The following is a 112,730-nucleotide window of genomic DNA, read 5'->3' on the forward strand; positions in this document are numbered from 1 at the left end:
ACCTGACCTCGAGCGCGTCCAGCAAAGGACGCGCCCAACCCTCCAAGGACCTCAAATGCACAGCACCCCAGTTCCCCCACGCCCTGAAACGGATGTCGTCGTCGCCGGCGAGGCCATAATCGACATCATTGACACCGCCGCAGGGCCCGTCGAGTTTCCAGGCGGATCGGGCATGAACGTCGCGTTCGGACTCGGCCGGCTAGGCGTCAGCACCGCATTTCTCACCGCACTGGGCAGGGATGAACGCAGCAGGAACATCCGCCGCCATCTGGACACCGCGGGAGTGCGCCTGCTTCCGGGAGCCGAACACCTCAACCGCACATCCACCGCCAGGGCGCTTCTGGACAGCACCGGTTCCGCGGAGTACGAATTCGACTTCGAATGGAACCTCCCCCAAATCAGCCCTGCTTTCCTCCCCAAGGTGCTGCATACGGGGTCACTGGCCTCCTTCATGGAACCCGGAGCAACCCAAGTACGGTCCTTGCTGGAACTGTTCTCCGGCCGCTGTTTGATCACTTACGACCCCAACATCCGCCCGACACTGCTCCACAGCCACACTGAAGCACTCAGGACCTTCGAACACACAGTTGCCCTGGCCACCATGGTGAAGCTCAGTACGGACGATACCCGGTGGCTCTACCCCGGCACGTCCCCTCACGATGTCGCGCGGCGGCTGCTTGATCTCGGGACAAAATTGGCAATCATCACTGATGGCGCCTCCGGCTCCTATCTGCGTTCGAATGCCGCCGAGATCGAAGTGCCGGCACCGCCAGTGGTCGTCAAAGATACTGTCGGCGCAGGCGACTCCTACATGTCCTCTCTTATCGCGGGCCTCATCGAGGACCCCGAGGACGGTTTCGACTACGGCAAGCTCACCCGTCTGGGAACAGTCGCCTCGCTGGCTGCGGCAATAACCGTCGGACGGCACGGGGCGAACCCGCCGACGCGGGCAGAACTGATCGACTCCCTGGAACTGGCCCAAACGTCCCGAAAGAACTCCGATGACTGAAACAACAACGCACCCTGCCGGCCCCGCCGAAGACACCGCCCTTAATATCCGGCCGATACTTCACTACACAGCCAAGAACACTTGGCTGAACGACCCCAACGGACTCGTGTGGCACCGGGGCGTCTACCATCTGTTCTACCAAAACAACCGCTTCGACAACGTCTGGGGCAACATGTCGTGGGGGCACGCCACCTCAACCGACCTTCTGCACTGGACCGAACACCCGGTTGCCATCGCCTGCGACGAGGAAGAGGACGTCTTTTCCGGAAGCATCGTGGTGGACCACGACAATACGTCGGGATTCGGCACAGTGGAAGATCCGGCCCTGGTGGCCATCTACACGAGCGCCTTCAAGGAAGGCTCAGTGCACCAAGGGACGCAAGCCCAGTCTCTCGCGTTCTCCCCGGACGCCGGCATGACGTGGAGCAAATACGCGGGCAACCCGGTGCTTGGCCGCGGTTCGGCCCATTTCCGGGACCCCAAGGTGTTCAGCTACGAGGGACCGGCCGGTTCCTGCTGGGTCATGGTGGCGGTGGAGGCCCAGCACCAGCAGGTTGTGCTGTACCGCTCGGCCAACCTCAAGGACTGGGAATACCTGAGCACCTTCGGCCCTGCAAACGCCACAGGAGGCGAATGGGAATGCCCCGACCTGTTCCCGCTCCCCGTCGACGGAGACCCGGACAGCGTCAAGTGGGTCCTGGTGGTCAATATCAACCCGGGTGCCGTGGCCGGTGGCTCGGGAGGGCAGTACTTCGTCGGCGACTTCGATGGGGTGCAGTTCACCGCCGACTTTGATTCGCTCGTTCCAGCGGATGCCGACGGGACCACGGACCTCAGACGCTGCCTGTGGCTCGACTGGGGACGTGACTACTACGCCGCCGTCTCCTTCAGCAATGCCCCGGAGAACCGCCGCATCATGATCGGCTGGATGAACAACTGGGACTATGCAAACTCCTTGCCCACGTCTCCGTGGCGCTCCGAGATGTCGCTCGCCCGCGAGGTCGAGCTCGCGACGGTGGACGGTTTGCCGCGCCTGGTGCAGCGCCCGGTGCTGCCGTTGGACTGTGGGGAGCCGGCCCGCACCATCCAGGACGTGGAACTTCACGACTCCCTGTTGCAACTGCCCGACGCGACGCCCGGATCAGCCCAGCTGATCGAGGCCGAGATCCTGCCCGGCACGGCCCGGACCGTTGCTTTCAGGCTTCTCGGCGCATCGGGCGGGAGCGCCGCAACGGTTCTCAGCTTCGATGCCGTTACAAGCCGGCTCACCCTGGATCGCCGCAACTCCGGAAACACCGCCTTCCACGGAAAGTTCGCGTCGGCTGAGTCGGCACCAGTGAAGCTCGACGGCGGCGTGCTAAGGCTCCGTGTAATCGTCGACCACTGCTCGGTGGAGGTCTTCGCCCAAGGCGGCAGGGTTGTCTTAAGCGATCTGGTGTTCCCCGTGTCTGGGAACCTGGGCACCGAAGTGTGCGTGGAGGGCGGCACGGCCATTGTGCGGAAACTGGCCGTTACGGCCTTGTCCTAAAGAAACCACAACACAAAGGGAAGAATCTATGTCAAGCAACAACTACTACGACGTGACTACGTGGCCCGTCGGCAATCCGTCCGAGGACGTCGGTGAAGTAATCAACAGCATCATCGCTGACATCAAGAACCGGCAGACCGTCAGCGATGCGAACAATGGAGGAAAGCCAGGCGCGGTGATCTACATTCCGCCCGGGGACTACCACCTTCGTACGCAGGTGGTCATCGACGTCAGCTTCCTCAGGATTCATGGCTCGGGACACGGCTTTACGTCGTCGAGCATCCGGTTCAACGTTCCCGAAGAAGAATGGCCCGACTTGCATGAGCTGTGGCCCGGAGGGAGTCGCATTATCGTCGACATTCCCCTCGGCGGAGACGGGGAGGAATCCAAGGGAGCCGCCTTCTACGTTGAGCGAAGCGGGAGCCCGCGGATCAGCTCGGTCGAGTTCTCCAACTTCTGCATCGACGGGCTGCACTTCAACTCGGATGGCTCGGGGATGCATCCGGAGAACACCTACGTCAACGGCAAAACCGGTATCTATGTCGCGAACGCCAATGACTCATTCCGCGTAACCGGCATGGGGTTCGTCTACCTCGAGAACGCCCTCACTATCTACAACGCGGACGCGCTTTCCGTCCACGACAACTTCATCGCTGAATGCGGAAGCTGCATCGAGCTGCGCGGGTGGGGACAGGCATCAAAGATCACCGACAACTTGGTCGGAGCAGGCTTCAAGGGCCACTCGATCTACGCCCAGAACCATGGCGGGCTCCTGATAACTGCGAACAACGTTTTCCCCCGTGGTGCGAGCAGCGTCCATCTCGACGGCGTCACGCGTTCAAGCGTCACCAACAACCGTTTGCATTCGTTCTACCCTGGGATGCTGATTCTCGCAGCGAATAGTTCGGAAAACCTCGTGGCCACGAATCATTTCTTGCGTGACCATGAGCCTTGGACGCCCTTCCTGGGAGTCGACAACGGACTGAACGACCTCAACGGACTTCTCTGTGTCAGCGGCAGCAACAACTCCGTCGTCGGCAACCACTTCTCCCAGATCATCGACTCACAGATCATCCGGCCGACAGGTGCGACGCCTGTCATCATCCGGCTGATGACGGGGGTTGGCAACTTCGTCTCCAGCAACCACGTGGTGGCGATGGACGTTCACTCCAAGTCAAGTGACTCCTGCTTCTCGGCTCAGGTGGATGCTCTGTTGACGACCGAGGCTTCGGACGTCCTCGCCGTTACGGCCGTCATGGTCGATTCCGAATCAGCTCGCAATACGATCCTTGATTCCGGTAGTGACGCCCAAGTTATCGCCGATAGGGCTGTCAACGCCGTTAGGGCCACACCCACGGTACCGTCCACGACGTCGCGGTTGTTCGAGGTGGACACGACTGCGCCGCAACCACGCGCCGACACTCCGGGTCCCTAGACTCATCAGATGTCTTTCGACAAGAAACCTGACGCCAGGGCCGAACACCGCTGGCCCGCCGTCATCGCACTGCTCCTGGCACTGGGTCTCTACGCCACACTGCCCAGCAGCTTCCTTCCGGCGCTCCGGTACGCGGTGGTGGCCGTCGGGCTGCTGATGCTCATTCCCCTGGTCGCACTCAACCCGGCCCGGCTTCGGCGGCAAACCCGCTGGTCCAAGTACCTCGCCACCGGCCAGGCCCTGTTGCTGGTGGCCGCCAACGAGGTGGCGCTGGTGCAGCTGATCATCCTGCTGACCTCCTCCGGGAAACAGGACGGACCCACCCTCCTGCTCGCGGCGCTTCAGGTCTGGGTCACCAACATCATTGGGTTCGCCCTGGTCTACTGGGAGCTGGACCGCGGCGGTCCCGTCTCCCGCCGGCACGCCGACCGCAAGGACCTCCCACCCGCCGACTTCCGCTTTCCGCAGGACGAAGACCACGACGCCGTCGAGGAGGTGGCTACCAGGTCGTCCGTGAAGACGGGCTGGGTGGCCTCCTTCGTGGACTACCTGTACTTCTCGGCGTCCAACTCCATGGCCTTCAGCCCCACGGATACCATGCCGCTGTCCCCGCGGGCCAAAATATTCATGGTCCTCGAGGCAGCCGGCGGCTTTGTGCTGCTGGCCCTCGTGATTGCCCACGCGGTGGCCCTGATCAACTAGCAGTGCCCTTCAAAAGACGAGGCTCCGTCCAGAGACTTACGCCTGCTTCAGCCGGGCCTGGTAGCCGGGCTCCGTACCGGTGGCGAGGCTTGCCGGCGGTATCCGGTGCAGCTGCGACTGGATTCCGGCCCGGAACACCGGCGCAGCCTGCGGCCGCTTCGCCCGAAGCTCTTCCGCCGTCTGGTGCCGGATTTGCCGCACCACCCACGGCAGGAAGTAGGTCCTGGCCCAGACCAGGTCGCCGGCCCCCGCCTCCCGCCAGCTCCTTTCCGGCAGCTCCCGGGGCTCCAGGGGCTGAAGCGAATGGGCTACGTTCAGGGAATTCAACACCATGATGGCAATGGTGTGGTAGCCCAGCGGCGAGAAGTGCAGCCGGTCGGGATCCCACATCAGGGGATCCCGGAGCTCCCGCAGAGCCCACAGATCAGCCACCACGCAGTCGTGCCGGGCCGCGATCGCGTGGATGTTCTCGTTGAAGATCGCTACCTTGGCCCTGTTCCGGCTCAGCACGGGAGTGTGCCACCAGTCCGGTCCGGTGAAGAGCACAATGGTGGCTCCGGTGGTCTTCAACAGCTCGACGCCCGCGTCCAGCCTGGCAGCGAGCTTGTCCGGATTGCTCCTGTGAAACACCATGTCATTTCCGCCGGCCGACAGGGTGATCAGATCCGGCTTCAGCCTCAGCGCCTGTGCCAGCTGCCGGTCCAGGATTTCCTGCAGCAACAAACCGCGCACGGCCAGGTTCGCGTAGGCAAAATCCTCATGGTCAACGCTCAGTTCCTCCGCCACACGGTCAGCCCAGCCGCGCCAACCGCCCGGGCTGCGCTCTTCGGGGTCACCGATCCCCTCCGTGAACGAGTCCCCCAAAGCCACGTACCGGCTCCACGGGTGCGGGGCTGCTCCATTGCGGCCCGAGCTGAGTTCAAAGCGGCCGACGGCGTCCATCGCCTTATCCTCTCCCTCGCCGCCCGCAGGCTCCCCAGCTCGTCGGGGCGTTACTGAAGTAACGCTTTCGTTTCCTGATGCATTCCAAAAGACCGGGGAAATTTGCAGAAGGCGGGCTGGAGTCTAACTGAAGAAGTTGATCAGCACAGGGGCAACAGCCTCGTTCGCGACGGCGTGGTCCTGGCCGTCCAGCTTTTCCTGCTTCATGCCGGGAACGGCTGCGGCGACGGCGTTGATGGCGGCCCCCGCCCAGGACGGGCTCGCACCCCCGTAGATCCCCAGCGTGGGGATCTGAATGGCCGACAGCTTGTCGGCAGGGACGCTGCCGTCCCTCGTGAGCGTGAGGTCATAGGGCAAGGTGTGCGCAACGCCGAGGAGGGCAGGCCACCACGGCATGCTCGTCATTCCTTCGTCGAAGTCAGAACCGGTGTGGCGGATAAACAGTTCGACGGCGGCTCCACGGTCTCCCGCATCCACGGCCGCCTGGACCCGGTCCCGGAAGGCTTCCCAAGGTTCGTCAGGGGCCTGCGCGGTCAGATACGGCGGCTCATAGGCAGCCAGTTTGGAAATGGGTGCCCCGGTGGCCGCAGCTTCAAGCGCCAGGATGGCACCCGAAGAGTGGCCATAGGTGTAGGCCGATCCGCCCGCGGCATCGATGAGAGCCGTCAGGTCCTCTATTTCTCGGTCCGAACTGTAGGGCGGCGTGTCCGTGCTGTCGCCCCGTCCCCGCCGGTCATACGCGTAGACGGTGAAGTGCGGTGCCAGCAGGGGTACGAGCATGTCGGCCGAACGGCGGCTGTTCAATGCGCCACCGATGATGATCAGGGCTGGTCCTTCACCTGTCCGCTCGAAGGCGATCTTCGTGCCGTCGGCCGAGGTCTGGTGTTCGATCATTTGCAGTTCCTGTTCTTCGGTGCCGGACGTCTGCAGCCGATTGTCGGGTCGATGAGGATTTTTTGACAAATTTCACACTGGCATTGAAGGGGCGGTAGAGGCAAGGAATTGGACGCCTCCGTATCAGTGATCCTGTGGGTTCGTCCCGATGAACGTTCCCGGCGGCATCCCCGCACCAAAAACCGGGCCCGCCAGAGGCCGCTTCGCCCGCAGCTCTTCCTCCGTCTCGTGCATGATGCGCCGAAGCACCCAGGGGAACAGGTATTTCCGTGCCCAGACGAGGTCCTCGGCCCGGGCGTGGCGCCAGCTGCTGTCCGGCAGGACCTTGGGCCGCAGGGGATGCAGCGTGTGTGCGACGTTCAGAGTCTCCAGCACCATCATGGCGATGGTGTGGTAGCCCAGCGGGGAGAAATGCAGCCGGTCCGGGTCCCACATCCGGGCGTCCGTCAGCTCCCGCAATGCCCACAGGTCAGCGATCACGGCATCGTGCCGGTGGGCGATGGTCCGGATGTTCTCGTTGAGGATGGCCACCTTGGCCCGGTTGTGTCCTATTACCGGGGTCCCACCCCAGTCCGGCCCCGTGAACAGCACGATCGTGGCTCCCGTGGTACTCAGCAGCTCCACGCCGGCATCCAGTTTGGCGGCCAGCTTGTCAGGATCGCTGCCGTGGAAGACGAGGTCGTTCCCGCCCCCTGACACGGCGATCAGGTCCGGTTTCAGGGCCAGGGCGGGCTCCGTCTGCTGGTCCAGGATCTGCTCCAGCAGCAGGCCACGAACCGCCAGGTTGGCGTACGCGAAATCCTCGTGACCCACGCTCAGCTCTTCCGCCACGCGGTCCGCCCAGCCCCGCAGTCCGCCCGGGCTGCGCGGCTCCGGATCCCCCACGCCTTCGGTGAACGAATCCCCCATTGCCACGAACCTGCTCCACGGGTGCGGGGCCGTGATCCCCTCAACGGAACCGCGGGTCTCAAGGCCGAAGCCGGCGGCGTTCATCCCCGCAGGCCCCGCCCCGATGCCCGCTTCCGTCAGGGAAGGACGCACGACGCCGGCCCCGTCACCTTGGGAGGTGACCGAACCGGCGTCGTACTTCTTGAAAGGACGGTGCATGGCTGTGTCCTGTGTCTAGTGTCAGGTGCCCGCCGGGTAGGCGGCCTTGTAGTTCGACGCGTAGTGCCCCTCGACCTCTGTCTCTCCGACGGGCATGTCGGCATTGATGGGGTCGTTGTTCTTGAGATCGCCCACGGCGAACTGGACCATCATGTCGTGGTCCTCGTGGACCAGGTTGTGGCAGTGGACCATGTAGCGGCCGCCCTCGTGCTTGCCCGTGTCGAACTGCATCAGGACCGTGACGGACTCGTTCTCCCCCGCGTAGAACACGTCTTTCGGGCCGCCCTCCCAGGCGAACGGCTTGCCGCCGTTCGTGTTCCGGCCGATGATCTTGCCGTCGATCAGGTGGATGTGGACCGGGTGGAACCAACCGCCTGATTCGTTGACGATGGTCCACTGCTCCACCTGCATGCGCTGCGGGTTCGCGAAGCAGCGGGTGAAGTTGGACCTCTCCACGTCATCCCAGGTCTCGCCGTTGATGGTCCACTCCCCGCCTTGGCGCTGGACCCGCAGGATCCTCTTGGCCACGGCCATGTCGGGGGTCAGCGACATCGGGTCCAGGCCTCCGCTGTCCTTGGTGGGATGCTCGCCCGGGTCCAGGCTGGAAGGGATCGAACCGATGGAATGGGACCCGGGCATCAGCGACGGCGAATCCTCCACCACCTGGAACTTCATGACCTTGCCGGTGTTGGCGAAGTTCACGTTGTTCTTGTTGCTCAGGTTCTTGAGCTCCACGGTCTGCCCGGGCTTGTACTTCCGGAAGTCGATGAGCACCTCGACCCGTTCGGCAGTGCCCTGCCGCCAGGATGAGACCGCCTGGACCTTCGGCGTCATCCCGGCGTCGGTGCCCACCACGTAGAATGGAGCATTATTGGAAAGGGCGAACCGGTAGGACCGGGTGATCGAGCCCACCAGGAACCGGAACCGGTAAATCTGGGGCTTGACCTTCATGGTGGGCCACGGCACGCCGTTGACCATCACGATGTCGCCCCACAGCCCGGCGTGGCCGTTGTCGTTGTAGCCGAGGGAACCGTCCGCGTTCAGCATCACGTCCGAGACCAGGATCGGCACGTCGAACTCGCCCTGCGGAAGCTGCTCCCGCTCCTGCTCGTTGGTGATGGAGTAGTACGCGGCCAGTCCGGAGTACACGCCCTGGGCGGTGAGCATGTGGTTGTGGTCGTGGTACCAGAGCGTCCGGGCTGCCTGCCAGTTGGGGTAGTGGTAGTTCTTTACCTTGCCGGGGGCGGTGCGGTCATTGGCGTAGCCGTCGTACTGCGGCAGCGAAGCCGAGCCGTGCAGGTGCGTTACCGTGTTGGACGGATCGGGATACAGGAGGCCCTTGGTGGAAAGCCGGTTGCTGATCCGCAGCTCGGTGCGGGTGCCCTGCTCAACCCGGATGGACGGGCCCGGGAAGACTCCGTTGTAGCCGGCAAGGGTGGTGTTCAGGCCCCGGGCGATCTGGGCTGTCCCCGTCTTCTGGGTGAGGCAGTATTTTTCGAACGGCTGGCCGTCCGGATCCCAGCCCTGCTCATAGGGGATCAGCTCCGGCGGCCGGCGGAACGCCTGGGCGAAGGGAATCGGCATGTTCTTCGCCGCGAGCCGGCTCGGCGTGCTGATGGGCGTGGTTGCCGCGTCTGTGCCGCCCTTTGCCGGCACACCGGCGAGGGCGGCGCCCCCGTTGGTCCCGGTGAGGGCAACAGCGCCGCCCATGATGCTCAGCTTCAGCACGTCCCGTCGTGTTGTTGCCATGAGGTCCTCCAAAGATTTGGGATGCGAGTGTGGTTTTCTGGGTGGCGGGCGGATCGTCAGGGGCTGATCCGGGTGGGCACCTGGACTGTCCGCCACAGGGGGATCAGGTGCAGAAGTTGTGCTGAGCTACCGTATTGAGGGATGAAACCCCACCGGGAGTGAACCGCCGGGGATGGGAACATGATCAGCATGCATCCGGCGGCTGTGGAAAAAGTTGGAAGACCCTGCTGTTGCCACCAGCAACGATCCCCCCAGATGGGGTCACCCGCTGCAAGGTCGGGGTGATCCTCTCTTCGTGCATTCAGCCCAGGCTGACGGCGATGGTCAGATCGGTTTCAGCGGCCGAGTGGTCGCGGTTCATGGCGACCATGACGATCCGGTACGTTCCGGCGCCTGATTCCGTGTTGCCGCGCAGCTGGGCGATGCCTTCGCTCGTGAACCCGCTGGCCGTGTAGAACCTGACGGCACTGGCGAGAGCCGCGTCAGCTCCGCCAGGGACCAGCAGCATCACGCTCCAGTGGGGTGACGCACCGGTTGATCCCTGGAGCTGCCCGGGCGGCAAGGGAACCGCCGGCGGCCAGTCGGCGGGCAGTGCGGGGGCGGAACGGCCCGGACCGGCTGCGCCGTCCGCTCCCCCGCCACGACGGCCTCTGCCGTTGTTTGGGTCCGAAGGAGGCCGGCCGGGCAAGGCAGGCGCTGCCTCAGCCGAAGCGCCGGGTGACGGGGCCGCCGTCGGGCCTGCCGCCGTCGTACTTCCTGCCGGCGCATTTCCTGTCTGCGCATTTCCTGCCTGCGCATTTCCTGCCTGCGCATTTTCTGTCTGTGGGGCCGGCTGGCCCGTTGGCCCCGCAGGTGCCTGGCCGCAGCCGGCGAGCGCGCCTGCGGCGAGGGCCGCCGAAGCGAGCCCCCGCCACAGGCTGCTGTGGGTGGTCATTCAGACCGCGCCCCTGGACAATCCGGTCACGATAATCCGGTCACCACGGTGAAGGCACCAGCTTCGCGGTGTTCCCGGCGCCTTCCCCGTTGGCCAGGAACGGCAGGTGCCAGAGGTCGTTCGGCACCAGCAGATCGCCGGGTTTCACGTTCTCCGGGAAGATGTACTCGAAGATCGGAGCGACATACTGCCCCGGCATGAGCCCGTTGGCCCGCGGCGCCTCGTTGTTGAAGCAGTTGTCCAGACCCGCCTGGTTGATGGTGGTGGTGGTGACGTCCACCGGGGTGGGCATGCACAGGCTGCGGACTCCCACGCGGACAGTCCGGTCCGGCTGGCTGAGCAGCCCGTTGGGTGCCTTGGTGGCGCGGATGCGGGCCCGCTGCGGCTGCGCGCCGGTGTTCTGCGTGGTGATGCCGCCGCTGGGACCGTTGAGCGGGGTGGCGTTCTCCCCGGTCATTTCGAAGGGCGTGATCCACCGGTTGAAGACCGAGCCGTCCGACCTGTGGTCCTCGTAATAGATGTCCACCGGCGTCTTCACGTCCGTCGTTTCGGCTTCGAGGAAGATCCTGTCCTGGGATTCCTGGGCCACGCCGTTGAGCGCCGTGGCCTGGGGGTCCGCCGTTCCCACACCGAATTCGCCGATGGCCAGGTAGCTGGGCTGGGTGCCCGGCTGGGTGTAGATGCCAAGGTTGGCCTCGACGGTGTGGGCGGAGATGTAGTCCTCGGTGCCGTGGACCAGGGTGCCGGAGTAGTCCACGAAGTCACCAACCTCGAACGGCGCCTGCTGGGCCGGATCCGGCGCTGACGCGAGGCCTCCGGTGGGCGGCATCACATACTGCGAGCAGTACTTCTGGCCCGGCGCCGGGGCACTGAGCTCGCCGCTGGCCGGCAGTGCAACCCCCGCGACGCTGAAGTTGCGGCAGGAAAGTGCCTGCGGGCGGTTCTTCTGCGGGCACAGCGCATCATCCTTGGTGGCCGGATCCGTGCGCGGAATGCACATGGGGTATCCCGTGGCGGCGTGGACCGTGGGGTTGTCCTGGTCCACGCTGAAGCGGTAGTCCGGGGACTGGCCGTTGCTGAAGCGCCCGGTGTCCGCTCCGGTGCTGTCGTGAAGGCCGGGGATCTTGGGGTCGTTCAGCTGCACCGTCACGGTGCCGCCGGCCGCGTTGGCCACCTTCAGGGCGCCGTTGGCGTAGTCGATCCCGGTGATCTCACCGCGGCCGGTGTTCGCCGACTGCTGCGAGATGAAGGCCAGGCCGGCGATGTGGCGGGAGCCCACGATGTTGCCCACGGCCCGCAGTTCCAGGCTGTCTGTGCTCAATGGCGCGGTTCCGCCGGTGCCATGGACAAAGTCTGCCCAGCTCACAGTGTTGGCCGGCATCTGGACCACCAGGTTGCACGGGATGGTGATGAGCACGCCGTTGATGGTGACGGAGCCGCCGAAGTCACCCGGATCGGCAGTGGGACAGGCCGCACCGTCCACGGCGGCGCCGCGGGCCAGGCCCGTGTCATCGAAACCGTGGAGCTGCGCCAGCGGAGCGCCGAAGGAGGCCGGGGTGGGCAGGGTGGGCACCACCCAGGGCGAGACGGCGCCCTTGGGCGGTTTGGCTGTGCCCCCGCCTCCTCCGCCTCCTCCGACTCCGCCCTTGGCCATGGCGGCGCCGGCGCCGCCGGTCACGATAAGACCGGCGGCGGCGACAAGAATGGTGAAATTGCGAAACTTGGGCCCAAAAGAAGAGTTCCTCATGGTTGGTCCTTTCGGAAATGCCGAAATGCATATGCAGGACTGGACGCAGAGATGACCTCTGCACTCATGAGGGCGGGCGACGTGTGCGCGGGAGGTGCGAGGCCGGCGTCCGTCGGGACGCCGGATTGCGGGAATTTGCCGGGGCAGCAAAGGCTTCCAAAATGGTTGCCGCTGCCAACTATCGGCACCTCCCCTTGGAAAAAACCTGCGGGTTTTCCGGCGGACGCCCCACACGGGTGGTGACCGCCCCACCCGCATGGGGTCCCCAAGGTATTTGCAACGGGGCGGATCTAGCGTGCTCCCATTCGAGCTGGGCCGCATCCGGCCAGCCAAAAATCCAACGTTCACGGGGAGGAACGACATGGGCAACCATGGATTTGTTGTAAAGGGGCGCGGATTCTTGTCCGTCTCGCCCTGGTGGGGTCTTGTCATCATCCTGCTGGCGATTTTGGCCGTGATGGCGCCGGGGCTCTATGGCACGGGGCCGGCAGCCGTGAAGGCAAACGCCGCCAGCAATTACGTGCCGCAGACCCGCACGTACTACATCGCGGCCGACGAGGTGCAATGGAACTACGCGCCCACCGGCAAGAACCAGATCACGGGTGAGCCGTTCGACGAGACCGCGCAGGTGTTCACAAAGCAGGGGCCGCAGCGGATCGGCAGCACCTACATCAAGTCGCTGTACCGGGAGTACACAGACTCGTCGTTCAAGACCCTCAAGCAGCGCACGCCGGCCGAACAGCACCTGGGCTTCCAGGGGCCGGTGATCCGCGGCGTCGTGGGGGACACCATCAAGGTGGTCTTCAAAAACAACCTGGACCGGCCGGCGTCGGTCCACGTCCACGGCGTGTTCTACGACAAGAGCAGCGAAGGCGCGCCGTACAACGACGGCACCGGCGCGGCCGCCAAAGTTGACGACGGCGTGGCCCCCGGCAGCACGTACAGCTACAGCTACGAGGTGCCCGAGCGCGCCGGCCCCGGGCCCATGGACGGCAGCTCCGTGATGTGGATGTACCACTCACACACCGACGAGGTGGCGGACGACTACTCCGGCCTGGTGGGCCCCATGGTCATCACCAAGGCCAGCGCCGCCCGCGCCGACGGAACCCCGAACGACGTGGACCGCGAGTTCTTCCTCCAGTTCAAGGTCAGCGACGAGAACGCCAGCCCCTACCTGCAGCGGAACATCGACAAGTTCGCCGGCAAGCCCGCCACGGTCAAGGTGGACGATGAGGGATTCCACGAGAGCAACCTCATGCACTCCATCAACGGCTACGTCTACGGCAACGAACCGCTGGAATCCCTGACCATGAAGAAGGGCGAACACGTCCGCTGGTACCTCATGGGCATGGGCACCGAGGTTGACCTCCACACCCCGCACTGGCACGGCAACACCGTGACGGCGCTGGGAATGCGCACCGACGTGGTCAACCTGCTGCCAGCCAGCATGGTGGTGGCCGACATGGTCCCTGACGACGTGGGAACCTGGCTCTTCCACTGCCACGTCAACGACCACATCAGCGCCGGCATGATCACCCGCTACCGCGTTCTCAATGAGGACGGCTCAGTCGGCGGGACCACCCAGACGGCCCCCGACGCCGCCGCCCACGCGGGGCACTAGCCTCCGCTTCAGAAGGCCCTCGTTCAGATACTTCTGAACGAGGGCCTTTCTTTTGCCCAACGTCAGTTGTTGGGCTGGCTGCGAGCGCCAGCACTCGCCAGCTCGATGAAGTTGCCGGGGGATTTCGGGTGGTCCCATGCGGTGTTGGCGACAGTGATTGCGGCACCGCATGTCTGGCACCAGGCACCGGAAATCTATGCCTGGACCATTCTGGCCCTCGCGACGGCATTCATCATGGCCATCGCGGTCCGCAGCACCGCGGCAGCCATAGCCGGAAAGTCGGCAAAACGCCGGAACCAGGCTGCGACCCTCGTCTAGACCGACCATCCGCGACGTACCCGAACACCAATCCGAGCTCCACGGCCCTGATCGGAATGCGTTACGACGGCGGGCGGCGGCGGGCGCTTCCCCGGCACCGTGCGCTGTGACCGGCATGTGGAAGAATCGAAGGGCCGTCACTAAAAGGAGTCCCGCCACCCATGCCGCAGCCGGAAAAGGGCCCTTGGCTGCCCTTCGACCTCCGGACGCCGCGCGGATGGGTCGCCCTACTGCGCGGCGCCCCTGCCACGGTCGGGTTCGTGGTGCTGTTCTGGGCCTTCGGCGCTTTCTCCTCCAGTCTTCTCTCCGGACCCCCTCCTGCCCTGCAGCCCCACGTGGCGGCCAGCGTCCACTCCTTGGCTGGTCCGTGGTGGGCGGTGCTGGCGTCCGCGTTCTGGGAGCGCGAACTCACCGGGTACGTGCTGGGCACACTCCTGGTGCTGCTCGTGGGCCTGCCCCTGGAGCGCCGGCTCGACAGCCTGAAGTTCGCCGCGGCGGCACTCGCCGCCCAGGTTCTGGGAGTCGGCGCCGCGCTGGGATTCCTGGCCGCGGCCCAAGGCCTGATGGGGAACTGGACCCGGGACATGGGCGGGCATTTCTTCATGGGGCCGAGTGCCATGGCCTGCGGCGCTGCCATGGCCGCAACCGCCGCCATTCCCACGCTGTGGCGGCGCCGCGTCCGGGTGGTCATCATTGCCACCCTGATGCTGTTCGCCCTCTTCGCCGGCGGCCTCGAGGACCTGGTCCGGCTCGGGGCTGCCTTTGCCGGTGCGCTTTTGGGTCCCTTGCTGCTGGGGCGGCGGCCGCGGCTCGGCCGGCCTGCCGTGTCCCGGCACGAAGCCCGCGTCCTCGTGGCACTGCTGGTTGCGGTGGCAGCCATCGGCCCCGTGGTGGCCGGCCTGGCCCCGCACGCCGTGGGTCCGCTCTCGGTGCTGCGCTTCCTGTTCACGAACATCCAGCCGGTGGACCCGCAGACCCTTGCCGTGTTGTGTTCCGGGCCCGCGCAGGTGAAGGAATGCGCCGCCGCCCAGCTGCAGCTGCGGGCCGGCGCGGGCGGAATCTTCATGTCCATCCTTCCGTCCTTCCTCCTGCTGCTGCTGGCGGACGGGCTCCGGCGCGGACGGCGCTTCGCCTGGGCCGCGGTGCTGCTCATCCAGGCAACGCTGTCCGTCCTGGCCGGGTTTACCGTTGCTCGCGTCCTGCTGCCGGACGTACCGGAAACCGCGGCCGGCGAAGGGATCCGCGCGGCGGGAACCGCAGGTGGCCTGCACCCGCTCAGCCTCGTCTTGCCCATGCTGGTCCCCGTGTTGCTGGCTGTCCTCCTGCTGGCGGGCCGGAAGCTTTTCTTAGTGTCCGCCCCGCCCGGAACGTACCGCCGGCTGGGCCGCCGCCTTTTTGTCACCGCGGCCCTCCTTGGCGCGGTCTATGTCGGCGCTGGCCTGGCTTTGGCATCCGGCTTCACGCCCGCCCCCGGGCCGGCCGAGCTGGTCAAGGACGTCCCGGACCGGTTCCTGCCGCTGGGCTTCCTGGTGGACCTGTCCCCCGCGATCTTTCCCCAGAGCACCGCGGCCGTGCTGCTCTACGAAGGCGTGGGCGTGGTGTTCTGGGCAGTGGCCGGGGTCCTGCTGCTGCGGACTTTCCTCCGCCCGGCGCACGGTCAGCACAGTGCGGACGAGGACCGCGCCCGGGACATTCTCAAGGCGCACGGTGGCGGCTCGCTGTCCTGGCAGACCACCTGGGCCGGCAACAGCTACTGGTTCTCCTCCTCCGGCGACAGCTTCGTCGCCTACCGGGTGATTGCCGGGGTGTCCTTGGCGCTCGGCGCCCCGGTGGGTCCCCAGCATGACCGGGAGTCCTCCTTCGCCGAGTTCACCCGCCACTGCCGGCTCAGCGGGTGGACGCCGTGCTTCTACTTCGTGGCTCAGGAAATGCGCGGCCACGCCTCCGCCCTGGGATGGGGATCGGTGCAGGTTGCTCAGGAGACCGTGCTGCACCTCCATGCCGTGTCCTTCCGGGGCAAGAAGTTCCAGGACATCCGCACGGCCATGAACAACGCGGCCAAGGCAGGCATCCGCGCCGAGTGGACCACCTACGCGGCCGCACCGCTCTCGGTCCAGGGCCAGATCCAGGCCATCTCCGAGGAATGGGTGGCCGACAAGAAAGTCCCGGAAATGGGCTTCACCCTCGGCAGCCTGGACGAGCTGGACGACCCCGAAGTCCGTTGCCTGATCGCCGTCGACGCCCATCACACAGTCCATGCCGTCGCGTCTTGGCTGCCCGTCTACCGGAACGGCCACGTGATCGGCTGGACCCTGGATTTCATGCGCCGGCGCAGCGACGGCTTCCGTGCAAGCATCGACTTCCTCATCGCCTCGGCGGCGCTGGGCTTCCAGGACGAAGGCTACGACTTCATGAGCCTCTCGGGAGCGCCGCTGGCCCGGCCACCCCATGACCCGCGGTTTCCGCACCTGGCGCCGGAAGCCGCCGGTGTGTTGGACCGCCTTCTCGACTGGCTGGGCGCATCCCTGGAGCCCGTCTATGGATTCCGGTCCCTGCTGGCGTTCAAGTCGAAGTTCAAGCCGAGCTACGTCCCGATGTACATGCTCTTCCCCGACGCGGCCGCACTGCCTGCCATCGCCAATGCGGTCACCCGGGCCTACCTCCCCTCGATCAACGTGGGCCAGGGCCTCACCCTGGCGAGAGGGCTCCTCCGCCGCCGAGCCCGAACGAACACTTAATCCCCCCGGAGAAAGGGCCTCAAGCGTTTGTTCGCGCTCAACCGGAAGCGCCGAAGGGGTCAGGAGCCGTTGCTGTACACATCCGCACCGAAGCGGTTCACGTCCGGCGCCGCAGCGTAGCCGAGGTACGGCAGGCCGAAAAGGTCCTCCATGCTGGCCAGGAGGCTGTAGTGGTTGTACGGCCGTTCGGACGTTGTCCCGCCCTTGGTCCGCGGTGACAGGACGAGGGCGCCGATGCGGCCGCCGCCTGCACCTCCGGGAATGGCCATGGACGCGCTTTCCTTCCCCTCGGACTCATCGAAGGTGATCACCAGGACCCCGTCCTGTTTGAAGGCCGGGGAGGACAGGATCTCCGGGACGTGCTGCTTGAGCCATTCGTCGGAGGTTGCGAGGCCGCCTTCCCGCCCGTCGGCACAGGGGTGGTCGTGCCCGTCGTTGCACAGGTTGGGGGTGATATAGGACAGGTTCGGCGTCGTGTCCGCCGCCCTGAGGTCGGCGGACAGGTTGCTGAAGTCGACCACGTTGGCCTGGCACTCGGGCGAGGACGTGATTGAGGTGAAGTAGACGAAGGGGTTGTGCCTGGTGGCGTACTGGCCATCAGCGTTGGCGTTTTGGTTCGTGTCCCTGGTGCCGGGCTCGGGATGGCGGCAGGGCGTTCCCATATCCTCCATGTAGCCCTTCCACGTTTTGCCGGCGGCGCTGAGCTGGCCTGCGAGCGTGGGCACAGAATCCGGATAGACGCACCCGATGCCCTCCACCTGGCCAAGGGCAGCTGTCCCGGTGGAGTTCAGCGGCTCATAGGTGTGGCAGTCCTCCCTCGTGGCGGGGTTTGGCCCCTGCCCGGACAGCTGGGCAATGTAGTTGGGCATGGACAGATGCGCGATGGCGTAATACTGGCTCAGCAGCACGCCCTGCCCGCGCAGCGTCTGCGACAGGTACGGCGCGGCGGAATCGGCGCCCCAGACGCTGTCGTAGGACTTGTTCTCGAGGTTGATCACGAAGACATGGGCCTGTTTTCCGGCATCCGGCTGCGTGCGCGACTGCGACGGCGAGGGGCCGGGAGCCGCCTCGCAGCCGGCCGTCGCTGCCACCACTGCGATGCCTGCCAGCAGGAGCGAGGCGCGGCGGAACCATCCTCTGCCGCGGGGCAGTTGCGAGGAGCTTTCAGCCGTCATGAGTTCTTGCCTCCTGATGCACAGGCGAAGCACCGTCCGTGTAGAGCCCATGGTGTCACGCCGGCCCCGGCAGGAACGTGAAGGTTTCCTGAGAGTTCCATGAAACGGTGACGCACGGAGCTAGGCCGGGTGGATGGCGATGGCGGTGGCTTTGATGACGAAGTGGACGGTCATTCCGGGTATCAGGCCGAGATCGGCCGACGCGGCCGGGGTGATGTCTGCGGAGAGGCCTCCTGCGCGGACCCGGATCTGATCGCCGTGTGGCTCCAGATCGGTAATCGTCACCGGGAATGAGTTTCGCGGGCTGCCGTGCTCTTCGGTGAGGAACACGGATACCGCCGAGGGGGGAAAGACCGCCACGCCGTCCTGCCCGGGCACGGTGGTGTCGTCGTGATGGCCCGCGACGATCTGCCCTTGGGCCGTCACCAGGCCTTGCCCGGTGACACGGCCCGTCATGAGGTTCAGTCCGGCCAGCCCGGCGGCGAACCGGCTGCGCGGTTTTTCGAGGACTTCGCGCGTGGGGCCTTCCTCGGTGATCCGGCCGTCCTCGAGGACGATCACCCTGTCTGCCAGCATGAGGGCGTCAAGGATGTCATGGGTGATGATGATGGCGCGGCGGTTGGCGAGGACGCGTTTGAGGAGCCGGCGCAGCAGCGGTGCTGCGTGGATGTCGAGGGCGGCCATGGGCTCGTCGAGGAGCAGCAGGTCGGGGTCGGCGGCGAGGGCTCGGGCGACAGCCACCCGCTGAGCCTGACCGCCGGAGAGCTGTCCGGGTCGCCGTGAGGCGAGGGATCCGGCGTCGACTTCGGCGAGCCAGTGCGCTGCCGTTTCGCGGGCTTCGGTTCTGGAGGCGCCGGCGCTGCGGGGTCCGAAAGCGACGTTGTCCAGGGCGCTGAGGTGTGGAAAAAGGAGTGCTTCCTGGGCCAGCAGTGCCGTGCCTCTGTTGTGCGGGGCGCTCCAGAGGCTCTTGTCTGCTGTCAGGTCGAAGAGGACTTTTTCGCCGATCGTGGCTTTGCCTGTGTCGGGGCGCAGCAGGCCGGAGATGATGGCGAGAAGTGTTGATTTGCCGGCACCGTTGGGCCCGAGGACGGCGATGGTCTCGGCCGGCCCGAGGCGGAGGGAGACGTCGAAGTTCCGCGCGGCGAGGATGGCATCCAGATGGAAGGTCACGGCAGGGCTCCTTCCGGTGCCGCGCCGGTGTGGGGGTGCCGGTAGGAGAGCCCGACGACGGCGACCGCCACGGCGACGAGGACGAGGGAAAGTGCGACGGCGGCGTCGGCGTCTGTTTCCCGCTGCAGGTAGATTTCCAGCGGCAGCGTGCGGGTCACGCCCTGCAGGCTGCCGGCGAAGGTCAGGGTGGCACCGAATTCGCCGAGGCTGCGGGCGAAGGACAGGACTGCGCCGGAGGCAAGGCCGGGAAGGACGAGCGGGATGGTGACGCGGCGCAGCACGGTGCTCGGGCGTGCCCCGAGGGTGGCTGCGACCGCTTCGTATTTGTTGCCGGCGGTGCGCAGGGCGCCTTCGAGGCTGACCACCAGGAACGGCAGCGCGACGAAAGTCTGTGCGAGGACGACGGCGGTGGTCGAGAATGCGATCTGGATTCCGGCCAGTTCGAGGTTCTTGCCGAGCAGGCCCTGGCGTCCGAACGTGTAGAGCAGGGCGATGCCTCCGACGACGGGCGGCAGGACCAGGGGCAGCAGGACGAAGGCGCGCAGCAGCCGCTGGCCCGGGAACGGGCTCCGGGCCAGGACGAGGGCCAGCGGCACGCCGAGGACGACGCAGGAGACGGTGCTCGCCGCGGACGTGCGCAGGCTCAGGCCCAGGGCGGTGAGCGAGGATTCGGAAGTGACCAGCGGAATGAACTGGGGCCAGTTGACCTTGGCCACCATGGCCACCAACGGCAGCAGGACGAAGAGTCCTCCTGCCGCCGCGATTGCGTAAATCCATGGCGGGATGCCGGTGTACCCGGAGCCGCTGCGGTGGTTCATGCTGTCCTTTAGGGGGTGCCGAATCCGGCGTCGGTCAGGACTTTCTTGCCCTGGCTGCCGGTGACCGTGGCGATGAAGGCCGCGGCCAGGTCCTTGTTCTTGCTGGTGCCGACGGCGGCGATCGGGTAGGTGTTCACGGCCTGGTCAGATTCGGGGAAGGCGATGCCCTTGACCTTGTCTCCGGCGGCCTTGACGTCGGTGACGTAGACGAGGCCGGCGTCGGCCTCGCCGGAGGTGACCTTGCCCAGGACATCGGTTACCGAGGATTCCTCGCTGACGGCCTTCAGGGTGGTGCCGGTGGCCTTTTCGACTTTGTCGGTGGCGGCGCCGCAGGGAACCTGGGGAGCGCAGGTAACCACCTTCACGCCCGGCTTGGCCAGATCGGCGAACGAGCTGATGGAGGCGGGGTTGGACGGCGGGACGGCGATCTCCAGGACGTTCGTGGCGAAGTTCGCAGGTTGGCCGTCGATCAGCTTCGCGTCGGTGAGCTTGGCCATGTTCTTAGTGTCGGCTGAGGCGAAAACGTCCGCGGGGGCGCCCTGGGTGATCTGGGTGACCAGGTCCGATGACCCAGCGAAGTTCAGCGTGACTTTGGTGCCGGGGTTCTTGGCCTCGAAGTCGCCGGCCAGCTTGGTGAAAGTCGCTTCCAGGGAGGCTGCGGCGAAGACCGTGACGGTGCCGGAGAGTGCCGGCTTCGCCGAGGTGCCGGTGGCCGCAGAGGTGCCGGCAGGCGGGGTGGCGGTGCCGGCGGCGCAGCCGGCCAGGGCGGCGCTCAGGGCGCCGGCAACCAGCAGTGCGGCCAGAGGCTTGCGGGCGACGCTCATAAGATGCTCTTTCCCTGGGGTGTTTCGATGATGACGGTGGTGGCTTTGACGACGGCGGTGGCGACGGATCCGAGCTCCAGCCCGAGTTCCTGGACGGCTTCGCTGCTCATGAGCGACACAACCCGGTAGGGGCCGCACTGAAGTTCGACCTGGGCCATGACCTTGTCCGCGGTGATCCCCGTAACCAGCCCGACGAACCGGTTGCGCGCCGAGCTGCCTACCCGGGTGGGATCCTCTGGCAGCTGGGCCTGGTCGCGGGCGAGGTGCGCCAGCTCCAGCCCGTCAACGGCCAGCCGGCCGGACTCATCCCTGACCGGAGTCAGGATCCCGTTCTCGGTCCAGCGCCGGATGGTGTCGTCACTGACACCCAGGAAGCGTGCTGCTTCAGATACGCGGATTTTGGGCATGGCTCCATGATCCCCCATTTGCGGATATTTTGGGTACTTTGAACCGCAAATCAGAATGTGATCATCCTTTTCACCGGCATCCGCGGTGCGACAGTCAGTTCGGCATGGCGACGATTTCACTGTTCCATTGGCTGCCGGCTGATGCCGATCCTTCCAGGCGCCCGTTCACCGATTATCAGATGCCTGTGCGCTCTCCCGGGCTCGTCGGTTGGCCCCTGGTTTCTGCTGGCACGTGCCGTAAGCTCCGATAATGGACCCGTCCGCGGAAGACCGACCACTCCCCGCCCCCGACGCCGGCGCCGGGCGGCCGCGGGCAAGTTTCCGGTCGGAGCTCGACAGCCAGCGATACACCGTAGTCGATGAGGACTGGGCCGGCGGCATCCCCGCCCAATACGGGGTTGCACCCCGGGTCAGAATCGGTCAGACCAAATGGTTCAACCTGTTGTGGCTGATACCGATCGGGCTTCTCCTCCTGCTGATAGCGGTCGCCGTTGCCAAGGGAATCCGCGGTCTCCCGGCCGTGCAGGACTTCATCCATCAATTTCCGGGAATGTCCGAGCTGCCCAACACCGCTCCCGTGGGATTTCCCGCCTGGCTCGGCTGGCAGCACTTCCTGAACCTGTTCTTGATGATCTTCATCATCCGTTCTGGGCTCACCATCCTTACGGACCACCCGCGGCTCTACTGGACGAAACACTCCACCCCGGGCAAGGACTGGTTTAGGGTGCAGAAGCCGGTTCCTTCGGACCCGCTCTACACGGCAAAAGAGGATTCCATCACCCTCCCGAACGGTATCGGCCTGCCCGGCCGCCGGCACTCCATCGGACTGGCCCGCTGGTGGCATCTCGGCATCGACACGCTTTGGCTGGCGAACGGCACCGTCTTCTTCATCCTGCTGTTCACCACCGGACAGTGGATGCGCTTAGTCCCGCTGCATTGGGACGTGATTCCCAATGCGGTCTCCGTGGCCATTCAATACCTGTCGTTGGATTGGCCTGTCGAGGGCGGGTGGATCAACTACAACAGCCTGCAACTAATCGCCTACTTCGTCACCGTCTTCCTCGCCGCCCCGCTGGCCCTTCTCACCGGACTGGGGATGTCGCCGTCGCTTTCCACTCGGTTCCGGCGGATCAGTTCCTTGTTCAGCATCCAGGTCGCCCGGTCGCTTCACTTCTTGGTCTTGTGCTGGTTCGTCATCTTTATCGTCATCCACGTAGCCCTCGTGACCACCACCGGTGCCCTTCGGAACCTGAACCACATGTATGCCTCCCAGGACACCGAGTCGTGGACCGGGTTCTGGATTTTCGCGGCCTCAATGGTTGTCGCGACCATCGGTTGGGTGGCAGCAACGCCCTTCACCTACCGGCACCCTCGGGTCGTGCAAAAGGTCGGCTTCGCCCTGATCGGCCCATTCCAGCGCCTGTTCGAGCACATCGATTCCAAGCCTGGCCAGTACACCGAGAAGGACATCTCCCCATACTTCTGGCACAACGGCAAGTACCCGGCCACTGAGGAATACCGGCAGCTGCAGGCCGGCAATTTCGCCGACTACACCCTCGTCGTCAACGGCCTCGTCGAGAACCCCGTCGAGCTGAATCTCGATCAGCTCCGGGCTCTGGCGCATCAGGAGCAGATCACCCAGCATTTCTGCATCCAGGGCTGGTCCGGGGTCGCCAAATGGGGCGGTGTCTCCATGCAGACAATTCTCGAGACCGTCAAACCGACAGCGGACGCGAAGTGGGTGATCTTCTACTCCTTCGCGCTCGGCCCCGAAGGCGGCCTCTACTACGACGCCCAACCCATCGAGCAAATGAGCTACCACCTGACGATGCTCGCCTACGACATGAACGACCAACCGGTCTCATTTGGCCATGGGGCCCCGCTGCGACTGCGGAACGAAACCGAGCTCGGATTCAAGATGGTCAAATGGATCAAGGGAATCGAATTTGTCAACGATTTCGCCGAAGTAGGAGGCGGTCTCGGTGGCTACAACAACGACCACGAGTTCTTCGGCTACCGCCAGTCGATTTGATCGATATCTGTCAGGATGTCACTGACGGTTGGCGCGGAGATCTCGTTCGCAAAAGCCTGGGCGAGGGCCGCCGGACCCGGCATCATGGGGTGTGCCGGGTCCAACGGACTGGCCGAGCTTCAAAGGGAGCACCGTCCGACCAGGTGTCCAGAGACTGACAGAGGCGCCCTAGGAAAAGGTCGGAACACCCTACGCGTTTGAGGCGCTGCCGTCTCCCAGCCCGACTGCGCCAGGCGGGAACTGCCAAATGTGACCCCTGCCCGCGTCTCCGGCTTCCCTAAGGCCCGCGGGTGTTAGGTTCGAGACTGAACACTGTCCATCCCCGAACCACCGGAAAGAGCATCAACCGTGGAATCGCCTGCACCCGTCCGGATACTGACCGTCTGCACGGGGAACATCTGCCGCTCCCCCGTGGCGGAACGGCTCCTCCAGGCCGGGCTGGACCAGGTTCTGCCCGGCGGCTTCGAGGTCCGCAGCGCCGGCACGCGCGCCATGGTGGGCGATCCCGTCCAGCCCCTGTCCGCGGACATCATCCGCACCTTCGGCGGCACCGCGGACGGCTTCGCCGCGCGCCAGCTCACTGGCAAGATACTCCGTCGGGTGGACCTGGTCCTGACCATGACCTCCGCGCACCGCGGCGAGGTCCTGCAGCTGGACGCGTCGCTGCTCAAGCGCACCTTCACCATCCGTGAGTTCGCGCGGATGCTGGATGTCCTCGGGGAACGGGAGAACGCGAGTGAGAAGGAACAGAACGACGGCGACCGGCTCGCCGCAAACACCAAGCTCTGGCGCAAGCTCCCGGCCCGGGCAGCGTCCGTGAGGCACCTCGCCCTGGCCCCTGAGGCAGCCGACAACGACGTCGTGGACCCCTACCGCCGCAGCGCCGAGTACTACAGCCAGATGGAAGACGAACTGGCCCCGGCCATCATCTCCGTCCTCCGCTTCGCCCGGCTCAACACACCAGGCTGAACGAGCCCGCTTGAACGCGTCCGCTCAAACGCACCCGGCTGAACACACCCGTTTGAACGCCCCTCCAAAACCCGGGCCTTCACGCACCGGACCGCAACGGACCGCCAAACCCGGCCGGCCGCCGTCGTTCTCTCCGCCCGGAATTGGTGATAGCGTCCGTTCATGGATGCCCGGCCTGATCCGGCTGAAGCGGCTTCTGCCGCTTCCTCCACCGCTCTCTTTGCGAACCGGCGGCGGAGAATCCTGACAGCGATACTCGTGTTACTGCTGGCCATTCCTGTGGCCGGTGTGGCCTACCTCTCGAACCTGGCCCGCATCTACGATTCGCAGACCACCAAGATCGACAACGCGCTGCCGGCGCCGGAGCCCACCGCGGTCGCCAAGGCTCCGCCGGGCACCGTGGCAGCAGCGCCCGCCGTCCCCGTCCCCGAACGGCCCACCCTGCCCATGAATATCCTGGTGATGGGCAGTGACCGCCGCGAAGCGAAGAACAGCCCCGGCGCCGCGACCGACCAGCGGGCGGACACCATCATGCTGGTCCACGTCCCTGCGGACGGCAAGCACGTGTACGGCATCTCGCTCATGCGCGACCTCTGGGTCACCATTCCCGGCTACGGCGAGGCAAAGATCAATGCGGCGCTGGGACTGGGCGGCGTCTCACTGGTGGTGCAAACCGTGCAGTCCCTGCTGAACCAGCACATCGACCACGTGGTGATGATGGATTTCGAAGGCTTCAGGGGTCTCACCGAGGCCCTGGGCGGGGTGGATGTGGACATCAAGGAGCCGTTCACCTCCACGCACGACACCCACCAGGACTTCCCCGCCGGCATCAACCGGCTCAAGGGCCAGCGCGCGCTGGAGTTCGTCCGGGAACGCTACGCATTTCCCGACGGCGACTACCGACGGGTCCGCAACCAGCAGCAGTTCCTCCGCGCACTGGTGGCCAAGACCCTGACCCGCGGCACGCTGGCCAATCCGCTGACAGTGCACAACGTGGTGAGCGCGGCGGCCCCGTTCCTCAGCGTGGACAAGGGGTTCGACGCCGCGGCGCTCGGCGGCCTGGCCTTCAGCCTGCGCAACATCCGGCAGCAGGACGCGGTGTTCTTCACACTGCCCACCGGCGGCGACTCCGTGTCCACCGCCGGAGAGTCCATCCTCCTGCCGGATGCCGGCGCCATCGCCGCGGTGGCCGCCGCTCTGGCGAAGGACACGCTGGCGGCGTACGTCGCGCAGATAACGCCCGACGCCGGCGGGTGACGCTCCGTACGGGAGCCGGCCGGGCGCCGTCGTAATGTCGCGTAAAGCGCCGGAAGCCCTTCCTTGCAAGTCCGTTTGGGCTGGATGTATAGTCGCTCATCCCCCGCAACGGGGCCGACTCGGTACGGTCAGGACTGGTGAGGGTAATGAAGAAAATTATGTGGATCGTTGCCGCCGCGGCGGTGGTCTTTCTGATCATTGGCGGCACGGTCAAAGCAGTCGGCTTCCTGCTGTGGGTGGCGCCCTTCCTGTTGATTGTGGCCGTGTTGCTGTTCTTCCTGAGCCGTTCCGGCGGCCGACGCATCCCCTGACACCCCGTTGACGATGGAGCTGAAGATGCTGCGTGGAATTGGCACCTACTCGTTTCCCCTGAAAGCCGGCGAGGAATGCCCGGCGGGAACATTTCTTCTCGATCTCGCCTCCGGCCGTTTTGAATGGTCCGAGGAGGTGTTCCACATCCACGGCTACACCCCGGGCGAGGTGGTTCCGACGCTGGAGCTGTTGATGGCCCATAAGCATCCGCAGGACCGGGAACCCATCCGCCGGATGATCGCCGAGCTGAGTTCGAACGGCGGCCAGCGGGCAATCTTCCACCGCGTAATCGACAGCAAGGGCCGGGTGCGCCGTGTCTTTACCGCCGCCGAAGCCTGCCTGGATGACACAGGGAAAGTCACGGCACTGCGCGGCTTCACAGTGGACCTCAGCAGGACTGTGGCCCTGGAGACCCGCCACGCCGCCGCCGAGGCCATCCGGGCAACCTACGCCAGCCGGGAAGTGATCGAACAGGCCAAGGGCATCATCATGGGCCTGCAAGGCGGGACGACGGACCAGGCATTCCGGGTCCTGGCCACCCGCAGCCAGCACACCAACGTCAAGCTGGCCACCGTGGCCGAGCAGCTGGTTGAGGCAGCAACCCGGGGGAAGGCCCCGGAGGCCATCTCCTGCTGGGAGGCCCAGACGGAGCAGCTGGATCCGACGGGTTAAGCGGCGCGCTCGGCCTCGCGCTCCGCCCGGGCCCTTGATTGAAGTCCCCGCTCTTGTTGCACTTGTCTATGCGGCCCTCTGGGCGCGCACACGCTTCTTCACCACCGCATCCGCTTCCCGCTGACCACCGCCAGACCTTCAGGAGAACCGCATGACCGCCGAAACCGCCAGGACTGACGAAAGGGAGCCAGCCGTGAGCACTAAGACCCTGAACCCTGACAACGTGAAAACCGAACAGCTGATCATCATCGGGTCCGGCCCTGCCGGCTACACTGCCGCGATCTACGCCGCACGGGCGGGCCTCAAGCCCCTGGTCCTGGCCGGGTCCGTCACCGCCGGCGGCGCCCTGATGAACACCACCGACGTCGAAAACTTCCCGGGCTTCCCAGCCGGCATCCAGGGTCCCGAGCTCATGGACGGCCTGCAGCAGCAGGCCGAAAGGTTCGGCGCGCAGGTGGTGTTCGACGACGTCACTGACGTTCAGCTGAAGGGTCACCTCAAGCGCGTGGTCACCGGCGCCGGCGAGACCCACCAGGCACCCGCCGTCATCCTCGCCACGGGCTCGGCATACAAGGAGCTCGGCCTGCCGGAGGAGAAGAAATTCAGCGGCCACGGCGTCTCCTGGTGCGCCACCTGCGATGGGTTCTTCTTCCGCGACCAGGACATCATCGTGGTGGGCGGCGGCGACTCCGCCATGGAGGAAGCCACGTTCCTGACCCGCTTCGGAAAGTCCGTGACCGTCGTCGTCCGCAAGGGTGAACTGCGCGCCTCCCGGATCATGGCCCAGCGCGCCAAGGACAACCCCAAGATCAGCTTCGCGTGGCACTCGTCCGTCAGCGCCATCCACGGCGACGGCAAGGTCACCGGCGTGACGCTGAAGGACACCCGCACGGGCGAAACCCGGGAGCAGGGCGCCACCGGAATCTTCGTGGCGATCGGGCACGTGCCGCGGACCGAACTCGTCGCCGGGCAGGTGGAGCTGGACGCCGAGGGCTACATCAAGGTGGACTCCCCCACCACGGTCACCAACCTGACGGGCGTGTTCGCGTGCGGCGACGCGGTGGACCACCGCTACCGCCAGGCCATCACCGCCGCCGGCACGGGCTGCGCCGCCGCCCTCGACGCCGAGCGCTACCTCGCCGCCTTAGACGATGCTGACAGCATTGCCACGGCGCTGGTGGAGGAACCCACCCACGCGTAGTTCTGGCCGCCGGATCCGCCCGGCCCGGCTGACGTAATAGTTCTGCAGTCCTAAGACGGGTTTTTCGGTCTGCCTAAATTTGCGATATTCTGTTGGGGTGAACAACCCCGACGTCGTGGAGAAAAACATGGCCGCCCCCACAACGGCCCAGCCACCCGCCATTAAGCGCAGGCGGATTTCCCGCCTGCTGCTGCTTGGGCCGGCCTTCGTCGCCGCGATCGCGTATGTGGATCCCGGCAATGTCGCAGCCAACCTGACGGCGGGGTCGAGCTTCGGTTACCTGTTGGTCTGGGTCCTGGTTGCCGCCAACGCCATGGCTGTCCTGGTGCAGTACCAGTCCGCCAAGCTCGGACTCGCCACCGGCCTCAGCCTTCCCGAGATCCTCGGCAAGCGCCTCGGCACCGGCCGACGTCGGCTGTACTGGGCACAGGCTGAAGTGGTTGCCGGAGCTACGGACATGGCCGAGGTCATCGGCGGCGCCGTCGCCCTGAACCTGCTCTTCGGGCTCCCGCTGCTGGCCGGCGGGATCATCATTGGCATGGCGTCAATGCTGCTGCTCACACTGCAGTCACACCGGAGCCAAAAGTCCTTCGAGTACGCGATTGTGATCCTGCTCGGAGTCATCGCCGTCGGGTTCGTCTCGGGCCTGTTCGTCAATCCCCCGGATGCCGGAAGCGCACTGACCGGCCTGGTGCCGCGGTTCGAGGGGACTGACACTGTCCTGCTCGCGGCCAGCATGCTGGGAGCCACGGTCATGCCGCACGCCATCTACCTGCACTCGGCCCTGGCCCGGGACCGGCACGGCTATGCCGAGGACCCCGCCGAGCGCACGCGGCTGATCCGCGCCACGCGCTTCGACGTGGCCGGCGCCCTCCTGCTGGCCGGCGTCGTCAATATCGCAATGCTGCTGCTTGCCGCCTCAAGCCTGCGCGGCGTGGAGGGCACGGACACCATTGCCGGCGCCCACGCAGCCGTCACGTCAGCCCTGGGCCCGACCATCGGCATGATCTTCGCCATCGGCCTGCTGGCATCGGGGCTGGCATCCACGTCGGTGGGCTGCTACGCCGGCGCCACCGTCATGGGCGGGCTTCTGAAAATCCGCGTGCCGCTGCTCACCCGCCGCGTGATCACACTCATCCCGGCGCTGATTATCCTTGGGGCCGGCATTGAACCCACCCTGGCGCTGGTCCTGAGCCAGGTGCTGCTGAGCTTCGGCATCCCGTTCGCCCTGATTCCACTGATCCGCCTCACCGGCAAGCGGGACGTCATGGGCATCCACACGGACTCGCGGGCCCTGAAAATCGCCGGCTGGACCAGCGCGACGCTCATCGTCGGCCTCAACTGCGTCCTCATCGCGCTGACCATCTCGGGCCAGGCCTGACCGCACCCGCAGCCCGCGCGGCCGAGCTCCTACCCAGCTGAGTCGCAGTGAAGGTTGTTTTCAGGCCTCAAGATGGCTCTAGCCGCGACCCAGTTGGGTGAGCGGACAGGCAGGCCCGTGGCAGGCACGCCTAGCGGTCCTTCTGCTAACGCCGGGCCACGGCGCGGCCGCAGCGCCGCCCTACCGGTACCAGCCCACCGCACGGTCGTAGCTGCATTCCAGGGCACCCGTGCCTGGCTGGGCCCCTCCGCCGGCGGGGAAATAGATGGCCCCGAAGTCCGCCCCCTCGGCCTCGATACGTCCGCGGGCCCAGAGCTGGGCCGCCTCGAGATCCGTTTCCGGGATGGGTTCCCGGGTGCTGTGGTGCCCGAGATGGATGTCCAGCTGGTACTGCCCCGGGTGGGACGTTCCCGCGTGATGGCCGGGATCGTGTTCATCCCGCCTGCTGATCAGGACCTGGGCGGAAGCATGAAGAATGGACGGCTCGCTGGCCACTCCTCCGTCCTTCTGCTGCTTGATCCGAAGGCCGGACACCACACTCTCCACGGTGTCGTCTTCGGTGACCGCATAGGCCGAGCCGGTGACGTCCACCTCTGACCCTCCTACGCTTTTCAAATGCTGGCCGAACTGTTCGGAACTGGATTGACTGGCGTTCATGCACCCTCCTTGAGGGTATTCGCGGCGGCTGCCGACCCTTGCCACAGTAGCCCCATCGAAGCGGGCCACGCCGGTGCCACCGGAACTGATTTCGCGGGACACCGGCCCGTTGCCGCGCATGACTGCCGCCTCGATGGTTATTTTGCTGACAGTGCGGGTACGGCGCTAGTAACGTGGAGCATTCGCAAGCCAAGGGCGAACGGGAGTGGAGATCGTGGGCAACGACGGAAAGCACAATGAGACCCAACGCAGTGACGGCACCGTGCCGGCCGGCTGGACGGCGGGAGCGGTGGAGCTCACCCTGATCCGCCACGGCGAGAGCCAGGGGAACGTGGCTGCCACGGCCGCCCAGGAATCCGGCGCGGACGTGATCGACGTCCCCGCCCGCGACGCCGACGTCGAGCTCTCCGCCACAGGGCGGGAGCAGGTACTGGCCCTGGGCCGCGCACTGGCGCAGGTCCCCGCAGAGCTGCGCCCCGACGTCGTGATCTCCTCCCCGTACATGCGCGCCTACCAGACCGCTGAGATCGCCGTCGAGGCGGCGGGCTGGCCCGTGCCCGTCCGCACTGACGAGCGCCTCCGGGACCGCGAACTCGGCATTTTGGACATGCTCACCCGCCTCGGCGTGGAGAACCGGCTCCCCGATGAGGCAGAACGACGGCGGTGGCTGGGTAAGTTCTACTACCGCCCGCCGGGCGGGGAGTCCTGGACGGACGTGGTGCTGCGGCTGCGCTCCGTGCTCGGCGAACTGAACGCGCTGGGCAGCGGGCACCGGGTGATGCTGGTGTGTCACGACGCCGTGGTGCTGCTCTTCCGTTACGTCCTGGAAGGGATGTCCGAGCAGGAGCTGCTGGATCTCGCCGCGAGCACCACCGTCCTGAACGCGTCGGTCACCAGGTACGTGCGGCCGGAGGGCGTGGGGCCGTGGACCTTGGAGAGCTTCAACGTGGCCGACCACCTCACCGAGCACGGCGTCCAGGTGACCGAGCACGCAGGGGATGCCAGTGTCCACCCACGCTGACGCCAGTTCCGACGCTGCCGGTGCTGCACCGGCCGGCACTTCCGCCGCGCAGATCACGCCGTCACTTCTACGTGACTGGCCGCTCCCCTCTGCCGGGGCCGACAAGTACTCGCGTGGCGCGGTGCTGGTGATTGGCGGCGCCAGGCGCACGCCGGGCGCGGCGCTGCTGGCCGGAACCGCTGCGCTCCGGGCCGGCGCCGGCAGGCTGACGCTGGCCGTGGCCGAGTCCGTGGCCGTTCAGCTGGCTGTCACGCTGCCGGAGGCCGGGGTAATCGGTCTGCGGGAAACCGCCGGCGGATCCGTGGGGTCCGCCGGGCTCGAAGCCCTGTTCGAGGACCTGGACTCGGCGGACGCCGTCCTGATCGGTCCCGGACTGGACGACATCGACGGGACCGAGGCGCTGCTGCGGGAACTGCTTCGGCATGAGGCCGAACGGACGGCGGAGGTGCGTGCCGGCGGCGGGGTCAGCGGCGGGGAGACCAGCGCCACGGTGATCCTCGACGCCTATGCGCTCGGCTGCCTGCCCAAGCTGTTGGGCGAACTGGAGCCGTGGGCCGGCCGCCTGATTCTGACGCCGAACCCGACCGAGGCCGCAATCCTCCTGGGCCGCGAGGACGGCCTCGGAGACGACGCCGACGAGCTGGCTGCCGCGGTCGGCGAAATTGCTGAGAAGTACCGCGCTGTGGTGAGCTGCCAGGGCCTGATCGCCCGTCCGCCGGGCGGCGACGCCCCGGAAGCCGCGGACCGTTGGGAGATCACCACCGGCTACGGTGGCCTCGGGACTTCGGGAAGCGGCGACATCCTGGCCGGTGCCATCGCCGGGCTGCGGGCCCGCGGCACCACCGACGCGCAGGCCGCCTGCTGGGGCACCCACCTTCACGCTGCGGCCGCGGACAGGCTCGCGAGCCGGCTGGGGAGCCTGGGTTTTCTGGCACGGGAACTGGCGGACGAGCTGCCACCGCTCATGATGGAACTGAATACCTAGGCGCTGAATACCTGGGCGGGGGCCTCAGTTCAGCGACCCCAGGATGGAGCGGAGGGAAGCGGCTGCCGTCTTGGCGGCAGTCTTGGGGTCTACCTTCCCGGCGGTGACGTCATGAACGGCCTTGGCGACGGGCAGTTCCGTCAGCGCGGCACCGGCAAGGTCGCCCCGCCCCTGGATGATGCCCCAGTGCTTGACGTCGTCGACTCCCTTCAGCAGGACGCTGAGAACGTCCGGTGCATAGAACTTGCTCAGTGGTTCCTTCTTGCCCAGGCCGGCCGGCAATGCCCGCCAGGCATCGGCAAACTGCGTGGGGTTGGCTTCGGTGCCGGCACGGACCGGAAGCCGCTCCTCCGGTGCAATGGACAGCCAGTCAGCGTAACCGTCGCTCATGACATACTCCACGAACTGGCGCGCATGATCGGCGTCAGAATCCTTGGTAATGGTCCAGGACGTCATCTCGCCGAACTGCGCAGGCTCGTCCCCTGACCCCAAAATCCCGGTGACCACGCCGGTGTTCCTGGCGAGGAACGCGGGGTCGGCCTTGCATTCGGGGCAGTTTGGCCTGGCGTCGTTGCGAAGGCCCGCCAGTTCGTCAAGCATGAACGTGGGCCAGACGGCCATGGCGGCCTTTCCGGCGAAGTACGCGGCCCGCACAGTGTCTGTGTCCTGAATCCCGGGAACGGAATAGTTGGTCAGCATGTCGCGGTAGAAGCGGAGCGCCCCCACGCACTGAGGGCTGTCGAACGTGACGCTGCTCTTCGAATTGACCATCTCGCAGCCGTTGCCCTGGGCGATGTGCTCAAACGACTGTTGCGTGAAGGCCTGGCTCTTGTTCGCCGCCACGAAGCCTGCCAGCTGCGGAGTGTGCAGCTTTTGGGCGGCAGCTTGGATGTCACCATAGGTAGCCGGCGCCCTCAGACCCGCCTGGGCAAAATGGTCTTTTCGGTAATAAAGAAGCTGCTGCCAGGACGAATCGGGCACGGACAGCTGTTGGGTCCCGTCGCGGGTCAGCTCCAGCGAGCGCGGGGACCACGTACTCGCGCCCAGGTTGCTGATGACCTTGGCGTTGGCCTCGACGTTGATGAGATCACCGGCAGCCGCCGTGCGGACGTTGCCTAGCGAAATGCCGCCTATGACGTCGGGCAGGTCACCGGACGCGGCTGACGACGTAAGGACCTGGTTGAACCGGTGGGCGGGTACGCTCACGAGGTCCACCGTCACACCGGAGGCGGAGGCAAACTTCTCGAGCATCCCCTTGGTCTTGGCTAGGCGGTCCGGAAGGGTATCCGCGGTCCAGACCGTGATGCCGTGGGGGTCAGATGCATCAGGAGGGGGAGCGTTCGGGCCTCCGCTGGACGTGCAGGAAGTGAGAATCCCTGCAGCCAAGGAAACTGCAGCGACGAAGCCGACGTTGGCCCGCCCTCTGGTTCTGTTCACCTCGGTGCTCCTGCCGTGGAGGTGCCCGCAGATAGGTGTTCGAAAGTCCCATGGGTGCGACCGGAGTTTCATCCAGAGACTTGTTTTTCCAGCGTATCCAAGTGAAGGCGTCCTGTCAGCAGTCGGGCTCTAGTCTGTGTCTTCGCCGGGTTGACGCAGGTTCGGTGGAGGGTCACACTGGCCACACATATTCGGGAAGACCTGGAGATGGGTGGACACGGCATGACTGACCATCGAACCAATGGGCCTGGCCCCGGCCCAGCCCATGGCCGCACCCGCGATCCGCTCCTGCGCCGGGTCATCCTTCCTGACTTTCTGGTTGTATTCCTCGCGCCCATCGCCGAAAACGTGTCCTACAAGATTGCGATCCAGGGCCGACAAACGTGGCTATTCGAGGATCTCGGCTACCTCCTGGGAGCCGGGCTGCTCATCGTCATCACTTTCTTCGGCGTCTGGGCACATCAGCGCGATGACCGGAAGCTTCCAGAAGCCGAAGCCATCCGGGACGCCATCGCGGCCACGGTGGTCCTGCTCTATCTTGTGCTGGTCTCCTGGGCCGTCTTCTTCACCCCCGGCCCAAATCGCATCCTCCTCTCGGACCAGCTCCTCGCGTCGCTGACCACGGTCACGGCCGTGGTAGTTGCGTTCTACTTCATTTCAGGTGCCGCCGGCGGCAAGTGGGCACTGTATCTGCTGAGGCGTGAGGAGGGTGCCGGGCCAAGCCCTACGCAGCCAGGCGCGGCGTGGCAAGGCGCGGCCCCGCCAGGTCCTGCGCCGCATGGTCTGGACCAACAGAAACCGACTCAGCAGAACCCGGCGCCGCAACACCTTCCGCCACAACATCTTCCGCCGCGGAACCCGGCGCCACAGGACGACGCAGAACGCCTGTAGCCCGGGTGCCGTCAGGCATCGCGGTACGTCAGGGCAGCCCGTTCCGCGGGCACAGCCGGCGTTGCACGCACCCGTGAGAGCCGGCTTAGACCCGGCGCCATTCGCCGGCCGTGCCCTGCTCTTGTTTGCCGGGCACGCGGGGGTTATTTTAAGCGTGGGATCGCGCTCTAGCAGTCAGGGCACAGTGATCCCCTTAAATAGGAGCGCGTCAATGTCGACCATCTCCAACGCCCCCCTTCCCGGCGGCATGCACAGGCCGTCGGGCGATCGGTTGTGGTGCCCTGAATGCCAGACCGACGAGCACCTGATCGTCGAATCCATCGAAGCTTTGCATCCCCCTCAAGAGGGCCTAGTGGATGTGTCCTATACCTGTGTTGAATGCGACTACTTCTACGCCCACGCGGCGGGCGTGCACGACGTCGCCGCCGTCCTGAACCGCCACGGCCAGGTGATGGGCGTTCTGCAGTTCGGCGGTGAATACTTCCACTGCGGCACGCCTATGATCTCCGTCAGCTCCGGAACCAGCAGCATCTACGGCCACGAGCTGTCCCGGCGCCACACCATCCACGACGTCCATCTGCTCACGCGCGTCCTGCGCTGCGGCTGCGGGTTCCAGATGGAGGTGCCGGACTGACCGGCCACTAGGTAAGGAGAGTGCAACATGGCTATGACCCACGGCGCTGCCGGTGCCCGAACCAGACTCCAGCTGGCGTCCCAAGTTGTCGGGGCAGTGTTCCTGCTCGTCGGCATTCTTGGCTTCATTCCCGGAATCACCAGCAACTTCGGGTCGCTGGGCCTCGCCGGGCACGCCTCGGAAGCAATGCTCCTGGGTGTCTTCCAAGTCTCCATCCTGCACAATATCGTTCATATGCTCTTCGGTGTGGCCGGCATCCTTATGGGCCGCACGCCCGCGCAGGCAAAGAACTTCCTCCTTTACGGCGGAATTGTTTATCTGATCCTCTGGCTGTACGGACTGATCGTCGGCCACGAATCCGCAGCAAACTTTGTCCCGGTCAATACCGCGGACAACTGGCTGCATTTCCTGCTGGGCGTGGGCATGATCGCGCTGGCACTGTTGCTGTCCCGCGAAAGCACCACCGTCCGCGGAGCAGTACGGGGCTGAATACCTGAAGCGCGATGCCAGGGAGTGGCTGACAATGACCGCATATCAACAACCAGGTTTGACCGCCGCCGGAGTTCCCGATGTGGTGCCCCGGCGGAAGGGCAGCATGGTGGTCAGGTGGATCACGTCCACGGACCACAAGATTATCGGCTACATGTACCTGATCGCGTCCTTCGTGTTCTTCTGCCTCGCTGGAGTGATGGCGTTGCTGATCCGTGCCGAGCTGTTCGAGCCGGGCATGCAGATCCTGCAGACAAAGGAGCAGTACAACCAGCTGTTCACGATGCACGGCACGGCCATGCTGCTGATGTTCGCCACCCCGCTGTTTGCCGGGTTCGCGAACGTCATCATGCCGCTGCAGATCGGCGCCCCTGACGTCGCGTTCCCCCGCCTGAACGCGCTGGCCTTCTGGTTCTTCCTGTTCGGTTCCACCATCGCCGTTTCCGGCTTCATCACCCCGCAGGGCGCGGCGTCCTTCGGCTGGTTCGCGTACGCGCCGCTTCACAACACGACGTTCACCCCCGGCATCGGCGGGGACCTGTGGGTGTTCGGCCTGGCGTTGTCCGGTTTCGGCACCATCCTCGGCGCGGTCAACTTCATCACCACCATCATCTGCATGCGCGCCCCGGGCATGACCATGTGGCGCATGCCGATCTTCACCTGGAACACGCTGATCACGGCTGTTCTGGTGATTATGGCGTTCCCGCCGCTGGCCGCAGCACTGTTCGCGATGGGGGCGGACCGCCGCTTCGGTGCGCACATCTACGATCCGGACAACGGCGGCGCCATTCTGTGGCAGCACCTGTTCTGGTTCTTCGGCCACCCCGAGGTGTACATCATCGCGCTGCCGTTCTTCGGCATCGTCTCCGAGATCTTCCCAGTGTTCAGCCGCAAACCGATCTTCGGCTACAAGGGCCTTGTCTACGCCACGATCTCAATTGCGGCCCTCTCCGTGACCGTGTGGGCGCACCACATGTACGTCACCGGTTCCGTGCTGCTGCCGTTCTTTGCCTTCATGACCATGCTCATCGCGGTACCCACGGGCGTGAAGTTCTTCAACTGGATCGGCACCATGTGGGGCGGCTCGCTGACGTTTGAAACCCCCATGCTGTGGAGCCTCGGCTTTATCATTACGTTCCTCTTCGGCGGCCTCACCGGCATCATCCTGGCGTCGCCGCCGCTGGACTTCCACGTCTCGGACTCCTACTTTGTGGTGGCGCACTTCCACTACGTGGTGTTCGGCACCGTGGTGTTCGCGATGTTCGCCGGCTTCTACTTCTGGTGGCCGAAGTGGACAGGGAAGATGCTCAACGAACGGCTCGGCAAGATCCACTTCTGGATGCTGTTCCTCGGCTTCCACGGCACGTTCCTGATCCAGCACTGGCTCGGCGTCGAAGGCATGCCCCGCCGCTACGCGGACTACATGCCGCAGGACAACTTCACCTGGATGAACCAGTTCTCGACGGTCGGTTCGTATCTGCTCGGTGCGTCGCTGATCCCGTTCTTCTGGAACGTCTACATCACCGCCCGCAGCACCGAAAAAGTCATGGTCGATGACCCGTGGGGCTTCGGCGCATCTCTGGAGTGGGCCACGTCCTGCCCGCCACCGCGGCACAACTTCACGTCCCTGCCGCGCATCCGCTCGGAGCGTCCGGCACTGGACCTGCACCACCCTGAGATTCGGATACGCGAACACGATACGACGCACGCTCCCGTGGCTGAGGTGCTCGGGGCAGCGGACATCGGGTCCCGCGACGTGCGGAACCCCGATCCCGACAAGTGATTTGCGGCCTGCTGGCGGCTGAGTTGGTGCCTTGCTGGCTGGCGGCTGGCTGAACAGCTGACGTCAACGGCGGTTCGCCCGCGTAATTTCCTACTCGCCGAATGCGGCGACGATAGGAAATCTGCGGCGATGCCGGGCAGCAGGTGATGTTTAAGCAGCCGCCAGTACTAGGCAGCCACCGCCAGCGGTGCCGTCGAAGCGGCGGTTCCCGAACCGGCGTCGGCCGGTGCCAGAACGCGGACGTTGCACTCGGACTGCAGCGGGTCGATCGAGCGTGGCAAGTGGTGGGTCTTGGAGCATTCACGGAGCTCCTCCAGTGCGGAGGGTTCAACACGCGCGTGGCTGACGTCCACAACAAGCTGAAGTCCCTGCTTGAGGTGGTTGGCACGCTTCATGACGACGTACAGAGCTTGAATGCTTCGGGCGGTTACATTTCCCTGGGCGGCAACCTGAGCTTCGCCGCATTCCAGGTCCAGCCGGACCAGGACCTTGAGCTTATGGTTCAACGAACATCTCCCCTCATGCACGGCCGCGACGCTGCGACCGAAGACAACCCTAACCCAAATGTGATGCAGGTAACAGGAAAAGTCTGAATGTTGCGGGAAGACCGGTTCACGGGTGACTGAGCCGACAGCAATCAAGGCCGCTGGTTTCGCCCGTCGAAAGCCGAATCTCAGCAGGCTCAACCCGCGGACGGCCGGCAAGCGCAACCGGCCGGTGCGTTGTACGGCGGGCGGCTTAGTCTCGGGTGGGGTCCGGACGCAGCGGGGCCGGCCCGGGGTCCGGTACAGGAAGCGGTCCAGGCGGCTCCGGCACCGGGAACGGACTCGGCGGCGTGGGGCCGGAGGGATCAGGGCCGTTCGGGTGCGGCGACATCGGATCGGGGCCCGGTTCCGGAGGGAACGGCTCGGGCTCGTGCACTGGCGGAATGGTCATGGCTGCCCCTCGGCTGCTGGATTGGTTCCGGTTTGCGGACGCGACTTCAGGATACGCCCGGGGCCCGCGGCGAAGACAGCGTACTCGGTGGGCCTATTCCATGCTGGCGCCGTCGCAAGTATCCCCAACGCCCTGCGCCCAACGCTATCTTGAGCCAATCTTGATGGAATCCCTGCAGGTTCTAAAGGGTTTTGCGTGAAAGTAAGGCTCATCGGACAAAGCAAGTCCGCAGGCTTCCCGGGCAACAAGTCGGCAACCGTGAAGTTCGTGTTCAGCGCCACTCAGCGCGACGGCACGAACAAGAAACCCTGGCTCGGGTTCCGTCCGCTCAATGGGGCGCGCACGGAACCCGGATCCATCCCACTCATCCATCCCCAGCTGACGCCGCAGGGAAGCCAAGCTCCGAATACCTCGTATGCGTGGGCAGGGGCATCGCTGTCAGGTGCCAGAACATGCTAGCCACCACGGCCCTCTCCCCCGGTAGCGAACGGCCGCCAAAATGTCAGTGCGGATCTATATATTGAGGGAATGACCCAGACTCCACTGCAGCACTCCGCAGACTCCCCCGACGCCTCCCCGGCGCCGCCGGTCGCCAAGAAAGTGCCCACAGAGCGCACCCACCACGGCGACACCGTCGTGGACAACTACGAGTGGCTCCGGGAGAAGGAATCCGACGAGGTCGTGGCCCACTTGAAGGCCGAAAACGCCTACCAGGAAGCCGTCACCGCCCACCAGGAGCCGCTGCGGGATGCCATCTTCCAGGAGATCAAGGGCCGCACGCAGGAGACAGATTTGTCCGTTCCCAACCGCAAGGATGCCTGGTGGTACTTCAGCCGTTCGGTTGAAGGCAAGGAGTACGGCATCCAGTGCCGCGTCCGCGCCCAGGACACCGGCAACCGCGTGGCCGACTGGACTCCTCCGGCAGTGGAGGCCGGCGTCGAAATTCCCGGCGAAGAAGTCCTGCTTGACTGCAACGTGGAGGCCGAAGGCAAGCCCTTCTTCTCCGTGGGAGGCTCCGCTGTCACCGTGGACGGTCATTTGTACGCCTACGCCGTGGACAACTCCGGCGACGAGCGCTTCACCCTGCGCATCAAGGACCTCCGCACCGGTGAGCTGCTTCCGGATGTCATCGAGAATGTCTTCTACGGCGTCTCCTTCTCCCCTGACGGCACCCGGATCTTCTATACGGTGGTGGATGATTCCTGGCGCCCGTACCAGGTCAAGGCCCACGTCCTGGGCACGCCGGTCACCGCCGACGAGGTGGTTTACCAGGAGGACGACGTCGCCATGTGGCTGGGCTTTGAGCTCTCGTCCGACAGGCGTCACCTCGTGCTGGGCATCGGCTGCTCGGAGTACAGCGAAACGCGCCTTTTGCGCTTTGGCGATCCCGAAGCCGCCCTCACCACCGTCATTTCCCGCGACGAACGCGTCCTCTACGAGGCCGAACCGTTCCTGCTCGACGGCGAAGAGCGCATCGTCATCACCCACAACCGCAATGCCGTGAACTCGATGGTTTCGCTCGTGGACCCTGCCGACCTCGCGAAGCCGCTGGCCGAGCAGCAGTGGATAACCGTCGTCGAGCATTCCGACGACGTCCGGGTCAACGGTGCGGGCGTCACCTCCACGCACCTGGTTGTTTCAGTCCGGAAGGACACCATCGAGCGCGTCCAGGTGATTCCCCTGGCCGGTCTGGGAACGCCCAGCCAGGAAGCCCCCGTGGAACCGGCGTTCGACGAGGAGCTCTACACGGCAGGCGTGGGCGGCTCCGACTACGAGGCCCCCGTGATCCGGCTGGGCTACACGTCCTACTTCACACCGTCACGAGTTTACGATTTCGTGCTGCCCACCCCGGAGCGGCCCGCAGGTGAGCTGCTGCTGCGTAAGGAAAGCCCGGTGCTCGGCGGCTATGACGGGTCCGACTACGTGGCTACGCGCGAGTGGGCAGAGGCGGCCGACGGCACCAGGATTCCCCTCTCGGTGCTGCGGCACACGTCGGTTGCACGGGACTCCACTGCGGCCGGACTGGTGTACGGCTACGGCTCGTACGAGTTGAGCATGGATCCGGGCTTCGCCATTGCCCGGCTGTCACTGCTGGACCGCGGCGTTGTTTTCGTGATTGCGCATATCCGCGGCGGCGGCGAGCTGGGCCGGCACTGGTACGAGAACGGCAAGAAGCTCACCAAGAAAAACACCTTCACGGACTTCATCGCGGCCACGGACTGGCTGGCTACATCGGGCTGGGCAGCACCGGACAGGATCGCGGCGCTGGGCGGATCCGCGGGCGGCCTGCTCATGGGTGCCGTGGCCAACCTTGCCCCGGAGAAGTATGCGGCCGTGGTGGCGGAGGTGCCGTTCGTGGACGCGCTGAACACCATCCTGGACCCCGAGCTGCCGCTTTCTGCACTGGAGTGGGAAGAATGGGGCAACCCCATCACCGACCCCGAGGTGTACCAGTACATGAAGTCCTACACTCCGTACGAGAACGTGCGCGCGGCCGCCTACCCCAAGATCGCCGCCGTGACGTCCTTCAACGACACCCGCGTACTCTACGTCGAGCCCGCCAAGTGGGTGCAGGAGCTGCGCAGCAAGACCACCGGCACAGAGCCGATCGTCATGAAGATCGAGATGGACGGCGGCCACGGCGGCGCCTCCGGCCGGTACGTGCAGTGGCGCGAACGGGCCTGGGACTACGCCTTCATCGCCGACTCCCTCGGAGCCAAGGAGCTGCTGCCGGGCGCAGGGCTCAAATAACCCCACACGGAGTAACCCTCGAGTTGCGAGGTCCCCGGGCTCCCGGTGGCCGGCTAGTCCGCGGGGTCCCGGGTCCCCCGTTAGTCCGCAAACACTTCCTGGAAGTGCTCCACGACGGGGAACGGCTGGTAGAAGCGATGCAGGAGCTGCTTCCACTCCCGGTATTGGGCTGACTCCCGGAAGCCGACCGTGTGGTCTTCCAGGCGGTCCCACTGGACGAGCAACAGGTATGTGCTCGGGGATTCCATTGACCGTGACAGCCGCAGGCTCCGGAATCCGGGCATGGAGGAAATGATCCCGCGCGCCCGGCCGAAGGCAACTTCGAAGTCCTGCTCCTGGCCGGGAGTCACGGGCAGGAGAGCGTGCTCGGTGATCATCGGGCCAGTATTCCAGCAGGGCACCGTTACGGCTTCATGGATCCCGACCGACGCTTCCCGGTGGACATCAGCTGCCGAAAATTGATCATCATGCTTACTATTGAATCGCATACGGGCACATCTTCGGTGCACCTGTCCGCTGGGGGCAGGGAACCCGGTGCCGGAACTGGAGCATAGCGTGAGCAACGAACAGGGAATGACGCCGCTTTCCGATGACGAACTCCTGGCCCAGGCGGGAACGGCCCTGCCGGACAAGGAAGTCGCGTCCGTGTTGGACCTCAACGCCGACCTTGATCTGGGCATCAACGCGGCAGCGCCGATCGACCTCGCGGTGGCCGCCAACGCCAACGTCGCCGCCCCGATCGACGCCGCGGCATCCGCGAACATCCTCTCGTTCGGCTCCGAGTCTCAGGCTCTTGCCGACCAGGGGGTCATCATCGACCAGGGAATCACTGCCGACGCCACGGCCGACTCCGTCCAGGACAGCACCATCGGCCAGGGCCCCGAGAGTGTCGACGGCGGGACCCCTGACAGCAGCGGCTCCGAAACACTCGACGGCGGCGCCCCCGCAACCACCGGCCCGAACACGGTTGACGGCGGCGAAGTTCTCGACGGCGCGGTCCCGGCTGGCACCGTTCCGGACGGCACCGTTCCGGACGGCACCGTTCCGGATGTCGGCGCCCTTCCTGCGGATCCCTCGTCGGCACTGGACGGCGACCTGCTGAACGTCAACGTGGACCTCGCAGCCGATGCCGACATTGCCGCTCCCATCAACGGAGCCGTGGCTGCCAACGCCAATGTGGCCGCCCCGATCGATGCCGCGGTGGCAGCCAACATCGGGTCCATCGACAGCGATGCCACCGCCGTGTCGCAGCAGGACGCCATCATCACGCAGAACATCGACGGTTCGGCAGCTGCCTCTGCGGACCAGCAGTCCGATCTCCAGCAGTAGTTCCCGGATGAGCACTGTGTCCGGCGGGCCGTCCAACCCGGACGGCCCGCCGGTTTCTCCTGCGTCCGCAGCAAGTCCGACGTCGGTTCCGGGGCCGGGCAGGCGGCCATCAGGCGCGCCTGGCGCGCCAGCCGCCGTCGACACCCGTCCTCGTGGGGTGCCTGTCCGCGCGGACGGCATCCAGCTGATCGGCGAGGCCATGGGCTCCGGCTACCGGGAAGCACCGTGCCTGGTCCGGCGGTCCGACGGCCAAACCATCCAGCTGACGCGTCTGTTGTTCCTCGTGCTGGAAGCTGTCGACGGCGAGCGCGACTCCGGGGAGATCGCGGAGTATGCCAGTGCCCGATTCGGGAAACTGGTCAGCGCCGACAACGTTCGGACGCTGCTCGAGGGCCAGTTGCTGCCGCTGGGGCTGCTGCGGCTCGCCGACGGTTCCCAGCCTGAGGTCCGGAAGTCGGATCCCCTTTTGGGCATGCGGTTCCGGTATACGGTCACCGATCCGGAGCGGACGCGGAAGCTGACAGCGCCGTTCGCCGCCCTCTTCCACCCGCTGATCGTGGCAGCCGTTGCTGTGGCTTTCCTGGCCTCCTGCTGGTGGGTCCTCATGGTCAAGGGCCTCGCCTCGGCCACTCACAATGCCTTCGCCAACCCGGGGCTCCTGCTGCTCATCCTCGCCGTCACCATCCTGTCCGCGGGCTTCCACGAATTCGGTCATGCGGCCGCTGCCCGCCGCGGCGGAGCGACGCCGGGCGCCATGGGCGCGGGTCTGTACCTCGTCTGGCCGGCCTTCTACACGGACGTCACGGATTCCTACCGCCTGGGACGCGGCGGCCGGCTGCGCACTGACATCGGCGGACTGTACTTCAACGCAATCGTGGCGGTAGCCATCGTGGGCATCTGGTGGGCTACCCGCTACGATGCGCTGCTGCTGGTGGTGCTCACACAAATCCTGCAGATGGTCCGCCAGCTGATGCCCCTGGTCCGCTTCGACGGTTACCACATCCTGGCCGATGCCACAGGCGTGCCGGACCTGTTCCAGCGCATCAGGCCCACGCTGCAGGCCCTGCTGCCGTGGAACTGGCGAAAGCCTGAACCGGAGGCGCAGGCCCTGAAGCCCTGGGCACGGGCCGTCATCACCGCTTGGGTGCTGGTGACCGTCCCGCTCCTGCTGGGCAGCACGGTGCTCATGGTGGCCTCCCTTCCGCGCCTGCTGGGCACGGTGTGGGCGAGCCTGCAGCACCAGCAGGCCATGCTCACTGGCAGCCTTTCGAGCGGCAACTTGGCCGACGCAGCCGTGCGCGTCCTGGCGATTGCCGTCGTCGCCCTTCCCGTGCTGGGCATCGGCTACATGCTGGTGCGCCTCGTTCGGCAGCTTGGCGTGGGGCTGTGGAAGAAGACCAGCGGAAGGCCGCTGCGGCGCGGCACTGCCATGGCCGCCGTCGTTGCCGTTCTGGCCGGCCTGGCCTGGGCGTGGTGGCCCGCGCCCGACGCGTACCGTCCGGTGCAGCCGTACGAACGCGGGACGCTGTTCGACGCGACAGCCGCCATCTATCCCGCGCTTTCCGGCGGAGACGCTGCCCTTCAGGAGGGGCGGCCGGGCCGGACGGTCGCGCTGTGGCCTGAAGGAACCCCGTTGCCCACCCGCGGCAAGCCGCAGCTCAGCATGGTGCTCGTTCCGCGGCAGGGCCAATCTTCCGGTCCGAACACAGCGGACCAGCCGGACCACGGTGCGGCACCCGGCGGTGCGGCCCCGGCGCCGTCATGGGCCTTCCCGTTCGGCAAGCCGGCGGCCCCGGAAGAGGACGGCAACCAGGCGCTGGCCGTGAACACCGCCGACGGTTCCGTGACGTACGACGTCGCCTTCGCCCTCGTGTGGGCGGAAGACGGGCCGGTGGATACGCGCAATGAGGCCTACGCCTTCGCCAGTTGCGCGGACTGCGCGGCGGTGGCTGTTGGCTTCCAGGTGGTGCTGATCGTGGGGCAGGCGGACGTGGTGGTCCCCGAAAACCTCTCGGCGGCCGCCAACTATAACTGCGTCCGGTGCCTCACCTATGCCTTGGCCAGTCAACTGGTCCTGACCCTCGACGGCCCCCTGAGCGCTGACGGCATGACCAGGCTCAGCGCCCTGTGGCAGGAAATCGCGGAGTTCGGCCGCACCCTGCAGGACGTTCCCCTGTCCGAGATCCAGTCGCGGCTCGACGCCTACAAGGAACAGATCATGGACATCATCCGGAACGACCCCAGCGCGTCCCCGTCCAAACCGGGCGCCGCCACCAGCCCGTCGCCGGGCCCGTCGCCGACGGCGGGAAGCGGGCAATCGCAGGTTCCCTCGCCTCGATCATCAACACCGGGTCCGACACCGGCACCGGCGGGTTCGGGGACGGCGGGTTCCGGGACGCAGTCCGCTGACCCGGCCGCGCCAGTCCCGGCCGAGTCCGCTGCACCAGCTGCACCCGCTGGACCCGCTGCACCGGGGCCGGCGAATACGGCGCCTCCGGCTCCCGCCCCGGCCCCGGCCCCGGCGGATCCAGTCCCGACGGCCACGGTGCCGGCAACAAGCGCTCCCGCCCAATCCGCCCCCTAAACCCGCTCTGCAATTCTGCCGATCCGGTGCTCCGTGGATGCCCTTCTTGAACCTGCCAACCTCCCGATTGCCGGAAATGGCCGCTTGCCCCGGTAGCCAAGCGGCCATTTCCGGCAAATCGGACACGAGCGGAGGCCTGAAGCCGGGCGCCGCGCCAGACATACGCCCGGCACACCATATATTTGGACGATGCTCTCGGCGTTGAAAAAATACCTGCTGATTCCCAAACTGGTGAGGCTGTCGTCCGCGGCGCCCAAGGATCCGCAGGCTGCCTGGGACCAGTACTGGGGCAAGGTCCGCACCACCGGAGCCCGGGGCGACGTGCTGTGGGACTCCGGCGACGACCACGAACTGCAGGGCTACCTGGAACACCTGAAGCGGCAAATGAATCCGGACCTTCCCATCGTGGACGTCGGCTGCGGCAACGGGACGTTTAGCCGCCGGCTGGCTGCCCACTTCCCCCATGTTCTTGGCGTGGATGTGTCCGCCAATGCCGTGGCCAAGGCGCGGGCCGAATCCGAGGGACTGGAACGGATCTCCTTCATCACCGCAGACATGACGGCTCCCGGGGCGGCGCGCTCAGTGAACGCAGCCCTGACCGCGGCCGGAGTGTCCGGTGAGGCGAACGTCTTCATCCGCGGCGTCCTGCACGTGCTGAAGCGCCGGGACCAGGCTGCTCTGGCTGAACAACTGCACCCGCTGCTGGGGAAACGCGGGCGCGTATTCCTGGCCGAAACAGACTTCCGGGGCAACGCCGTCGAGTACGTCAGCCACCTTGGCGCCACCCGGCAGTTCATCCCTGCGCCTCTGAGGGATGCCATCTGCGGCCTGCCGATGCCCGGACGTTTCGGCGCCGCTCAGCGCCTGCGGGCATTTCCAGAGTCACTGTGGGACGTGGTGGAGGACGGTCCCGCCGTCATTGAAACCCGACCGCTGACATCCGCCCAGCCCGAACAGATCCCGGGATACTTCTCGGTGCTCCAGGCCCGCTGAATCCACGCGCCACGCCGCCGCCGGGCCGGCCGCCGGGCCGGCCGTCCAGCCACCCAGGTCCAGGTCCAGGCCCAGGCCCAGGCCCAGGTCGAGGTCGAGGTCCAGGCCCAATCGGTGAGGCTAAACGACCTTCAGCCAGGCCAGGGCGTCGCGCTCCGACGTGAAGAACCTCGTGGGGCACGGGAGCTTGTTGATGCCGAGAATGAAGTTGGCGATCACCCTGTCCACGGGCGAGGATCCGAGCAGTGCAATCCTCGAGGCCTGGCACGGACGCCCGAACACGGCCCTCGCTCCCCGGCTGACCTCGGCGGTGGTGGCCATGTCCACGAGCATCGGGTGGCGGCCGGAGCCACAGAGGGCATTGACGTCCTCCATGGCGGACTCCGCATCCGCTTCGGTGATGCTGGCACCCCTGGCCCACGTGAGCCGCAGCAGCCCCTCGGCGTCCAGGATCAGATCGAACAGCGTGTTCCGGCCGCTGCCTTCGGCATTCACAATCTAGACCTCCGCGGTGGCTGATGGGACAGTATCAAGCTACAGGCCAACGCGTTCACGGCCAACGCGGTCCGGGGGCTGATAATGTGAGTCCAAAATCACGGGTAGCCGCACGCTGGCGACGCGCAACACAGGGGGCAAAGTGGTTCAGGCACCGGCGGAGAGTCTTTCCGCACCGCGCATAGCCGTGGTTGCAATACCCGAGGCGGACCGATTGGCGGCCACGGGCAACGTCCTCACCGCGGCCGGTTTCACCGTCCATGCAGCGTCCGACGGCGGGTCCCTCGCCGTGGAGCTGGAACGGAACCATGCCGCCGTCGTGCTTCTTGATACTGCACTGGCTAGCGAATTCATCTGGGAGGGAACTCCCGTGCTGCTCCTGGTGGACCTCGCAGACGACTTCGACCTGGCGCGGCTGGAGCCGTGGGGCATCGCCGATTACATCTCCCGCGACGCCGGCGCGCAGGAACTGACCCACCGGGTGGAAACCCTGATCGGCCGTGCCCGCGAGCGCCGGAGGATACGCGCCCATGCGGAGTTCCTCCGCGAGAGCCTTCGAAACGTTTCCGCTGCCATCCGCGGCACCAACAGCCCGCAGCAGATGGCCGGTCACCTGGTCCGGGGTTTCGGCGAGTCCCTCGGCGCGGACCACGTCTGGTTCACCACCTTCCACGATTCGCGCGTGCCCCGTATCAGCGCCCAGTGGTGCAGGCCCGGGTTTCCCCGGCTTCCGGACTCGCTCGGCTCCTACGAGGACGCGGCCCGTGACCTGGCCACCAGCCTTTGGTCCGAGGCTGATGTGCTGGCGGTGGCGGATCATCAGGCAGAACCAACCTTCCCGCTCACAGAGGGACTCCACGGCTGGTCCGAGCTCGTCTCCGGCCGCGCCTCCGTGGTGGTTCCCGTGGGCGACGGCGACTCGGCGCTCGGCATCATCTGGATCGCGCAGGTGGACGCCCCTCGCGAATGGACCAGGGCTGAGATCGCCCTCATCCAGCACGTCGCGGGAAACCTCGCCCACAGCCTCATCCAGGGCCACCTGATCAGTGCGCAGGTCCAGGTGCTGCAGCAGCTCCGGGAACTGGACAAAGCCAAAACGGACTTTCTGGCCACCGTCAACCACGAACTCCGGACCCCGCTGACGTCCATCACCGCCTACCTCGACATGATTCGCGATGGCGCCGGCGGCCCGGTGCCGGCCGGCATCGAGTCGATGATGGAAGTCATCTCGCGGAATTCCAACCGGCTCAGGCGGCTGATCGAGGACATGCTCACCGTCTCGCAGCAGGACGGATCCGGGCACCTGAACCTCAAGCAGGTGGAGCTGGGACAGGTGCTGCGGATCGTGGTTGCCGCCCTGCGACCGCTGGCTGAATCGCGCAACGTGGTTATCACCGGCGCTGATTCCCACGAGGATGTGAAGATCCAGGCGGACGAGGCGCAGCTCGAGCAGGTCTTCACGAACATCGTGGCTAACGCCATCAAATTCACGCCCGACGGCGGCCGGATCAGTATCAGCGTCATGCTGGACCCGCCGGGGGACGGAAATCCCTCCGCCGCAGTGCGGATCACGGACACCGGCGTCGGAATTCCGGAACAGGAAATAGGCCAGGTGTTTACGCGTTTCTACCGGGCGTCCAACGCCTCCTCAGCCGCTGTACCGGGCAGCGGGCTGGGCCTGGCAATCGCCCACGACATCGTGCACCGCCACGGCGGATCGCTGGAGCTGGCGTCTTCCCTGGGTGCAGGCACCACCGTGTCCGTCCACCTGCCGGCCGCAGGGCCTTAGAGGCCACACTGTCCTACGTAGAAACTGCCCCGGACCAGCAGGCCCGGGGCAGTTTCATATCGCGCTAAGTTATGCACCAACCTTAGTTGGGCCACCAGCCGATCGATGCGTAGGTGACCTCTGACTTCGAAGGCGCGGACGTGGTGGTGGTGTCCTTCTTTGGTGCAGCATTGGCAGGAGCAGCGAAGCCTGCAACTGCCAGGATGCCGGTCATAAGAAGTGTTGCGGCAATTTTCTTCATCCGCTGATCCTTTCATTTGTGAAGTGCATTACTGGTTACGGGGGAAGTATACGGTTCCTTCCTCAAGTTTTTGCAAGGTTTTTCTAGGCACGATTTTCTAAGGCAAAACCAATCGCTTAATGAATCCGCCCGCAGCGTAACAAGCTCACTTGAAGTGGCGCGCACGTCGGCGTAACGCGCGGTCCATGGATAATTGTCAGCATGCCGATGTCTCGAGATTTATCGCCCTTCGTGATTGCCGAGCTTGAGGCCCGCGAGAGCTGGAAGCGCCGGGACTACAGCGCCGGATACGCCCAGGCCGGGCAGGCCGCGGCCCTGGCACTCGAATCCGGCGATGACCACCGCTGGTGGAAGATGGTACTGCTGCAGGTCGAATGCCTGCGGGACCAAGGTTCCATCCAGGAATGCCAGCAACTGGCGGCAACGATCGCCGCACATCCGGTGGCCGCGTCCGCACCCGATCTCGGCGCCCGTGCCAACATACTGCTGGCGCATTCGCTGCAGGGACTGGGCCGCCTTCCGGAGGCGGTCGACGCTGCCGCCGTAGCTGCCGGCCTGGTGGCCGGGGACTTTGAAAACGTGTACCTGCACATCCAGGCCCAGCAGGCGCTCATCGCCGCCCTCGCCGAAAGCGGCCGGCTGGACGCAGCGTGGCGCGAGTGCCTGGACCTGAAATCGCTGCTCACCGACCACGTGGACGACGACACCGCGGGCAAGGCCTACTGGGTGATCGGCAACGTCGCCTTCCTCACCAACCGGGTCACCGAGGGCAGCGAATACCACGACCTCGCAGCCGAAAGGCTCTCCCCTTCCCGCGACGTGGACCTCTGGGCCCGTTTCAACCGCGGCTCCGCGGAAATGCGCCTTCACGCCCAGCTCAGCAATGCCGCCACCCTCCGCTGCATCGAACGCGCCGAACTTGCCACGGAAGTAGTGGGCGGCAGCGAGCGCGACATGCTGGAGATGTCCCTGGTCCGTGCCCACTGGTACTACCTCACCGGCGACATGGATTCCGCGATCAACATCCTGGCGCCCCTCCGCGACAAGTTCCCCGTCCTCGCCAGCCAGACGGCGGCGGAGGCGTCGTTCGTCCTGGGCAAGGCCATGATGGCCCAGGGAAACGACACCGAATCCCTGCAGATCCTTGACGAGGCGGTTACGCTGTTCGATACGGCTGCCGCGACGGAGCGGAGCGCCATGGTGCGGGATTATCTCGCTTCCATCAGACGTCAGCCGAGGTTTCTTCAGGGGGGGTAAGTGTCAGAAGCAACCATGGTTCCCGGTGCAGTGCCGGAGATGCCGGCCGCGGCGGACGTACTGCCTGTGGCCTGCGTCGTCTGCACCGTGTTGCCTGAGCTGGCCGTCAAGGCCGTGCTGCCCTCCGGTGCGGACCTGGACGAGACGGCAGCCGCCCAGTTGCGCGAGCAGCTCGGTGACCTTGCCGGGGACCGTCGGGTCGCTGTCGTCCTTCACGTAACCGGGGTTGCGTCCGTGAGCCGCGACGCGCGTGCGGCCTACGCGGCCATTTCTTCAGTGTCTGCCTGGGCGATCGTCGGCGAATCTCCGGTGGACCGGCTGCTGGGGCATTTCCTGCTCGGCGCCGAATTCGGGTCTGCCCGGGCAAAGTACTTCACCTCGGACCACGAAGCCCTCCACTGGTTGGCCCGCATGGACAAGGCGTAATGGCGGCGATGTTTAGTAACGCCGATCCCCGGCTGGGGCAGCTCCTGGACGGTATCGTCCGCCTCGCCTCGGGAGAGCTCCATTCGCGCATTGAAATTTCCGAGGCGAGGGACGAGCTCGATGCCGTGATCATGGGCACCAACCTGCTCGCCGAGGACCTCCAGATCATCTATCAGGAGCTGGAGCAACGGGTGGAATCACGCACCCGGATGCTCAACGCGGCGCATCGGGAGCTCCAGCATATGGCCCTCACCGATCCCCTGACGGGACTCTACAACCGCTCCGCGCTGGTCAGCGCCGTTAACGAGGCCCAGGCGGAAGCGTCCGACGGCGGCCTGCCGCCCGCGCTGCTGCTGCTGGACCTTGATGCCTTCAAAAGTATCAATGACTCGCTGGGCCACTCGATGGGCGACAAGGTGCTGGCCGGTGTAGCGTCGCGGATCCGCGCGTGCGTCCGTGACGGCGACATGGTGGCCCGCTTGGGCGGCGACGAATTTGCGGTCCTCCTTCCCGCCACCACCCCCGCCCAGGCCGCTTCTGTGGGCAACAGGATCCTGGATTCCCTGAACGGAACCATGGACGTGGACGGCAAGAGCATCCGGTGCGGGGCGAGCCTGGGCCTACGGATTGCCGACCGCGGAGAGACGTCCGAGCAGCTCCTGGTGGAGGCCGATATCGCGATGTACGCCTCCAAAGCGGACGGCCGCAACAAACTGCGGGTGTTCGAGCCCGCCATGCTGCACGCCCGGCAGCTCCGGAACCAGCTGGTGGGGGAATTGCGCGCAGCCATCTCCGGCTCGCAGCTGGTGCTGTTCTACCAGCCGGTCATCGAACTTGCCACCGGCCGGATCGAGGGCGTTGAGGCCCTGGTCCGCTGGCAGCATCCCACGCGCGGCCTCATCATGCCGGACGAGTTCATCCCCATCGCCGAAGAAACGGGTCTGATCTCCGATCTGGGCAACTGGGTGCTCAAGGCGTCGGTGGAGCAGCTGCGGCGCTGGCGGAAAGCTCCCGAAACCAGCCGGCACGACTTCTCCATGCGGATCAATATCTCTGCCGCCGACCTCCAGCGCCTCGAGTTCATCGAAGACGTCCGTGACGCCCTCACTTCAAGCGGGCTGGATCCCGGGCTGCTGGTCCTGGAACTGACAGAGAGCGCCATCATCCAGGGCAACGAACTCGACCGCTACACGCTGGCCAGCCTCCGCAAGCTCGGCGTGGGCCTCGAGATCGACGACTTCGGCACCGGCTATTCCTCCATCAGCTACCTGCGCCGGCTGCCGGTGGACCGGGTCAAGGTGGACCGGACCCTTCTCACCGCCCTGGGCAGCGACCCCGCCCAGCCTGCACTGATCGCGGCCATCCTCCAGCTCATTCGGGCCTGCGGGCTCGAAGCCGTGTGGGAGGGTGTCGAGAACGCGGCACAGGCCGAGCACCTGAGGAGCACCGGCTGCATCAGCGGGCAGGGCTACTACTTCAGCCGCCCGCTGCCCGAGGCCGCATTCACCGAGCGGCTGGCCCAGCAGGACGTCTGGCCCGCGTAATTTGCATGGGCTGCTCCCCAGGCGCCGTTTCGCCGTTGCGGCTGGCCCAGTCGTCCTCGAGAACGGCGTAGATCAGCTCGGTGGACCAGGCTCCCTTGTAGTGCCAGTTGTCCACGAGGGTGGCTTCGAGCCGCATCCCCAGCCGTTCGCAGATCCCCGCAGACCCGGTGTTAAGCGCGTCCAGTTTCGCATCGATCCGGTGGAACCCGAGTTCCCCGAAGCCGAGTTTGAGCAACGCCTGGGCGGCTTCGGTGGCATACCCCTGGCCACGGGCCTCCGGGGCCATGATCCAGCCGATCTCGGCCTGCCCCACGCCCGGCAGCCACTTGAGCACCACCTCGCCGAGCAGGCCGGCATCGTCCTGGGAATCAACGGCAAGGCAGATCCAGTCGCCCTCCTTCTCGAAGACGAAGTTGGCGTACCGGCCAAGGGTCTCCATGGATTGCGTGTAGGTTTTGGCCTCCCGCAGCAGGAACCGCGCGGTTTCCGGCAGCGACTGGTAGGCGTGGAAGGCGTCCAGGTCCGAGGCCTCGAACCGGCGAAGGATCAGCCGCTCGGTGAGGATGGGCAGGCGGATGTCAGGCATGGTTCGAGGGTACGCCCCATCCGGAGTAGGTCATTGGCCAAACGTGGGCGTTTTCGGAGCCCGCCAAGCGGCCACTTTTGGCAAATGGTTGCGGCCGGCGGACTGCGCCGGGCTCAAGCGGCGGATACGGCGGCGGCCGTGGCCTCTGCGATCGCGCGCTCCTCGTCCGTGGGGACCACGAGCACGGGGATGGCCGAAGCGGCGGTGGAAATCACCCGCGGTTCCTTGGACCGCTCGCTGTTCAGCCCGGCGTCGAGCTGGATGCCCAGCGCGCCCAGCCGCTCCCCCACGAGGGCACGGAATTGGTGCGAGTTCTCGCCGATCCCCGCAGTGAACACGAGGGCCTTCGCTCCGCCCACGGCCACGTGGTAGCCGCCGATGTACTTGGCCAGCCTGTAGGACGTGACCGCGAGCGCCATGGCGGCCTTGGCATCGCCGGCTTCGGAGGCTTCCACCACCGAGCGCATGTCGTTGTTCCCGGCCAGGCCCTTGAGCCCGGATTCGCGGTTGAGCATGGAGTCGAGATCCTCGGCATTCCAGCCGGTGCGGGCCAAGAACACCAGGATGGAGGGGTCCAGGTCGCCCGAGCGGGTGCCCATCACGAGGCCTTCCAGGGGCGTGAAACCCATGGACGTGTCCACGGACTTGCCGCCCCGGATCGCGGTGACCGAGGCGCCGTTGCCGAGGTGGGCGATCACGCCGTCGAACTCGTCCACCGGAACATCCAGCAGCGCGGCGGCCTGGTGTGTGACGTATTCGTGCGAGGTGCCGTGGAAGCCGTAGCGGCGGATGCCGTGGTTGGTGTAGAGCTCGTCCGGCACGGCGTAGCGCCAGGCGTGCTCGGGCAGGCTGCGGTGGAAGGCGGTGTCGAACACGGCCACCTGCGGCATGTCCGGCCATTTCTTGGCGATGGCGCGGATGCCGAGCACGTTGGCGGGGTTGTGCAGCGGGGCCAGCGGGTTGAGCCGCTCGATGGCGCGGGTAATCTCGTTGTCGATCAGCACCGGCTCGCCGAACCGCTCCCCGCCGTGCACCACCCGGTGCCCCACGGCGTCCAGCGCACGGTCACCGAGCACCCCGTGGATGGCCGCATCCACCTGCTCCAAGGCCTCGGCGTGGTCCGCCGGGCCCACCACCTCGCCGTCGCCCTGGCCGCCGTTGGACATCCCGATCCTCTCGATCAGCCCCTCGGTGAGGATGCTGCCGGCGGCGACGTCGCGCACCTGGTACTTGAGCGAGGACGAGCCGGAGTTGATGACGAGCACGAGCATGGGGCCTCCTAAGCCTTGGCTGCTGCGGACGGGACGGTTTCTGCTGTACGTTCGGGCGTCTGGGCCTGGATCGCCGTGATGGCCACCGTGTTCACGATGTCCTCCACCGTGCAGCCGCGGGACAGGTCGTTGACCGGCTTCCGCAGACCCTGCAGGACGGGCCCGACGGCGACAGCACCGGAGCTCTGCTGGACCGCCTTGTACGTGTTGTTGCCGGTGTTGAGGTCGGGGAAGATGAACACTGTGGCCTGCCCGGCGACGGACGAGCCCGGCATCTTGGACTCGGCGATCGCGGCGTCCACGGCGGCGTCGTACTGGATGGGACCTTCGACGGCGAGGTCCGGGCGGCGGTCGCGGACCAGTTCGGTGGCCTGCCGTACTTCCTCCACCGCCTCGCCGGACCCGGAGCCGCCGGTGGAGTAGGACAGCATGGCCACCCGCGGCTCGACGCCGAACTGGGCCGCCGTCTCGGCCGAGGCAAGCGCGATGTCCGCCAACTGCTCCACGTTGGGGTCAGGGTTCACGGCGCAGTCGCCGTACACCAGCACGCGGTCCGCCATGAGCATGAGGAACACCGAGGAGACGATCTTCACGCCGTCCCGGGTCTTCACGAACTCCAGCGCAGGCCGGATGGTGTGCGCCGTGGTGTGCGCCGCGCCGGAGACCATGCCGTCCACCACACCCAGCTGGACCATCATGGTGCCGAAGTAGCTTTCGTCCTGCATGACCTCCAGGGCACGGGCCAGGTCAACGCCCTTGTGAGCCCGCAGTTCCGCGTACTTGGCGGCGAACTCCTGGCGGAGGTCCGAGGTGGCCGGGTCCACGATGTTGATGCCGGACAAGTCGATGCCCCGGCTGGCCGCAAGCTCCCGGATGTCGGCTTCGCGGCCCAGCAGCGTGAGGTCGCAGACGTCCCGGCGGTGCAGGATCTCGGCGGCCCGCAGGATGCGCACATCCTTGCCCTCTGGGAGGACAATGTGGCGGCGCTGGGACCTGGCCCGCTCGATGAGGTCGTGCAGGAACCGGAGGGGCGTCATGCGTTCCGCCCGGGGCAGGTGCAGCCGTTCAAGGATCTCGGCTTCATCCACCCGACGGGACCACAGGCCCAGTGCCGAGGCCACCTTCCGGCGGTGCCCGCTCCAGATCTCGCTGCGAACCTCGGACACGCGGCGGGCAGTGGTGTAGGTGTCGTCCGTCGTGGCGAACACCGGGAACGGCGCCGACGCAAGCAGGGGGTAGATGTTGGCATCCGGGGCCAGGCCGCCGGTGAGGATCAGCCCGGACGGCACCGGGAATTCCGGGGAGAACGACGACGCCAGGCAGGCCACCATCACGTCCGCCCGGTCCCCCGGCACGATCACCAGCGCGCCGTCGTCCAGCACGTTCAGGAAGTTGCCCACGTTCATGGCGGCGACCTTCACGTCCCTGACGTCGCGCTCCATGTCCGCACGGCCGGCGATCTGCCGGATCCCCAGCGCGGCGCCCACTTCGCCGGTGGTGGGCCGGGCGATGTCATCGAGCTCCGGGAAGATATACACCGGCCGGCCGGACGCGCCGCGCTTCACGGCGGCAGCGATCGCGTCCACGGCCGCCGGATCCGCGCGGTTCACCATGATGGCCAACAGGGAGCAGTTCTCCGCCGCCAACTCCTTGCGGGCAACGTCGACGGCGGCCGCCGCCTCCGCGGCGCTCCGCCCCTTTGCGCCCACCACGGCAACCATGGGGGCGGCGAGATTGTTGGCGAGGCGTGCGTTGAGGTCGAATTCGACGGCGGCGTCGTGGCCTGTGAGGTCCGTCCCCTCCACGATGATCACGTCGCAATGCCGGCCCATCTCGGCGAAGATCTCCACGCAGCGGGCATCGATGTCCTCGCGCTTGCCCTCGGCGAGCAGGCCGCGGACTTCTGCGAAGGTCAGGCCGCCGCGGCAGCGCTGGTCGTCGAGGTTGAAGCGGGACTTCATGAGCGCCACCATGGGATCCGCACCGGGGTCGTCGCCGTGGACCACGGGCTTGAAGAAACCAATCCGGTCCGCGTGCCGGTGGAGAGTGTCCGCCAGGCCCAGCGCTATGAGCGACTTGCCCGAACCCGGGGTGGTCGCACTGACATAAATCCCTTTGGCCATGATCAAGTCCTCTGGTTGGAAGGTCCTGCGTGGGGCGTACTGCCTTCCATACTTTCACTTGTTCCCGCGCTTTCGGGAGCAGACAATGGTGTTGGTGGCCACATGGTGTTGATTGCCACGTCGGCGTGCACACGCAATTTCAGGACCCCGGGCGGGCCAGCGCCGCGAGGCTCCTTCATAACCGGCGATTCCGAATGACAGTACTGCTGATGAACTCTCCTGGTCCCCGCGCTGCTCCCGCGTCCCTCATCAATCGGCATCCCGTGACGGCCTTCCTGGTCATCGCCATCACGCTCTCCTGGGCCGCCCAGATAGGGTCCATCGTGCTGATCGGGAACATCCTCCCGGGAATCCTCGCGGAACTGCTGATCCTGCTGGGCACTGCCGTCCTCGTCACTGCAGCGGCTGACGGCAGGCCGGGCGTCCGCACCCTGTTCCGTCAGGCCGTCCGATGGCGGGTGCGTGCCGGCTGGTACGTGGCGGCGCTGCTTGCCCTTCCCGCGCTGACCATGCTGATTGCCGCGGCCACCGGAACCTTCCACCAGCCCGCCGACGGCTGGGCGCCGCTGGTAGGCAGCTATCTGTTGAACACCGTGGTCACCGGGGCCTTCCTCGGCAATATCTGGGAGGAGCTGGCGTGGACTGGCGTGGTGCAGCGCCGGCTGATGGAGCGGCACGGACTGATCGTCTCCGCCCTGCTCACCGCCTTCCCGTTCGCCCTCATTCACGTCCCCTTCGCCTTCGCCGAAAAGGGTTTCGCGGGCACACCCTGGGCCGACGCGGCGGCCTACTGGGCGGTGCTGTTCCTGTTCGCCCCGTTCTTCCGCGCTCTGCTGGGCATGGCGTACGTGGGGACGGGTGGCAGCCTGCTGATCGTGGGGCTGCTGCACGCGTCCTTCAACGCCTCGGCGTCGGCCAAGCTGTACGTGTTCGACGGCGAATGGCAGCAGATTGCCGCCGTGGCCGTCCTGCTCGGGGTACTGGCGGCGCTCCGCGGCTTCCGTGCGAAGCGCCCCGCACAAGGCCCGCGCAAACGAACACTTCAGCCCCCGCCCGAGGCCGCGCGGAAGCCACCGGAGGAGGCCGGTCGTGGCTCACCTCCCGCAAGCTAACGGGCACGGACCGGCCCGGTTTGCCGGGCAGGCCTGGCGAGCATTGAACAGCCGGCGCTCCTGGCCGGCCCGCCGGCGGCTCAGGCTTTTCTTCGTGCTGGCCTTCGTCATTTCGTGGTGGGCGTGGCCGCTGACCCTGCTTAATCCCGAGAGCTCCCCGCTTGTCCCGTTCGGACCCGCGCTTGCTGCTGTCCTGGTGGCCGTCGTCTCCGGGGGAAAAGACGGCCTGCTGCGCCTCCTGTGGCGACTGGCGGGCTGGCGAGTGCCCGGGCGCTGGTACGTGGTGGCGCTGGGACTGCCGTGCCTGCTGGTGGTGGCCGCGGCAGCACTAACTGTGGCCGGCGGCGCGCCGATCCCGGGCTTTGCGCCGAATCCGGGCTGGTTCATGCTGATCGGCACCTTCGCGTCGACTCTGGTGATCGTGGGCCTCTTCGAGGAGCTGGGCTGGCGCGGCTACGCCCTTCCCCTGATGCAGCGGAACCACACCGCCCTCGCCGCAGCTCTACTCCTCGGCGCCGTGTGGGCGGCCTGGCATCTGCCGGAGCTCGTGTCCGACCCTACCGGGCAGCGCCCGCCTCTTCCGTTTCTGCTCATGGTGATCGCCCAGTCCGTGCTGCTGACATGGATCTACAACAGCACGTCCTCCAGCAAAACCCGTCTCACGACGGAGCCGGGCTACTCAGCCGGCCCTGGAGGCGTGCCGCTCTGCATGGTCTTCCATGCCGCGTTCAATACGTCCGGCGCGCTGGTGCTGCCGGCCCTGGCAGGTCCCCATTACCTCACGCTCTGGTGGACTCTGGCGCTGCTCCATGTCCTTGCCGCACTCGTGGTTATCGCCTATGCGGGGCCCTCCCGACTGGTCCGCACTCTTGACACGGAGGCCTCCCATGGGATTACCTAATGAACATTCGGTAAATAAAGCTGGAGGCAATGACGCATGGCTGGAACAACCATTTCCGGGCTAACCCACCCGGTTCTTGAAAACGACTACGCCTCTGAGTGGATGGGCATTGAGGTCCTTGCCCTGGGCGACGGTCATGCGACCATCCGCATGACGCTCCGGCAGGAAATGCTCAACGGCTTCGGCATGGCGCACGGCGGAATGATCTTCGCCTTCGCGGACTCCGCCTTTGCCCTCGCCTGCAACCCTGCCACCCCGGCCCCAAGCTCCGCTGGGACACCCGCCAACACAGCCGGCACAGCCGGCGCCGCAGCGGACAGCATCACTGTTGCGTCCGGCGTCGATATCAATTTCCTCAAGCCGGCCTTCCAGGGCCAGGTGATCACCGCCGTCGCCGACCGCCGCTCCATCGCGGGCCGCAGCGGACTGTACGACATCCAGATCTTCGCCGCCGATCCCGGCTCCCCGCTGCCGGGCGAGCTCATTGCCGAGTTCCGCGGGCGCAGCCGCACCATCCCCAAGAAGAGGAATTAACCATGACCCTCCACGCCACTGAACCCAACGCCGCTTCCTCCACGGCCGCGGTGTCCGCAACTGACGCTGTCCTCGACCCCGAAGAGACCATGTCCCGGGACCAGATCGAAGCGCTCCAGCTCGGCCGCCTGCAGCACACCGTGGCGTACGCCTACGACCGCGTGCCGCTGTACAAGCGCAAGTTCGACGACGCCGGCATCCACCCCACGGACCTCCGCGAACTGTCAGACCTCGGCAACTTCCCCTTCACCACCAAGGAGGACCTGCGCCAGGAGTACCCGTTCGGCATGTTCGCCGTGCCGCAGAGCGAAGTGGCCCGCGTGCACGCAAGCTCGGGCACCACCGGCCGGCCCACCGTCGTCGGCTACACCAAGAAGGACCTGGCCGACTGGGCCAAGCTCGTGGCCCGCTGCCTCCGCGCCTCCGGCGTCCGGCCAGGCATGAAGGTCCACAATGCCTACGGCTACGGCCTCTTCACCGGCGGCCTGGGCGCGCACGCCGGCGCCGAAGCCCTCGGCTGCACCGTCATTCCGATGTCCGGCGGGCAGACCGAGCGCCAGATCCAGCTCATCCAGGACTTTGAGCCGGATGTCATCCTGGCCACGCCCACGTACCTGCTCACCATCGCAGACGCCATGGCGCACATGGGCATCGACCCCACCTCGACCTCACTGAAGTATGCCGTGCTCGGTGCGGAACCGTGGACGCAGGAGATGCGGCACGAACTGGAAGTCGCCATGAACATCAAGGCCTGTGACATCTACGGGCTCTCGGAGGTCATGGGCCCGGGCGTGGCCGGTGAATGCGTGGAGACGCAGGACGGCAGCCATATCTGGGAGGACCACTTCCGTCCGGAAATCATCGACCCCTTCAACCCCGCGCCCGGCAAGGAGAATGTACTTGGCGACGGCGAGCACGGCGAACTCGTCTTCACCTCGCTCACCAAGGAAGCGCTGCCGATCATCCGGTACCGCACCAAGGACCTCACCCGCCTGCTCCCCGGCACTGCCCGCCCGGGACACCGAAGGATGGGCCGCATCACGGGCCGTAGCGACGACATGATCATCCTCCGCGGCGTGAACCTGTTCCCGTCCCAGATCGAGGAAATCGCCCTGCGCATCCCCGAGCTCAGCCCGCACTTCCAGCTGGAACTGACGCGCCCCGAGGGCCAGCGCATGGACCAGCTGACCGTGAAGATTGAGCGCCGCGACAACGTCACCACGGAGCAAAGCACGACGGCGGCCCGCGTCCTGCGCGAGCAGATCAAGATCCATGTGGGTTCTTCGTGCACGGTGGCCGTGGTGGATCCGGGTTCGCTGGAGCGTTCGAACGGCAAGCTGCGCCGGATTTACGACATGCGCCCGAAGGGGTAAGCCTCCGTGCTGCCCGGCTAGCATGCATCCGTCCCCGGTACCCGGGGCCCGTCTGCGCGACGAACCCCGGCCGAGCGGTTTACCGCCGGCGGCAGGCGGCCCTCAGGGTGTGATCTCCCAGCCGAACATCATGGCGTGGTCCTCGTGCGCCAGGTTGTGGCAGTGCGCCACGTATGGCCCGGTGAAGTCCCGGAATCCCCGGTAGATGATCACCGACTCGCCAGGATCAAGCGCTGTCAGGTCTTCCTTCGAGGCGTCATCGGGATGTCCTGGATCTCCTGCACGGGTCACGTCCTTGCCATTGCGCATGACCGTCCGGTGCTCCTCCATGTGCAGGTGGAACGGGTGCACCCAGCCGCCGCCGCCGTTGCGGACCTCCCAAAGGTTGAAGCTGCCCTTCTTTTGCTGGGCCAGGGGCGAACGGCCCGCCCTGTTCTTCAGGCTCGTCGCCACCCTGGCAGGGTCGAAGGGCGTGCCGTTGATGAGCCACTCGGTCTCCCCGCCCGCGCTGCCGCGCTTCACCTCGAAGATCAGCCGGTTATCCAGCATGGTCTGCCAGTTGCTCGGCAGCGGCGGTAGGTCACGCATCTTGGTCGGAATAACGCTGTCATCCGGCGCATCGTCACCGATCACGAACTTGAGCACCGGGACCTTGTAGTTCGGGTCGGGCGCGAACCGGGACGAGTTGGACCACATCCGCCCGTTGGGCATCTTCATGACGTTGGTCAGGTAGATGACGTCGCCTTTGGTGGTGGGCGTGCCGTCCTGGTAGCGGCTGAAATCGATGACCACCTCGCGGCGCTTCGCGGGCCACAGCTCGAAGGAGCTGCGCTTGACCGGGAACGGCAGGAGCCCGCCGTCGGAGGCAATCTGGGTGAACTCCATGCACTGCTGCGCGTCCGGGATCCGGTACTGGCCCTGTAGCTCGTCATCCTCGTAGCCAAGCGACGCCGACGACTTGGGTCCCTTGGTGGAGCTCATCAGTTTGAACTCGTAGATCCGCGCAATGGAGGCGTCCAGGAACCGGAAACGGTACTTGCGCCGCTTCACTTCCATCACCGGGCTGGCCGTGCCGTTGACGGTGAAGATGTCGCCCACAAACCCGTGACTGGGGAAGTGCTTGTAGAAGGTCTTGCCCCACCACTCCGGGTGCTTCGCCGGGTTCTTCGCGGCCGGGAACTCGCCCTGCACATCGTGGATGTCCTTGTGCGTGGTCACGCCGTCGTCGAGCCGGCAGTCGTAGAAGGCGAGCGGGATGTCGTATTTGACGTCGAAGGACCCGTCCGGTTTGTTCGTGCGGACCCCGGGCAGCCGCAGTCCCCGCCGCTCGTCCCCCATGTCCGTGCCGTTCTTCGGGTCATAGATGGGGTACAGGCCCACCAAGCCCTTGTACACGTTCGAGCCCGTGTGGTCCATCGTGTGGTCGTGGAACCAGAAGAAACTCTGCTTTTCGCGGTCATCATTGCCGGCCGGCCGGTTCAGGTACAGGTTGTCGACGAACATCTGCGGCCTGAAGCCTGGGTGCCGCGGCCCGGACACCATCGAGTAGTGCGGGTTGCCGTCGCTCTCCGGCGCGGTGTGGCCGTTGTGCAGGTGGGTCAGGAAGGACAAGTCCGGGGAACCGAAGTCCTGGCGGTCCAGGTTCAGCGGGTTCTCATCAAGGTGGTTCTCGAAGCGGACAAGGACCGGCCTGCCGTATTCCGCGTTGATCATGGGCCCCGGAAAGGTCCCGTTGAAGCTGTAGATCGTGCTGAGCGGCAAGGTCCGTTTGGTGCCCGCGGGGAAGGTCCTGCGGGATGAATCGAACGAGACCGTCGGGCGGCCGTCCGAGTCAATCGGCAGGACTTGGGACGCGGTGAACGCGTGAGTCCGAACCAGCACGTCGATCTTGTAGACGATCGGGTCCGGCTCGCCGAATTGGCTCGGCCAGACCTGGTGCTGCTCATTGCGCAAGGAGTTCTGCTGGCCCGGTCCCGGTCCCGGCGGATTTCGCCAGGCGGTGAACACCGATTTCGGGACCGGGGCCAGCGCCTTCGGGATCGGCAGCGGGTCGCTGAACGGCGAGATGATCAGCGGGCTCGTGGGGAACTTTTCAATGTAGAAAATTACGTCACCAAGCGCTGTGGACGTGGCGGCGAAGGCGCCGTCAGCCGAAAGCAGTCCCCTCCGGGCCAGCAGCGGACTGGCCCAGGCCTGTGCGGCCACGAGTGCCGCTCCGGCTCCTCCGGCGGCACCTAAGCGGAGAAGTGCGCGGCGTGCGAGCCCGCGGGTGTTTGCAGATTCTTCAGACATGGTCTGCGCCTCCTTGGCGTGGGGGCGCAACCCAACTCAGCCGCCCCGGTCGTCATGTGTGGTTACGAGACCGAATCTTGACCACGAGGACCTCCTTGTCCTCTGTGGATCAGCTTTTCTGCGGCGATTCCCCTGGCGACAACTGTGGGTTTGCAACCTTACGAAAAGCTGGTGCTCTTTTGGTGCAGACCCTCCGATCTGGCGGTCTGGCGATCGGCCGAACTCGGGACCCGCGCGAACATGCGGGTTGTCCAGCGCATTTTGTTTTCGCCCGTGCTTGGATTACCGAACGTTCATGAGAAAATAGCCGGTATGCCCAGTACAGCAGCACCCACAAAGCGCGGCCGCCCCGGATACGACCAGCAATCAGTGCTGCTGATCGCCGTCGACGTCTTCAACCGTCACGGCTACGATGCCACGTCCATGGGCATCCTCGCCGAGAACCTGGGCATCTCAAAGTCCGCAATTTACCACCACGTGCCATCCAAGGGCGATCTCCTGAAGCTTGCCCTGGACCACGCCCTCGGCGGCCTCGAGGCCATCCTGGACGAACCGGGGGCCACTTCGGGCGCCGCCGATGCGCGCCTGGAGTTCGTGCTGCGCCAGACCATTGCCGTCCTGGTGGACCGCCTGCCGTTCGTCACGCTGCTACTCCGGCTGCGCGGCAACACGGACATCGAGCGGAACGCCATGGAACGCCGGCGGGCCTTTGACCACAAAGTGGCTGGCCTGATTTCCGCGGCCCGGGACGAGGGATCGCTGCGCCAGGACATCGATCCCCGCACCGTGACCCGGCTGCTGTTCGGCACCATTAACTCGATCGTGGAATGGTACAAGCCGGGCGGCTCGCTTTCGCCGGAAAAGCTCGCCGACGACGTCATCACCATGGCGTTCGACGGCCTCCACGCCAAGGCCTGACGCCGGGCAACGAAATAGCCGTTGACGCCGGCTCGCCGCCGCGCCCACGCTAAAGGCATGGCCACCAAGGTATCCGAAGTCCTCTTCGCCGTCTTTCCCGAGTTGCGCTACCAGCCCACCACCAAAAGGGTCCGCGCGGGCATTGACGGAAGTCCCGTCGTCGACACCCAGGACGCGCTCCTGGTGTGGGAGCCGAAGCGCGTCACCCCGGTGTATGCCGTTCCGGAGAAGGACCTCCTGGCCAGGCTCCGGCGCCCCGAATCGGAGGACGGCACCGTCGAGGAACACCCGTTTGCCTGGTCATCCAGCGGGCAGACAGGGCTGGATCCGCGGACGGGGTTCCGGCGGCACACCACCCCGGGTGAGGAGCTGGACGTCATAGCATCGGCGTACATGCTCCCCCGCGCCGCTTTCCGCCCGTCCGATCCCGACCTCGACGGCTACGTGGTGCTGGATTTTGCGGCATTCCACTGGCTGGAGGACCAAGAGGAAATTATCGGCCACCCCCGCGACCCCTTCCACCGGGTGGATATACGGGCCACGCTCCGGCGCGTGGAAATATCGCTCGACGGCGTGAAACTCGCCGACACGGTCGGCGCCCAGCTGCTGTATGAAACCATGCTGCCGGTCCGCTACTACCTCCCGCCGGCGGACGTCCGGCTGGACCTGCTGGATGCCAGCCCGCACAGGACTGTCTGCCCGTACAAGGGTGAGGCGAAGTACTGGAGCTTCCCGGAGTCGGACCGCGGCAAGAACGTGGCCTGGGCCTACGATTCACGGTTCATCGACGCCAGCCAGATCCACGGGCTGGTCTGCTTCTTCAACGAGCGCGTGGATGTTGCTGTCGATGGCGAACTGCAGGAGCACCCGGTCACGCCCTGGTCCTGAAACCCAACCCTCTCTCACATCCTGCGCCCAAAAACCGAACCCTCCCTCACATCCTGCGCCCAAAAACCGAACCCTCCCGCACATCCTGCGCCCAAAAAGGGAACCCTCCCTCACTGGGTGAGGAAGGGTTCGGAAAAGCTGCGAACGGTGTGGGGGAACGGTCAGAGCTGATATTCAGCCTGGGTGCCGAGCCTCTCGTGAACGCAGAGGATGTTGTTTTCGGTGTCCATGAACCAGGCGCACTTCTCGGCGTCTGTTGAACAGATATGGTTCTCGGTCTTGAGATCCGGGAGGTCATAGTCCTGGAACCGAACGCCCTTGGACTCCATGTCCTGGACGGTCCGTTCAATGTCACTAACCTCGAAACTCAAGGTGGTGTGATCAGAGTGTTTGCCGTCTCTGACCTCCATCAGCTGCAGCATCGGGCCGCCTTCGCTGCCGAACAATTCGCTTCCGTCATCTGCCAAGCCGCGATGAGGGAGTCCGAGTGTTTCCGCGTAGAAACGACGGGCGCGCTCTCTGTCATCGACGGGCAGGACGGTTGTGGCTGTGTTTAGTACTAGGGTCATTTCGCCACCTCCTACGGAGGACATTTTACGCCCGGCTGCCCGCGAAAGATCTCACGAAAACCCGGCGGGAACCGCTCCAGACGGCCTAAACGCTCTCTCACATCCGACAAGAAAATCCCAACGCTCTCTCACATCCCGCAGCCCAACCCCCAACGCTCTCTCACTTGGGTGAGAGAGCGCCCCGGAAAAACCGACACGACGTGAGAGAGCGCCCCGGAAAAACCGACAGGACGTGAGAGAGCGTCCGGAAAGCCGGCGCTACTTCTCCACCGGCCTACTTCTCCACGAGGGTGAGGACGTCGTAGGTGGCCACGATTTCGTCGTTCTGGTTGGTCAGGACGGCGTCCCAGGCCACCTCGCCGTATTCGTCGGTCTCGCGAGGCGTGATCTTCTTTGCCGTGAGTGTGACGCGGATGGAGTCCCCGGCGGCCACGGGCGTGATGAAGCGCAGGTTCTCCAAGCCGTAGTTGGCCAGCACCGGGCCCGGCGCGGGCTCCACGAACAGCCCTGCGGCCCAGCTCAGCAGCAGGTAGCCGTGCGCCACGATGCCCGGGAAGAACGGGTTCGCTTCCGCGGCCTCCTGGTTGGTGTGGGCGTAGAAAGTATCGCCCGTGGAATTCGCGAAGGCCGTGATGTCCTCCAGCGAAACCTCGCGCAAACCGGAGCGGACGGCGTCGCCGATCCGCAGGGTTTCAAGCGACTTGCGGAACGGGTGGGTGCCCTCCGTTTCAACGGTGAAGTTGCGGTCCGCTCCGGTGTGCCAGACGCCCGTCACGGCGGTCAGCATGTTGGGCGAACCTTGGATGGCGGTGCGCTGCATGTGGTGCATCACGGAGCGGATGCCGCCCAGTTCCTCGCCACCGCCGGCGCGGCCCGGCCCGCCGTGCACCAGATGCGGCACGGGAGAGCCGTGACCCGTGGAGCTGCGCGCGTCCTCACGGTTCAGCATCAGCACACGGCCGTGGTGGGCCGCGATGCCAGTGACCAGTTCCCGGGCCACAGCCGGATCATTGGTGCAGACCGAGGCGACGAGGGAGCCGCCGCCGCGGGCGGCGAGCCGGACGGCGTCGGGAAGGTCCTTGTACCCGATCACTGACGCAACCGGGCCGAACGCCTCCAGCGAGTGGACCTGTTCCGCCTCGGCATCGGCCCAGCTGAGCACCACCGGGGACATGAAGGCACCGCTGTCGACGACGCCCGTGGCACCGTCAGCGTTGGTGACCGACGGCGAATCGAGCGTTCCGTACGCAAGCTCACCGCCGGCGTCGAGCATGGACTGCACGGCGGCGCGGACGTCGGCGAGCTGCTCCAGCGAGGCGAGCGCGCCCATCGTGACACCTTCGGCGCGCGGGTCCCCGAGCACGACGCGCTGATCGACACGGGCGCCGATGGCGGAAATGACGGCGGGCACCAGCTCCTGCGGGACGATCGCGCGGCGGATCGAGGTGCACTTCTGGCCGGCCTTGACGGTCATTTCGGTGACCACGGACTTGACGAAGGCGTCGAACTCCGGGGTTCCTTCGACGGCGTCGGTGCCGAGGATGGCGGCGTTGAGGGAGTCGGTCTCGGAGGTGAAGCGGACGCCGCCCTCGACCACGTTCCGGTGTGACTTCAGGGACTGGGCGGTGGACGCGGAGCCGGTGAAGGCCACGAGGTCGCGGTAGTCCAACACGTCCAGCAGTCCGCGGACCGAGCCTGAGATGAGCTGCAGCGAGCCCTTGGGCAGGATGTTGGATTCGATGATCGCCTTCACCACGGCCGCGGCAACATAGCCGGTGGGAGTGGCGGGCTTGACGATGGTGGGCACGCCGGCGATGAACGCGGGGGCGAGCTTTTCCAACATGCCCCACACAGGGAAGTTGAAAGCGTTGATCTGGACGGCGACGCCCGGAATCCGCGTGTAGATGTGCTCCCCCGCGAACGAGCCGTCCTTGGACAGCACCTCCATGGGTCCGTCCACCACAACCTGCGAGTTGGGGAGTTCGCGCCGGCCCTTGGAGCCGAAGGTGAACAGCACGCCGATTCCGCCGTCGATGTCGATCATCGAGTCGATCTTGGTGGCGCCGGTCTGCGCCGAGAACGTGTAGAAGTGCTCGCGGCGGGCGTTCAGGTACTGCGCGAGCTCCTTGAGCTTGAGAGCCCGCTGGTGGAAGGTCAGCTTGCCGAGTTCCGTCTGGCCGGTGGTGCGTCCGTAATCCACGACGGCGGCCAAGTCCAGTCCGTCCGTGCTCACCTTCGCCAGGATTTCCCCGGTGCTGGCGTCACGCACGGGGACAGCGGAAGCTGCCGAACCGGCGTCGGGAGTCCACCAGGAGTCCTGCACAAAACTGGGGACGGTCTCTACTGTGTCCAGGGTGGCCTCAGGAGCGGTAGCGGTTGTGGTCATCGTTGACGGGTCCTTCCAACGCGGAACAAACAAATCCGGGCAATCCGGCAATCCGGCCAGCGCATTACTGACCGTCCGTTCGGTAATATGTCTACAGTACATGAATGTGCCCCGCTGCACACTAAGAAGCGCTGCACCCGAGCCGGGCCCCGGCAGGATCCGGCCACCGTTCTGAGGAGAGCAAATGACGCCCGAGCACCGCGACGCAGACGTGCAGACCGCCGAGACGTGGAAGATCACCCTGGGTGAACTCGACGAGAAGATGGGCGTGAAAATCATCGAGGAATCCGTGGAACGCGTGGTGGCCACGATGCCCGTGGAGGGCAACCGCCAGTCGTTCGGCCTGCTGCACGGCGGCGCATCCCTGGCTGTCGGCGAGGCCGTGGGGTCCTGGGCAGCGGTGATCCACGCCAGCACGCTGGGCAAGACGGCGGTGGGTGTTGACGTCTCCGCCACGCACCACAAGTCAGCCCGCAGCGGCCTCATCACCATCACGGCGACGCCGATCCACCTGGGCGGGACGCTCACCACCCATGAGGTGCTGATTACCAACGAGGCCGGCCAGCGGCTCTGCACGCTCCGGATCACCAACCTGCTGCTGGCCCGGAAGTCGTAGCCGCCATGTGACCGTGATTCGTCCGCCGCTAGGCTGATCAGGTGACTGAGCTTGCCAACCTGACTCCGACCCTGGCGGCAGTCGGGCTCCTCATGGTGTTGACAGCCGGGGTTCTCAAAGCCTTTAAGGTGCCGCACGGCTTCGCCCCCGCGCTCGCCATCCTTCGCGGAGCCGCGCAACTGGCAGCGGTCAGCCTGATCCTGGGAGCCGTCATTGCCAGCGGCACCTGGGTTGCCGTGGCGCTGGGCGTCATGTTCGTTGTCGCTGCCATGACTGCCACGCGCCGCCTCGGCTGGAGCTGGACCCACTTGGCAATGGTTGGCTCGTCGATGGCCGCCGGCATCATTGTTGCGCTTGCCATCGTCTTCGCCACGGGATCCATCGGTTTCACAGGGCGCTACGCCCTGGCAATCGGCGGCATCGTCATCGGAAACTCCATGACGATCGCGGCATTGGCAGGCCGACGGTTCAACGAGGCCGTAATGGACCGGTGGGACCTCGTCGAAGCCTGGCTGGCGCTGGGTGCCACTCCCCGGCAGGCGACCCGGGACATGGCGCGCGGGGCGGCGTCCTCAGCCCTCATACCGTCGATCGACCAGACGAAGACAACCGGCCTGGTCACACTGCCCGGGGCCTTCGTGGGAGCCATCTTCGGCGGGCTTTCACCGTTGGAGGCAGGGCGTTTCCAGATTGTGGTGCTGGCTTCGATCATGGCCGCCGGCTCTATCACCGCAGTGATGCTGGTGCACATGCTTGCTCCGGTCCGTGTGCGGCCCGGCGCACTACGTTGAACGCCCGGCCAACATTTGGCTCGGGGCGGCCAGGCGGTCATGCGTGGCGGAGGAGAAAACGTTGACTTTGCCATGGACGCTTTATACGCTGGCTCCTCTGGATGAGTGGCATGCGGCAGCCATCCACCCAAAGGTGGTTCTGTCTAAAAATGGTGCCTCCGTCCGGTTCCCTTTCCGGCGGCGGCCGACGTCGGCGCTAAGCCGAGTTCCGTAGTTTCCGCACCACCGCAGGCGGATGCATGAGCAAGAAATCTACAAGGGCCGCAATCCTGGCAGTTGCCGTTCTGGCAGGCGGCTTGCTGGCGGGTGTGACTACTTCCGCCTTGGCGCCGGCGACCACCAATTACTACGTCAGTGCTGCCGGCAGCGACACCAACCCGGGAACATCGAGTGGATCGCCCTGGCAATCGTTGTCCAAGGTAAACGAAGCCGACCTCAAGCCCGGCGACACAGTGAGCTTCCGCCGGGGTGATGTGTGGATCGGCATCGTGGAGGTGAGCCGCAACGGAACTGCCGGCTCAGCCATCACGCTGAAGAACTACGGAAGCGGGAGTTTGCCGACCGTCACCGGCGGCGAAGGGGGAAACTGTTTCCGGCTCAGCGGCAACTTCATCGAAGTAGACGGGCTGCGCGCCACATCCTGCGGTTACGCGGGCTTTAACGTCGCGGGCGACAACAACATCGTCAGAAGTTCGGAAGCCTCCAACAACACGGCCGGCATTAAGGTGAGTTCCGGCTCTGATTTCGGCATGTATGCCAACAACTTCCTGGCCGACAACAACGTCATGAACGTCAACACCCCGGGAACCCGTTGCGGCACGCCGCAGGCCGTTGACTGCAGTGATGATTCCGGCGCCTTCGGCGTGCTCATCAACGGTGACGACAACGAATTTTTCGGCAATACCGTGATCGGCTCCACCGCCGCCTCCTCCGACTTCGGCCGCGACGGTAGCGCCTTCGAGATCTACAACGGCAACCGCAACCTGATCCACCACAACAAGGCGATCGACAACAATGTGTTCTCGGAACTGGGACGCTCGAAGGGCACTGCCGACGGCAACACCTACCGTTACAACCTCGTCCGCGCTTCCTGCGGCCCTGACTGCGCCGAAGCCTCGGGCCTGATCGCCCGCGGAACGGGATCACCCTTCGGCCCGACCAACAACACTGTCTTTGAATTCAACACAGTCTGGCTCAACGGCAGCCATTCCCGCGGAGTAGTGTGCCACGCCACGTGCCCGTCCTCGACGGTCATCAGAGGCAACATTCTGGTGGCCAACCGCAACGCGCTTTGGTTGGATGGCTCCGGCTGGACCGAACAGGCCAACGTCATCAACGGGCCAAGCAACGTGGTGTTGGACAAGACTTCGACGACGGCCCCGGCTCTCTTCGCGAACGCACCCCAGGATCTCCGGCTGACATCAGCGAGCCCGGCCGTCGACCGGGTCGGCGGCAGTCCTTTTGGATTGGACCTGGACCGGGTGCAGGTGCCACAGAGCGGTCTCTGCGGTGGAATCGGAAGGGCCGACGCCGGCGCCTACGAATATGATTCGCCAAATTGCTAGGTCGGAACCGGCAACGGAAGTGCGCCGGTCAGGTGTGAGCCCTTTCGCCTGCCGCAGCACCGGAAGATAATCAAGATAACTGCTCTAAGCGCCATGGAGGTGGTGGATCGTGTCGGTTTATACCTTGGGGATCTGGCTCATCAAACCGGGCCATGAGGACGATTTCGTGAAGGCGTGGCAGGAGATGGCCGCACGAACGCAGACGGATTTCCCGGAAGCCAAGGGGATTCTGATGCACGACCGGGATGTGCCCAACCGTTTCATCAGCACGGGACCGTGGGACTCCCTGGAACAGATTGAACGGTGGCGGGCATCGGCCGCATTCACGGAAAGCCTCCAGTCGATCCGCGAAATAGTTGAACACTTCGAGCCTCACACACTGGACGAGGCAGCAACGATCGGCACGGCCGCGAAGTAGTCCTATCGCCTGCCGCGCCGCCGGACTGCGAGAAGCAGCAATCCGCCGAGGAGCACGGCAGCGCCTGCCACGCCGCCTGCCGCAAGCAGGCCGGACGCCCCGGTGTCGGCCAGCCTGTCCGTAGTGCTCGCCGTCGCATCCCGGGTGGCTGTGATGCCGTCAGGCAGCACAGCCACCACGGATGGCTGGGGCGCCGGCTTCAGTTCGGCGGCCCGGACAGAGCGTGCCGGCGCGGCAGGCTTGGACGGCGTGGCCGGGTTTGAAGCGGCTGGTTTCTCGACCGTACTGAAGGTGCTTGTCCCGGAGCGGCTGAAGCCGTTGATGGTCTGCGCCGAAAACTGCGTAGCGGAGGCGGGCGATGTAAACGACCAGTTGCCGTCAGCGTCTGCTGGGACGTCCAGCGGCTCGTGGGCCGGCAGCACAATTCGGACGCTGGAGCCAGCCGGTACAGCGGCGGCCGGAGCTGCCGGGATCCTGCCCGTGATGCGCTGCCCAGCGGCGATTGGCCCGGCCGGCAGGGGTGCGCCCAGTGCCGGCTTGTTGAGGAACAGCCTCAGCTGGATGCCCGGCAGCACGTTGAGCGATTCCTGCAGCGTGGCAGCCACAGCGAAGTTTTCTGCCGACGTTCTTGAGTTTCCGGCCGAGTGTGTTCCCACCGCATAGTTTCCGCTGATCCAGGGACCACCGGAATCGCCTCCGCTTGATTGCACGGATGTGGAGAGGAACCCGCGGAAGGATCGAAGGTCGTCCGGCTCGCCGGAGCCGCCCTCTACGACATATATCCCCACCTCGTCCACCGTGCCGCACGACCAGCCCGCGGTCCGGCCGGAGCGGCAGACAGCCTGTCCGACGAAGGGGGCAGCGGTGCCCACAATCGGCACGGCCCCGGCGCCGAGGTCTGCGGGATCGTCCCATGTGGTCGCGGCAGGCAGCAGGTCGAGGTCGGAACGGATGGATTCAATGACGGCGATGTCGGACCCCGGTTCCACGGCGCCAGCCGGGTCGGCGCTGATCCTGGCGTTTCCCGGGCCGCCGAACTGGCTGAATCCGAAGGTCCCGAGTTCCCCGGTGACGCCACTCTCCGCGACCGAGCCACCGGCCGGTTCGCCCGCCGGAAGTGTTACCTCCGCAAGCCGGGCGGTGCCGTCCTCCGCGCAGTGGCCAGCTGTGAGCACCAGCGGCTCTCCTCCAGGGCTAAAGGCGCTGAACCCCGAAGAGCAGACCACCACACCGTCGATTCGGTAGCCTTGGCCGCCGAGGAAGTCCTCTTCGCTGGCCATCGGCTCGCCCTTCTCCAGCACCACGTTGGCGTACTGTGCCACGAATTCCGACGGCGACATGCCGGTCTCGCCGGCGGCCCCCGGCATTACGCCGCTCCCCGGCTGTTGACCGCTTTGAGACGCTTTCTCGGGGGAATTGACGCCTCCCGTGCGGATGATGAATTTGCCACCGGCCGCGGCCACAGCCTGCAGGCCCGCTGCGCCGACGTCGTGCAAATAGGCCCGGTAGAGCTGCTCGGTGCTGGTTGCCTGAAGATCCTTCTCCGGAGCAGGCCCCTGCGCCGGAGTTGCCCGGGCTGGCGTTGCCCCAGCTGGTGTCGCCTCAGCTGGCGTTGCGTGCGCTGGCGTTGTCTGCGCTGGTGCCTCAGGGACCCGAGCGGCGGATGCTGCGCCCGGGGCAATAAGCACGAATTCGTTCCTGCCAGCCTGGCCGGCGGCGTTGAGCGACGCAACGCTCTTTTGAAGCCCGGGGCCCGTGCCTTCGACCAGAACATGGCCGTCGTGCAGGCTGAGCGCAACGAAACCGGGCAGCTTCCGGAGCGTGGCCAGCGCATCGGCAGCGCGTTTTCCCTGCGCACCGGCCGCGTTGAACTCCGCCAGGGTCATGCCGAGATCCCGCGCAACTGCCTCCGCGAGGCCTTCGTCGCTGATACCGGAGGCGCTGACACCAGTAGCGCCGACACTGGGTTTACTGACACTGGGTCTACTGGCAACCGACGGCGACGCGGCACCGTCGGTGACTGCCGGCGTCGGACTTTCCTCGGCAGCGGAAGCCGGCACGGACCCGAGAGCGGCGCTGAGGGCGACAGCTGCTGCCGCCCCCAGAGCCAGTGCGCGCCGGCCTGCTGCGCGGTATGCGGAACAAGTCACAGGGCCACCCTGGCGCCGAGGGCAGACAGGATGGCTTCCAGCTCCGGCTCCGAAACGCCATGCCGCAGGAGGTACTCCCGGGTGTTGAGTGACCGAACGAAATCAAGGACGCCTTCCCCGCGGCTTTGCAGGAGCGGCGCCAGGGTTTCTTCGTCCAGGTACCGTTCGTGGGGGTGCGGTGTCAGCCGTGTGCGGTGACGCTCGTTGATGCCGCGCATGGCCGCCTGGTAGCCGGCGACAATATCGCCGTCAGGGGCGCCGGCGAGGTCCTGAAGCATGGCTGCGACCATGCCGCTGCGGTCCCGTCCTGCCGAGCAATGGATCACGACTCCGCCAGGGGATGCGGCCACAGCCTTGAACACAGCGGCCAGTTTGTCCGGAAACAGCCGGGCGTTGGCGGCGTAATAGGCGGGGTCATTGAGGTAGGGGACGCAGAGAGCCTTGAACTCGCGGTTGTCCGGGTCCTCGGTCGGGGCAAATATGACGTCGAACGCGGCGAGCGCCCCGCCCACGTCGGGATCGGCGTCCCGGGGTTGCCGTTCAGCGGGGTTGCGGAGATCGATGACGGTGCGGACGCCGTCATTGTGTGCGTCCCGCCAGCCGGCGGCCGTGACCCACTCGCGGCGGCCCATCCGGTAGACCGAACCGGCCACGCGCCAAGCATTGACGGCACCGTCCCAGCCCACAGGTGCCAGTTCCCTCGCGTTCACGGAGACAGCTAACCACATCTTCCGCGCCGGCTGCACTGGCTGCGTCCAATTAGCGCAGCCCTGACCGGCCAAGAATCGGTTCGCGAGATACGGCCAGGGCCGCCCGGCGGGGCGTACTGTGGGCCGATGAGCGCCATCACCGAGGCGTCAGCTTGAATGGCTGCCCATGCGGCAGGCATTCGTCATCGCATGCCGATTTCCCGCAGCATCTCCTGCGCCTGTTCCCATGGTTTTCCTGAACGAGGGGTTTCATCGTGATAACCAAACAAATTCTCCGACACCGTACAGCCCGTCTCACCGGTGTCCTCGCCGCTGTGGCGCTGACCGCCGGCTTCGCCGCCGCCCCGGCCACCGCCGCCCCGCCGTCTCCCGACCAGGCGCCGATCTACCTCGGCCTGGGTGACTCCTACGCGGCAGGAACAGGAGGAGGCACGCATATTCCGAACCCGTTCGCGGCCCCGGTTGATTGCCGCCAGACATATGCGGCCTACCCTACTCAGCTTCGTGGCATCAATCTGGGCTGCTTCGGCGCCAAAACGGGGGACGTGAGTGCCGCCGTGACGTGGGCAGCAAGCGATCCGGCAACAAAGCCATATCTTGAGAATGCCTCACTCATCACAGTAACCGTGGGTGGAAATGACATCGACACCGGAGCAGTGGCCGCCAAGTGCGTGACGTCGATAGCCACCACCGCATGCAAAGCCGCGCTGTTCAACTCGTTGGCGCTAAAGCTTCCCAAGCTTCCCGGCCAGATCAGGTCAATGGTGGCAGTGATCAAAAAGAAAGCCCCGCGGGCGAAGATCGTGCTTACCGGCTACCCCCGGCTGTTCACTGTCAGTCCGCTCATGACCTCCGAACAGAAGTCCACGGCCACGACTTTGAACGCCGCGGCCGACCTCCTCAACGGAACCATCGCGCTGTCGGCTCTGGCCAACCGGGTGAAGTACGTCAGCGTCACGGCCAAGTTCGTCAATCATGGAGTCGGCTCTGCTGAACCCTGGATCGTGGGTCCGCAACCGTTCTGCATGGTGAGCATCCCCCAGACGTGTGCCGACAGTGGACAGCCCGAGGACGTTTTCCACCCGACCGCCACCGGCTACACGCAGGGCTACGCGGCGGCCTTGGCCGGGAGCCTGACCCGGTAGCTGAACTGGCCCGGTTTGAGACCAGCCTCCACTGGGCTGGCCCGGTTATCCGTCCCGCGGGGCGGATAACCGGGCCAGTCCGGCGTTTGCATCGTTCGTGCCCCAGAAGCGCCGTCCTACCGCCGCCTGGCCAGCCTGTACTCGAGGCCGTTGCGGACCATGGGCCACTCGTGTTCCAGGATAGAGAACACCACGGTGTCCCGGAGCACGCCGTCCGAGGTCCGGGAGTGGCTGCGGAGCACACCGTCCTGCTTGGCTCCGAGCCGGGCGATCGCCTCCCGCGACTGGTGGTTCAGCCAGTGTGTGCGGAATTCGACGGCGGGGCAGCCGAGCGCTTCAAAGGCATGTTGCAGGAGCAGCAGCTTGGAATCCGGGTTGCTGCCGCTGCCGTGCGAAGAGGCCGCATTCCAGGTTGAGCCGATCTCAACGCGGGGAGTATCGGCGTCGATGTTCATGTAGGTGGTCATGCCGATCACCCGACCCGGACCGCCCGTGGTCGGGTCTATCAGCCGCGTGGTGAAGGGCAGCATGGAGCCCAATTCCTGGAGGGCCAGCCGGCGGCCGATTTCTGCAGCCATCCGGTCCGGGGCGGGGACGTTCGTGTACCAGAGCTTCCAGAGTTCGCCGTCGCGGGCAGCTTCCACCAGTCCGTCGTGGTGGCTGTGCGCCAGTGGCTCAAGGACGACGACCTTGCCGGTCAGGGTGATGGGTTGAATCGGGGTCACCGCACCATCCTAGAGGCGCCCGATGATGTTCCTATAGACAATTCTTCAAATCGTTTGGCGGCACAAGCAGTGCGAGACAACCCTCACCCTTATGCTGGCTGAATGGCTCGTACCGCAAGAGAACGCATCGATGGTGACCCGATTTCGTCTGGTGTTTACGGTGCCCTCCTCGATCAGATTTCTGCTTTGGATGGGTGTGAGCTACAGGAGAACGCGTCCTCGTTCCATGTCACACACGGGCGTGCTTTTCTCGGCATCCACCCCCGGCGGGGCGGCATTCTGGTCAACATCGTCCTGGCGAGGCAGCTCGAATCCGATCGTGTGCACCGCGCCGAGCGCGTATCGGCCAACCGGTGGCACAACGAAGTCATCCTGAAGGACCCTTCAGAAATTGATGCCGAGGTGCTGGCCTGGATCCGCGAAGGATATGCGCTCACCGCCTGAGGCGGCAGACTCGGCGCTGGATGGTGGGCCTGGTCGGCGTCCGTCATGCAGGACCTTTCAAGCCGCACGTTCCTATCAAGTCACTACCACCAAGTCACTGCCCCGTCCGGCCGGTCGCCCCTGGTGAGTGGCGGCAGTCCGGGGTCCGCCTTGAGGAGCCGGCTGTAGGATTCCCGCATCCGACAGACCTAGAGGAGCTGCCATGACCAACGAGCCCACCCCGGTAACGCACGCCTTGGACGCCTACGCCGCGGCTGTCTATGCCAAGGATGTCGAGGCCTTCACCGCGCTCTACGACGACGACATCCACGTCTTTGATTCGTGGGGGCAGTGGCAATACCAGGGCATCGACCAGTGGCGCGGGATGGCGGCAGGCTGGTTCGGCTCGCTGGGCGACGAGCGCGTGCAGGTCGAGTTCAACGACGTGCAGTCCGCCGTCGGGGATGACGTCGCCTTCGGCCATGCGGCCGTCACCTTCGCCGGCGTTTCGGCGGACGGCGAGCGACTGCGGGCCATGACCAACCGCATCACCGTGAACCTGGCGAAGAAGAACGGCGTCTGGAAGATCGCCCACGAGCATTCCTCGCTGCCCATCGATCCGGAGACAGGCAAGGGCATGTTTTCGCTGCGCCCTTAGCTCCAGTCGAAGAACCCCTTGCCGGTCTTGCGGCCCAGTTCGCCCCGGGCCACCTTGTCCTTCAAAATCTGCGGCGGCGCGAACCGCTCCCCCAGCGTCGAGTGCAGGTATTCGGCGATGCCCAGCCGCACGTCCAGGCCCACGATGTCTGTGGTCTTCAGCGGCCCGGTGGGGTGCTTGTAGCCGAGCACCATGGCGGCGTCGATGTCCTCCGCGGAGGCCACACCTTCCTCCACCATGCGCATCGCCTCCAGCGCAATCGCCACGCCCAGCCGCGAGGACGCGAACCCCGGAGCGTCATTGACGACGACGGCGGTCTTGCCCAGCGCTTCGGTCCAGCGTTTCGCTGCGGCCGCCAGCTCGGGAGATGTCTCCGTCCCCAGCACCACTTCGATCAGGGTTGACGCGGGCACCGGGTTGAAGAAGTGCAGGCCCAGGAAGTTCTGCGGGCGCTTCAGCTCACGGGCAAGGCCGTTGACCGACAGCGAGGAGGTGTTTGAGGCGAGGTAGGCATCCTCGCCGAGCCGCTCTTCAATTCCCCGGAGGGAAGTGACCTTCAGGTCCCAGTCTTCCGGAACGGCCTCGATGACGAGCTGCCGGTCCGCGAAGTCGTCGTAGTCCAGTGTCACCGAGAGCCGGGACACCATTTCGTCCAGGTTACCGTCCGTGGCGCCGCGTTCGATGCTCTTCGCGGCTGCCGACTCCACCCGTTCCCGGGCGGCTTCGGCGGATTCCTCATCGCGTTCAACCACCAGGACGTTGGCCCCGTTGATCAGGAACGCGTGGGCGATGCCTGCCCCCATGCGGCCGCCGCCGAGAACTCCGACAAAGTCGGGAAGGTTAGTGGCGGGAAGGTGTGCCGGCAGGGTCGAGTTGCTCATATCTGTTTCTTCTTCTCTGTTTTTTTGTCCAGGAACGCCTGCATGCGGTCAAACTTCGCCTGCGACTCGAAAAGGATGCCCTGCGCCAGCTGGTCCACCAGCGGATGCGCTTCCGCCGGCGCGTGGAACACAGACTTGGTGATCCGCACGGCCAGCGGGTCCTGCCGGGCGATGCGGTCGGCCAGGCTGTGGGCGCCCTCCATCAGCGACGGCGCCTCGTGGATCTCGGTGATCAGGTTGACCGCCAGGGCCTGTTCGGCCCGCAGCACCAGCCCCGCGAGCAGGATTTCCTTGGCTACGGGCTCCCCCACGAGCTCCTTCAGCCGCCAGCTGGCGCCGGCCGCCGCCAGGATTCCCAGTCCGGTTTCCGGGTTGCCGATGCGAACGCCCGGAGTGCCGATCCGGAAGTCGGCGGCGTAGGCGAGCTCGGCACCGCCGCCCAGGCAGTAGCCGTCCAGGGCCGCGATGACGGGCATGGGCAGCTTGGCAATGCGCACGAAAATTGTTGAGTTGATGCCCTGCAGGGCATCATCCCGCCGCCGCTCGCGCAGTTGGGCGATGTCCGCGCCGGAGGCAAACACGCCCTCGACGCCGGCAATGATCAGGATCCGCGGGTTCTGCTCGAGTGCGGTGCAGACCACGTGGAGCTCATCCACCATCTGCTGGTCGATGGCATTGCGGACCTCCGGGCGGTTGAGCAGCACGACCACGCGGTCGTCCCGCTCTTCGACCAGGAGGGTGCTGAACTTTTCGGTGCTTAAGGGTCCGTTCGCGCTGTCCGGAGCCGCCATTACACCCGCTCCAGCAGCATCGCGGTACCCTGGCCGACGCCGATGCACATGGTCGCCAGGCCGATCCGGGCATCCTCGCGTTCCATCCGGCCCAGCAGGGTGATGGCGATCCTTGACCCGCTGGACCCAAGCGGGTGACCCAGCGCGATGGCACCGCCGTCGTTGTTGACGATGCCAGGGTCCAGCCCAAGCCGCCGCATGCTCGCCAGCGACTGGGTGGCAAACGCTTCGTTAAGCTCGACGGCGCCAAGGTCGCCGACGCTGAGACCGCTCCGTTTGAGCACCTTCTGGGTGGCCGGGACCGGGCCGATGCCCATGATTTCAGGCTCGCAACCGGCAGAGCCACCGTCGATGATACGGGCCCGCGCGGTCAGTCCAAGCCTCTGAATAGCCGCGTCGGAGGCCACGATGATGGCCGAGGCGCCGTCATTGAGGGTGGACGAGTTGCCGGCGGTGACAATCGATCCCCCCGGAACGACCGGCCGGAGACCGGAGAGCACGTCCATGGTGGTGCCGGCACGGGGACCCTCGTCGGTGTCCACAACCGTCTCGGACTTGCGGGTCTTGACCGTGACCGGAACAATTTCGTTCTTGAACCGGCCGCCCTCGATGGCCGCCAGGGACTTTTCGTGCGAACGGACAGCGAAGACATCGGCGTCCTCGCGGGAGATGCCGTCAACGCGGCCCACTTCCTCTGCCGTTTCGGGCATCGAAAAGGTCATCTTGCCGTCCCGGGAAAGGTCGCCCTTCTTGAAAGCGGGGTTGACGAAGCGCCAGCCGATGGAGGTGTCGAAGATTTCCCCGGGCTTCGCGAACGCGGTCTGCGGCTTTTCCTGCACCCACGGCGCCCGGCTCATCGATTCGACGCCGCCGGCCACCACGATGTCCGCGGCGCCCGACTTGATCATCTGGCTGGCCATGATGATGGCGCTGAGGCCGGAGGCGCACAGCCGGTTCACCGTAATGCCGGGGATGTGGAGGGGAAGTCCTGCCAGGATCGTGGCCATGCGGGCAACGTTGCGGTTTTCTTCACCGGCTCCGTTGGCGTTCCCGAGAATGACTTCGTCGATGGCGTCCGGGTCCACACCGGCGCGGGCAACGGCTTCGCGGACCACCAGCGCTGCCAGATCATCAGGGCGCACGGCCGAAAGCGCGCCGCCGTATCGTCCCACCGGGGTGCGGGCACCGCCAACCAGAAAAGCCTCGACCATGAGAACATCCTTTACGCAGGGAGTTAGGCCGGATACGAATAAATTACCGACCGTTCGTTCTATAAAGATTACACGGCAGGCCCGGAGGGTCAACCAAACGGCCGGATTTGGTCGGCCGGCACACGTCGCGCCTCCCGGCGCTACGCCACCACGACCCCCAGATGAGCGGCCAGCAGCGGGGCGATGAGGCCGAGCTGGTAGTCGTCGATCACCACACCGGCCAGGCTGTCCAGACCACTGATGCTCCGGAAATCGGTGCCGCGGAGATCGAAATCCTTCAGCTTCGCGCCGCTCAGGTCCAGGCTTCCGATGGTGCAGTTCCTGAGGGCCACGCGGGCGCCGGTAACAGAGCCAAGGTCCAGCTCATTGATGATGCAGTCGCTAATGAGGACGTCCGCCAGCCGGGAGCCGCGCAGGTTCACGAAATCCAGCTTGCCGCCGTCGATCTTCACGGACTGCCAGCCGCTGTCATACAGCTCGGCGGATCCCCAGCGGGGGTTGCTGAACTCGACGTCGCGGAAGGTGGCCCTGGCTGCGGTGAGCACGGGAGCGTAGGCCTCGCTCACCAGGCAGTCCCGGAAGCTGGCACCCCGAAGCTGGGTTTCATTGAAGGAGATCCCGGAAAATTCGCACTCAGCAAAGACGATTCCACTGAGCTCCAGGCCATCCGCATCGACACGGCTGTACCGCACGGCGTCATACCTGTCACCGCTGCGGAAATCCGGCGCATCATCATCCCGCAGGCCCTCGAGCTGAACAGGAGACAGCCGCGGCGGCGTGACCTTCAATGCCTTCCCCCGGGAGGTCTTCCCCGCGGCCCTGCCGGTCACTGCAGCGACTCGGCTTTTGCAGCGATCTCGGCAAGGTCCTTCGCCAGGGCCTTCCGCGTGATGTTCATGCCGATCTTTCCGAACAGCGCCAGCATGATCTTGCTGACGGCTGTGGGCCGGAGCATCACGGCACCGAAGGTCAGCGTGAGGTCCGTTCCGGCGTCGCGCTCAGCCAAGGTGAAACGGGAGGTGTAGTCCGCGCCGCCCTGCAATGCCTTTACGGTGGTGCTGCGCGGCGCATCCACCTGGGACACCCACATTTCAACAGTTTCACGCCGGCCCATCATGGACCGCGTTTCCTTCCACCGTGTGCCTTCGCCGTAAGGCCCCTCGCTGACCATCTGAATGGCCTCGACGCCCGAGAGGGTGGCTGCCGAACCGGGGATGTCGGAAATCACTGCCCACACTTTCTCGGGCCTGGCGTTCACATGTTGAGTCAAACTGGTGCTGTGGTCCATCCTCCGAGCCTAGCCCCGGGCACAGACATTGAGCACTCAGGCGGACACGTCCTTGAATTAGTAAGCATGCTTTGTGTTAGGCTGAAACGGCTTTGTCAGATCAACCGGCAACGGAAGGTGGTTAGCACCATGGGTATTGGAGACAAGATTCAGAACGCTGCAGAAGACTTCGGCGGCAAGGCCAAGGAAGCTGCCGGCAACGCCACGGACAACGACCGCCTGAAGGCCGAGGGGCAGAAGGACCAGGTCGTTGCCGATGCCAAGAAGGTCGGCGAAGACGTCAAGGACGAGTTCAAGCGCGACTAGGTCCTACAGACACACAAACGACGACGGCGGACTCTCCTTGGGGGGTGTCCGCCGTCGCCGTCTTGTCGTTTTAATGTCCGACCTGTCTGCCAGACTGTGGCCATGACGGAACTAGACCTGAGTGAGGCCAGCAGGGCGGCCGGCGGCTCCAAGAATCTTGGCGGCTACCTGGCGCGCCCGGACGGCCCGGGCCCGTTTCCGGCCGTCGTGATGATCCACGAGGCCTTCGGCCTCAACGACCAGACCCGGCGGCACGCGGACCGGCTGGCAGAGGCAGGCTACTTGACCCTGGCCGTGGACCTGTTCAGCGACGGCGGCCCGCGGCGCTGCCTCGTCAGCACCATGCGCTCCATGATGTCCGGCGAAGGCCGCGTCTTCACGGACCTGGCCACCGCCCGGTCCTGGCTCAGCGGTTCAGGGCTCAGCACCGGGAAAACGGGGGTGATCGGCTTCTGCATGGGCGGAGGGTTCGCGCTGCTCGCCGCCAACGACGGCTTCGATGCCGCGTCGGTGAATTATGGACGCCTGCCTGGAAACCTGGAGGATGCGCTCCGGGGCGCCTGCCCCGTCGTGGCAAATTACGGCAAAATGGACCGGACGCTCCAAGGCGCCGCAGCCAAGCTCGAGGCCGCGCTGGAGTCCCTCGGCATCGAACACGACGTCAGGGAGTTCCCGACCGCCGGGCACGCCTTCCTGAACGACGAGGAAGAAGGGCCGAGGGCGCTGCGTCCGCTGATGCGGGTCATGGGCATCGGCCCGGATCCGCGGTCCAGCCCGGAAGCGTGGCAGCGGATTGAGGACCATTTCGCCAAGCATCTGCAGGCCTGAGGCTTAATGAGCGGTGGCGGCCACCCGATGAAGGTGACCGCCGCCGTCGTCGTGATTCCAGGTACTAGCTGAACAGCTCGCTCTTAGGCTCGTTGTTCTTGACCTTCTGCCAGCCCAGCCACAGAACCACAGCGAAGAACGGGATGGTGGCCAGGGTCCACAGGCCGAGGTAGAAGACCTCACCGTTCTTGCTGGTCATGGTGTCGAAGCCGATCAGCACGGCGATAACCAGCAGTGCGACAAGTCCGGCCCAGCTGCTCCAGGGCGAGCCCGGCATCGGCAGCTCGGAGACGCGGCCCTTCTTGTGGCGCAGCGCGATCTGGCTGGCGAAGATGGCGCCCCAGGTGAAGATCACGCCGATGGACGCGGTGTTGAGCGCGAGGTCGAAGGCGTGCGAGCCGCCGAGCCAGATGTTCAGCAGGATGCCCACGAGGTAGAACGCGGCGATGGCGAGGATGGCAGCGTACGGCACATGGCGCGAGGACATCTTGGTGAGCCACTGCGGGGCATGGCCGTTGTTGGCCATGGTGCGGAAGACGCGGCCGATCGAGTACAGACCCGAGTTGCACGACGACAGCGCAGCGGTGATGACGATCATGTTCATGACGTCGCCCACCCACCCCAGGCCCATCTGGCCGAATACGGTGACGAACGGCGAAACGCCTGCCTTGTACTGGTCTGACGGCAGCAGCATGGCCAGGAGCAGCACGGAGCCGACGTAGAACACCACAATGCGGAGCACGACGGCGCGGATCGCCTTGGGGACTTCACGCTTGGGATTCTGCATCTCACCGGCAGTGATGCCGACGAGTTCGATGCCGTTGTAGGCGAAGATGACGGCGTTCAGGACGAGCACCATCACGAGGGCGCCCTTGGGGAACATGCCGCCGTCGCCGTCGAAGAGGTTGGACACCGAGGCGTGGCCGCCGCCGACCTTGGCATTGGTCACCACCATGAAGGTGCCGACAGCCAGGAAGATCAGAATGGCGCCGACCTTGAGGCAGGACGCCCAGAATTCAAATTCGCCGAACGCCTTAACGCTGAGCAGGTTCACAGCCACGAGGAGCGCCAGCGCCGCGATGGCGGACGCTTCGACAGGAACGTTGGGGAAGAAGAACTGGAAGTACAGTCCGATCGCGATCAGTTCGGCGATTCCGGTCATGCCCCAGTTGATGAAGTACATCCAGCCGGAGAGGAAGGCGCCCTTCTTTCCGAACATTTCACCGGCGTAGCTGACAAACGAGCCGGACGTCTGGCGGTACATGATGAGCTCGCCCAGTGCCCGCATCAGCAGGTAGGCGATGACGCCGGCAATGGCGTAGGAGAAGATCAGCGCCGGGCCCGTGGAGGCCAGGCGTCCGCCGGCCCCCATGAACAGGCCGACGCCGATTGCGCCGCCCATCGAGATCATCGTCACGTGGCGGCCGCTCAGGGTCTTCTTATAGCCCTCGGCGCTGAGGGTCGAGTCGACGGCGATGGATGGTGCCGTCGGGCTCTCAAGTTCTGTGGGGGTAATTTGTGGCACAGCTTTTCCTTGCAGGTCGGGGTGTTGCCGCAGGTTGGGGGCATTGCCGGTTGGGGAACCTCGAGTTTTTGTACCGATTATTCGCAGTTTGACCCCTCTTGAGGGCCGGATGAGGACAAAAACTCGTGAAGCATCGAAGGTTCGCGCGGCTCATCCATCGTACAAGATTTCCGGGGCGCTCCGTGACGCGCACAACATTATTAGGTTCAGCCCGACGTTTGATGCCGTCGTGCGCCGGTTGTATTTCGAATGGATAAAAAGACTCCTGATCAGACGCAATTACCGCTACCCTGAGCTCAACGGGGAGGGACGTGCGTCTCGCCCCGGCGACCACGCGGCCTGCGTGGCACATGGCATTCGTGCCATTCCTCAGGGGGGGACTATGAGAATGAGAGCACTACTGCCTGCAGCGCTGCTGCTTGCAGTTGCGGGGTGTTCGGGCGGCGGCTCTGGTCCTGCCGGACCAAGCGCCAGCCAATCGGCACCTGCATCATCATCGGCAACAACAACCAATCCGACGTCGGCGTCTCAGTCGCCGTCGGTATCCGCACCACCAACAACCGCACCATCACTGCCCACCGACGTCTCGACGTCGCTGAACGCAATCGATGCCCTGCAGAAGCACACCTGCGCAGCGGGCCCGGACGGATCGTGGACCTTCAAGGGAACCCTGCTCAACACGTCCGACAAAGCCAAGACGTATACCGTGGCGGTCGCGGTGACCGTGGGCGCTGCTGTCCAGGGCCACACGCTCATCACGGAAACGCTCCAACCCGGAAAATCAGCCGAAGTGTCGGCTGAGAATTTTGCCAAAACCACCGGCCAAGAAGGCACGTGTGAGCCCGTTGTCTCGGTGGAGGACGCTTCGTGAAGAAAAGAATACTGACGGCTGCCCTGCTCCTGAGCTTCGCGGCCGGATCCCTTGTGTCCGTTCCGGCATTCGCCGATGACACCTCTCCTGCGACGCCGTTGACGCAGACCTCTGACACGGGCAGTCCTGGCGCCACAGACGAGGCCACGCAGCCGGGCTCGTCTACAGACCCAGGAATAGCGCCGGGAACCGGAGACGTGCCAGGAACAGGGCTCTCGGATCCGACCACGCCGGAGCCGCCGGCATCTGATCCGGCCCCCGCGTCTGATCCTGCCCCCGACCCGGCACCGGGTCCCGCGCTCGATCCGGCACTTGATCCGCCTGCACCGGATCCGGCACTTGATCCGCCGGCACCGGATCCGGCACCAGACCCGGAGTTCGTCACCCGCGGCGCGATAGGCGCAAAATGGCTTGCCCTGGGCGGTAAGGGCGGCGTCCTGGGTGCGCCGAAAGCAAATGAGCAGTGCGCAGCCGGACTTTGCGTCCAGACGTTCGAGGGCGGTTCGATTTACTGGACGTCGTCCAGCAGTGCGCACCCTGTCTTCCTCACCTCCGGACGCACCGGACCGCGGTGGCATACCGCCGGGGCCCTCCCCACGTTCGGATATCCGGTCAGCGACGAGGCCACCATGGGTGCCAAGTCCCTGCAGAAGTTCTCCACCGGGAAAATGCTGGTCTGGACCGGCACGCAGTACCTGAACTTCTCTACCGGCACGGGAATCGGCAGGGCCTGGGTGGCGGCAGGAGCTGAAACCGTGGTCGGCCTGCCGCTGGCGGGTGAAGTCTGCGGGCTGAAGAACCGCGGGTGCTCCCAGGTCTTCGAGCGCGGAACCATTCTCTGGTCCCCGCAGACCTCCGGTCAGGTGGTCCGCGGCGGCATCGGCGGCCGGTGGCGCGCGGCCGCGGCGCAGAACGGTGTTCTGGGCTACCCCACCACCAGTGAACGGTGCGGACTGACTGCCGGCGGCTGCAGCCAGGGCTTCCAGGGCGGCGCCATCTACTGGTCCCCCGCCACCGGCGCCTGGATCGTCCGGGGCGGCATCGCCGGACGGTACAGCGCAACTGGCTCCACCCGCAGTTTCCTCGGCTATCCGCTGGGCAACGAGACCTGTGGCCAGGCAGCCGGCGGCTGCCGGCAGCGCTTCCAGGGCGGAACAATCCACTGGTCCGGCGCCACCCGTGCGTGGATCGTGAAGGGCGCCATCGGCAGCAGCTTCACGGCAAACGGCGGCGCAGGCGGCTGGCTCGGCTACCCGGTGGCCAACGAAAATTGCGTCGGCGCCCAGTGCGTCCAGTGGTTCCAGCGCGGTTTCATTAGCTACACCCGAGGGGCCGGAACACGGACCTACGGAATGACGGAATGCCAGAAGCTGAACAACGGGCGGTCCAAGTACTCCACCAACGGGGCCAACCGCGTCCTCCTCACCTGGACGCAGGGCTACGGGCTGTCCCGGGCTACAAACCTCTACTGTGTTCGGATTGCCGGGACCTACGTTCCGGATTGGAAGACCGACGGCTACGTCGGCGCCTCCGGATTCAAGCCGCCGGGCGTGCCGTCCGGTCCCACCCGATACCTCTACTCGCCCACCGGCTCGTTCTCGGTAACGGAGGCCTTCGGCCTGGGCAACCCGGGAACGAAGCTGGCCTACCGCACCCTCAACCCTGGCTCCCGCTGGGGCGGCAACCCGTGGACCGCCACGTACAACAAGTACTTCGAGTCCTCGTCCTGGGTGGGCTGGGACGAGAACATGTGGTACTTCGCTACCCGCGCCACGCACGACTACCGGCAGGGCGTGGTGGTCAACTACAACCGCCCCAACATTGTGCAGAACGCCGGCTTCGCCATCTTCCTGCACATGAACAAGGTCCCGACGGCGGGCTGCATCTCGCTGGACGACTGGGCGGTTGTTGACTACATCAGGAAGTCAACGCCGGGCGACCGGATCATCATGGGGACCTACAGCGCCCTCTTCCGCTAAAGCGGACGGACGTCAGCAAATCACGCTGGCGCCTGGTTCCGGCGGCCCGAGCCGCCGGAATCAGGCGCCAGTTGTGTTTGCAGGCTTTCCGACGGCGGCAGGCGGGTTTCCCGGCGTCGGGTCAGCCCGCCTGCGGGCTCGCTAGGCCGCCACGGAGCGCGGGTGCGAGCACGCCGCGGTCCATGGTGTACCTCAGCCAGGCGCCGCGGGGCGGTTCCGTTTCCGTTCCGCGTGCAGGGCTCGCGGACCGTTCAGCGCAGTCACTGAACCATTGCCTCAGGGCCCGGTCATGGCTCACCATCACCAGCGTCCCGCTGAATCCGGCCAGTGCAGTCTCCAGCTCTTCCACCAGCACAGGCGCAAGATGATTGGTGGGTTCGTCCAGCAGCATGACGTCGTTGCGACCGAGCAGCAGCCGTGCCAGCGCCAACCTGCGCTGCTGGCCTGCCGACAGCCCGCCCACCGGGACATGGAATTCACTCGTTCGGAACAGGCCAAGGCGCAGCAGTGCTTCGGCGTGATCGTCAATGTTGCCGCCCAGCCCCGCGGCGAAAGCAGGGAGCAGCCGCAGCCCGGGGCGTTCCGGCGGCTCGAGCTCCTGCTGCAAATAGCCGATCCTCCCGCTCCGCTCCACGTCGCCAACAGGTGCCTCCAGCGTGCCGGCAAGCACGGAGAGCAGTGTTGATTTCCCCGCACCGTTGGGACCAGTGATCAGGATCTTCTGGCCGCGTTCCACGCGGAACGACGGCAGCTCCAGGCGGCCCCGCACGCGCACGCCGCGGATCCTCAGGGCCAGGCCGGGCTCGCCCTCCGCGTTCCCGGCAGCCCCTCCGCCGTCGAGTCCTGCCTCCAGCTTCAGCCGTTCCGGGGGACGCTCCACCGGATTCGCTTCGAGGCGCCGGAGCCGCTCCTGGGCGTTGCGGATCTTGCTCGTGGCGGCCCGCTCCCAGGTGCCCGCCTTGAAGTCGAAGCCCATCTTGTCGCCGTCACGCTGCCGGGCGTAGCCCATCTTGGTCGCGACGGTGTCCGCCTGCCTCTGTTCGGCAGCCATGGCATCGATCCAGCCGTGGTACTGCTGCACCCAGCGTTGCCGTTCTGCCCGCTTCTCCTTCAGATAGCCGTCGTATCCGTTGCCATAGCGGTTCACGGCGCGGCGTTCGGCGTCCACCTCGATCACGGTGGATGCTACCTTCCGGAGCAGGACACGGTCATGCGAAACCACCACCACGGCGCCGCGGTGCGATGCCAGGCGTGCTTCAAGCCAGGCGGTGCCGCCCGCATCCAGGTGGTTCGTGGGCTCGTCCAGCAGCAGGATGTCCGCAGGATCTGCCAGCAGGCAGGCCAGCGCAACGCGTTCCTGCTCTCCGCCGGACAAAGATCCCAGCGTCCGGTTCCGGTCCACGCCCCCGAGGCCCAGCCGGTCAAGCGCCGCCTCCACCCTGGAGTCCGCGGCGTACCCCTCCCGCAACTGGTACTGGGTCTGGAGGCTGCCGTACGCCTCAAGGTCGTTTGCGTCTGCCGTGGCCAGCCCGTACTCCAGCCGTTCCAATTCGGCTTCCATGTCGCGCAGCGCACGCAGGGCGTCGTCGATGGCGTGGGCCACGGTCAGCCGCGCCGGGAGGCCGGAGGTTTGGGCAAGGTAGCCCACACGCCCGTGGCTGACGGCGGTTCCGGCGTCAGGTCTCTCAAGTCCCGCAAGAATCCTCAGCAGGGTGGACTTGCCGGCACCGTTTTCGCCGACGATCGCCACATGCTCCCCCGGGGCGATCACCAGCCCGACGCCGGTAAAGAGTTCGCGGTCTCCGTAGCCGTGCGAGACACCGGAAAGGTGCAGTTGCTCGGCGTGGGAAGTCTGTTCAGTCATGTGAAGTCCTTGAAATCAGGAGGGTGGCCCAGGCGCCACTCCTTGAGCGAGCCAGCGGCTCTACTGGGCCCGGCGCTCCAAGCGGCCTGGCGCTCTGCGGGGTGTTTTGCGTGCAGCGCGGGCGTGCGCCAGCACCGCCGGCTAGGACTTCATGCCTCCAGCGTGCCCGGCGGCGGCGATGCCGTCAAGGCGCGCACCGTCGTCGGCGTCTCAAGAGCAAGTGGGCGCGCACCGTCGTCGGCGTCTCAAGAGCAAGAGGGCGGGCACCGCCGTCGGATTCTCATGAGTCGTAGCCGGACATCCCGGCTACGCTGGAACCATGGTGACTACCCGACGGCTTCTCCCCGCTCAGCGCCCGGAACTCTACCGTTTTTCGCCGCTCGATTTCACCGCCGTGTCACTGTACGTGGCGGTCGCCGCCTTCTTCGCCGTGGCCGGGGAGCTGATCATTCCACTGCTCAGGCTGATCGCCCCGAGCCCGGCCGCAGCGTCGTACGGCGTCAACCTCCTGTTCTACGGCTGCGTCGGCATCCTGGCGTTGTTCGCCGCCCGACGAGTGGTGGCCCGGGACCTCAGGGTGCTCGCCACGAGGCCGTGGTTCACCGCCGCGATGGTGCCGCTGGCCGTCGTAGCGATGATGATTTTCACCGCCGTACTTGTGGTGGTGGGCGGCACGTCGGAAACGTCGGCCAACCAGGCCGGGCTCCAGGCGCTCATCCAGCAAGTGCCTGCGTGGCTCATGGTGCCCCTCATCGTGGTGGTGGGCCCGTTTGTGGAGGAGTACATCTTCCGCCATCTGCTGATCGGCAAGCTGAGCAGGCGGATCAACATCTGGATCTGCTGCGCGCTGTCCGTGGTGCTCTTCGCCGCCCTGCACATCGTGGGCCAGGAGGCGCTCACCGTCGCTGCCCTCATGCCGTACCTGGCCATGGGTGCCACACTCGTGTTCGTGTACGTGTGGACGGGCCGGAACCTGATGTTCTCGTACTTCGTCCATGCCGCAAAGAACCTGCTGGCGGCCGTCTTCCTCTACAGCATCCCGCCGGAACTTCTTGATCAGCTGCAGCAGGTCCAGGGGTAGGGACCCTATCGGAGGCGCCGCCGTCGTCGTAGTTTTGTCCCATGGGACTCAACATTCAGATCACCGTCGACTCCAAGAATCCACACGATCTCGCCGACTGGTGGGCGGAAACGCTGGGCTGGGCCGTGGAACCGCAGGACGAGGCCTTCATCCGCTCCATGATTGAGCAGGGCTACGCCACTGACGCAGACACCCTGACCCACAGCGGCAGGCTCGTGTGGCGGGACGGTGCGGCGATCCGCCCGGTGGAGGAACTCGACGCCAAGGCGCCGGCGCGTCGCATGCTGTTCCAGATATCCCTGGAAGAAAAGACCGTGAAGAACCGGGTGCACTGGGACGTCCGCCTGGACGGCCGTGACAAGGACGGGGTCCGCACCGAACTCGAGGCGCGTGGCGCAACCTTCCTCTGGACAGCAAACCAGGGACCGCATTCCTGGCACACCATGGCGGACCCTGAAGGCAACGAGTTCTGCATCAGCTGACGCGATTACTAGACTTGGACGGTGAGCAACGAAATCCCCGCCAAGGTATCCGATGTGTTCGACCCGTCGCGCTGGCGCATCGTGTCCGGCTTCGACGACTTCCAGGACATGACATACCACCGGCAGGTGGAGCGCTCCGAAGACGGCACGGTGGTGCGGGACCTGCCCACCGTCCGGATCGCCTTCAACCGCCCCGAGGTCCGCAACGCCTTCCGCCCCGGCACAGTTGACGAGCTTTACCGCGCCATGGACCACGCCCGGATGAGCCCTGACGTGGCCACTGTGCTGCTCACCGGCAACGGCCCCTCCGCCAAGGACGGCGGGCATTCGTTCTGCTCCGGCGGCGACCAGCGGATCCGTGGCCGCGACGGATACCGCTATGCTGACGGCGAGACCCAGGAAACCATCGATCCCGCCCGCGCCGGCCGGCTGCACATCCTGGAAGTCCAGCGGCTGATGCGCACCATGCCCAAGGTTGTCATCGCGGTGGTTAACGGCTGGGCGGCCGGCGGCGGGCACTCCCTCCATGTGGTCTCGGACCTCACCATCGCCTCCCGCCAGCACGGCAAGTTCAAGCAGACCGACGCCACGGTGGGCAGCTTCGACGCCGGCTACGGCTCGGCACTGCTGGCGCGCCAGATCGGCCAGAAAGCAGCCCGCGAAATCTTCTTCCTGGCCCGCGAATACACTGCCGAGGACATGGTGCGGATGGGCGCCGTGAACGAGGCCGTGGACCACGAACGGCTCGAGGAAGTGGCGCTGGACTACGCCGCTGACATCGCCAAGCAGTCGCCCCAGGCCATCCGCATGCTCAAGTTTGCGTTCAACCTCGCCGACGACGGCCTGGCCGGCCAGCAGGTCTTCGCCGGCGAAGCCACCCGGCTGGCGTACATGACCGACGAGGCCGTGGAAGGCAAAGAGGCGTTCCTCGAGAAGCGCGATCCGGACTGGTCCAGGTTCCCGCACTACTTCTAAGCAGCACCAGCCCAAAGGCAGCCCCATGATTCCCAGGCCTACGTTTCCAAGGCACACATCCCCAAGGAGCACAGCGTGAACATCGACCCAGCGCTCAAGGCATTGGCGGCCGCCCTCCACGGTGAGGGCCCCGCCGTCGAACTTTCCGCCGGCGACAACGGGGAAGTGCTGGTGACGCTTGTCGAGACACCCGGCATCGAGGACGCCGCCGTGGTGGTCCGCACCTCCGGGTCCACCGGCGCGCCCAAGGCCACGGTGCTGACGGTTGATGCGCTCGCGGCGTCCTCAATGGCCACCGCGTTCGCGCTCAAGGGCGAGGGCCAGTGGCTCCTGGCCCTACCCCTGCAGTATGTGGCCGGCGTTCAGGTGCTGGTGCGTTCGCTCTTCGCCGGCACCCGGCCCTGGGCCATGGACCTGTCCAACGGTTTCACCACTGACGCCTTCACCGCTGCCGCGCTGGAGCTGACGGACAAGATCCGCTTCACGTCCCTGGTGCCCACGCAGCTGCAGCGGCTGCTGGACAACCCGTCGGCCGACACGCTTGCCGTGCTCCGCCGCTTCAACGGCATCCTCCTCGGCGGCGGACCGGCCCCTGCTGCGCTCCTTGACGCTGCGCGCGACGCTGGCCTCCGCGTGATCACAACCTACGGCGCCGCAGAAACCTGCGGCGGCTGCGTGTACGACGGCTATCCCCTCGAAGGCGTCGCTGTCCGGCTCGCCGAGGACGGCCGCATCCATCTGGGCGGTGCCACCCTGGCGGCTGGATACCTCGAGGCCCCGGGTCTGACAGCTGAGGCCTTCGCCGATGACGACGGCGTCCGCTGGTACCGCACCAACGACCTCGGCACGCTCGACGCCGACGGCCGGTTAACGGTGCTGGGCCGCGCCGACGATGTGGTCATCACCGGCGGCGTCAAAGTCTCCGCCGCGCACGTCCAGGCGGAGCTGGAAAAGTCCGACGGCGTAACGGCGGCTTTCGTGGCGGGCGTCCAGTCCGCGAAATGGGGCCAGGCCGTTGCGGCATACGTGGCGGTGGCCGGCGGACCTTCGTCCGGCGTCGACGGGGACGCCTTGGCTGAGCAGTGGCACCGCACGTTGGGACTGCTGGCGCCCAAGACGGTCCTTCCCGCGGACGAACTGATCATGCTGCCCAACGGCAAACCCGACAGGCTCGCCATGATTGAACGGCTGAACGCCCTTCATCAGGGAAAATAGACTGGTTCCGCTCCGCCGTGGGCCTTCCCGCGGCATCGCGGTTCCCTGCACCACTCCGGCCGCGCTTCCTGCGCGTGCAATGCCCACCGAACCAACACGAGGTACTCACCGTGGCCACAGCCGCACAATGGATCCAAGGCGCCAGGCCCCGCACCCTGCCGGCAGCGATCGCCCCTGTCGTGATCGGCACGGCGGCGGCCTTTGAAATGGACGCCTTCCGCCCGCTCAACGCCATTCTGGCGGCCCTGGTGGCCCTGCTGCTGCAGATCGGCGTCAACTACGCGAACGACTACTCGGACGGAGTACGCGGCACCGACGAAAACCGCGTGGGGCCGCTGCGATTGGTCGGATCAGGCGCAGCGCGCCCGGAGCTCGTCAAGTACGCGGCGTTCGCCGCCTTCGGCGTGGCCATGCTTTTTGGGCTGGCACTCATCATCATCACCCAGACGTGGTGGCTGCTTCTCGTCGGCGTGGGCTGCGTGATGGCGGCATGGGGCTACACCGGGGGCAAGAACCCGTACGGTTACATGGGCCTCGGCGACGTCTTCGTGTTCGTCTTCTTCGGGCTCGTGGCCACCCTGGGGACCACGTACACCCAGGCCGGGCAGATCAGCCTGCCCGCCGTCGTGGGCGCCATCGGCACCGGCCTCATCGCGTGCGCCCTGCTGATGGCCAACAACGTCCGCGACATCCCCTCCGACATCCAGGCCGGGAAACGCACACTGGCCGTGCGGCTGGGAGACAAGCACGCCCGCGAAAGTTACGTGCTGATGCTCGCCGTAGCAATCCTGCTCGTGGTGATCCTCGCGCCCACGCGGCCATGGATGCTGATTGTCCTGCTGCTCATCCCGGCAAGCCTCATGCCCGCCTGGCTGATGATCAACGGCCGCAAACGCAAGAGCCTCATCCCGGTGCTGAAACAGACCGGCCTTATTAATCTGGGCTATGCGGCCCTGTTTTCCCTGGGACTCGTACTAAGCCACGGGTTGTAAGGCTCTGGAGCTGCCGTTCACGGTCCGGTAGGGCCTGCGGCCGTCACGGTCCAGCGCGGGTGTGCGGAGAGCGTTCTAGGCTTCCTTGCTGCGGGGGTCTTGGCTGTGCGGGTCCTGGCTGCGCGGGTCGTCCTTGCGGGGTGCTTCTTTCCTAGTGTCGTTGCGGACCGTTATGTCCGGGTGGGAATCGACCAGGCGATCCTCCGCCTCGGCGTCGGCGACTTCACCTGCGGTGCGCAGGGGCTTCGCGCGGCCCGACAAGCGCGTATGCAGTGCGGCGGTGGCGGCATCGCGCTGCTTCTGGAAGAAGAGGTAGCTGATGGCGAAGGCAATCAGCCCGGCGCAGACCACAGCAAGAAGCCACCCGAGCTGCAGGAACACGAACAGCGCAAAGAGCGGTGCGAAGAGGGCAAGCCGGATCAGGGAGTATTTCACGAAAGCCACCATCCAAGTTTAGCCGCGATCCCTGAACGCAACCTCCGCGTCCCTCCGCCCGGCCGCCGGCCCGGCCGTCGATCCCGGCGGCGGTTGCGTCATTCGTTGCGCTGTCCGGTGAAGTTTGGGCCCGGCAGACGAGTCCTGCGGGGCCGTTTGGGAGCATTATCCGGGCCAAAACTCCCCGGTTCAGCGGCGCAAATCGGTGACGTCTTCTGTGGGCATACTGTAATCTTCGCAACCCCGCGCGACAGCTAGACTTGATTGCATGCTCCGTGTTGCGATTGCAGTCGCCGTTCTTGCCATATACGTCTACGGACTGGTGGACGTGATCCGGACTGATGCGACGCTCACCCGGGGATTTTCCAAACCGACATGGATCATCATCGTTGTCTTCCTCCCTATTATCGGCGCCGCCCTGTGGTTCCTAATCGGCCGTCCGCGTTATGACGCCCCGGTCCAGCAGACCTACTCCCATCCAACGGCCCCGGATGACGACCCCGATTTCCTCCGCAACCTGGAACAGCGCCGCCGCAACCAGGCCGAAGCGGACCGGCTGCGGAAGCTGAAGGACGACCTGGAAGCCAAGAAACGCAAGCTCGACGGCGGTGCCCGCGGCACCGGAGAGCCCGGCACCTCGGGCGCCACGGGAGACGCCAGCGCCGAGGGCAACCCGGAGATCAAGTAGCGCGGGATACCTGGGCTGCCAGTCTGAGTGCGTCCTGCGCGCCCCTCCGTTTCGCCCCGGCATGGAGCCGAACGCGGTGACACGGGTGCGCGCAGCTTTGAAGGACCGGGGCTGGAAGCGGCCCCAGTAGAAAGCCGCCGCCGTAGAGGAACAGGAATCAGGCAGAGGCTCGCCCGTTTGCCACAAAGGGCCGCCCAGCAACCAAGCTGAGCGGCCCTTTATGGCAACCGGCGTTCCGTTGATCCAACGAGGGCCTCGGAGAACGAGGGCCTCGGAGAACCCCTACAGCCCCGAGTAGGAGTGCAAACCGTTGAAGAACTGGTTCACGATGGTGAAGTTGAAGACCACGCACAGGTAGCCCACGATCGACAGCCAGGCCGCGCGGGTACCCGTCCAGCCGCGGGTGGCCCGGGCGTGGAGGTAGCCGGCGTAGACCACCCAGATCACGAACGTCCACACTTCCTTGGTGTCCCAGCCCCAGAAGCGTCCCCAGGCCTTTTCCGCCCAGATGGCGCCGAACATGAGCGTGAACGTCCAGCCGATGAAAGCGATCGCGTTGATGCGGTAGGAGAGGTTCTCGAGGCTCAGCGCCGACGGCACCAGGCGCATGAAGCCCAGCTTGTCCTCGCCACCGCCGGCAATGGCCTTCTGCCGGTGCGACTGCACGAGCTGCAGCGCGGACATGGCAAACGTCAGTGTGAACAGCGCGGAGGACAGCACTGCGATGGAGACGTGGATGACGAGCCAGTAGCTCTGCAGCGCCGGCACCAGGTGGCCCACGGGCGTCCAGAAGGCCACCGAGGCAGCCACCAGCATGATGATCACCAGGCCCACCACGAACGTGCCGAGGAAGCGCAGGTCGCGGCGGATCAGGACGGCAAGGAATACAGCCACCACCAGGAACGCGCCGGTGGTGAGGAATTCGTACATGTTGCCCCACGGCACACGCCCAGAGCCAATGGCACGGGTCAGCACACCCGCGGCGTGAATCGCGCCGCCCAGGACGGTCAGGGCCACTGCCACGCGGGCAGGGACGCGGCGCTCGCCGCCGTAGAGCATGCTGGCGTCAGCGGTCTGACCTGCGCCGCCGCTCTCCTGCGCTTTGGCGGCCACGGACGACGACGGCCGCTCGGCACGTCCTGCCGGCCCGGCAAGGTGCCCCTCAACCCGGTCGGTGTTCCGGCCGGCGTCGGCTCGTCCGGAAACGCCAGCCGTCCCGGCGGCGCCTGCTGCCACCGGAACCTTCGCGCCGGCGTCGGACGCGTCCTCGGAGGAATCGGAGGCAGAGCCGGCCGCGGCGGCCGCCCTCAGATCCACGGTGCGCAGCGCCTTGCTGCTCTTGGCCAGGTCCCAGGCGAAGGCGATGAACGCCACCGTGTAGGTGCCCGCAGCAAGGAGCATGAACAGCTCGCTGTACTGGCCCATGGTTTCGTTGATGGGGAACATTACCTGTCCTTCTTCGGCTCAGCTGAGCCTGCTGGTGAGGAAATAGAGGATGGTTTTTGGGGCCCGTCCGCGTCGAGGTCCCACGCGCTCGAGAGCAGTCCGCGGATGGCGGCGGCTTCGCCGGCCAGGCGGTGGTCCTCACCGCGGGCGAGGAGGCCGTATTCCACCATGGTGCGGCCGTCTTCATGCCTGCCGGTGCGCACCCAGACCCTGCGCCGGTTGACGTAGAGGGAAATCACGAGGCCGCCGACAGCCAGCAGCGCGAAGATCAGCGCGGCTACCTGGCCCGGATTGTGGTGGATGTCGACACCGACATAGCGCTTCACGCCGTCGAAGCTGATGGAGCCCTTTCCGTCCGGCAGCGTGACGGTCTTGCCCGGCGAAAGAGTGATGCCCTTGGTAGCCAGGTTGCGGGCGTTCAGCGGGGTCAGGCCCTTGACGTCGAGTTCAAACACGTTTTGCGGAGCGCCGTTATCCAGGCCCAGGTCGCCGTAGTACGAGTTCAGGCTGAGCTGCGGGTTGATGAGGTCCGGGTCCCCGCTGAACGAGATGCCCTGGTCGGTCACAAAGGCGGTGGGCAGGAAGAACCCGGCGAATCCGAGCTGGTCGGGTTTGGCGTCGGGGACCTTGATCACCAGGGACGAGTAGTAGTTGTCGCCCTGGAGCTTGGCCACCACGGGTCCCTGCATGGCGATGTTTCCGTTGCCGTCACGGACCGTGACCACCGGTGCGTAGCCGTTGCCAGTCAGGTAGATGCTGGTGCCGCCGAGGGTCACGGGGTCGTTGACCTTGAGGACTTCCTTCTTGGCCGGGGCACCGGGGTTTTCCTTCGTGGTGACGTCCGCGGTGAAGTCGATGGGCTGGCCATACTTGCCCTTGGATTCGCGGTCGAACGTGGCCCGGAACTTGTTCAGCTGGATGGAGTACGGCTGGAGCTGGCTGCTCTGGAAGTTGGTGCCCGGGGTGAACTGGTCGTAGCCCACCAGCGTGTTCACGAAGGTGTCGCCCTCCACGAGGATCCGCTGCCCGCTGTAGCCGAACAGCCCGCCGATCGCCACGGACACCAGTACGCCGATCAGCGAAGTGTGGAAGACGAGGTTGCCCACCTCTTTGAGGAGGCCGCGCTCCGCCCCCAAAGACGGCCGCGCGCCGTCGTCGTGCCGTACGTCAACGCGGTAACCGCGTTTCTTGAGCAGCGCCGCTGCGTCTTCAATGGCGTCCGACGCCGCGATCCCGGCTTCTGCGGGCAGCACCAGTGTGCCGTACTCCGGGAGGCGGGAGAGGCGTTGCGGGGTGCGCGGCGGCTGGGAGCGCATGGCCCGGTAGTGCGCGATGGCGCGGGGCACCACGCAGCCGATCAGCGAGATGAACAGCAGGATGTAGATGGCCGAGAACCAGGCCGATGAGTAGACGTCGTAGAGCTGCACGGAGTCCAGCAGCTTGCCGTAGTCCGGGTGGTCCTTGATGTACTGCGTGACGATCGAGGGGTTGGCCGGCCGCTGCGGGAACAGCGAGCCAGGTACCGCCGCCACGGCCAGCAGGAGAAGGAGGAACAGCGCGGTGCGCATGCTGGTCAGCTGCGTCCAGGCCCAGCGGAGCATGCCTACGATTCCGAGGGCAGGCAGCGCCGCACTGGCCTTGGCCGCCTTCACGGCGTCCTGGGGAGCGGCGCTCTTGGCGCTGGCACCTTTGGCGCCGGCCCTTTTGGAGCTGGCGCCTTTGCGGCCGGCACCTTTACCGCCGGCACCGTCAGGGGCGCCTTCGGGCGCGGCCTTGGGCGCTTCGCCGGCCGGAGAGTTCTTGGTTGACTTCACACGCTCGCTCATCAGATCGGCAACTTCACGTCGGTTTGGAACCAGTACTGCAACTGGGTGACCCAGGCTCCCCAGACTCCTGTTGCCATCAGGAGGCCCAGGACGATCAGGACGCCGCCGCCGGTCCGCTGGATGGCAAGCCGGTGGGTGCGGAAAAAGGACATCACGCCCGCGCCGCGGCGCACGGCCAGCGCGATCAGAAGGAACGGAATGCCCAGGCCAAGGCTATAGACAAACGCCAGGAAAGCACCCTTTGCCGCAGACGAGCCGCCGGAGAGGCTCAGGAGCTGAACGGCGGAGTAGGTAGGCCCGATGCAAGGCGCCCAGCCCAGGCCGAAGGTGATGCCCAACAGCGGCGCGCCCCAGAGGCCCGCGGGCGGTTTAGCGTGGATCTTGGCGTCGCGCTGGAGCCAGCTGAAGCCGCCCATGAACACCACACCCATGATCACCACCAGGATGCCCAGGACCTGCGTGATCCAGGCGTTCTGGCCGCCTGAGATCAGCGTCCCCAATTGGCCGAACGCGCCGCCGAGCAACACGAAGATCACCGAGAATCCGAGCACGAAGAGTCCGATGCCGGCCAGCATGCGGCCGCGCTTCTGCTTCTGGAGATCGACTCCGGTCAGTCCCGTGACGTAGCCCAGATATCCGGGTACGAGGGGCAGGACGCAGGGCGAGAGGAACGACACGAGGCCGGCCAGGAGCGCCACCGGGATGGCAAGCAGCAGGGATCCGTTCAGGATGGCTTCGGCGAAGGGGCTGTTCACGGTGGGGCCGCCCGCTACTCTGCCACGGCGGATTCGATGAGGGCCTTGAGGGTACCCTTCTGGATCTCGCCCAGCACGCGCGAAGCCACCCGGCCCTTCTTGTCCACCACGAGCGTCGTGGGGACGGCCCCCGGCGGCACAAGCCCGGACACAGCCAGCAGCACCCCGCCGTCCTTGTCGTCAAAGCTCGGGTAGGTGAGGCCAAATGTCTTGTCGAAGGCTTCCGCGGTGGCCTTTTCATCCCGCAGGTTCACGCCGAAGAACTGCACGCCCTTGCTCTTAAACTCCTGGTGGAGCGCTTCCAGCGACGGCGCCTCCACGCGGCAGGGCGCACACGCGGCGAACCAGAAGTTCAGCACTGTCACCTTGCCCAGAAAGTTCTTGGGCCCCACTGCGGTGCCGTCGAAGAGGGTGCCTTGGATGTCGACGGCGGACTTGCGGTCCGCGGCGGCGAATTCCGTCACCGAGCCATCCCCGGCGACGTAGTTCTTGTTGTCCCCAGCCTTTGCCTGCTTGGCAAGCGCGTCCTCCTGGGCGCAGGCGGACAGGCCCAGCGTGATCGCCGCCAGTGCCAGGCCGCCGGCTGCGAGGACGCTGCGGCGGGAGCTTGTGGGGATGTGCGTCATTGTCAGGCTCCGGGGGTGCTCGAGGCACCGGGAAGAAGGGCTGCGGCCGGCTCGCTGTACTCAACGCGCAGGAGCGTGCCGTCGTCGTCGAACACGAGGGACGTGAGGGAGGTCAGGGTGCACTCGCGCTTTCGCGGGTCGTGCCACAGCGGCTTCCCCTCGGCGCTGCGCCGGGTGGCCCAGATGGGAAGCTGGTGGCTGACCATGATGGCCTCGGCGCCGTCGCCGCCGAGTTCGATCGCCCTGGCCCGGGCGTCCTGGACGGCTGCCCGCACCCGGGCTGCCTGCTCCTTGTAGGGCTCGCCCCAGGAGGGCCGCATCGGGTTCACGAGCTTGGGCCAGTGCTTGGGTTTGCTGAGCTCTGCCTTGGTGACCTTCAGGCCTTCAAAGTGGTTTTCGGCCTCGATAATGCGCTTGTCCGTGTGGATCTCCAGGCCCAGGGCCTCGGACGTCGGCTGCGCTGTCTCCTGCGCGCGGGTCAGCGGAGACGCCACGAGGTAGACGATCTTTGCACCCTGGGTTGCACGGTCGCGGAAGTGGTCCGCCAGCGTTTGCGCCATCTGCAGGCCAAGCTCGGAGAGGTGGAATTCCGGCAGCCTGCCATACAGGACGCCCTCGGGATTGTGGACCTCGCCGTGGCGGAGCAAATGAACAGTGGCTTGGGGCATGTGTACCAGTTTCTCAAAGATGTTGGGCGATTCGAAATCTTCTACATCTAGTAGAACTCAGGAAAATTAAGAAATGTTCCGTTCGGGTGGAATAAAAGATGCAAATGCATGTTTATACTGGATGCAGCAGTTAGTTGATACTTCAACCAATGAAGCTTCAACGGCATGAACGTCCGAAGCACCACTGATACAAGGAGAACCACCATGGCACTTCCCGCTAACGTCACCACCGGCACCTGGACCCTCGACAATTCGCACAGCGAAATCGCCTTCACCGTCCGGCACGCAGGCATCAGCAAGGTCCGCGGCCAGTTCAAGGAAGCCACCGCAACCCTGGACCTCGCCGAGAACGTGGCCGACTCCAAGATCAACGCCACCATCCAGACCGCTAGCTTCGACTCCGGCGACGTCAACCGCGACGGCCACGTCCGCGGCGAAGACTTCTTCGACGTCGAGAAGTTCCCCGAGATCTCCTTCGTTTCCAACGGCCTCGTTGCCAAGGGCGACGCCTACGAACTCCAGGGCGACCTCACCATCAAGGGCGTTACCCGTGCGGTGGCCCTCGAGACCGAGCTCAACGGCGTTGCCGTGGACCCGTTCGGCAACACCCGCGCCGGCGTTTCCGCCGAAACCACCATCAGCCGCAAGGACTTCGGCCTCACCTGGAACGCCGTGCTGGAAGCCGGTGGAGTCCTGGTCAGCGACAAGGTTGCCATCAACCTCGAGCTCGCCTTCATCGCCCCTGCTGCGTAACGTGCACGCCTAGGTCGGTCCCGCCGACTTTTGCAGTGCAAACGCCCCGCCCGTGGTCTCCACGAAGCGGGGCGTTTGGCTTGTCCTGATGCCTTGTTTTTCCACCCTTGAACGCCTGCCGGGAACTGCGGCCGTGCCGTAGCGATGGCCAACGAATGACCCCCGTGACATGGCCCCGGATCTTCTGGAATTAGCCATTTTCCGGGTCTACAGTGAGAGCCATGAGCAACCCCAGCGATGTACCGCAGCCTGACCAGCCGGGCTCCGAACCGCCGTCAGGCGACCACCGTCCTCCAGCGGCGCCGGAGACAGGGTGGAATCAGGCGGCGGGTTATCAGGCTGCGGGCCAGCACGACACCGACGCGCACGGGGACCGCTTTGGGAATCAAGGGCAAGATTCCGGGCATTACTGGCAGCCAAACAAACCGGGCCGCGCCGGACGATTCCCCTTCGAGATTCCGGCCGACCGCCCCCGCAGTTTCAACGACGTCATGCCCCGCGGCGGCTTCTCAGGAATGTTCAGCGTGATGGGGCTGCCCACAGAGCTGAAGGTCTCGTACTGGATTTGGGTGATCGGTGGACTGGTGGGCCTGCTGGCCGGGGTGATCGGGCTGTTCGGGGCGCTGGTGCTCTTCGCATTCGTACCAGGCCTCGCGATCCTCGTGCTGCTGCTGGTGCTGGTGGCTCTGGCCCTGTCCGGGGCGCAGATTGTCCTGGCGATGCAGATGAAGGAAGGCCGTGAGTGGGCCAGGTTCGCCCTGACCGTAGTTGCCGGCGTCTCGTTGCTGCTTTCCATCATCAGTCTCGGATTCGCCGACGGGCGGGGCGGCAACGGACTGGGCTTTCTGGCCAGCCTGGTGGCAACCGTGCTCATGTGGGTCCCCAACTCGCAAAGCTGGTTTGCCGCCGTCCGGGGCCACGCCTGATCCCTGCGAAGGGTGCCCTCCGACGGGCCCCCTGTTCGCCTGGTGGAGGCCCGCGGGAGTGTGCCGTTCTAGCCGTATCCGACTGGCCGGTCCCCCGCCCCTGATCGGCGCTGCAGCCCGGGCAATTGCGGTGCAGGAATACCTCTCCGGAATGATCATTGCCGCGCCCGCCGAGGGGTACGGTTGAACTGAACCATGCTGGGGGCAGGGCAGGCTTCTGAACCCGGTGGCCGATCCCGACGTCGATAACGCAAAGGAACGCTCATGAGCACTCCTCCAGTCCAGCCCCCGAATCCGAACGAACCAAATTCCGGCCAGCAGGATTCCAACCAACCGGACCTGAACGCCCGGGAAGGGTCCGGGCAGCCCGGGTACGGCCAGAACGTTCCGCCGGCACCGCAGTACGGCCAAGCGAGTCCGCAGCAGCCCCAGTACGGCCAGAACGCTCCGCAGTACGGCCAGAACGTTCCCCCGGCACCCCAGTACGGCCAGAACGTTCCCCCGGCACCCCAGTACGGCCAGAACGTTCCCCCGGCACCCCAGTACGGCCAGAACGTTCCCCCCGCCCCGCAGTACGGCCAGAACGCCCCCCAGTATGGACAACAGCAGCAGTACGGGCAGCAGCCCTATGGCCAGTCGCCCTATGCCCAGTACCCCTCGGAGCAGCCCCAGGGCGGTGGCCCGGCCGGCGTTCCCAAGCTTGTGAACACAGCTTTCTGGATGCTCATTGGCGCAGGCGTCCTCTGGCTCCTGTCCATCCTCATCGCGATTCCCACACTGGATGACCCCGCCCTGCGGAACATGTTCGAGAGCCAGGTCCGGAGCAGCGGCCAGAACATTCCCTTCGAGGAGGTCAAGCCGTTTATCATCGGGACGATGGTGGTCTTTGGCCTCATCGGCGCCGGGCTCTATGCCCTGGTGGCATTCAACATCCGCAAGGGCAAGAACTGGGCCCGCATCCTGGGCACGGTCTTTGCAGCCCTCTCCGTCTTCGGCATCCTGCCGCTGAGCCTGAACACCCTGGTGACCGTCCTTGGAATCGCGGCGATCGTGATGCTCTACCTGCCCACAACGTCACCTTATTTCAAGAAGCAGCAGCCCTTCGCCAACCCGTACGCGGGCGGCCCGTACGGCCGCTAGCCACGAGCCGATAGTCAAGGGCCGCTAGGCACGACCCAGTCGGCACCCAGCATCAGCGGGCGCGGATCCCAACAGCGCCGGACTCTAGTTCGGCTGCCCCGGGGTCTGCGCCCGTTGCGCGTGGTAGGCAAGAATCTGCAGCTCGGTGGCCATGTCCACTTTGCGCAGGTTCACGCCGTCGGGCACCTGGAGCATCACCGGCGCGAAGCTGAGGATGCTGTGCACGCCGGCCGCCACCACCCGGTCGCAGACGCTCTGAGCCACGGCCGCGGGTAAGGCCAGGACCACCATGTTGGCCCCCGTCCGCTCCAGCACGGCTTCAAGGTCCGCGGCGTCGCTCACGCGCAGCCACCCAACCTCGTTGCCCACCACCATTTGGTCGGCGTCGAAAATGGCAACAACGTCGAATCCCCGGGACTCAAAGCCGCCGTACCTGGCCAGCGCCTTGCCGAGGTTACCGGCGCCGACGATCGCGACCTTCCAGTCGTGGGTCAATCCGAGCGCGGCGGCTATGTGACGGCTCAGGTACTGCACCTCGTAGCCCACTCCGCGCGTGCCGTATGACCCTACGTGGGACAGATCCTTGCGGAGCGTGGACGAGCTGACTCCCGATGCCTCGGCCAGAGACTCAGACGAGACGCGTTCGGTGCCTTCGGCCAGCAGGGAGTTCAGGGCGCGCAGGTAGATAGTCAGCCGGGCCACGGCCGCTGGCGGAATCTGCTTTCCGGCAGCTCCGGTATCCCCCGGCACAGCCTGGGGTGGTGAATCGAGCGAAGTCACTATCTGCTCCATTGCGTCGCGTTGTGAGTCCACTCTAGATCCCCATCACTTATGTCAACAAAGCCGGTGCCATTGCGCGGAATTCGCTGCTACGTCGCCATCGCCTGGCGCAGGACGCGCTCCAGCCTGGCCTCGTCAATCTTCCAGAAGTCGCGTTGGATCCCGTCCACCAGCACCACCGGAATCTCTTCGGCATAGCGGTCCCGCAGGGCGTCATCGCCGTCCACCGACTTATCCGTCCACTCCAGTCCGAGCCCGGCAGTAACCCGCCCGACGGCGTCGCGCGCCGCAGCGCACAGGTGGCAGTCAGCTTTGGTGAGGAGAACGACGTCGGGATTTGCCATGCTTCAACCGTATCGCCGTTCCCGGCGCGGAGCGATGCCGACGCCGCAGTGACGCCGAGTGCGTTGCCGCGCCGTCCGCTGGCCGCGCCCTCCCCTGCATTGACTAGACTCAATGGCATGCCCGAGGAGAAGTACGTCGCTGTGGCCCAACAGCCGGTTGCACCGCAGCAACGCCGCGAGGCCGCGTTCTTCGACGTCGACAACACCCTCATGAAGGGCGCCAGCCTTTTCCACGTCGCCCGGAAAATGCATCAGCGCGGCGCCTTCACCCTGCCGCAGGCCGCAGGGATGGCCTGGAAGCAGTTCAAGTTCGTGCTCCGCGGCGAAAACATGGACGATGTTCACGCCGTGCGGGACTCCGCGCTGACCCTCGCCTCTGGTATTACGGTGGAGGACATCAAGGTCCTGGGCGAGGAAGTCTACGACGAGATGATCGCATCCCGGATCTGGCCCGGCACCAAGGCGCTGGCCCAGCAGCACCTGCGTGTCGGACGAAAGGTCTGGCTCGTCACGGCGACGCCGATCGAAGTGGCCACAGTGATCTCCAGCCGACTCGGCCTCACCGGTGCCCTCGGCACGGTGGGCGAGATTAAGGACGGCCTCTACACAGGACGGCTGGTCGGGGACATCCTGCACGGGCCGGCCAAGGCGGTGGCGGTCCAGGGCATCGCCGACGCCGAGGGCCTGGACCTCAAGCGCTGCTGGGCCTACAGCGACTCCTACAACGACATCCCGCTCCTGACCCTCGTGGGACACCCCGTCGCCATCAACCCGGACGCCAGGCTGCGCAAGCACGCCCGCGAGCACAACTGGCCGGTCTACGACTTCCGCTCCGGCCGCCGCGCCGCCACGCTGGGACTCAAGGCCGCCACCGCCGGCGGCGCCGTCTACGGCCTCTGGCGAGGCTACTCCCGCTTCCGCGGCCCCCGGGTCTGACGCGGAAACGTCGCTGCGACGCCCAAAATCCCCCTCGACACCCGAATTCCAGTGTCACCAGGCCATTTGCGCGTCCCTAGATCATTCGCGCGTCACCACCGCGGCCGCGATGGTGCCGACGGGAAGGCGACATCACGACGCACGCGATGCTTCGAGCAGGAGCGCAACGCCGCCGAACGCGCGACTGAGGTCGCCCAGCGACCGTAGGAGCGCCTTTCGGGCGAAATCACGCCAGAACGCAAAAATGCCCGCACCCTCGAAAGGGAGCGGGCATTGACGCTGTAGAAGTATCTCTACTTCTTATTGCGGCGCTGGTGGCGCGTTTTGCGAAGCAGCTTGCGGTGCTTCTTCTTGGCCATACGCTTGCGACGCTTCTTAATAACTGAACCCACGAAAGTTCCTCACAAACTAGATGCAGTACCTGTCTGATGAAAAAGGTCCGTGGACTAAGCAACAGACTGAACAACTGACAGATTCTTACAATGACGTAAAACGTTCCTTAACAGGGTACCGCTTATCCGGACCCCCTACTGACCGCCACTGTTCCCATGACCTGCAGCCGCCCCCAAGGCGGTTGCCTCGGTCACTAAGATCCCGGGGAAAGCGAGGCACCAAGAGTCAGGCGGTATCCGACTGGCCGTCAACAACAGCGCCCTTGAGGTACTGCTCGACGGCGTTCTCCGGAACCCGGTAGGAGCGGCCGAACCGAACGGCGGGCATCTCTCCGGAATGGACCAGCCGGTACACGGTCATTTTGGAAACGCGCATGACCTCAGCCACCTCGGCCACGGTCAAGAACTTGGCGTTCGAGAAGTTCGACTCGGACATTTCCCATATTCCTTTGCTCTCAGCATCATTGCGGCATCCCATGTTGTGTGCGGTGCGCCGATGCTGAGCCATCGAACAACCGTGTGCTAGTTACTCTAGAGGCTCACGTGGCCATTGTGAAAGCCCCGGCGTTTCCGCGACGATGCTGCCAACTGGTCGAGCACGGACGTCGTCACATCCCACTCCATGCAGGCGTCGGTCACGCTCTGGCCGTACACCAGTTCAGACCGCCCGGCGGCGTGTTCTGCCACGTCCAGGTTCTGCGCGCCGCCCACCAGGAAGCTCTCCAGCATGACCCCGGCAATGGCACCCGCGGCCGTACCCGCATCCTCCAACTGCGCACCGATTTCGAGCGCAACCTCGGCCTGGCGGTGATGGCTCTTGCCGCTGTTGGCGTGGCTGGCGTCCACGATGAGGCGCGGGTTGAGGTTCTTGGCGGCGAGCCTCGCTGACGCCGCTTCGACGTCGGCGGCGGAGTAGTTGGGGCCCTTGCGGCCGCCGCGCAGGATCACGTGGGTGTCCGGGTTTCCCGCGGTGGCCACGAGCGCGGCTCGACCCTCGCCGTCGATCCCCAGGAAAGCCTGGGCCGCCGCCGCGGCGCTGCAGGCGTCGACGGCAACCTGGAGGTCGCCGTCGGTCCCGTTCTTGAAGCCGATGGGCATGGAGAGCCCGGACGCCAGCTGGCGGTGGATCTGGCTTTCGGTGGTGCGGGCGCCGATTGCCCCCCACGAAACGAGGTCGGCCATGTACTGCGGGCTGATCGGCTCCAGGAACTCGGTGGCGGCGGGAAGCCCCAACGCTGTGACCTGCTGCAGGAAGCGGCGCGCCTCGCGCAGGCCGGCGGCGATGTCGTGCGTGCCGTCAAGCCGCGGATCGTTGATCAGGCCCTTCCAGCCCACCGTGGTGCGCGGCTTTTCGAAGTACGCGCGCATGACGATCAGCAGGTCTTCCTTGTGCTTCTCGGCCTGGCTGACGAGGCGGCGGGCGTACTCGAGGCCGGCCTTGGGATCGTGGATGGAGCAGGGCCCTACGATCACGAGCAATCGGTCGTCCACGCCGTCCATGATGGCCCTGACTTCGTCCCTGCCGCGTTCGACGACGTCCACCACCCGCGCGTCCAGCGGCAGTTCCGCGATCATCTCCTGAGGAGTGGGGAGCGCGGTGATCCCGCTGACCCTTAAGTTCGAGGTGGACTGCTTCGGCGTGGACGGTTTCGAAACGCTCTGCGGGATTTCGGTGGCTGCTTCGGTGCTCATGTGCGGGGTCCTGTTCCGGGGTACGGAGCGGGCCCAGATCAGAACCCGCCGGAGAAATGGCGAAGGGCAGAGAATGATCTCTGCCCTGTTGGCTCTGAAGGAAGTTGGATGCGTGTCAGTTAGACGCGGGCCCCTCCAGAGCCAACGAAAAATACGCATACCAACGGTTAGTCATAGCCACACCATAACCTCGCATTTGTTTGATCCGCAAATTCCGTCCGTCACGCAAACGGCGGGGCGGATCATCCCACCAGCTTGCGCAAAAACTGCAGCTGCCGGATCCAGTGGTGCTCCTGGCCACCTTCATGATTGTTGAAACGGTAGACCTCGATGTTCTTGGCAGTTCCGCCACCGCCATTTGTGCCGTAGGCGTTGTAGCTCGCGAAAACGGTGGAAGGCGGGCAGACATCGTCCATCTGCGCCACCGAGTAAAGCGCGGGGACCGTCGCGCCACGGCCGAGGTTTACGCCGTCGAAGTAGTTCAGCACGGCCAGCATCGGCTCGTACCGTTCGCGGTGCCTGCCCAGAAACGCAGCAATCTCGGGATACGGGCCGCGCGGCGTGATGTCGATGGCACGGGGAAAGTCCTGAAGGAACGGGACGTCGGGCAGGGCGGCGACGACGCCGTCGAGCCTGCCGGCCGCAAGCCCTGCGACGGCGACCGTGATGCCTCCGCCCTGGCTGACGCCGGCAACCACAATCCGGGAAGCGTCGACGTCCGGATGCGCCTGCGCCGCTTCGACGGCGCGGAACGCGTCCACATAGACACGCCGGTAGTAGTAGTCCTCCCGGCTGCCTGCACCTCGGGTCATCAGCCCTGCGTGGGCCACCTCGCCCGCAGACGGATGAGGATCAGGGGTCTCACCCACGGCGCCGCCGTAGCCTTGTCCGCGGGTGTCCATAATGAAGTGCGCGTAGCCTGCCTGGGCCCACTTGGTGTCCTGGTTGGCCAGGCCGCGGCCGCCTGAATAGCCGGCATACTGCACGACGGCGGGCAGCCGGGTTCCAGCCTCCCTGTTCGCCGGGAGGTGCAGCCAGCCCTTGACCGGAGAACCGCCATAGCCGGCGAACGTCACGTCGAAGGTGTCGATCACCGTCAGGTAGTTCTCCACAGGCTCGAAAACCGCTGCCAGCGGAAACTCGCGCGCCTCCCTGATGGTGTGGTCCCAGAAAGAGTCAAAATCGGCTGGAGCGGTCACGTCGGAGGTGTAACCGCGCAGCTGCTCAAGCGGAAGATCGAAGAGAGGCATGGGCTTTCCGTTCTCTTGAAGCGTGTAGAACCAGGCTGTGTGCTGTTGTGGATCCTATGTCAGGCATCGGCATAGGATCCTTCCCTCCGAGACGCCACATTGCGGGCCGTTTCGGAGTGCGGCGCCGGATGAAGCCTCATCTCCGGCCACTTCCGCTAGACCAGTGCCGCCTGGTAGCTTTCCAGCGGTTGACAGCTGTAGACGGCTGCACGGAGTTCCCGCAGGCCGCCACTAATTGCCCCCGCGGCGCGCCCCTGGACAAGTACGTTGCCCATGGCCGTGGCCTCGACCGGGCCGGCAACCACACGCTTTCCGGTGGCTTCAGCGGTGAGCTGGCACAGGAGCCGGTTCTGCGAACCGCCGCCCACGATGTGCACGACGTCCACCTTGGTGTCCGCCAGCCGTTCAGCGTCGGCGATGGTCCGCGCGTAGCCGGCGGCCAGACTGTCCAGGATGCAGCGGACGATGGCCGCCGGTTGGTCCGGAAGCACAGCGCCGGTATTCCTGACGGCGGCGCGGATCCGTTGTGGCATGTTGTCCGGGGCGATGAAGTAGGAGTCGTCGGCGTTGATCTGCGGGCCGCCGGGCGGGAGTGCCGCTGCGGCGTCGAGCAGTTCGCCGAGCTCCGTTTTGTACCCTTCTGCTGCCCAGGTGCGCTGGCATTCGCTGAGCAGCCAGAGACCCCCGACGTTGCGCAAATACCTGATGGTGCCGTCCACGCCGCGCTCGTTGGTGAAGTTCGCGGCCCGGCTGGCCTCGGTCAGGACGGGGTGCTTCAGTTCCACTCCCACCAATGACCAGGTACCGGAGGAGATATAGGCGAAGTTGTCCTGTTCTGCCGGGACGGCGGCGACGGCGGAGGCGGTGTCGTGCGAGCCGACAGCCACTACCTTGGTTGCCGCTGACAGCCCGGTGCGTTCCGCGATTGCGGGCAGCACGGTGCCGACAGTTTCACCGGGCTGGACCAGCGGCGGGAACAGGTTCTTCGGCAGCCCCAGCGCAGTGAGTAGGTCCGTGGCCCACTCCCCTGTAACGGCGTCGAACAGGCCGGTGGTGGAGGCATTGGTGGCTTCGGTCCGGCGCTGGCCTGTCAGCAGGAACGCGATCAGGTCCGGGATGAGCAGGGCCTGCAACCCGTCCAGGCGCGGCTCGGTGGCGAGCTGGTAAAGGGTGTTGAACTGCAGGAACTGCAGCCCGGTGGTGGCGTAAAGCCGTGCCGGGTCCAGTTTTTTGTGGACCGGTGCCACTGCCGACCTGCTGCGTTCGTCCCGGTAGCTGTAGGGCTGGGCGGTGAGTTCACCAGCGGCATTGACCAGGCCGTAGTCCACGGCCCAGGTGTCGATGCCGATGCTGGTGATCGTCTGGCCGTCCGCGGCTGCGGTCGCCGCGGCGGCGGCCAGGCCGGTGAGCACCGCGGCAAAGAGCGCGTCGAAGTCCCAGCGGAGGCCGCCGTCGGACTCCACTATCCCGTTCGGAAACCTGTGGACTGTCTCGAGGGTGACTGCGGCTTTGCCCGCGGGTGCGCCGGCGATGCGTCCGAGCATGACGCGACCGGAGGAGGCGCCAATATCGACCGCGGCGAACAAACTGCCGGCGAACAGGCCGCCGTCGGCATCGCCCTGCGAACGGGGCAGGGTTGCTGGTGAACTCATCGGAGGAATGCTGCGGCCACGCCGGCGTCCACGGGGATGTGGAGGCCGGTGGTGTGGGAGAGTTCGGCGCTGGTGAGCACAGCGGCGGCATTGGCCACGTTTTCCGGCAGAACCTCGCGCTTGAGCAGCGTGCGCTGGGCGTAGTACTTGCCCAGTTCCTGCTCGTCCACACCGTAGACGGCGGCGCGTTTGGCGCCCCACCCGCCGGCGAAGATCCCGGAACCGCGGACCACGCCGTCGGGGTTGATGCCATTGACGCGGATGCCGTATTCGCCCAATTCCGCCGCGAGAAGGCGGACCTGATGTGCCTGGTCGGCCTTAGTGGCGGAGTAGGCGATGTTGTTCGGGCCGGCGAAGACCGAGTTCTTGGAGGAGATGTAGATGATGTCCCCGCCCATGTCCTGGTCGATCATGACCCTCGCTGCGGCCTTGGCCACCAGGAAGGAGCCTTTGGCCATCACGTTGTGTTGCAGGTCCCAGTCCTTCTCGGTGGTTTCGAGCAGTGGCTTGGAGATGGAGAGCCCGGCGTTGTTGACCACAAGGTCCACGCCGCCGAAGGCCAGCACCGCGGCGTCAATTGCTGCCGCGACCTGGGCTTCGTCCGTGACGTCGGCCTGCACGCCGATGGCGACGTCCGGGCCGCCTAGTTCGGCGGCGACCTTTTGGGCGTTTTCGAGGTTCAGGTCGGCGATGACCACGCAGGCGCCTTCGGCGGCGAGGCGGGTGGCGATGGCCTTGCCGATGCCGGAAGCGGCCCCGGTCACCAGTGCGATGCGGGTGGCGTGTGACTTGGGCTTGGGCATCCGCGCCAGCTTGGCTTCCTCCAGGGCCCAGTACTCGATGCGGAACTTCTCGGATTCCTCGATCGGGGCGTAGGTGGAGATCGCCTCGGCGCCGCGCATGACGTTGATGGCGTTGAGGTAGAACTCCCCGGCCACCCGGGCGGTCTGCTTGTTCGCGCCGTAGGAGAACATGCCCACGCCGGGGACCAGAACGATGGCCGGGTCCGCGCCGCGGAGGGCAGGTGAAGCCTCGGTGGTGGAGCTTGCCGAAACCGCGTGCCGGTGGTAGTAGGCCTGGTAGTCCTCGCGGTATTCGGTGTGGAGTTCCTTCAGCCGGGCGACCGAGTCCTCGATCGAGGCGTCGGCGGGCAGGTCCAGGATCAGCGGCTTGACCTTGGTGCGCAGGAAGTGGTCCGGGCAGGACGTGCCCAGCGCACCGAGGCGCGGGTGCTCGGCGGATTCGAGGAATTCGAGCACGGCCGGGTCGTCGCTGAAGTGCCCCAGCTGCGGTTTGTCCGTGGACGCCAGCCCGCGGAGCACAGGGGCCAGGGAGGCGGCCTTGGCTCGGCGCTCGGCTTCCGGCAGGGCGCCGTAGCCGGGCAGCTTCGGCCCGAAGGGCTCGGTGCGGCCGTTCTCTTTGATGAACTGTTCGGCCTGGTCGATGATCCACAGCGAGTTGGCCTCGGCTTCCTCGCTGGTGGCGCCCCAGGCGGTGATGCCGTGCCCGCCCAGGATGGTGCCGACGGCCTGCGGGTTGGCGTCCTTGATCGCGGCGATGTCCAGGCCCAGCTGGAACCCGGGCCGGCGCCACGGCACCCACACCACCTTGTCGCCGAAGATCTTGGTGGTCAGGGCCTCCCCGTCCGCGGCCGTGGCGATCGCGATGCCGGAGTCCGGGTGCAGGTGGTCCACATGCGCGGCATCCACGAGCCCGTGCATGGCCGTGTCGATCGACGGTGCGGCGCCGCCCTTGCCGTGCAGGCAGTAATCGAAGGCGGCCACCATTTCGTCTTCGCGCTCCACGCCCGGGTAGACGCTCTTCAGCGCCTGAAGCCGGTCCAGGCGGAGCACGGCCAGGTTTTCCGCGCGCAAAGTACCCAGATCGCCGCCGGAACCCTTGACCCAAAGGAGCTGGACGTCGTCGCCCGTTACCGGGTCCTTCTCAATGCCCTTCGAGGAGGTGTTGCCCCCGGCGAAGTTGGTGTTCCGCTTGTCCTCGCCGAGGCGGTTGGAGCGGGAGATCAGTTCTTCAACAGTCTTGTTGGTGTTGCTGGCAATGTTGGTCATCGGTGTTACGCGCCCCATCCGGCCTGGTGACCGCCTACGCGGTCCTCGTTGATTTGTTTCTGGTAGCCGCTGGCCTTGAAGGCGGCCATCGGGTCCGCGGGCAGGCCGCGGGATTCACGCCACTCGGCCAGGACCGGGCGGACGTCGGTGTAGAACGCGTCGTTGAAGATGCCGTTGGCGGCCAGGACATCGCCGGCGCGCTGGGCCTCGGACAGTGCCGCGGTGTCGATCAGCAGGGCGCGGGCCGTCATTTCCTGGACATTCAGGACCGAGCGGATCTGGCCCGGGATCTTCTCCTCCAGGTTGTGGCACTGGTCCAGCATGAGCGCCACTCCTGCGGACTGGCCGAAGCCGCCGCCGCGGATCACCTCGTGCATGATGCGGAACAGCTGGAACGGGTCCGCGGCGCCGACGATCAGGTCATCGTCGGCGTAGAAGCGTGAGTTGAAGTCGAAGGACCCCAGTTTGCCCAGGCGCAGCAGCTGCATGACGATGAACTCGATGTTGGTGCCCGGGGCGTGGTGACCGGTGTCCAGGCAGACGAAAGCCTTCTCGCCGAGCGCGAGGGTCTGGGCGTAGGAGGTGCCCCAGTCCGGAACGTCGGTGTGGTAGAAAGCCGGCTCGAAGAACTTGTACTCCAGCACCAGGCGCTGGTCCTCGCCCAGCCGGGCGTAGATCTCCTGCAGCGACTCCGCCAGGCGGTCCTGCCGGCCGCGAATGTCGTCCTGGCCCGGGTAGTTGGTGCCGTCAGCGAGCCAGATCTTCAGATCCCTGGACCCCGTGGCGTGCATGATGTCGATGCACTCGAAGTGATGGTCGATCGCGCGGCGGCGAACGGATTCGTTGGAGGACGTCAGGGATCCGAACTTGTACTCATCGTCCTGGAACGTGTTGGAGTTGATCGTGCCCAGGCCCACGCCCAGGCCCGCCGCGTACTCCTTCAGGGCGGCGTAGTCATCCACCTTGTCCCACGGGATGTGCAGCGCCACCGTCGGGGCCAGGCCCGTCAACTCGTGGACCTTGGCCGCGTCTGCCAGCTTCTCCTGCACCGTCCGCGGCGTGCCCGGCGTGCCGAACACCTTGAACCTGGTGCCTGAATTCCCATAAGCCCACGAAGGGACCTCGATGGCAAGCTCCCCGAGCCTGCCCAGCGCCGTTGCTACGTCATTCATGATCATGTTCCGGTTTCTCTTACTGGGTTTTGGAAATTGGGTGTCCGGCGGCTGGAGACCGCCGGATGGCTATCTTGTGGCTTTGGCTACCGGGTTCGCTGCCCGGAGCGACCCCCCGGTTGAGGCGGCCGCGACGAGCTGGTCCTCAAGGTTGAACACCTCCGGGAGCACCGTGAACCCTTCGTCCGGAGGCTGATCCGCGGCGGCAAACAGGCTGCCCATCTCTGCCTGCCAGCGCGCGTTGACATCGGTCAGCGCCATCCGTGCCCTGACGTCGTCGAATCCTCACATTCCAGGCATCCGATGAGCACTCCGTCGTGGGACAGGAAGAGAGAGTGGTCGTGCCAGCCAACATCCTGAGCGCCCGCAGCATGTCCGGCCAGACTTCGGCGTGCCGGCGGCGGTATTCGACAGCGACCCCGGGTTGCACTTGGCAGCGGAAACACATCCTCATCTGGATTCTCCTGACTTTTCACTGCCTTGAAACGTTTCATTATTACGATTCAAAGTATCCTTGGAAGACGGCAGGTGTCAAGCATTCCCTGCCTCTGAGAGCTTGGAGAAGGATGTCACGGTCAGCCAGCATCAAGGATGTCGCCAACCACGCCCGGGTGGCGGTGGGCACTGTCTCGAACGTCTTGAACTACCCTGACCGGGTTTCACAGCGCACGAAGGAGCGCGTCCTTCACGCCATCGAGGAGCTGGGTTTTGTCCGCAATGACGCCGCCCGCCAACTGCGGGCCGGCCACAGCCGGACCATCGGCCTCATCGTCCTGGATGTAGGCAACCCCTTCTTTACGTCCGTGGCCCGGGCTGCCGAGGATGCCGCGGCACTCCACGGCAGCGCCGTGCTGCTGGGCGACAGCGGCCACGACGCCGGCAGGGAATCCGGCTATATCGATCTGTTCCAGGAACAGCGCGTCCAAGGCCTGCTGATCTCGCCCGTCGGTGATGTCACTGAGCGTCTGGACCAGCTCCGGGAACGCGGCGTGCCAACCGTCCTGGTGGACCGCCTCGCCGACGACGCCGAGTACAGTTCCGTGTCGGTCAACGACGTCGAAGGCGGTCACCTCGCCGCCCGGCACCTGCTGGACATCGGCCGCCGTCGGCTCGCCTTCGTGACAGGGCCGACGGCGGTCCGCCAGTTCGCCGACCGCCTCGAGGGGGCGCGGCGCGCCGTCGCCGAAGTTCCCGGCGCGTCGCTGGAAATCGTTGAATCCGAGGGGCAGACCGTCCTGGCCGGCCGCGGGATGGGCGACCAGCTGGTGACGCGCAACTCGAACCAGCTTCCGGACGGCATCTTTTGCGCCAACGACCTCCTTGCGCTGGGCGTCATGCAGTCGCTGGCCATGACACACACACTGCGCATCCCGGAGGACGTGGCGCTGATCGGCTACGACGACATCGATTTTGCCGTTTCAGCCGTCGTGCCGCTCTCCTCCATCCGGCAGCCGACCGAGGCCATTGGCCGGACGGCAATCGAACTGCTCACAGAAGAGCTCGACGCCGCGCATCCCCGCCACCGCGCCGTAGTCTTCACCCCCGAACTGGTG

The 112,730-nt window shown here is 65.8% G+C and carries 106 protein-coding genes and 1 pseudogene (2 of these 107 only partly in view); 57 read left to right on the forward strand and 50 right to left on the reverse strand.

The window, feature by feature from the left end; translation table 11 throughout:
* The 5 genes in view from AC1DDG_RS05925 to AC1DDG_RS05945 are tightly spaced (at most 49 nt apart) and all read left to right on the forward strand, a layout consistent with a single transcriptional unit that may run on beyond the window.
* Nucleotides 1-6, forward strand: the final stretch of a protein-coding gene (locus AC1DDG_RS05925; RefSeq protein ID WP_476875316.1) for a LacI family DNA-binding transcriptional regulator. The gene continues 1,089 nt to the left of window position 1, outside the view; the window shows 6 of its 1,095 coding nt (coding positions 1,090-1,095); its start codon lies beyond the left edge, outside the window; the stop codon is at nt 4-6.
* Nucleotides 7-55: 49 nt separating this feature from the next.
* Nucleotides 56-1,009, forward strand: a complete 954-nt coding sequence (locus AC1DDG_RS05930; protein ID WP_476875317.1) for a carbohydrate kinase family protein — start codon at nt 56-58, stop codon at nt 1,007-1,009.
* Nucleotides 1,002-2,537 (forward strand): glycoside hydrolase family 32 protein, encoded by a 1,536-nt coding sequence (locus AC1DDG_RS05935; RefSeq protein ID WP_476875318.1) that lies wholly within the window; start codon nt 1,002-1,004, stop codon nt 2,535-2,537. The genes AC1DDG_RS05930 and AC1DDG_RS05935 overlap by 8 nt, the downstream gene beginning before the upstream one ends.
* A 28-nt stretch (nt 2,538-2,565) precedes the next feature.
* Nucleotides 2,566-3,972 (forward strand): right-handed parallel beta-helix repeat-containing protein, encoded by a 1,407-nt coding sequence (locus tag AC1DDG_RS05940; protein ID WP_476875319.1) that lies wholly within the window; start codon nt 2,566-2,568, stop codon nt 3,970-3,972.
* A 9-nt stretch (nt 3,973-3,981) separates the two neighbouring features.
* Nucleotides 3,982-4,674 (forward strand): hypothetical protein, encoded by a 693-nt coding sequence (locus AC1DDG_RS05945; protein WP_476875320.1) that lies wholly within the window; start codon nt 3,982-3,984, stop codon nt 4,672-4,674.
* 36 nt (nt 4,675-4,710) lie between these two features.
* Here AC1DDG_RS05945 and AC1DDG_RS05950 read toward each other — a convergent pair whose 3' ends face one another.
* The 6 genes from AC1DDG_RS05950 to AC1DDG_RS05975 form a co-directional block, all read right to left on the reverse strand.
* A complete protein-coding gene (locus tag AC1DDG_RS05950) occupies nt 4,711-5,616 on the reverse strand; it encodes an SGNH/GDSL hydrolase family protein (RefSeq protein ID WP_230118898.1) in 906 nt (301 codons plus the stop codon).
* A 123-nt stretch (nt 5,617-5,739) separates the two neighbouring features.
* Nucleotides 5,740-6,510, reverse strand: a complete 771-nt coding sequence (locus AC1DDG_RS05955; protein WP_476875321.1) for an alpha/beta fold hydrolase — start codon at nt 6,508-6,510, stop codon at nt 5,740-5,742.
* Between the two features lie 123 nt (nt 6,511-6,633).
* Complete coding sequence (locus AC1DDG_RS05960; RefSeq protein WP_476875405.1) at nt 6,634-7,503, reverse strand: SGNH/GDSL hydrolase family protein; 870 nt, start codon at nt 7,501-7,503, stop codon at nt 6,634-6,636.
* A 135-nt stretch (nt 7,504-7,638) separates the two neighbouring features.
* Nucleotides 7,639-9,366, reverse strand: a complete 1,728-nt coding sequence (locus AC1DDG_RS05965) for a multicopper oxidase family protein (protein ID WP_476875322.1) — start codon at nt 9,364-9,366, stop codon at nt 7,639-7,641.
* A 301-nt stretch (nt 9,367-9,667) separates the two neighbouring features.
* A complete protein-coding gene (locus AC1DDG_RS05970) occupies nt 9,668-10,300 on the reverse strand; it encodes a hypothetical protein (RefSeq protein WP_476875323.1) in 633 nt (210 codons plus the stop codon).
* A gap of 40 nt (nt 10,301-10,340) precedes the next feature.
* Nucleotides 10,341-12,047: a hypothetical protein gene (locus AC1DDG_RS05975; RefSeq protein WP_476875324.1), complete on the reverse strand. Its 1,707-nt coding sequence runs from the start codon at nt 12,045-12,047 to the stop codon at nt 10,341-10,343.
* A gap of 361 nt (nt 12,048-12,408) precedes the next feature.
* Here AC1DDG_RS05975 and AC1DDG_RS05980 point away from each other — a divergent pair, with 361 nt between their 5' ends.
* The 3 genes from AC1DDG_RS05980 to AC1DDG_RS05990 all read left to right on the forward strand — a co-directional run bounded on the left by AC1DDG_RS05980 (nt 12,409) and on the right by AC1DDG_RS05990 (nt 16,724).
* Complete coding sequence (locus tag AC1DDG_RS05980; protein ID WP_476875325.1) at nt 12,409-13,668, forward strand: multicopper oxidase domain-containing protein; 1,260 nt, start codon at nt 12,409-12,411, stop codon at nt 13,666-13,668.
* Between the two features lie 144 nt (nt 13,669-13,812).
* On the forward strand, nt 13,813-13,986 hold the full coding sequence (locus AC1DDG_RS05985; RefSeq protein ID WP_476875326.1) for a hypothetical protein: 174 nt from the start codon (nt 13,813-13,815) through the stop codon (nt 13,984-13,986).
* A 161-nt stretch (nt 13,987-14,147) separates the two neighbouring features.
* Nucleotides 14,148-16,724 (forward strand): bifunctional lysylphosphatidylglycerol flippase/synthetase MprF, encoded by a 2,577-nt coding sequence (locus AC1DDG_RS05990; RefSeq protein WP_476875327.1) that lies wholly within the window; start codon nt 14,148-14,150, stop codon nt 16,722-16,724.
* Nucleotides 16,725-16,783: 59 nt separating this feature from the next.
* Here AC1DDG_RS05990 and AC1DDG_RS05995 read toward each other — a convergent pair whose 3' ends face one another.
* The 5 genes from AC1DDG_RS05995 to AC1DDG_RS06015 form a co-directional block, all read right to left on the reverse strand.
* Nucleotides 16,784-17,899 (reverse strand): alkaline phosphatase family protein, encoded by a 1,116-nt coding sequence (locus AC1DDG_RS05995; RefSeq protein ID WP_476875328.1) that lies wholly within the window; start codon nt 17,897-17,899, stop codon nt 16,784-16,786.
* Between the two features lie 120 nt (nt 17,900-18,019).
* Nucleotides 18,020-19,069 carry a sulfate/molybdate ABC transporter ATP-binding protein gene (locus AC1DDG_RS06000; protein ID WP_476875329.1) on the reverse strand — a complete coding sequence of 350 codons (1,050 nt, stop codon included), beginning with the start codon at nt 19,067-19,069 and terminating at the stop codon, nt 18,020-18,022.
* Nucleotides 19,066-19,887 (reverse strand): ABC transporter permease, encoded by an 822-nt coding sequence (locus tag AC1DDG_RS06005; RefSeq protein ID WP_476875330.1) that lies wholly within the window; start codon nt 19,885-19,887, stop codon nt 19,066-19,068. The genes AC1DDG_RS06000 and AC1DDG_RS06005 overlap by 4 nt, the downstream gene beginning before the upstream one ends.
* 8 nt (nt 19,888-19,895) lie before the next feature.
* Nucleotides 19,896-20,711, reverse strand: coding sequence for a molybdate ABC transporter substrate-binding protein (gene modA, locus AC1DDG_RS06010; RefSeq protein WP_476875331.1), 816 nt, complete (start codon nt 20,709-20,711; stop codon nt 19,896-19,898).
* Nucleotides 20,708-21,118, reverse strand: a complete 411-nt coding sequence (locus AC1DDG_RS06015) for a TOBE domain-containing protein (protein ID WP_476875332.1) — start codon at nt 21,116-21,118, stop codon at nt 20,708-20,710. Before AC1DDG_RS06015 ends, modA begins: the two co-directional genes overlap by 4 nt.
* Before the next feature lie 250 nt (nt 21,119-21,368).
* On the opposite strand from AC1DDG_RS06015, the gene AC1DDG_RS06020 reads away from it, so the two are divergent.
* From AC1DDG_RS06020 to AC1DDG_RS06050, 7 genes are all read left to right on the forward strand, one after another.
* Nucleotides 21,369-23,150, forward strand: coding sequence for a molybdopterin-dependent oxidoreductase (locus AC1DDG_RS06020; protein WP_476875333.1), 1,782 nt, complete (start codon nt 21,369-21,371; stop codon nt 23,148-23,150).
* A gap of 348 nt (nt 23,151-23,498) precedes the next feature.
* Nucleotides 23,499-24,119: an arsenate reductase/protein-tyrosine-phosphatase family protein gene (locus AC1DDG_RS06025; RefSeq protein ID WP_230121444.1), complete on the forward strand. Its 621-nt coding sequence runs from the start codon at nt 23,499-23,501 to the stop codon at nt 24,117-24,119.
* Between the two features lie 162 nt (nt 24,120-24,281).
* Entirely contained in the window at nt 24,282-25,376 is a 1,095-nt protein-coding gene (locus AC1DDG_RS06030) for an LCP family protein (protein ID WP_476875334.1), read from the forward strand.
* Between the two features lie 146 nt (nt 25,377-25,522).
* Nucleotides 25,523-25,687, forward strand: coding sequence for a hypothetical protein (locus AC1DDG_RS06035; protein ID WP_476875335.1), 165 nt, complete (start codon nt 25,523-25,525; stop codon nt 25,685-25,687).
* A 25-nt stretch (nt 25,688-25,712) separates the two neighbouring features.
* Entirely contained in the window at nt 25,713-26,360 is a 648-nt protein-coding gene (locus AC1DDG_RS06040) for a PAS and ANTAR domain-containing protein (protein WP_476875336.1), read from the forward strand.
* 223 nt (nt 26,361-26,583) lie between these two features.
* Complete coding sequence (gene trxB, locus AC1DDG_RS06045) at nt 26,584-27,561, forward strand: thioredoxin-disulfide reductase (RefSeq protein WP_476875406.1); 978 nt, start codon at nt 26,584-26,586, stop codon at nt 27,559-27,561.
* A 127-nt stretch (nt 27,562-27,688) separates the two neighbouring features.
* Nucleotides 27,689-28,942, forward strand: a complete 1,254-nt coding sequence (locus AC1DDG_RS06050; RefSeq protein ID WP_476875407.1) for an Nramp family divalent metal transporter — start codon at nt 27,689-27,691, stop codon at nt 28,940-28,942.
* Between the two features lie 180 nt (nt 28,943-29,122).
* Here AC1DDG_RS06050 and AC1DDG_RS06055 read toward each other — a convergent pair whose 3' ends face one another.
* Complete coding sequence (locus AC1DDG_RS06055) at nt 29,123-29,599, reverse strand: hypothetical protein (protein WP_230119450.1); 477 nt, start codon at nt 29,597-29,599, stop codon at nt 29,123-29,125.
* A gap of 262 nt (nt 29,600-29,861) precedes the next feature.
* Here AC1DDG_RS06055 and AC1DDG_RS06060 point away from each other — a divergent pair, with 262 nt between their 5' ends.
* Together AC1DDG_RS06060 and AC1DDG_RS06065 are read left to right on the forward strand one after the other, a co-directional pair.
* The gene (locus tag AC1DDG_RS06060; RefSeq protein WP_476875408.1) at nt 29,862-30,620 is read left to right on the forward strand and encodes a histidine phosphatase family protein; all 759 of its coding nucleotides are present in this window, start codon (nt 29,862-29,864) and stop codon (nt 30,618-30,620) included.
* Entirely contained in the window at nt 30,598-31,605 is a 1,008-nt protein-coding gene (locus AC1DDG_RS06065) for an NAD(P)H-hydrate dehydratase (RefSeq protein WP_476875337.1), read from the forward strand. Before AC1DDG_RS06060 ends, AC1DDG_RS06065 begins: the two co-directional genes overlap by 23 nt.
* 24 nt (nt 31,606-31,629) lie before the next feature.
* Here the strand turns inward: AC1DDG_RS06065 and AC1DDG_RS06070 are convergent, their stop codons facing one another.
* Entirely contained in the window at nt 31,630-33,042 is a 1,413-nt protein-coding gene (locus AC1DDG_RS06070) for an ABC transporter substrate-binding protein (protein WP_476875338.1), read from the reverse strand.
* Nucleotides 33,043-33,264: 222 nt separating this feature from the next.
* Between AC1DDG_RS06070 and AC1DDG_RS06075 the strand changes: the two genes are divergently transcribed.
* From AC1DDG_RS06075 to ctaD, 4 genes are all read left to right on the forward strand, one after another.
* Complete coding sequence (locus AC1DDG_RS06075) at nt 33,265-33,933, forward strand: hypothetical protein (protein WP_476875339.1); 669 nt, start codon at nt 33,265-33,267, stop codon at nt 33,931-33,933.
* A gap of 211 nt (nt 33,934-34,144) precedes the next feature.
* Nucleotides 34,145-34,567, forward strand: a complete 423-nt coding sequence (locus AC1DDG_RS06080) for a hypothetical protein (protein WP_476875340.1) — start codon at nt 34,145-34,147, stop codon at nt 34,565-34,567.
* Nucleotides 34,568-34,594: 27 nt separating this feature from the next.
* A complete protein-coding gene (locus AC1DDG_RS06085) occupies nt 34,595-35,056 on the forward strand; it encodes a DUF4383 domain-containing protein (protein ID WP_476875341.1) in 462 nt (153 codons plus the stop codon).
* Nucleotides 35,057-35,090: 34 nt separating this feature from the next.
* Nucleotides 35,091-36,839: an aa3-type cytochrome oxidase subunit I gene (gene ctaD, locus AC1DDG_RS06090; RefSeq protein ID WP_230119456.1), complete on the forward strand. Its 1,749-nt coding sequence runs from the start codon at nt 35,091-35,093 to the stop codon at nt 36,837-36,839.
* Nucleotides 36,840-37,006: 167 nt separating this feature from the next.
* On the opposite strand, the gene AC1DDG_RS06095 is transcribed toward ctaD, so the two are convergent.
* Nucleotides 37,007-37,345, reverse strand: a complete 339-nt coding sequence (locus tag AC1DDG_RS06095) for a hypothetical protein (RefSeq protein ID WP_476875342.1) — start codon at nt 37,343-37,345, stop codon at nt 37,007-37,009.
* A 958-nt stretch (nt 37,346-38,303) separates the two neighbouring features.
* On the opposite strand from AC1DDG_RS06095, the gene AC1DDG_RS06100 reads away from it, so the two are divergent.
* Nucleotides 38,304-40,526, forward strand: a complete 2,223-nt coding sequence (locus AC1DDG_RS06100) for a S9 family peptidase (RefSeq protein WP_476875343.1) — start codon at nt 38,304-38,306, stop codon at nt 40,524-40,526.
* A gap of 80 nt (nt 40,527-40,606) precedes the next feature.
* Here the strand turns inward: AC1DDG_RS06100 and AC1DDG_RS06105 are convergent, their stop codons facing one another.
* A complete protein-coding gene (locus AC1DDG_RS06105; protein ID WP_476875344.1) occupies nt 40,607-40,903 on the reverse strand; it encodes an antibiotic biosynthesis monooxygenase family protein in 297 nt (98 codons plus the stop codon).
* Nucleotides 40,904-41,099: 196 nt separating this feature from the next.
* Here AC1DDG_RS06105 and AC1DDG_RS06110 point away from each other — a divergent pair, with 196 nt between their 5' ends.
* The 3 genes from AC1DDG_RS06110 (at nt 41,100) to AC1DDG_RS06120 (ending at nt 45,432) form a co-directional block, all read left to right on the forward strand.
* Nucleotides 41,100-41,855, forward strand: coding sequence for a peptidoglycan-binding protein (locus AC1DDG_RS06110; RefSeq protein ID WP_476875409.1), 756 nt, complete (start codon nt 41,100-41,102; stop codon nt 41,853-41,855).
* 7 nt (nt 41,856-41,862) lie between these two features.
* Nucleotides 41,863-44,439: a hypothetical protein gene (locus AC1DDG_RS06115; protein WP_476875345.1), complete on the forward strand. Its 2,577-nt coding sequence runs from the start codon at nt 41,863-41,865 to the stop codon at nt 44,437-44,439.
* Between the two features lie 189 nt (nt 44,440-44,628).
* Nucleotides 44,629-45,432 (forward strand): class I SAM-dependent methyltransferase, encoded by an 804-nt coding sequence (locus tag AC1DDG_RS06120; protein WP_476875346.1) that lies wholly within the window; start codon nt 44,629-44,631, stop codon nt 45,430-45,432.
* A gap of 120 nt (nt 45,433-45,552) precedes the next feature.
* On the opposite strand, the gene AC1DDG_RS06125 is transcribed toward AC1DDG_RS06120, so the two are convergent.
* Nucleotides 45,553-45,927, reverse strand: coding sequence for a SpoIIAA family protein (locus AC1DDG_RS06125; protein ID WP_476875347.1), 375 nt, complete (start codon nt 45,925-45,927; stop codon nt 45,553-45,555).
* 142 nt (nt 45,928-46,069) lie between these two features.
* On the opposite strand from AC1DDG_RS06125, the gene AC1DDG_RS06130 reads away from it, so the two are divergent.
* Nucleotides 46,070-47,716, forward strand: a complete 1,647-nt coding sequence (locus AC1DDG_RS06130; protein WP_476875348.1) for an ATP-binding response regulator — start codon at nt 46,070-46,072, stop codon at nt 47,714-47,716.
* Nucleotides 47,717-47,798: 82 nt separating this feature from the next.
* Here AC1DDG_RS06130 and AC1DDG_RS06135 read toward each other — a convergent pair whose 3' ends face one another.
* Nucleotides 47,799-47,957 (reverse strand): hypothetical protein, encoded by a 159-nt coding sequence (locus AC1DDG_RS06135; protein WP_230119464.1) that lies wholly within the window; start codon nt 47,955-47,957, stop codon nt 47,799-47,801.
* A gap of 201 nt (nt 47,958-48,158) precedes the next feature.
* Between AC1DDG_RS06135 and AC1DDG_RS06140 the strand changes: the two genes are divergently transcribed.
* From AC1DDG_RS06140 to AC1DDG_RS06150, 3 genes are read left to right on the forward strand one after another with little or no spacing between them, the layout of a single operon-like run.
* Nucleotides 48,159-49,214, forward strand: a complete 1,056-nt coding sequence (locus AC1DDG_RS06140) for a tetratricopeptide repeat protein (RefSeq protein WP_476875349.1) — start codon at nt 48,159-48,161, stop codon at nt 49,212-49,214.
* The gene (locus AC1DDG_RS06145; RefSeq protein WP_476875350.1) at nt 49,215-49,640 is read left to right on the forward strand and encodes a DUF7793 family protein; all 426 of its coding nucleotides are present in this window, start codon (nt 49,215-49,217) and stop codon (nt 49,638-49,640) included. It abuts the gene before it with no gap.
* Nucleotides 49,641-49,648: 8 nt separating this feature from the next.
* Nucleotides 49,649-51,184 carry a putative bifunctional diguanylate cyclase/phosphodiesterase gene (locus AC1DDG_RS06150; protein WP_476875351.1) on the forward strand — a complete coding sequence of 512 codons (1,536 nt, stop codon included), beginning with the start codon at nt 49,649-49,651 and terminating at the stop codon, nt 51,182-51,184.
* Here the strand turns inward: AC1DDG_RS06150 and AC1DDG_RS06155 are convergent.
* From AC1DDG_RS06155 to pta, 3 genes are all read right to left on the reverse strand, one after another.
* The gene (locus AC1DDG_RS06155) at nt 51,144-51,770 is read right to left on the reverse strand and encodes a GNAT family N-acetyltransferase (RefSeq protein WP_476875352.1); all 627 of its coding nucleotides are present in this window, start codon (nt 51,768-51,770) and stop codon (nt 51,144-51,146) included. The two genes, AC1DDG_RS06150 and AC1DDG_RS06155, sit on opposite strands and share 41 nt — an antisense overlap.
* A 113-nt stretch (nt 51,771-51,883) precedes the next feature.
* A complete protein-coding gene (locus tag AC1DDG_RS06160) occupies nt 51,884-53,041 on the reverse strand; it encodes an acetate kinase (RefSeq protein ID WP_476875353.1) in 1,158 nt (385 codons plus the stop codon).
* An 8-nt stretch (nt 53,042-53,049) separates the two neighbouring features.
* Nucleotides 53,050-55,164: a phosphate acetyltransferase gene (pta, locus tag AC1DDG_RS06165; RefSeq protein WP_476875354.1), complete on the reverse strand. Its 2,115-nt coding sequence runs from the start codon at nt 55,162-55,164 to the stop codon at nt 53,050-53,052.
* A gap of 209 nt (nt 55,165-55,373) precedes the next feature.
* On the opposite strand from pta, the gene AC1DDG_RS06170 reads away from it, so the two are divergent.
* Genes AC1DDG_RS06170 through paaK form a run of 4 tightly spaced genes read left to right on the forward strand, consistent with a single transcriptional unit; the run spans nt 55,374 to nt 59,084 of the window.
* Nucleotides 55,374-56,276, forward strand: a complete 903-nt coding sequence (locus tag AC1DDG_RS06170) for a lysostaphin resistance A-like protein (RefSeq protein WP_476875355.1) — start codon at nt 55,374-55,376, stop codon at nt 56,274-56,276.
* Nucleotides 56,254-57,177: a CPBP family glutamic-type intramembrane protease gene (locus AC1DDG_RS06175; protein ID WP_476875356.1), complete on the forward strand. Its 924-nt coding sequence runs from the start codon at nt 56,254-56,256 to the stop codon at nt 57,175-57,177. Before AC1DDG_RS06170 ends, AC1DDG_RS06175 begins: the two co-directional genes overlap by 23 nt.
* A gap of 36 nt (nt 57,178-57,213) precedes the next feature.
* On the forward strand, nt 57,214-57,711 hold the full coding sequence (locus AC1DDG_RS06180; protein ID WP_476875357.1) for a hotdog fold thioesterase: 498 nt from the start codon (nt 57,214-57,216) through the stop codon (nt 57,709-57,711).
* Nucleotides 57,712-57,713: 2 nt separating this feature from the next.
* Nucleotides 57,714-59,084, forward strand: coding sequence for a phenylacetate--CoA ligase PaaK (gene paaK, locus AC1DDG_RS06185; RefSeq protein ID WP_230119475.1), 1,371 nt, complete (start codon nt 57,714-57,716; stop codon nt 59,082-59,084).
* A gap of 102 nt (nt 59,085-59,186) precedes the next feature.
* On the opposite strand, the gene AC1DDG_RS06190 is transcribed toward paaK, so the two are convergent.
* Nucleotides 59,187-61,376, reverse strand: a complete 2,190-nt coding sequence (locus tag AC1DDG_RS06190) for a multicopper oxidase family protein (protein ID WP_476875358.1) — start codon at nt 61,374-61,376, stop codon at nt 59,187-59,189.
* Between the two features lie 312 nt (nt 61,377-61,688).
* Here AC1DDG_RS06190 and AC1DDG_RS06195 point away from each other — a divergent pair, with 312 nt between their 5' ends.
* A complete protein-coding gene (locus AC1DDG_RS06195; RefSeq protein ID WP_476875359.1) occupies nt 61,689-62,294 on the forward strand; it encodes a TetR/AcrR family transcriptional regulator in 606 nt (201 codons plus the stop codon).
* Between the two features lie 57 nt (nt 62,295-62,351).
* Entirely contained in the window at nt 62,352-63,182 is an 831-nt protein-coding gene (locus AC1DDG_RS06200; RefSeq protein ID WP_476875360.1) for a DUF427 domain-containing protein, read from the forward strand.
* Between the two features lie 161 nt (nt 63,183-63,343).
* Here AC1DDG_RS06200 and AC1DDG_RS06205 read toward each other — a convergent pair whose 3' ends face one another.
* Nucleotides 63,344-63,751 (reverse strand): VOC family protein, encoded by a 408-nt coding sequence (locus AC1DDG_RS06205; RefSeq protein ID WP_230119479.1) that lies wholly within the window; start codon nt 63,749-63,751, stop codon nt 63,344-63,346.
* 274 nt (nt 63,752-64,025) lie between these two features.
* Nucleotides 64,026-66,137 (reverse strand): phenylacetic acid degradation bifunctional protein PaaZ, encoded by a 2,112-nt coding sequence (paaZ, locus tag AC1DDG_RS06210; protein ID WP_476875361.1) that lies wholly within the window; start codon nt 66,135-66,137, stop codon nt 64,026-64,028.
* Between the two features lie 184 nt (nt 66,138-66,321).
* Here paaZ and AC1DDG_RS06215 point away from each other — a divergent pair, with 184 nt between their 5' ends.
* The 4 genes from AC1DDG_RS06215 to AC1DDG_RS06230 all read left to right on the forward strand — a co-directional run bounded on the left by AC1DDG_RS06215 (nt 66,322) and on the right by AC1DDG_RS06230 (nt 69,527).
* Nucleotides 66,322-66,753: a PaaI family thioesterase gene (locus AC1DDG_RS06215; RefSeq protein WP_230119481.1), complete on the forward strand. Its 432-nt coding sequence runs from the start codon at nt 66,322-66,324 to the stop codon at nt 66,751-66,753.
* A gap of 41 nt (nt 66,754-66,794) precedes the next feature.
* The gene (locus tag AC1DDG_RS06220) at nt 66,795-67,544 is read left to right on the forward strand and encodes an ABC transporter permease (RefSeq protein WP_476875362.1); all 750 of its coding nucleotides are present in this window, start codon (nt 66,795-66,797) and stop codon (nt 67,542-67,544) included.
* A gap of 239 nt (nt 67,545-67,783) precedes the next feature.
* Nucleotides 67,784-69,109: a right-handed parallel beta-helix repeat-containing protein gene (locus AC1DDG_RS06225; protein WP_230119483.1), complete on the forward strand. Its 1,326-nt coding sequence runs from the start codon at nt 67,784-67,786 to the stop codon at nt 69,107-69,109.
* Between the two features lie 109 nt (nt 69,110-69,218).
* On the forward strand, nt 69,219-69,527 hold the full coding sequence (locus AC1DDG_RS06230; RefSeq protein WP_476875363.1) for an antibiotic biosynthesis monooxygenase family protein: 309 nt from the start codon (nt 69,219-69,221) through the stop codon (nt 69,525-69,527).
* Nucleotides 69,528-69,529: 2 nt separating this feature from the next.
* Here AC1DDG_RS06230 and AC1DDG_RS06235 read toward each other — a convergent pair whose 3' ends face one another.
* Nucleotides 69,530-71,677: a S1 family peptidase gene (locus tag AC1DDG_RS06235; protein WP_476875364.1), complete on the reverse strand. Its 2,148-nt coding sequence runs from the start codon at nt 71,675-71,677 to the stop codon at nt 69,530-69,532.
* On the reverse strand, nt 71,674-72,387 hold the full coding sequence (locus AC1DDG_RS06240; RefSeq protein WP_476875365.1) for a tyrosine-protein phosphatase: 714 nt from the start codon (nt 72,385-72,387) through the stop codon (nt 71,674-71,676). Before AC1DDG_RS06240 ends, AC1DDG_RS06235 begins: the two co-directional genes overlap by 4 nt.
* Nucleotides 72,388-72,641: 254 nt before the next feature.
* Here AC1DDG_RS06240 and AC1DDG_RS06245 point away from each other — a divergent pair, with 254 nt between their 5' ends.
* On the forward strand, nt 72,642-73,532 hold the full coding sequence (locus AC1DDG_RS06245; protein ID WP_476875366.1) for a GDSL-type esterase/lipase family protein: 891 nt from the start codon (nt 72,642-72,644) through the stop codon (nt 73,530-73,532).
* Nucleotides 73,533-73,648: 116 nt separating this feature from the next.
* Here the strand turns inward: AC1DDG_RS06245 and AC1DDG_RS06250 are convergent, their stop codons facing one another.
* Nucleotides 73,649-74,257: a GNAT family N-acetyltransferase gene (locus AC1DDG_RS06250; protein WP_476875367.1), complete on the reverse strand. Its 609-nt coding sequence runs from the start codon at nt 74,255-74,257 to the stop codon at nt 73,649-73,651.
* Between the two features lie 102 nt (nt 74,258-74,359).
* Here AC1DDG_RS06250 and AC1DDG_RS06255 point away from each other — a divergent pair, with 102 nt between their 5' ends.
* Both AC1DDG_RS06255 and AC1DDG_RS06260 read left to right on the forward strand, forming a co-directional pair.
* On the forward strand, nt 74,360-74,701 hold the full coding sequence (locus tag AC1DDG_RS06255; RefSeq protein WP_230119489.1) for a DUF5655 domain-containing protein: 342 nt from the start codon (nt 74,360-74,362) through the stop codon (nt 74,699-74,701).
* A gap of 202 nt (nt 74,702-74,903) precedes the next feature.
* Complete coding sequence (locus AC1DDG_RS06260; protein ID WP_476875368.1) at nt 74,904-75,338, forward strand: YybH family protein; 435 nt, start codon at nt 74,904-74,906, stop codon at nt 75,336-75,338.
* On the opposite strand, the gene AC1DDG_RS06265 is transcribed toward AC1DDG_RS06260, so the two are convergent.
* The 5 genes from AC1DDG_RS06265 to AC1DDG_RS06285 form a co-directional block, all read right to left on the reverse strand.
* The gene (locus AC1DDG_RS06265) at nt 75,335-76,219 is read right to left on the reverse strand and encodes a 3-hydroxyacyl-CoA dehydrogenase family protein (protein WP_476875369.1); all 885 of its coding nucleotides are present in this window, start codon (nt 76,217-76,219) and stop codon (nt 75,335-75,337) included. The two genes, AC1DDG_RS06260 and AC1DDG_RS06265, sit on opposite strands and share 4 nt — an antisense overlap.
* On the reverse strand, nt 76,216-77,010 hold the full coding sequence (locus AC1DDG_RS06270) for an enoyl-CoA hydratase/isomerase family protein (protein WP_476875370.1): 795 nt from the start codon (nt 77,008-77,010) through the stop codon (nt 76,216-76,218). The genes AC1DDG_RS06265 and AC1DDG_RS06270 overlap by 4 nt, the downstream gene beginning before the upstream one ends.
* Nucleotides 77,010-78,221, reverse strand: a complete 1,212-nt coding sequence (locus AC1DDG_RS06275; RefSeq protein WP_476875371.1) for a thiolase family protein — start codon at nt 78,219-78,221, stop codon at nt 77,010-77,012. Before AC1DDG_RS06275 ends, AC1DDG_RS06270 begins: the two co-directional genes overlap by 1 nt.
* A 140-nt stretch (nt 78,222-78,361) precedes the next feature.
* Nucleotides 78,362-79,051 (reverse strand): pentapeptide repeat-containing protein, encoded by a 690-nt coding sequence (locus tag AC1DDG_RS06280; protein WP_476875372.1) that lies wholly within the window; start codon nt 79,049-79,051, stop codon nt 78,362-78,364.
* On the reverse strand, nt 79,048-79,509 hold the full coding sequence (locus AC1DDG_RS06285; RefSeq protein ID WP_476875373.1) for an SRPBCC family protein: 462 nt from the start codon (nt 79,507-79,509) through the stop codon (nt 79,048-79,050). The genes AC1DDG_RS06280 and AC1DDG_RS06285 overlap by 4 nt, the downstream gene beginning before the upstream one ends.
* Before the next feature lie 129 nt (nt 79,510-79,638).
* On the opposite strand from AC1DDG_RS06285, the gene AC1DDG_RS06290 reads away from it, so the two are divergent.
* Both AC1DDG_RS06290 and AC1DDG_RS06295 read left to right on the forward strand, forming a co-directional pair.
* On the forward strand, nt 79,639-79,815 hold the full coding sequence (locus tag AC1DDG_RS06290) for a CsbD family protein (protein ID WP_003797692.1): 177 nt from the start codon (nt 79,639-79,641) through the stop codon (nt 79,813-79,815).
* 102 nt (nt 79,816-79,917) lie between these two features.
* Nucleotides 79,918-80,643: a dienelactone hydrolase family protein gene (locus AC1DDG_RS06295; protein ID WP_476875374.1), complete on the forward strand. Its 726-nt coding sequence runs from the start codon at nt 79,918-79,920 to the stop codon at nt 80,641-80,643.
* 64 nt (nt 80,644-80,707) lie between these two features.
* Here AC1DDG_RS06295 and AC1DDG_RS06300 read toward each other — a convergent pair whose 3' ends face one another.
* Nucleotides 80,708-82,168: an amino acid permease gene (locus tag AC1DDG_RS06300; protein WP_476875375.1), complete on the reverse strand. Its 1,461-nt coding sequence runs from the start codon at nt 82,166-82,168 to the stop codon at nt 80,708-80,710.
* A 388-nt stretch (nt 82,169-82,556) separates the two neighbouring features.
* Here AC1DDG_RS06300 and AC1DDG_RS06305 point away from each other — a divergent pair, with 388 nt between their 5' ends.
* Together AC1DDG_RS06305 and AC1DDG_RS06310 are read left to right on the forward strand one after the other, a co-directional pair.
* The gene (locus tag AC1DDG_RS06305) at nt 82,557-83,039 is read left to right on the forward strand and encodes a hypothetical protein (RefSeq protein ID WP_476875376.1); all 483 of its coding nucleotides are present in this window, start codon (nt 82,557-82,559) and stop codon (nt 83,037-83,039) included.
* Nucleotides 83,036-85,018: a hypothetical protein gene (locus tag AC1DDG_RS06310; protein WP_476875377.1), complete on the forward strand. Its 1,983-nt coding sequence runs from the start codon at nt 83,036-83,038 to the stop codon at nt 85,016-85,018. The genes AC1DDG_RS06305 and AC1DDG_RS06310 overlap by 4 nt, the downstream gene beginning before the upstream one ends.
* Before the next feature lie 121 nt (nt 85,019-85,139).
* Here AC1DDG_RS06310 and AC1DDG_RS06315 read toward each other — a convergent pair whose 3' ends face one another.
* Nucleotides 85,140-86,882, reverse strand: a complete 1,743-nt coding sequence (locus AC1DDG_RS06315; RefSeq protein WP_476875378.1) for an ABC-F family ATP-binding cassette domain-containing protein — start codon at nt 86,880-86,882, stop codon at nt 85,140-85,142.
* A gap of 319 nt (nt 86,883-87,201) precedes the next feature.
* Here AC1DDG_RS06315 and AC1DDG_RS06320 point away from each other — a divergent pair, with 319 nt between their 5' ends.
* From AC1DDG_RS06320 to AC1DDG_RS06340, 5 genes are all read left to right on the forward strand, one after another.
* Entirely contained in the window at nt 87,202-87,963 is a 762-nt protein-coding gene (locus AC1DDG_RS06320; protein WP_476875379.1) for a lysostaphin resistance A-like protein, read from the forward strand.
* 41 nt (nt 87,964-88,004) lie between these two features.
* Nucleotides 88,005-88,445, forward strand: coding sequence for a VOC family protein (locus AC1DDG_RS06325; RefSeq protein ID WP_476875380.1), 441 nt, complete (start codon nt 88,005-88,007; stop codon nt 88,443-88,445).
* A gap of 21 nt (nt 88,446-88,466) precedes the next feature.
* Nucleotides 88,467-89,420 (forward strand): 1,4-dihydroxy-2-naphthoyl-CoA synthase, encoded by a 954-nt coding sequence (locus AC1DDG_RS06330; protein WP_476875381.1) that lies wholly within the window; start codon nt 88,467-88,469, stop codon nt 89,418-89,420.
* A 75-nt stretch (nt 89,421-89,495) separates the two neighbouring features.
* The gene (locus tag AC1DDG_RS06335; protein ID WP_476875382.1) at nt 89,496-90,635 is read left to right on the forward strand and encodes an AMP-binding protein; all 1,140 of its coding nucleotides are present in this window, start codon (nt 89,496-89,498) and stop codon (nt 90,633-90,635) included.
* Between the two features lie 110 nt (nt 90,636-90,745).
* Nucleotides 90,746-91,627, forward strand: coding sequence for a 1,4-dihydroxy-2-naphthoate polyprenyltransferase (locus tag AC1DDG_RS06340; protein WP_230120551.1), 882 nt, complete (start codon nt 90,746-90,748; stop codon nt 91,625-91,627).
* Nucleotides 91,628-91,702: 75 nt separating this feature from the next.
* Here AC1DDG_RS06340 and AC1DDG_RS06345 read toward each other — a convergent pair whose 3' ends face one another.
* Entirely contained in the window at nt 91,703-92,074 is a 372-nt protein-coding gene (locus tag AC1DDG_RS06345) for a DUF4229 domain-containing protein (protein WP_476875383.1), read from the reverse strand.
* Nucleotides 92,075-92,330: 256 nt separating this feature from the next.
* Here AC1DDG_RS06345 and AC1DDG_RS06350 point away from each other — a divergent pair, with 256 nt between their 5' ends.
* Complete coding sequence (locus AC1DDG_RS06350) at nt 92,331-92,750, forward strand: PLD nuclease N-terminal domain-containing protein (protein ID WP_476875384.1); 420 nt, start codon at nt 92,331-92,333, stop codon at nt 92,748-92,750.
* Nucleotides 92,751-93,032: 282 nt separating this feature from the next.
* Here the strand turns inward: AC1DDG_RS06350 and ccsB are convergent, their stop codons facing one another.
* From ccsB to AC1DDG_RS06375, 5 genes are all read right to left on the reverse strand, one after another.
* On the reverse strand, nt 93,033-94,196 hold the full coding sequence (gene ccsB / locus AC1DDG_RS06355) for a c-type cytochrome biogenesis protein CcsB (RefSeq protein WP_476875385.1): 1,164 nt from the start codon (nt 94,194-94,196) through the stop codon (nt 93,033-93,035).
* Complete coding sequence (gene resB / locus AC1DDG_RS06360) at nt 94,196-95,797, reverse strand: cytochrome c biogenesis protein ResB (RefSeq protein ID WP_476875410.1); 1,602 nt, start codon at nt 95,795-95,797, stop codon at nt 94,196-94,198. The genes ccsB and resB overlap by 1 nt, the downstream gene beginning before the upstream one ends.
* 224 nt (nt 95,798-96,021) lie before the next feature.
* Nucleotides 96,022-96,777: a cytochrome c biogenesis CcdA family protein gene (locus AC1DDG_RS06365; RefSeq protein ID WP_230120536.1), complete on the reverse strand. Its 756-nt coding sequence runs from the start codon at nt 96,775-96,777 to the stop codon at nt 96,022-96,024.
* A 14-nt stretch (nt 96,778-96,791) separates the two neighbouring features.
* The gene (locus tag AC1DDG_RS06370) at nt 96,792-97,403 is read right to left on the reverse strand and encodes a TlpA family protein disulfide reductase (RefSeq protein WP_476875386.1); all 612 of its coding nucleotides are present in this window, start codon (nt 97,401-97,403) and stop codon (nt 96,792-96,794) included.
* 2 nt (nt 97,404-97,405) lie between these two features.
* Nucleotides 97,406-98,071, reverse strand: a complete 666-nt coding sequence (locus tag AC1DDG_RS06375) for a histidine phosphatase family protein (RefSeq protein WP_476875387.1) — start codon at nt 98,069-98,071, stop codon at nt 97,406-97,408.
* 204 nt (nt 98,072-98,275) lie between these two features.
* Between AC1DDG_RS06375 and AC1DDG_RS06380 the strand changes: the two genes are divergently transcribed.
* From AC1DDG_RS06380 to AC1DDG_RS06390, 3 genes are all read left to right on the forward strand, one after another.
* Nucleotides 98,276-98,824, forward strand: coding sequence for a YceI family protein (locus AC1DDG_RS06380; RefSeq protein WP_230120530.1), 549 nt, complete (start codon nt 98,276-98,278; stop codon nt 98,822-98,824).
* A gap of 221 nt (nt 98,825-99,045) precedes the next feature.
* Nucleotides 99,046-99,750: a hypothetical protein gene (locus AC1DDG_RS06385; RefSeq protein WP_476875388.1), complete on the forward strand. Its 705-nt coding sequence runs from the start codon at nt 99,046-99,048 to the stop codon at nt 99,748-99,750.
* A gap of 264 nt (nt 99,751-100,014) precedes the next feature.
* Entirely contained in the window at nt 100,015-100,890 is an 876-nt protein-coding gene (locus tag AC1DDG_RS06390) for a hypothetical protein (RefSeq protein WP_476875389.1), read from the forward strand.
* 84 nt (nt 100,891-100,974) lie between these two features.
* On the opposite strand, the gene AC1DDG_RS06395 is transcribed toward AC1DDG_RS06390, so the two are convergent.
* A complete protein-coding gene (locus AC1DDG_RS06395) occupies nt 100,975-101,670 on the reverse strand; it encodes a redox-sensing transcriptional repressor Rex (RefSeq protein WP_476875390.1) in 696 nt (231 codons plus the stop codon).
* Nucleotides 101,671-101,759: 89 nt separating this feature from the next.
* A complete protein-coding gene (locus tag AC1DDG_RS06400) occupies nt 101,760-102,014 on the reverse strand; it encodes a glutaredoxin family protein (protein WP_476875391.1) in 255 nt (84 codons plus the stop codon).
* A gap of 117 nt (nt 102,015-102,131) precedes the next feature.
* Here AC1DDG_RS06400 and AC1DDG_RS06405 point away from each other — a divergent pair, with 117 nt between their 5' ends.
* On the forward strand, nt 102,132-102,950 hold the full coding sequence (locus AC1DDG_RS06405) for an HAD family hydrolase (protein WP_476875392.1): 819 nt from the start codon (nt 102,132-102,134) through the stop codon (nt 102,948-102,950).
* Between the two features lie 293 nt (nt 102,951-103,243).
* Here the strand turns inward: AC1DDG_RS06405 and AC1DDG_RS06410 are convergent, their stop codons facing one another.
* The 9 genes and pseudogenes from AC1DDG_RS06410 to AC1DDG_RS06450 form a co-directional block, all read right to left on the reverse strand.
* Nucleotides 103,244-103,342: a 30S ribosomal protein bS22 gene (locus AC1DDG_RS06410; RefSeq protein WP_003792170.1), complete on the reverse strand. Its 99-nt coding sequence runs from the start codon at nt 103,340-103,342 to the stop codon at nt 103,244-103,246.
* Between the two features lie 226 nt (nt 103,343-103,568).
* Nucleotides 103,569-103,778 (reverse strand): helix-turn-helix domain-containing protein, encoded by a 210-nt coding sequence (locus AC1DDG_RS06415; protein WP_230120519.1) that lies wholly within the window; start codon nt 103,776-103,778, stop codon nt 103,569-103,571.
* A gap of 95 nt (nt 103,779-103,873) precedes the next feature.
* A complete protein-coding gene (locus AC1DDG_RS06420) occupies nt 103,874-105,034 on the reverse strand; it encodes a 3-deoxy-7-phosphoheptulonate synthase (protein ID WP_476875393.1) in 1,161 nt (386 codons plus the stop codon).
* Nucleotides 105,035-105,276: 242 nt separating this feature from the next.
* The gene (locus tag AC1DDG_RS06425; protein ID WP_476875394.1) at nt 105,277-106,284 is read right to left on the reverse strand and encodes an acetylxylan esterase; all 1,008 of its coding nucleotides are present in this window, start codon (nt 106,282-106,284) and stop codon (nt 105,277-105,279) included.
* Nucleotides 106,285-106,439: 155 nt separating this feature from the next.
* Nucleotides 106,440-107,936, reverse strand: coding sequence for a rhamnulokinase (locus AC1DDG_RS06430; RefSeq protein WP_476875395.1), 1,497 nt, complete (start codon nt 107,934-107,936; stop codon nt 106,440-106,442).
* Nucleotides 107,933-110,005 (reverse strand): bifunctional aldolase/short-chain dehydrogenase, encoded by a 2,073-nt coding sequence (locus AC1DDG_RS06435; protein ID WP_476875396.1) that lies wholly within the window; start codon nt 110,003-110,005, stop codon nt 107,933-107,935. The genes AC1DDG_RS06430 and AC1DDG_RS06435 overlap by 4 nt, the downstream gene beginning before the upstream one ends.
* Nucleotides 110,006-110,010: 5 nt before the next feature.
* A complete protein-coding gene (gene rhaI / locus AC1DDG_RS06440) occupies nt 110,011-111,177 on the reverse strand; it encodes an L-rhamnose isomerase (RefSeq protein ID WP_476875397.1) in 1,167 nt (388 codons plus the stop codon).
* A gap of 69 nt (nt 111,178-111,246) precedes the next feature.
* On the reverse strand, nt 111,247-111,438 hold the full coding sequence (locus AC1DDG_RS06445; protein WP_476875411.1) for a hypothetical protein: 192 nt from the start codon (nt 111,436-111,438) through the stop codon (nt 111,247-111,249).
* 136 nt (nt 111,439-111,574) lie between these two features.
* Nucleotides 111,575-111,631 (reverse strand): annotated as a pseudogene (locus AC1DDG_RS06450) (hypothetical protein); the annotation flags it as partial.
* A gap of 112 nt (nt 111,632-111,743) precedes the next feature.
* Between AC1DDG_RS06450 and AC1DDG_RS06455 the strand changes: the two are divergent.
* Nucleotides 111,744-112,730, forward strand: partial view of a LacI family DNA-binding transcriptional regulator gene (locus AC1DDG_RS06455; protein ID WP_476875398.1) — the 5' portion only. Its footprint extends 159 nt past the window's final position; only the first 987 of its 1,146 coding nucleotides appear in the window; the start codon lies at nt 111,744-111,746; the stop codon falls past the right edge of the window.

This window comes from Arthrobacter sp. 10L430, from assembly GCF_056395245.1.

Coding starts and splice junctions, on each gene's coding strand:
- AC1DDG_RS05930 (WP_476875317.1), top strand. CDS start 56: ATGCACAGCACCCCAGTTCCCCCACGCCCTGAAACGGATGTCGTCGTC.
- AC1DDG_RS05935 (WP_476875318.1), top strand. CDS start 1,002: ATGACTGAAACAACAACGCACCCTGCCGGCCCCGCCGAAGACACCGCC.
- AC1DDG_RS05940 (WP_476875319.1), top strand. CDS start 2,566: ATGTCAAGCAACAACTACTACGACGTGACTACGTGGCCCGTCGGCAAT.
- AC1DDG_RS05945 (WP_476875320.1), top strand. CDS start 3,982: ATGTCTTTCGACAAGAAACCTGACGCCAGGGCCGAACACCGCTGGCCC.
- AC1DDG_RS05950 (WP_230118898.1), bottom strand. CDS start 5,616: ATGGACGCCGTCGGCCGCTTTGAACTCAGCTCGGGCCGCAATGGAGCA.
- AC1DDG_RS05955 (WP_476875321.1), bottom strand. CDS start 6,510: ATGATCGAACACCAGACCTCGGCCGACGGCACGAAGATCGCCTTCGAG.
- AC1DDG_RS05960 (WP_476875405.1), bottom strand. CDS start 7,503: ATGAACGCCGCCGGCTTCGGCCTTGAGACCCGCGGTTCCGTTGAGGGG.
- AC1DDG_RS05965 (WP_476875322.1), bottom strand. CDS start 9,366: ATGGCAACAACACGACGGGACGTGCTGAAGCTGAGCATCATGGGCGGC.
- AC1DDG_RS05970 (WP_476875323.1), bottom strand. CDS start 10,300: ATGACCACCCACAGCAGCCTGTGGCGGGGGCTCGCTTCGGCGGCCCTC.
- AC1DDG_RS05975 (WP_476875324.1), bottom strand. CDS start 12,047: ATGAGGAACTCTTCTTTTGGGCCCAAGTTTCGCAATTTCACCATTCTT.
- AC1DDG_RS05980 (WP_476875325.1), top strand. CDS start 12,409: ATGGGCAACCATGGATTTGTTGTAAAGGGGCGCGGATTCTTGTCCGTC.
- AC1DDG_RS05990 (WP_476875327.1), top strand. CDS start 14,148: ATGCCGCAGCCGGAAAAGGGCCCTTGGCTGCCCTTCGACCTCCGGACG.
- AC1DDG_RS05995 (WP_476875328.1), bottom strand. CDS start 17,899: ATGACGGCTGAAAGCTCCTCGCAACTGCCCCGCGGCAGAGGATGGTTC.
- AC1DDG_RS06005 (WP_476875330.1), bottom strand. CDS start 19,887: ATGAACCACCGCAGCGGCTCCGGGTACACCGGCATCCCGCCATGGATT.
- modA (WP_476875331.1), bottom strand. CDS start 20,711: ATGAGCGTCGCCCGCAAGCCTCTGGCCGCACTGCTGGTTGCCGGCGCC.
- AC1DDG_RS06015 (WP_476875332.1), bottom strand. CDS start 21,118: ATGCCCAAAATCCGCGTATCTGAAGCAGCACGCTTCCTGGGTGTCAGT.
- AC1DDG_RS06020 (WP_476875333.1), top strand. CDS start 21,369: ATGGACCCGTCCGCGGAAGACCGACCACTCCCCGCCCCCGACGCCGGC.
- AC1DDG_RS06030 (WP_476875334.1), top strand. CDS start 24,282: ATGGATGCCCGGCCTGATCCGGCTGAAGCGGCTTCTGCCGCTTCCTCC.
- AC1DDG_RS06035 (WP_476875335.1), top strand. CDS start 25,523: ATGAAGAAAATTATGTGGATCGTTGCCGCCGCGGCGGTGGTCTTTCTG.
- AC1DDG_RS06040 (WP_476875336.1), top strand. CDS start 25,713: ATGCTGCGTGGAATTGGCACCTACTCGTTTCCCCTGAAAGCCGGCGAG.
- AC1DDG_RS06050 (WP_476875407.1), top strand. CDS start 27,689: ATGGCCGCCCCCACAACGGCCCAGCCACCCGCCATTAAGCGCAGGCGG.
- AC1DDG_RS06055 (WP_230119450.1), bottom strand. CDS start 29,599: ATGAACGCCAGTCAATCCAGTTCCGAACAGTTCGGCCAGCATTTGAAA.
- AC1DDG_RS06065 (WP_476875337.1), top strand. CDS start 30,598: ATGCCAGTGTCCACCCACGCTGACGCCAGTTCCGACGCTGCCGGTGCT.
- AC1DDG_RS06075 (WP_476875339.1), top strand. CDS start 33,265: ATGACTGACCATCGAACCAATGGGCCTGGCCCCGGCCCAGCCCATGGC.
- AC1DDG_RS06080 (WP_476875340.1), top strand. CDS start 34,145: ATGTCGACCATCTCCAACGCCCCCCTTCCCGGCGGCATGCACAGGCCG.
- AC1DDG_RS06085 (WP_476875341.1), top strand. CDS start 34,595: ATGGCTATGACCCACGGCGCTGCCGGTGCCCGAACCAGACTCCAGCTG.
- ctaD (WP_230119456.1), top strand. CDS start 35,091: ATGACCGCATATCAACAACCAGGTTTGACCGCCGCCGGAGTTCCCGAT.
- AC1DDG_RS06100 (WP_476875343.1), top strand. CDS start 38,304: ATGACCCAGACTCCACTGCAGCACTCCGCAGACTCCCCCGACGCCTCC.
- AC1DDG_RS06105 (WP_476875344.1), bottom strand. CDS start 40,903: ATGATCACCGAGCACGCTCTCCTGCCCGTGACTCCCGGCCAGGAGCAG.
- AC1DDG_RS06110 (WP_476875409.1), top strand. CDS start 41,100: ATGACGCCGCTTTCCGATGACGAACTCCTGGCCCAGGCGGGAACGGCC.
- AC1DDG_RS06115 (WP_476875345.1), top strand. CDS start 41,863: ATGAGCACTGTGTCCGGCGGGCCGTCCAACCCGGACGGCCCGCCGGTT.
- AC1DDG_RS06120 (WP_476875346.1), top strand. CDS start 44,629: ATGCTCTCGGCGTTGAAAAAATACCTGCTGATTCCCAAACTGGTGAGG.
- AC1DDG_RS06135 (WP_230119464.1), bottom strand. CDS start 47,957: ATGAAGAAAATTGCCGCAACACTTCTTATGACCGGCATCCTGGCAGTT.
- AC1DDG_RS06140 (WP_476875349.1), top strand. CDS start 48,159: ATGCCGATGTCTCGAGATTTATCGCCCTTCGTGATTGCCGAGCTTGAG.
- AC1DDG_RS06150 (WP_476875351.1), top strand. CDS start 49,649: ATGTTTAGTAACGCCGATCCCCGGCTGGGGCAGCTCCTGGACGGTATC.
- AC1DDG_RS06155 (WP_476875352.1), bottom strand. CDS start 51,770: ATGCCTGACATCCGCCTGCCCATCCTCACCGAGCGGCTGATCCTTCGC.
- AC1DDG_RS06160 (WP_476875353.1), bottom strand. CDS start 53,041: ATGCTCGTGCTCGTCATCAACTCCGGCTCGTCCTCGCTCAAGTACCAG.
- pta (WP_476875354.1), bottom strand. CDS start 55,164: ATGGCCAAAGGGATTTATGTCAGTGCGACCACCCCGGGTTCGGGCAAG.
- AC1DDG_RS06170 (WP_476875355.1), top strand. CDS start 55,374: ATGAACTCTCCTGGTCCCCGCGCTGCTCCCGCGTCCCTCATCAATCGG.
- AC1DDG_RS06180 (WP_476875357.1), top strand. CDS start 57,214: ATGGCTGGAACAACCATTTCCGGGCTAACCCACCCGGTTCTTGAAAAC.
- paaK (WP_230119475.1), top strand. CDS start 57,714: ATGACCCTCCACGCCACTGAACCCAACGCCGCTTCCTCCACGGCCGCG.
- AC1DDG_RS06190 (WP_476875358.1), bottom strand. CDS start 61,376: ATGTCTGAAGAATCTGCAAACACCCGCGGGCTCGCACGCCGCGCACTT.
- AC1DDG_RS06195 (WP_476875359.1), top strand. CDS start 61,689: ATGCCCAGTACAGCAGCACCCACAAAGCGCGGCCGCCCCGGATACGAC.
- AC1DDG_RS06200 (WP_476875360.1), top strand. CDS start 62,352: ATGGCCACCAAGGTATCCGAAGTCCTCTTCGCCGTCTTTCCCGAGTTG.
- AC1DDG_RS06205 (WP_230119479.1), bottom strand. CDS start 63,751: ATGACCCTAGTACTAAACACAGCCACAACCGTCCTGCCCGTCGATGAC.
- paaZ (WP_476875361.1), bottom strand. CDS start 66,137: ATGACCACAACCGCTACCGCTCCTGAGGCCACCCTGGACACAGTAGAG.
- AC1DDG_RS06215 (WP_230119481.1), top strand. CDS start 66,322: ATGACGCCCGAGCACCGCGACGCAGACGTGCAGACCGCCGAGACGTGG.
- AC1DDG_RS06225 (WP_230119483.1), top strand. CDS start 67,784: ATGAGCAAGAAATCTACAAGGGCCGCAATCCTGGCAGTTGCCGTTCTG.
- AC1DDG_RS06255 (WP_230119489.1), top strand. CDS start 74,360: ATGGCTCGTACCGCAAGAGAACGCATCGATGGTGACCCGATTTCGTCT.
- AC1DDG_RS06260 (WP_476875368.1), top strand. CDS start 74,904: ATGACCAACGAGCCCACCCCGGTAACGCACGCCTTGGACGCCTACGCC.
- AC1DDG_RS06265 (WP_476875369.1), bottom strand. CDS start 76,219: ATGAGCAACTCGACCCTGCCGGCACACCTTCCCGCCACTAACCTTCCC.
- AC1DDG_RS06270 (WP_476875370.1), bottom strand. CDS start 77,010: ATGGCGGCTCCGGACAGCGCGAACGGACCCTTAAGCACCGAAAAGTTC.
- AC1DDG_RS06275 (WP_476875371.1), bottom strand. CDS start 78,221: ATGGTCGAGGCTTTTCTGGTTGGCGGTGCCCGCACCCCGGTGGGACGA.
- AC1DDG_RS06285 (WP_476875373.1), bottom strand. CDS start 79,509: ATGGACCACAGCACCAGTTTGACTCAACATGTGAACGCCAGGCCCGAG.
- AC1DDG_RS06290 (WP_003797692.1), top strand. CDS start 79,639: ATGGGTATTGGAGACAAGATTCAGAACGCTGCAGAAGACTTCGGCGGC.
- AC1DDG_RS06295 (WP_476875374.1), top strand. CDS start 79,918: ATGACGGAACTAGACCTGAGTGAGGCCAGCAGGGCGGCCGGCGGCTCC.
- AC1DDG_RS06305 (WP_476875376.1), top strand. CDS start 82,557: ATGAGAGCACTACTGCCTGCAGCGCTGCTGCTTGCAGTTGCGGGGTGT.
- AC1DDG_RS06315 (WP_476875378.1), bottom strand. CDS start 86,882: ATGACTGAACAGACTTCCCACGCCGAGCAACTGCACCTTTCCGGTGTC.
- AC1DDG_RS06320 (WP_476875379.1), top strand. CDS start 87,202: ATGGTGACTACCCGACGGCTTCTCCCCGCTCAGCGCCCGGAACTCTAC.
- AC1DDG_RS06325 (WP_476875380.1), top strand. CDS start 88,005: ATGGGACTCAACATTCAGATCACCGTCGACTCCAAGAATCCACACGAT.
- AC1DDG_RS06345 (WP_476875383.1), bottom strand. CDS start 92,074: ATGGTGGCTTTCGTGAAATACTCCCTGATCCGGCTTGCCCTCTTCGCA.
- AC1DDG_RS06350 (WP_476875384.1), top strand. CDS start 92,331: ATGCTCCGTGTTGCGATTGCAGTCGCCGTTCTTGCCATATACGTCTAC.
- ccsB (WP_476875385.1), bottom strand. CDS start 94,196: ATGTTCCCCATCAACGAAACCATGGGCCAGTACAGCGAGCTGTTCATG.
- resB (WP_476875410.1), bottom strand. CDS start 95,797: ATGCTCCGCTGGGCCTGGACGCAGCTGACCAGCATGCGCACCGCGCTG.
- AC1DDG_RS06370 (WP_476875386.1), bottom strand. CDS start 97,403: ATGACGCACATCCCCACAAGCTCCCGCCGCAGCGTCCTCGCAGCCGGC.
- AC1DDG_RS06375 (WP_476875387.1), bottom strand. CDS start 98,071: ATGCCCCAAGCCACTGTTCATTTGCTCCGCCACGGCGAGGTCCACAAT.
- AC1DDG_RS06380 (WP_230120530.1), top strand. CDS start 98,276: ATGGCACTTCCCGCTAACGTCACCACCGGCACCTGGACCCTCGACAAT.
- AC1DDG_RS06385 (WP_476875388.1), top strand. CDS start 99,046: ATGAGCAACCCCAGCGATGTACCGCAGCCTGACCAGCCGGGCTCCGAA.
- AC1DDG_RS06390 (WP_476875389.1), top strand. CDS start 100,015: ATGAGCACTCCTCCAGTCCAGCCCCCGAATCCGAACGAACCAAATTCC.
- AC1DDG_RS06400 (WP_476875391.1), bottom strand. CDS start 102,014: ATGGCAAATCCCGACGTCGTTCTCCTCACCAAAGCTGACTGCCACCTG.
- AC1DDG_RS06405 (WP_476875392.1), top strand. CDS start 102,132: ATGCCCGAGGAGAAGTACGTCGCTGTGGCCCAACAGCCGGTTGCACCG.
- AC1DDG_RS06415 (WP_230120519.1), bottom strand. CDS start 103,778: ATGTCCGAGTCGAACTTCTCGAACGCCAAGTTCTTGACCGTGGCCGAG.
- AC1DDG_RS06420 (WP_476875393.1), bottom strand. CDS start 105,034: ATGAGCACCGAAGCAGCCACCGAAATCCCGCAGAGCGTTTCGAAACCG.
- AC1DDG_RS06425 (WP_476875394.1), bottom strand. CDS start 106,284: ATGCCTCTCTTCGATCTTCCGCTTGAGCAGCTGCGCGGTTACACCTCC.
- AC1DDG_RS06430 (WP_476875395.1), bottom strand. CDS start 107,936: ATGAGTTCACCAGCAACCCTGCCCCGTTCGCAGGGCGATGCCGACGGC.
- AC1DDG_RS06435 (WP_476875396.1), bottom strand. CDS start 110,005: ATGACCAACATTGCCAGCAACACCAACAAGACTGTTGAAGAACTGATC.
- rhaI (WP_476875397.1), bottom strand. CDS start 111,177: ATGAATGACGTAGCAACGGCGCTGGGCAGGCTCGGGGAGCTTGCCATC.
- AC1DDG_RS06445 (WP_476875411.1), bottom strand. CDS start 111,438: ATGGCGCTGACCGATGTCAACGCGCGCTGGCAGGCAGAGATGGGCAGC.